Source organism: Pseudoalteromonas sp. C12FD-1, from assembly GCF_037414265.1.
Classification (GTDB): domain Bacteria; phylum Pseudomonadota; class Gammaproteobacteria; order Enterobacterales; family Alteromonadaceae; genus Pseudoalteromonas.
Map to the genome: position 1 here is coordinate 1 of NZ_JBBEVD010000070.1, position 108,896 is coordinate 108,896.

At 41.6% G+C, this 108,896-nt stretch carries 115 protein-coding genes; 73 read left to right on the forward strand and 42 right to left on the reverse strand.

Annotation, left to right across the window (positions count from 1 at the left end):
• Positions 1–303: 303 nt before the first annotated feature.
• The 5 genes from WDB87_RS11755 to WDB87_RS11775 form a co-directional block, all read right to left on the reverse strand.
• Positions 304–1,500 carry a dipeptidase gene (locus tag WDB87_RS11755; protein ID WP_286245575.1) on the reverse strand — a complete coding sequence of 399 codons (1,197 nt, stop codon included), beginning with the start codon at positions 1,498–1,500 and terminating at the stop codon, positions 304–306.
• Between the two features lie 64 nt (positions 1,501–1,564).
• Complete coding sequence (locus WDB87_RS11760; protein WP_055015505.1) at positions 1,565–1,819, reverse strand: YheU family protein; 255 nt, start codon at positions 1,817–1,819, stop codon at positions 1,565–1,567.
• Positions 1,816–2,808, reverse strand: coding sequence for a hydrolase (locus tag WDB87_RS11765; protein ID WP_337849969.1), 993 nt, complete (start codon positions 2,806–2,808; stop codon positions 1,816–1,818). Before WDB87_RS11765 ends, WDB87_RS11760 begins: the two co-directional genes overlap by 4 nt.
• Positions 2,809–3,468: 660 nt before the next feature.
• On the reverse strand, positions 3,469–3,891 hold the full coding sequence (locus tag WDB87_RS11770; protein ID WP_337849970.1) for a TIGR02444 family protein: 423 nt from the start codon (positions 3,889–3,891) through the stop codon (positions 3,469–3,471).
• Complete coding sequence (locus WDB87_RS11775; RefSeq protein WP_337849971.1) at positions 3,875–5,797, reverse strand: ATP-binding cassette domain-containing protein; 1,923 nt, start codon at positions 5,795–5,797, stop codon at positions 3,875–3,877. The genes WDB87_RS11770 and WDB87_RS11775 overlap by 17 nt, the downstream gene beginning before the upstream one ends.
• Positions 5,798–5,929: 132 nt before the next feature.
• Here WDB87_RS11775 and WDB87_RS11780 point away from each other — a divergent pair, with 132 nt between their 5' ends.
• On the forward strand, positions 5,930–6,133 hold the full coding sequence (locus WDB87_RS11780) for a YheV family putative zinc ribbon protein (RefSeq protein WP_004589620.1): 204 nt from the start codon (positions 5,930–5,932) through the stop codon (positions 6,131–6,133).
• Between the two features lie 13 nt (positions 6,134–6,146).
• On the opposite strand, the gene WDB87_RS11785 is transcribed toward WDB87_RS11780, so the two are convergent.
• Positions 6,147–6,359, reverse strand: a complete 213-nt coding sequence (locus WDB87_RS11785) for a SlyX family protein (protein ID WP_337849972.1) — start codon at positions 6,357–6,359, stop codon at positions 6,147–6,149.
• Positions 6,346–7,344: a WD40 repeat domain-containing protein gene (locus WDB87_RS11790; RefSeq protein WP_286245569.1), complete on the reverse strand. Its 999-nt coding sequence runs from the start codon at positions 7,342–7,344 to the stop codon at positions 6,346–6,348. The genes WDB87_RS11785 and WDB87_RS11790 overlap by 14 nt, the downstream gene beginning before the upstream one ends.
• Positions 7,345–7,548: 204 nt before the next feature.
• Here WDB87_RS11790 and fkpA point away from each other — a divergent pair, with 204 nt between their 5' ends.
• A complete protein-coding gene (fkpA, locus tag WDB87_RS11795) occupies positions 7,549–8,295 on the forward strand; it encodes an FKBP-type peptidyl-prolyl cis-trans isomerase (RefSeq protein ID WP_286245568.1) in 747 nt (248 codons plus the stop codon).
• A 99-nt stretch (positions 8,296–8,394) separates the two neighbouring features.
• On the opposite strand, the gene rsd is transcribed toward fkpA, so the two are convergent.
• The gene (gene rsd / locus WDB87_RS11800) at positions 8,395–8,865 is read right to left on the reverse strand and encodes a sigma D regulator (RefSeq protein WP_286245567.1); all 471 of its coding nucleotides are present in this window, start codon (positions 8,863–8,865) and stop codon (positions 8,395–8,397) included.
• A 523-nt stretch (positions 8,866–9,388) separates the two neighbouring features.
• On the opposite strand from rsd, the gene hemE reads away from it, so the two are divergent.
• Positions 9,389–10,453, forward strand: coding sequence for a uroporphyrinogen decarboxylase (gene hemE / locus WDB87_RS11805; protein WP_055015496.1), 1,065 nt, complete (start codon positions 9,389–9,391; stop codon positions 10,451–10,453).
• A gap of 68 nt (positions 10,454–10,521) precedes the next feature.
• Here the strand turns inward: hemE and sthA are convergent, their stop codons facing one another.
• Positions 10,522–11,952, reverse strand: coding sequence for a Si-specific NAD(P)(+) transhydrogenase (sthA, locus tag WDB87_RS11810; protein WP_055015495.1), 1,431 nt, complete (start codon positions 11,950–11,952; stop codon positions 10,522–10,524).
• A gap of 13 nt (positions 11,953–11,965) precedes the next feature.
• Complete coding sequence (locus WDB87_RS11815) at positions 11,966–13,099, reverse strand: acyl-CoA desaturase (RefSeq protein WP_286245564.1); 1,134 nt, start codon at positions 13,097–13,099, stop codon at positions 11,966–11,968.
• Positions 13,100–13,226: 127 nt separating this feature from the next.
• On the opposite strand from WDB87_RS11815, the gene fabR reads away from it, so the two are divergent.
• The 5 genes from fabR (at position 13,227) to leuD (ending at position 18,934) form a co-directional block, all read left to right on the forward strand.
• Positions 13,227–13,847 (forward strand): HTH-type transcriptional repressor FabR, encoded by a 621-nt coding sequence (gene fabR / locus WDB87_RS11820; RefSeq protein ID WP_337849973.1) that lies wholly within the window; start codon positions 13,227–13,229, stop codon positions 13,845–13,847.
• Positions 13,848–14,252: 405 nt separating this feature from the next.
• Positions 14,253–15,806, forward strand: a complete 1,554-nt coding sequence (gene leuA, locus WDB87_RS11825; protein ID WP_058547974.1) for a 2-isopropylmalate synthase — start codon at positions 14,253–14,255, stop codon at positions 15,804–15,806.
• Positions 15,803–16,879: a 3-isopropylmalate dehydrogenase gene (leuB, locus tag WDB87_RS11830; RefSeq protein ID WP_004589388.1), complete on the forward strand. Its 1,077-nt coding sequence runs from the start codon at positions 15,803–15,805 to the stop codon at positions 16,877–16,879. Before leuA ends, leuB begins: the two co-directional genes overlap by 4 nt.
• A 55-nt stretch (positions 16,880–16,934) precedes the next feature.
• The gene (gene leuC / locus WDB87_RS11835) at positions 16,935–18,335 is read left to right on the forward strand and encodes a 3-isopropylmalate dehydratase large subunit (protein ID WP_337849974.1); all 1,401 of its coding nucleotides are present in this window, start codon (positions 16,935–16,937) and stop codon (positions 18,333–18,335) included.
• A complete protein-coding gene (leuD, locus tag WDB87_RS11840; RefSeq protein WP_004589386.1) occupies positions 18,335–18,934 on the forward strand; it encodes a 3-isopropylmalate dehydratase small subunit in 600 nt (199 codons plus the stop codon). Before leuC ends, leuD begins: the two co-directional genes overlap by 1 nt.
• A gap of 73 nt (positions 18,935–19,007) precedes the next feature.
• On the opposite strand, the gene WDB87_RS11845 is transcribed toward leuD, so the two are convergent.
• The gene (locus WDB87_RS11845; protein ID WP_337849975.1) at positions 19,008–20,516 is read right to left on the reverse strand and encodes a DUF3360 family protein; all 1,509 of its coding nucleotides are present in this window, start codon (positions 20,514–20,516) and stop codon (positions 19,008–19,010) included.
• Positions 20,517–21,158: 642 nt separating this feature from the next.
• Positions 21,159–21,920 carry a hypothetical protein gene (locus tag WDB87_RS11850; protein WP_337849976.1) on the reverse strand — a complete coding sequence of 254 codons (762 nt, stop codon included), beginning with the start codon at positions 21,918–21,920 and terminating at the stop codon, positions 21,159–21,161.
• Positions 21,921–22,193: 273 nt separating this feature from the next.
• Between WDB87_RS11850 and WDB87_RS11855 the strand changes: the two genes are divergently transcribed.
• Positions 22,194–22,787 (forward strand): hypothetical protein, encoded by a 594-nt coding sequence (locus tag WDB87_RS11855; RefSeq protein WP_337849977.1) that lies wholly within the window; start codon positions 22,194–22,196, stop codon positions 22,785–22,787.
• Positions 22,788–22,794: 7 nt separating this feature from the next.
• On the opposite strand, the gene WDB87_RS11860 is transcribed toward WDB87_RS11855, so the two are convergent.
• The gene (locus tag WDB87_RS11860) at positions 22,795–23,163 is read right to left on the reverse strand and encodes a hypothetical protein (RefSeq protein ID WP_138540972.1); all 369 of its coding nucleotides are present in this window, start codon (positions 23,161–23,163) and stop codon (positions 22,795–22,797) included.
• Positions 23,164–23,261: 98 nt separating this feature from the next.
• Here WDB87_RS11860 and WDB87_RS11865 point away from each other — a divergent pair, with 98 nt between their 5' ends.
• On the forward strand, positions 23,262–23,705 hold the full coding sequence (locus WDB87_RS11865; protein WP_286245558.1) for a tellurite resistance TerB family protein: 444 nt from the start codon (positions 23,262–23,264) through the stop codon (positions 23,703–23,705).
• Between the two features lie 3 nt (positions 23,706–23,708).
• Here WDB87_RS11865 and WDB87_RS11870 read toward each other — a convergent pair whose 3' ends face one another.
• On the reverse strand, positions 23,709–24,275 hold the full coding sequence (locus WDB87_RS11870) for an NADPH-dependent FMN reductase (protein ID WP_337849978.1): 567 nt from the start codon (positions 24,273–24,275) through the stop codon (positions 23,709–23,711).
• Between the two features lie 119 nt (positions 24,276–24,394).
• On the opposite strand from WDB87_RS11870, the gene WDB87_RS11875 reads away from it, so the two are divergent.
• On the forward strand, positions 24,395–25,294 hold the full coding sequence (locus WDB87_RS11875; protein ID WP_286245556.1) for a LysR family transcriptional regulator: 900 nt from the start codon (positions 24,395–24,397) through the stop codon (positions 25,292–25,294).
• On the opposite strand, the gene norR is transcribed toward WDB87_RS11875, so the two are convergent.
• Positions 25,287–26,843: a nitric oxide reductase transcriptional regulator NorR gene (gene norR / locus WDB87_RS11880; protein WP_286245555.1), complete on the reverse strand. Its 1,557-nt coding sequence runs from the start codon at positions 26,841–26,843 to the stop codon at positions 25,287–25,289. The two genes, WDB87_RS11875 and norR, sit on opposite strands and share 8 nt — an antisense overlap.
• A gap of 160 nt (positions 26,844–27,003) precedes the next feature.
• Between norR and WDB87_RS11885 the strand changes: the two genes are divergently transcribed.
• Genes WDB87_RS11885 through hmpA form a run of 3 tightly spaced genes read left to right on the forward strand, consistent with a single transcriptional unit; the run spans position 27,004 to position 29,707 of the window.
• Complete coding sequence (locus WDB87_RS11885) at positions 27,004–27,273, forward strand: hypothetical protein (RefSeq protein WP_055015480.1); 270 nt, start codon at positions 27,004–27,006, stop codon at positions 27,271–27,273.
• A complete protein-coding gene (locus WDB87_RS11890) occupies positions 27,273–28,505 on the forward strand; it encodes an NnrS family protein (RefSeq protein WP_337849979.1) in 1,233 nt (410 codons plus the stop codon). Before WDB87_RS11885 ends, WDB87_RS11890 begins: the two co-directional genes overlap by 1 nt.
• A 20-nt stretch (positions 28,506–28,525) precedes the next feature.
• On the forward strand, positions 28,526–29,707 hold the full coding sequence (gene hmpA / locus WDB87_RS11895; RefSeq protein ID WP_055015478.1) for an NO-inducible flavohemoprotein: 1,182 nt from the start codon (positions 28,526–28,528) through the stop codon (positions 29,705–29,707).
• A gap of 60 nt (positions 29,708–29,767) precedes the next feature.
• Here hmpA and WDB87_RS11900 read toward each other — a convergent pair whose 3' ends face one another.
• The 3 genes from WDB87_RS11900 to WDB87_RS11910 all read right to left on the reverse strand — a co-directional run bounded on the left by WDB87_RS11900 (position 29,768) and on the right by WDB87_RS11910 (position 32,523).
• Positions 29,768–30,136 carry a hypothetical protein gene (locus WDB87_RS11900; RefSeq protein ID WP_337849980.1) on the reverse strand — a complete coding sequence of 123 codons (369 nt, stop codon included), beginning with the start codon at positions 30,134–30,136 and terminating at the stop codon, positions 29,768–29,770.
• Positions 30,136–31,755 (reverse strand): S41 family peptidase, encoded by a 1,620-nt coding sequence (locus tag WDB87_RS11905; RefSeq protein ID WP_337849981.1) that lies wholly within the window; start codon positions 31,753–31,755, stop codon positions 30,136–30,138. Before WDB87_RS11905 ends, WDB87_RS11900 begins: the two co-directional genes overlap by 1 nt.
• 108 nt (positions 31,756–31,863) lie before the next feature.
• Entirely contained in the window at positions 31,864–32,523 is a 660-nt protein-coding gene (locus WDB87_RS11910) for an endonuclease (protein WP_286247800.1), read from the reverse strand.
• A gap of 126 nt (positions 32,524–32,649) precedes the next feature.
• Here WDB87_RS11910 and WDB87_RS11915 point away from each other — a divergent pair, with 126 nt between their 5' ends.
• Positions 32,650–33,000, forward strand: coding sequence for a VOC family protein (locus WDB87_RS11915; RefSeq protein ID WP_337849982.1), 351 nt, complete (start codon positions 32,650–32,652; stop codon positions 32,998–33,000).
• Here the strand turns inward: WDB87_RS11915 and WDB87_RS11920 are convergent.
• Both WDB87_RS11920 and WDB87_RS11925 read right to left on the reverse strand, forming a co-directional pair.
• Positions 32,975–33,691: a hypothetical protein gene (locus WDB87_RS11920; RefSeq protein WP_337849983.1), complete on the reverse strand. Its 717-nt coding sequence runs from the start codon at positions 33,689–33,691 to the stop codon at positions 32,975–32,977. The genes WDB87_RS11915 and WDB87_RS11920 overlap by 26 nt on opposite strands.
• A 142-nt stretch (positions 33,692–33,833) precedes the next feature.
• Positions 33,834–34,085, reverse strand: coding sequence for a DUF7218 family protein (locus WDB87_RS11925; RefSeq protein WP_286245550.1), 252 nt, complete (start codon positions 34,083–34,085; stop codon positions 33,834–33,836).
• 230 nt (positions 34,086–34,315) lie between these two features.
• On the opposite strand from WDB87_RS11925, the gene WDB87_RS11930 reads away from it, so the two are divergent.
• On the forward strand, positions 34,316–34,696 hold the full coding sequence (locus WDB87_RS11930) for a hypothetical protein (protein ID WP_004589368.1): 381 nt from the start codon (positions 34,316–34,318) through the stop codon (positions 34,694–34,696).
• 4 nt (positions 34,697–34,700) lie between these two features.
• On the opposite strand, the gene WDB87_RS11935 is transcribed toward WDB87_RS11930, so the two are convergent.
• The gene (locus WDB87_RS11935; RefSeq protein ID WP_286245549.1) at positions 34,701–35,141 is read right to left on the reverse strand and encodes a PaaI family thioesterase; all 441 of its coding nucleotides are present in this window, start codon (positions 35,139–35,141) and stop codon (positions 34,701–34,703) included.
• 176 nt (positions 35,142–35,317) lie between these two features.
• Here WDB87_RS11935 and lexA point away from each other — a divergent pair, with 176 nt between their 5' ends.
• From lexA to WDB87_RS11960, 5 genes are all read left to right on the forward strand, one after another.
• A complete protein-coding gene (gene lexA, locus WDB87_RS11940; RefSeq protein ID WP_004588213.1) occupies positions 35,318–35,935 on the forward strand; it encodes a transcriptional repressor LexA in 618 nt (205 codons plus the stop codon).
• A gap of 471 nt (positions 35,936–36,406) precedes the next feature.
• Positions 36,407–37,543 carry a cytochrome c oxidase subunit II gene (gene coxB / locus WDB87_RS11945; RefSeq protein WP_337849984.1) on the forward strand — a complete coding sequence of 379 codons (1,137 nt, stop codon included), beginning with the start codon at positions 36,407–36,409 and terminating at the stop codon, positions 37,541–37,543.
• The gene (ctaD, locus tag WDB87_RS11950; RefSeq protein ID WP_004588215.1) at positions 37,543–39,135 is read left to right on the forward strand and encodes a cytochrome c oxidase subunit I; all 1,593 of its coding nucleotides are present in this window, start codon (positions 37,543–37,545) and stop codon (positions 39,133–39,135) included. Before coxB ends, ctaD begins: the two co-directional genes overlap by 1 nt.
• Positions 39,135–39,665 carry a cytochrome c oxidase assembly protein gene (locus tag WDB87_RS11955; RefSeq protein ID WP_055015465.1) on the forward strand — a complete coding sequence of 177 codons (531 nt, stop codon included), beginning with the start codon at positions 39,135–39,137 and terminating at the stop codon, positions 39,663–39,665. Before ctaD ends, WDB87_RS11955 begins: the two co-directional genes overlap by 1 nt.
• 35 nt (positions 39,666–39,700) lie before the next feature.
• Positions 39,701–40,576 carry a cytochrome c oxidase subunit 3 gene (locus WDB87_RS11960; RefSeq protein ID WP_337849985.1) on the forward strand — a complete coding sequence of 292 codons (876 nt, stop codon included), beginning with the start codon at positions 39,701–39,703 and terminating at the stop codon, positions 40,574–40,576.
• Here the strand turns inward: WDB87_RS11960 and WDB87_RS11965 are convergent.
• A complete protein-coding gene (locus WDB87_RS11965) occupies positions 40,476–40,787 on the reverse strand; it encodes a DUF2909 domain-containing protein (RefSeq protein WP_308447155.1) in 312 nt (103 codons plus the stop codon). The two genes, WDB87_RS11960 and WDB87_RS11965, sit on opposite strands and share 101 nt — an antisense overlap.
• Positions 40,788–40,801: 14 nt before the next feature.
• On the opposite strand from WDB87_RS11965, the gene WDB87_RS11970 reads away from it, so the two are divergent.
• The 13 genes from WDB87_RS11970 to WDB87_RS12030 all read left to right on the forward strand — a co-directional run bounded on the left by WDB87_RS11970 (position 40,802) and on the right by WDB87_RS12030 (position 53,285).
• Positions 40,802–41,542, forward strand: coding sequence for an SURF1 family protein (locus WDB87_RS11970; RefSeq protein ID WP_286245546.1), 741 nt, complete (start codon positions 40,802–40,804; stop codon positions 41,540–41,542).
• The gene (locus WDB87_RS11975) at positions 41,532–42,026 is read left to right on the forward strand and encodes a hypothetical protein (RefSeq protein ID WP_004588220.1); all 495 of its coding nucleotides are present in this window, start codon (positions 41,532–41,534) and stop codon (positions 42,024–42,026) included. Before WDB87_RS11970 ends, WDB87_RS11975 begins: the two co-directional genes overlap by 11 nt.
• Positions 42,027–42,056: 30 nt before the next feature.
• Positions 42,057–43,046, forward strand: a complete 990-nt coding sequence (locus tag WDB87_RS11980) for a COX15/CtaA family protein (RefSeq protein ID WP_337849986.1) — start codon at positions 42,057–42,059, stop codon at positions 43,044–43,046.
• A 12-nt stretch (positions 43,047–43,058) separates the two neighbouring features.
• Positions 43,059–43,988, forward strand: a complete 930-nt coding sequence (cyoE, locus tag WDB87_RS11985; protein WP_337849987.1) for a heme o synthase — start codon at positions 43,059–43,061, stop codon at positions 43,986–43,988.
• Positions 43,985–44,602 (forward strand): SCO family protein, encoded by a 618-nt coding sequence (locus WDB87_RS11990; RefSeq protein WP_337849988.1) that lies wholly within the window; start codon positions 43,985–43,987, stop codon positions 44,600–44,602. The genes cyoE and WDB87_RS11990 overlap by 4 nt, the downstream gene beginning before the upstream one ends.
• A gap of 163 nt (positions 44,603–44,765) precedes the next feature.
• Positions 44,766–45,038, forward strand: a complete 273-nt coding sequence (locus WDB87_RS11995) for an STAS domain-containing protein (RefSeq protein ID WP_004588224.1) — start codon at positions 44,766–44,768, stop codon at positions 45,036–45,038.
• 8 nt (positions 45,039–45,046) lie between these two features.
• Positions 45,047–45,409, forward strand: coding sequence for a response regulator (locus tag WDB87_RS12000; RefSeq protein WP_029773320.1), 363 nt, complete (start codon positions 45,047–45,049; stop codon positions 45,407–45,409).
• A gap of 14 nt (positions 45,410–45,423) precedes the next feature.
• The gene (locus tag WDB87_RS12005; protein ID WP_337849989.1) at positions 45,424–47,511 is read left to right on the forward strand and encodes a chemotaxis protein CheA; all 2,088 of its coding nucleotides are present in this window, start codon (positions 45,424–45,426) and stop codon (positions 47,509–47,511) included.
• Positions 47,508–47,993 carry a chemotaxis protein CheW gene (locus WDB87_RS12010; protein WP_004588228.1) on the forward strand — a complete coding sequence of 162 codons (486 nt, stop codon included), beginning with the start codon at positions 47,508–47,510 and terminating at the stop codon, positions 47,991–47,993. Before WDB87_RS12005 ends, WDB87_RS12010 begins: the two co-directional genes overlap by 4 nt.
• Before the next feature lie 48 nt (positions 47,994–48,041).
• Positions 48,042–50,747 carry a methyl-accepting chemotaxis protein gene (locus WDB87_RS12015; protein ID WP_337849990.1) on the forward strand — a complete coding sequence of 902 codons (2,706 nt, stop codon included), beginning with the start codon at positions 48,042–48,044 and terminating at the stop codon, positions 50,745–50,747.
• Positions 50,748–50,807: 60 nt separating this feature from the next.
• The gene (locus WDB87_RS12020) at positions 50,808–51,638 is read left to right on the forward strand and encodes a CheR family methyltransferase (protein ID WP_286245539.1); all 831 of its coding nucleotides are present in this window, start codon (positions 50,808–50,810) and stop codon (positions 51,636–51,638) included.
• Positions 51,622–52,245, forward strand: a complete 624-nt coding sequence (cheD, locus tag WDB87_RS12025) for a chemoreceptor glutamine deamidase CheD (RefSeq protein ID WP_029774194.1) — start codon at positions 51,622–51,624, stop codon at positions 52,243–52,245. The genes WDB87_RS12020 and cheD overlap by 17 nt, the downstream gene beginning before the upstream one ends.
• Positions 52,246–52,253: 8 nt before the next feature.
• Positions 52,254–53,285 carry a protein-glutamate methylesterase/protein-glutamine glutaminase gene (locus WDB87_RS12030; RefSeq protein WP_286245538.1) on the forward strand — a complete coding sequence of 344 codons (1,032 nt, stop codon included), beginning with the start codon at positions 52,254–52,256 and terminating at the stop codon, positions 53,283–53,285.
• A 3-nt stretch (positions 53,286–53,288) separates the two neighbouring features.
• Here WDB87_RS12030 and WDB87_RS12035 read toward each other — a convergent pair whose 3' ends face one another.
• Positions 53,289–54,314: a polysaccharide deacetylase family protein gene (locus tag WDB87_RS12035; RefSeq protein WP_337849991.1), complete on the reverse strand. Its 1,026-nt coding sequence runs from the start codon at positions 54,312–54,314 to the stop codon at positions 53,289–53,291.
• 42 nt (positions 54,315–54,356) lie between these two features.
• Here WDB87_RS12035 and WDB87_RS12040 point away from each other — a divergent pair, with 42 nt between their 5' ends.
• Positions 54,357–55,628 (forward strand): MATE family efflux transporter, encoded by a 1,272-nt coding sequence (locus tag WDB87_RS12040; protein WP_286245536.1) that lies wholly within the window; start codon positions 54,357–54,359, stop codon positions 55,626–55,628.
• A 9-nt stretch (positions 55,629–55,637) separates the two neighbouring features.
• On the opposite strand, the gene WDB87_RS12045 is transcribed toward WDB87_RS12040, so the two are convergent.
• Together WDB87_RS12045 and nfuA are read right to left on the reverse strand one after the other, a co-directional pair.
• Positions 55,638–55,907, reverse strand: a complete 270-nt coding sequence (locus WDB87_RS12045; RefSeq protein ID WP_029774191.1) for a hypothetical protein — start codon at positions 55,905–55,907, stop codon at positions 55,638–55,640.
• 6 nt (positions 55,908–55,913) lie between these two features.
• On the reverse strand, positions 55,914–56,489 hold the full coding sequence (nfuA, locus tag WDB87_RS12050; RefSeq protein ID WP_337849992.1) for a Fe-S biogenesis protein NfuA: 576 nt from the start codon (positions 56,487–56,489) through the stop codon (positions 55,914–55,916).
• Between the two features lie 146 nt (positions 56,490–56,635).
• On the opposite strand from nfuA, the gene WDB87_RS12055 reads away from it, so the two are divergent.
• On the forward strand, positions 56,636–59,191 hold the full coding sequence (locus WDB87_RS12055; protein ID WP_337849993.1) for a M14 metallopeptidase family protein: 2,556 nt from the start codon (positions 56,636–56,638) through the stop codon (positions 59,189–59,191).
• Between the two features lie 8 nt (positions 59,192–59,199).
• Here WDB87_RS12055 and WDB87_RS12060 read toward each other — a convergent pair whose 3' ends face one another.
• On the reverse strand, positions 59,200–59,877 hold the full coding sequence (locus WDB87_RS12060; protein WP_337849994.1) for a ComF family protein: 678 nt from the start codon (positions 59,875–59,877) through the stop codon (positions 59,200–59,202).
• A gap of 73 nt (positions 59,878–59,950) precedes the next feature.
• Here WDB87_RS12060 and bioH point away from each other — a divergent pair, with 73 nt between their 5' ends.
• The 3 genes from bioH (at position 59,951) to WDB87_RS12075 (ending at position 61,874) form a co-directional block, all read left to right on the forward strand.
• Positions 59,951–60,688, forward strand: coding sequence for a pimeloyl-ACP methyl ester esterase BioH (bioH, locus tag WDB87_RS12065; protein WP_286245534.1), 738 nt, complete (start codon positions 59,951–59,953; stop codon positions 60,686–60,688).
• Positions 60,689–60,777: 89 nt separating this feature from the next.
• Complete coding sequence (locus tag WDB87_RS12070) at positions 60,778–61,086, forward strand: hypothetical protein (protein WP_004588240.1); 309 nt, start codon at positions 60,778–60,780, stop codon at positions 61,084–61,086.
• Between the two features lie 5 nt (positions 61,087–61,091).
• Positions 61,092–61,874: a putative metalloprotease CJM1_0395 family protein gene (locus WDB87_RS12075; RefSeq protein ID WP_337849995.1), complete on the forward strand. Its 783-nt coding sequence runs from the start codon at positions 61,092–61,094 to the stop codon at positions 61,872–61,874.
• Between the two features lie 55 nt (positions 61,875–61,929).
• On the opposite strand, the gene WDB87_RS12080 is transcribed toward WDB87_RS12075, so the two are convergent.
• From WDB87_RS12080 to greB, 4 genes are all read right to left on the reverse strand, one after another.
• Complete coding sequence (locus WDB87_RS12080) at positions 61,930–64,251, reverse strand: Tex family protein (RefSeq protein WP_337849996.1); 2,322 nt, start codon at positions 64,249–64,251, stop codon at positions 61,930–61,932.
• 211 nt (positions 64,252–64,462) lie between these two features.
• Entirely contained in the window at positions 64,463–65,044 is a 582-nt protein-coding gene (locus tag WDB87_RS12085) for a CBS domain-containing protein (RefSeq protein ID WP_337849997.1), read from the reverse strand.
• 50 nt (positions 65,045–65,094) lie between these two features.
• Positions 65,095–65,406 (reverse strand): hypothetical protein, encoded by a 312-nt coding sequence (locus tag WDB87_RS12090; RefSeq protein WP_337849998.1) that lies wholly within the window; start codon positions 65,404–65,406, stop codon positions 65,095–65,097.
• A gap of 132 nt (positions 65,407–65,538) precedes the next feature.
• Positions 65,539–66,012 (reverse strand): transcription elongation factor GreB, encoded by a 474-nt coding sequence (gene greB, locus WDB87_RS12095; RefSeq protein ID WP_286245530.1) that lies wholly within the window; start codon positions 66,010–66,012, stop codon positions 65,539–65,541.
• Positions 66,013–66,197: 185 nt separating this feature from the next.
• On the opposite strand from greB, the gene ompR reads away from it, so the two are divergent.
• Positions 66,198–66,917, forward strand: a complete 720-nt coding sequence (gene ompR, locus WDB87_RS12100) for an osmolarity response regulator transcription factor OmpR (RefSeq protein WP_089348882.1) — start codon at positions 66,198–66,200, stop codon at positions 66,915–66,917.
• Between the two features lie 5 nt (positions 66,918–66,922).
• Positions 66,923–68,245, forward strand: a complete 1,323-nt coding sequence (gene envZ, locus WDB87_RS12105; protein WP_337849999.1) for a two-component system sensor histidine kinase EnvZ — start codon at positions 66,923–66,925, stop codon at positions 68,243–68,245.
• A 64-nt stretch (positions 68,246–68,309) separates the two neighbouring features.
• On the opposite strand, the gene WDB87_RS12110 is transcribed toward envZ, so the two are convergent.
• Both WDB87_RS12110 and WDB87_RS12115 read right to left on the reverse strand, forming a co-directional pair.
• Positions 68,310–69,143: a substrate-binding periplasmic protein gene (locus WDB87_RS12110; RefSeq protein ID WP_337850000.1), complete on the reverse strand. Its 834-nt coding sequence runs from the start codon at positions 69,141–69,143 to the stop codon at positions 68,310–68,312.
• A gap of 375 nt (positions 69,144–69,518) precedes the next feature.
• Positions 69,519–71,558, reverse strand: coding sequence for a glycoside hydrolase family 97 protein (locus WDB87_RS12115; protein WP_337850001.1), 2,040 nt, complete (start codon positions 71,556–71,558; stop codon positions 69,519–69,521).
• A gap of 159 nt (positions 71,559–71,717) precedes the next feature.
• On the opposite strand from WDB87_RS12115, the gene WDB87_RS12120 reads away from it, so the two are divergent.
• Positions 71,718–72,341: a methylamine utilization protein gene (locus tag WDB87_RS12120; RefSeq protein ID WP_286245526.1), complete on the forward strand. Its 624-nt coding sequence runs from the start codon at positions 71,718–71,720 to the stop codon at positions 72,339–72,341.
• The gene (locus WDB87_RS12125) at positions 72,331–73,557 is read left to right on the forward strand and encodes a hypothetical protein (protein WP_337850002.1); all 1,227 of its coding nucleotides are present in this window, start codon (positions 72,331–72,333) and stop codon (positions 73,555–73,557) included. Before WDB87_RS12120 ends, WDB87_RS12125 begins: the two co-directional genes overlap by 11 nt.
• Positions 73,558–73,608: 51 nt before the next feature.
• Here the strand turns inward: WDB87_RS12125 and speE are convergent, their stop codons facing one another.
• Positions 73,609–74,472, reverse strand: a complete 864-nt coding sequence (gene speE, locus WDB87_RS12130; RefSeq protein WP_286245524.1) for a polyamine aminopropyltransferase — start codon at positions 74,470–74,472, stop codon at positions 73,609–73,611.
• Positions 74,473–74,669: 197 nt separating this feature from the next.
• Here speE and speA point away from each other — a divergent pair, with 197 nt between their 5' ends.
• Genes speA through WDB87_RS12150 form a run of 4 tightly spaced genes read left to right on the forward strand, consistent with a single transcriptional unit; the run spans position 74,670 to position 79,690 of the window.
• Positions 74,670–76,550, forward strand: coding sequence for a biosynthetic arginine decarboxylase (speA, locus tag WDB87_RS12135; protein ID WP_337850003.1), 1,881 nt, complete (start codon positions 74,670–74,672; stop codon positions 76,548–76,550).
• 59 nt (positions 76,551–76,609) lie between these two features.
• Positions 76,610–77,488, forward strand: a complete 879-nt coding sequence (locus WDB87_RS12140) for an acyltransferase (protein ID WP_286245522.1) — start codon at positions 76,610–76,612, stop codon at positions 77,486–77,488.
• 28 nt (positions 77,489–77,516) lie between these two features.
• Positions 77,517–78,437 (forward strand): acetyltransferase, encoded by a 921-nt coding sequence (locus WDB87_RS12145; protein ID WP_337850004.1) that lies wholly within the window; start codon positions 77,517–77,519, stop codon positions 78,435–78,437.
• Positions 78,434–79,690 (forward strand): mechanosensitive ion channel family protein, encoded by a 1,257-nt coding sequence (locus tag WDB87_RS12150; RefSeq protein WP_286245520.1) that lies wholly within the window; start codon positions 78,434–78,436, stop codon positions 79,688–79,690. Before WDB87_RS12145 ends, WDB87_RS12150 begins: the two co-directional genes overlap by 4 nt.
• On the opposite strand, the gene chrA is transcribed toward WDB87_RS12150, so the two are convergent.
• Positions 79,650–80,801 carry a chromate efflux transporter gene (gene chrA / locus WDB87_RS12155; RefSeq protein ID WP_337850014.1) on the reverse strand — a complete coding sequence of 384 codons (1,152 nt, stop codon included), beginning with the start codon at positions 80,799–80,801 and terminating at the stop codon, positions 79,650–79,652. The genes WDB87_RS12150 and chrA overlap by 41 nt on opposite strands.
• 214 nt (positions 80,802–81,015) lie before the next feature.
• On the opposite strand from chrA, the gene WDB87_RS12160 reads away from it, so the two are divergent.
• Positions 81,016–81,648 (forward strand): OmpA family protein, encoded by a 633-nt coding sequence (locus tag WDB87_RS12160; RefSeq protein WP_286245519.1) that lies wholly within the window; start codon positions 81,016–81,018, stop codon positions 81,646–81,648.
• On the opposite strand, the gene WDB87_RS12165 is transcribed toward WDB87_RS12160, so the two are convergent.
• The gene (locus WDB87_RS12165; protein ID WP_337850005.1) at positions 81,645–83,423 is read right to left on the reverse strand and encodes an ABC transporter transmembrane domain-containing protein; all 1,779 of its coding nucleotides are present in this window, start codon (positions 83,421–83,423) and stop codon (positions 81,645–81,647) included. The genes WDB87_RS12160 and WDB87_RS12165 overlap by 4 nt on opposite strands.
• Positions 83,424–83,514: 91 nt before the next feature.
• Here WDB87_RS12165 and WDB87_RS12170 point away from each other — a divergent pair, with 91 nt between their 5' ends.
• From WDB87_RS12170 to WDB87_RS12180, 3 genes are all read left to right on the forward strand, one after another.
• Complete coding sequence (locus WDB87_RS12170; protein ID WP_286245517.1) at positions 83,515–83,913, forward strand: DUF3224 domain-containing protein; 399 nt, start codon at positions 83,515–83,517, stop codon at positions 83,911–83,913.
• A 180-nt stretch (positions 83,914–84,093) separates the two neighbouring features.
• A complete protein-coding gene (locus tag WDB87_RS12175) occupies positions 84,094–84,276 on the forward strand; it encodes a hypothetical protein (protein ID WP_126008475.1) in 183 nt (60 codons plus the stop codon).
• Positions 84,277–84,894, forward strand: a complete 618-nt coding sequence (locus WDB87_RS12180; RefSeq protein ID WP_337850006.1) for a LysE family translocator — start codon at positions 84,277–84,279, stop codon at positions 84,892–84,894.
• Positions 84,895–84,917: 23 nt separating this feature from the next.
• On the opposite strand, the gene WDB87_RS12185 is transcribed toward WDB87_RS12180, so the two are convergent.
• Positions 84,918–85,667, reverse strand: a complete 750-nt coding sequence (locus WDB87_RS12185; protein ID WP_337850007.1) for a MipA/OmpV family protein — start codon at positions 85,665–85,667, stop codon at positions 84,918–84,920.
• Positions 85,668–85,927: 260 nt separating this feature from the next.
• Here WDB87_RS12185 and WDB87_RS12190 point away from each other — a divergent pair, with 260 nt between their 5' ends.
• On the forward strand, positions 85,928–86,467 hold the full coding sequence (locus tag WDB87_RS12190) for a PH domain-containing protein (protein WP_337850008.1): 540 nt from the start codon (positions 85,928–85,930) through the stop codon (positions 86,465–86,467).
• Here WDB87_RS12190 and WDB87_RS12195 read toward each other — a convergent pair.
• The 3 genes from WDB87_RS12195 to WDB87_RS12205 form a co-directional block, all read right to left on the reverse strand.
• Positions 86,464–88,242 (reverse strand): alkaline phosphatase D family protein, encoded by a 1,779-nt coding sequence (locus WDB87_RS12195; protein WP_337850009.1) that lies wholly within the window; start codon positions 88,240–88,242, stop codon positions 86,464–86,466. The two genes, WDB87_RS12190 and WDB87_RS12195, sit on opposite strands and share 4 nt — an antisense overlap.
• Positions 88,243–88,308: 66 nt before the next feature.
• Positions 88,309–88,653: a rhodanese-like domain-containing protein gene (locus tag WDB87_RS12200; RefSeq protein WP_286245512.1), complete on the reverse strand. Its 345-nt coding sequence runs from the start codon at positions 88,651–88,653 to the stop codon at positions 88,309–88,311.
• Entirely contained in the window at positions 88,653–88,841 is a 189-nt protein-coding gene (locus WDB87_RS12205) for a YgaP family membrane protein (protein ID WP_286245511.1), read from the reverse strand. Before WDB87_RS12205 ends, WDB87_RS12200 begins: the two co-directional genes overlap by 1 nt.
• Positions 88,842–88,940: 99 nt before the next feature.
• Between WDB87_RS12205 and WDB87_RS12210 the strand changes: the two genes are divergently transcribed.
• Complete coding sequence (locus tag WDB87_RS12210; protein ID WP_286245510.1) at positions 88,941–89,249, forward strand: ArsR/SmtB family transcription factor; 309 nt, start codon at positions 88,941–88,943, stop codon at positions 89,247–89,249.
• A gap of 6 nt (positions 89,250–89,255) precedes the next feature.
• On the opposite strand, the gene WDB87_RS12215 is transcribed toward WDB87_RS12210, so the two are convergent.
• Entirely contained in the window at positions 89,256–89,933 is a 678-nt protein-coding gene (locus WDB87_RS12215) for a nitroreductase family protein (RefSeq protein WP_286245509.1), read from the reverse strand.
• A gap of 185 nt (positions 89,934–90,118) precedes the next feature.
• Here WDB87_RS12215 and WDB87_RS12220 point away from each other — a divergent pair, with 185 nt between their 5' ends.
• Entirely contained in the window at positions 90,119–91,000 is an 882-nt protein-coding gene (locus WDB87_RS12220) for an ABC transporter ATP-binding protein (protein WP_337850010.1), read from the forward strand.
• 9 nt (positions 91,001–91,009) lie between these two features.
• The gene (locus WDB87_RS12225; protein ID WP_337850011.1) at positions 91,010–94,588 is read left to right on the forward strand and encodes an ABC transporter permease/M1 family aminopeptidase; all 3,579 of its coding nucleotides are present in this window, start codon (positions 91,010–91,012) and stop codon (positions 94,586–94,588) included.
• 647 nt (positions 94,589–95,235) lie between these two features.
• Here the strand turns inward: WDB87_RS12225 and WDB87_RS12230 are convergent.
• A complete protein-coding gene (locus tag WDB87_RS12230) occupies positions 95,236–95,922 on the reverse strand; it encodes a TorF family putative porin (protein ID WP_286245507.1) in 687 nt (228 codons plus the stop codon).
• Positions 95,923–96,199: 277 nt separating this feature from the next.
• Positions 96,200–97,363 carry a hypothetical protein gene (locus WDB87_RS12235; RefSeq protein WP_337850012.1) on the reverse strand — a complete coding sequence of 388 codons (1,164 nt, stop codon included), beginning with the start codon at positions 97,361–97,363 and terminating at the stop codon, positions 96,200–96,202.
• A 311-nt stretch (positions 97,364–97,674) separates the two neighbouring features.
• On the opposite strand from WDB87_RS12235, the gene WDB87_RS12240 reads away from it, so the two are divergent.
• From WDB87_RS12240 to rplQ, 18 genes are all read left to right on the forward strand, one after another.
• A complete protein-coding gene (locus WDB87_RS12240) occupies positions 97,675–99,645 on the forward strand; it encodes an AsmA family protein (RefSeq protein ID WP_337850013.1) in 1,971 nt (656 codons plus the stop codon).
• Positions 99,646–99,921: 276 nt separating this feature from the next.
• Positions 99,922–100,290, forward strand: a complete 369-nt coding sequence (rplN, locus tag WDB87_RS12245; RefSeq protein WP_004589211.1) for a 50S ribosomal protein L14 — start codon at positions 99,922–99,924, stop codon at positions 100,288–100,290.
• A 10-nt stretch (positions 100,291–100,300) separates the two neighbouring features.
• Positions 100,301–100,615, forward strand: a complete 315-nt coding sequence (gene rplX / locus WDB87_RS12250) for a 50S ribosomal protein L24 (RefSeq protein WP_004589210.1) — start codon at positions 100,301–100,303, stop codon at positions 100,613–100,615.
• A gap of 16 nt (positions 100,616–100,631) precedes the next feature.
• Positions 100,632–101,171, forward strand: coding sequence for a 50S ribosomal protein L5 (gene rplE, locus WDB87_RS12255; RefSeq protein WP_010392500.1), 540 nt, complete (start codon positions 100,632–100,634; stop codon positions 101,169–101,171).
• Between the two features lie 10 nt (positions 101,172–101,181).
• Positions 101,182–101,487 carry a 30S ribosomal protein S14 gene (gene rpsN, locus WDB87_RS12260; RefSeq protein ID WP_004589208.1) on the forward strand — a complete coding sequence of 102 codons (306 nt, stop codon included), beginning with the start codon at positions 101,182–101,184 and terminating at the stop codon, positions 101,485–101,487.
• A gap of 21 nt (positions 101,488–101,508) precedes the next feature.
• Positions 101,509–101,901, forward strand: coding sequence for a 30S ribosomal protein S8 (rpsH, locus tag WDB87_RS12265; protein ID WP_004589207.1), 393 nt, complete (start codon positions 101,509–101,511; stop codon positions 101,899–101,901).
• 13 nt (positions 101,902–101,914) lie between these two features.
• The gene (rplF, locus tag WDB87_RS12270; protein ID WP_138541031.1) at positions 101,915–102,448 is read left to right on the forward strand and encodes a 50S ribosomal protein L6; all 534 of its coding nucleotides are present in this window, start codon (positions 101,915–101,917) and stop codon (positions 102,446–102,448) included.
• 9 nt (positions 102,449–102,457) lie between these two features.
• Positions 102,458–102,808: a 50S ribosomal protein L18 gene (gene rplR / locus WDB87_RS12275; RefSeq protein WP_004589205.1), complete on the forward strand. Its 351-nt coding sequence runs from the start codon at positions 102,458–102,460 to the stop codon at positions 102,806–102,808.
• 9 nt (positions 102,809–102,817) lie between these two features.
• Complete coding sequence (rpsE, locus tag WDB87_RS12280; protein ID WP_004589204.1) at positions 102,818–103,324, forward strand: 30S ribosomal protein S5; 507 nt, start codon at positions 102,818–102,820, stop codon at positions 103,322–103,324.
• A 2-nt stretch (positions 103,325–103,326) separates the two neighbouring features.
• Complete coding sequence (gene rpmD, locus WDB87_RS12285; RefSeq protein ID WP_004589203.1) at positions 103,327–103,509, forward strand: 50S ribosomal protein L30; 183 nt, start codon at positions 103,327–103,329, stop codon at positions 103,507–103,509.
• 4 nt (positions 103,510–103,513) lie between these two features.
• The gene (gene rplO, locus WDB87_RS12290; RefSeq protein ID WP_004589202.1) at positions 103,514–103,948 is read left to right on the forward strand and encodes a 50S ribosomal protein L15; all 435 of its coding nucleotides are present in this window, start codon (positions 103,514–103,516) and stop codon (positions 103,946–103,948) included.
• Between the two features lie 10 nt (positions 103,949–103,958).
• Complete coding sequence (secY, locus tag WDB87_RS12295) at positions 103,959–105,287, forward strand: preprotein translocase subunit SecY (RefSeq protein WP_055015418.1); 1,329 nt, start codon at positions 103,959–103,961, stop codon at positions 105,285–105,287.
• Positions 105,288–105,309: 22 nt separating this feature from the next.
• Positions 105,310–105,423 carry a 50S ribosomal protein L36 gene (gene rpmJ / locus WDB87_RS12300; protein WP_002959476.1) on the forward strand — a complete coding sequence of 38 codons (114 nt, stop codon included), beginning with the start codon at positions 105,310–105,312 and terminating at the stop codon, positions 105,421–105,423.
• A 125-nt stretch (positions 105,424–105,548) separates the two neighbouring features.
• The gene (rpsM, locus tag WDB87_RS12305) at positions 105,549–105,905 is read left to right on the forward strand and encodes a 30S ribosomal protein S13 (protein ID WP_004589200.1); all 357 of its coding nucleotides are present in this window, start codon (positions 105,549–105,551) and stop codon (positions 105,903–105,905) included.
• A gap of 12 nt (positions 105,906–105,917) precedes the next feature.
• Entirely contained in the window at positions 105,918–106,304 is a 387-nt protein-coding gene (gene rpsK / locus WDB87_RS12310; protein ID WP_002959471.1) for a 30S ribosomal protein S11, read from the forward strand.
• A 21-nt stretch (positions 106,305–106,325) separates the two neighbouring features.
• On the forward strand, positions 106,326–106,946 hold the full coding sequence (gene rpsD, locus WDB87_RS12315; RefSeq protein ID WP_002959461.1) for a 30S ribosomal protein S4: 621 nt from the start codon (positions 106,326–106,328) through the stop codon (positions 106,944–106,946).
• 24 nt (positions 106,947–106,970) lie between these two features.
• Positions 106,971–107,957 (forward strand): DNA-directed RNA polymerase subunit alpha, encoded by a 987-nt coding sequence (locus WDB87_RS12320; protein ID WP_004589198.1) that lies wholly within the window; start codon positions 106,971–106,973, stop codon positions 107,955–107,957.
• A 39-nt stretch (positions 107,958–107,996) separates the two neighbouring features.
• The gene (gene rplQ / locus WDB87_RS12325) at positions 107,997–108,398 is read left to right on the forward strand and encodes a 50S ribosomal protein L17 (protein WP_004589197.1); all 402 of its coding nucleotides are present in this window, start codon (positions 107,997–107,999) and stop codon (positions 108,396–108,398) included.
• The last annotated feature ends 498 nt before the right edge of the window (positions 108,399–108,896 follow it).

The following is a 108,896-nucleotide window of genomic DNA, read 5'->3' on the forward strand; positions in this document are numbered from 1 at the left end:
TATCCGTGAAGGTGGCCGTACTGTAGGTGCTGGTGTTGTAGCAACTATCGTAGAGTAATAATTAGCCTAGCTAATTAATACTAAAAAGAGGTCACTTCGGTGGCCTTTTTTAATGCCTGAAGAAAAGTGTTTAGTTTTCAGCTATCAGCTATCAGTAGCTTGGTGTTAAATTATACTTAACACATAAAAAAGCACGACTTTAAGCCGTGCTATTAATTAAACTTTTTGACAACTGACAACTGACAACTGACAACTGACAACTGACAACTGACAACTGACAACTGACAACTGACAGCTTACACGCTAGTGTTTTTTCGCATACGCCTCAGCTTGCTTCCACACTCTTAGCGTATTTTCGCTTAAAATCTTTTTAATGTCGGCATCGCTATAGCCTCTGTCCATTAACCCTTGCACTAGGTTAGGGTAGCTCGCTACATCTTTTAGGCCAATCGGTAATGAATCCCCTACACCGTCGTAGTCAGACCCAATACCTACGTAATCAATACCAATTAATTCAACTACATGGTCAATGTGATCAAGGACTTGCTCAAGGCTTGCGAACGGGAATGGGTTTTTAGCACGGTACGCTGCGTCAAAGTCTTTACTTGGCTTAGTGCCTTCTTTTTTAACGGCCTCTTTAGTACTTTTGAGATCTTTGTACCATGTACCTGCTTGAGAGGTTACAAAGCTTGAGCCAAAGTTAATTTGAATAACCCCGCCATTCTTTTTAAGCGCTAGTAACATGTCATCATTCATATTACGCTCAAAGCCCGGCGTATATTTGCGCAATGAAGAGTGTGAGGCAATAACCGGTGTTTTAGATAGCTCCATTACCTGATAAAACGCATCATCTGATATATGCGATACGTCAATGAGCATACCGACGTTGTTCATTTCAGTTATCAGCTTTTTACCAAATGGGCTTAAGCCTTTCCATTTACGGCGAATATCGTATGACGAGTCAGAAATATGGTTACTTTGTGAGTGCGCAAGCGTGATGTAGCGTACACCGCGGTCAAAAAAGTGCTGTAGGTTTTCCATTTTTCCTTCAATTGGCGAGCCATTTTCCATACCCATCGCAATTGACAGTTTACCTTGCTCAAACTGCGCTTCTATATCTGCAGTAGAGCTGGCAATGGCAAATTTTTCTGGGGCGCGCTGTGCAATGGCTTCCATGCTATCAATCATTTGATTGGCTAGCTGATAACTTTTACCTTTGCCTTCAAATTCTAAGTGAGCAGGAATATAAATAGACATAAATGGCGCGTTTAAACCGCCCTTTACTGCGCGAGGGTAGTCAAAGTCGCCGCCATCGGTAGCTTTAGTTACATCAACCCATTTTTCGTGGATACGATAAGGTACATCAATATGGGTGTCGATTAAAATAGTGTCTTTTGCTAGTTTTACTGCTTTGTCTGACGGGCTTTTTACTTGCTCTGCAAAGGCTTGTGGTGTTAAAGCTAGTGATATGGCTACCACTAGAGTGCTGAGTTTTATCATGTTTTGGCTCTTTGGGTAAAAAGCCATTGTGTACGTTCAGCTCAAAAGTTACAAGTGTTAGGCGCTAATCAAACGACTGTGATTCATGCTCCTCGCTTTGTAGAGCTTTAAATTCATTTTTTGAAATAATAGTGACTGATTCATGTAGCTCAGAAAAAAACACCATGGCTTCACCGTTTTTAAGCTGCTGATTAACCTGCGCTACTTTACTTTGAATACTCACTTCTTGTTCACCGTAATCGGTGCCTTCACGAAGCACGTAACTTTCAATTAGGTTATAGAGGGTGTCTTTATCAAGTTGTTCAAAAGGGATAATCATAACTGCTTACTGCTCGCTTTAGTGGGGACGTGCTGGCCAAAATAATTAGGAACGGCTTGTTCAAGCCAAAATACTGGCCTAAACGGATTATTACCGCTAATAAACCCTACGTGGCCGCCTTTTTCAGAGACGCTCAGGGTAACATGCTCACTCACATCTTGCCTACTTGGCACAGCTTTAATCGACAACATTGGGTCATCTTTGGCATGAATGATTAACGTAGGAATCGCAATATGCTTTAAGTAAGGCATTGCGCTGGCTTTACGATAGTAATCGTACGCGTTTTCAAAGCCATGCAGTGGTGCGGTTAGTTGATTATCAAACTCTAGCAAATCGTCAATTTTCATTAACTGCTCAGAGGTAATAGGTATTTGTTGCTTAATTTGTGGCAATTTACGCTGCATTGACTTTTTCATTCTATCGAGCAAATACTTTTGGTAAATTTTGCCTAAGCTTTTGCGAATAACATCGCTTGATGATGATAAGTCATAAGGTGCCGAGACCACAGCGGCGGCACTTAACGGGCAATTTTCGCGCTCTTCGCCAAGGTATTTAGCCAGTACATTACCCCCTAATGAAAAACCAACAGCCATAATAGGGCGGCTTGGAAATAGCTCCCTTAAGTGATTTATAAAAAAAGCTAAGTCGGCGGTATCGCCACTATGATAAGCACGCGGTAAGCGGTTAACTTCACTTGAGCAATTTCTAAAGTGCATAAGTACTACGGCATAACCTTGCTTTTTTAAGGCTTTCATCATGCCTTTGGCATAAAAGCTATTTATGTTGCCTTCAAGGCCATGTAAAACCACAGCAAGAGGGGCGTTTTCGTTATGAGGCAGCGACCATGCAAGTTCAATAAAATCGCCGTCGGGTGTATCAAGTTGCTCAAGTTCGTAGGACGTATTGTGAAATGGACGGAAAAAACGCGGCATAATGGTTTGAACGTGACGATTGGTCATCCACCATGCTGGTTTAAACTTATTGATCATGTTTGTACTACGCACTATGAAAAAAACGAAACGTTAGTGTACCAAATTTTTCGCTTTATAAAATAAAAAGCGCCTAATCAGTAACCTGAGTAGGCGCTTTGTGCGTCGTGCTTAATGATGCTCGGGAACTTCAGCCTCGCTAATCTTTTTAACAAAGTAAAAAGCGTAAAATAGGCAAAGAGAAATCACGACGCCTAAAATCCCAAAAGACATAAATAAAACTGGGTCGCTAAAAAAGTCTCTAAAGAATACGTTCATGATCAATCTCCTCGTTCAGTTGATGGGTTAATCATAGAGCGAGTTTGCAAGGCGTAACGTGATCGAGATCAAACTATTTCCCTGCGTGGAAAAAGTAACCAAGTAAAGTTGATGTAGATCATGTTTTAGGGGCTATTCAGTGCCTACTGCAGCGTCTATAGGCTTCGAATAATCAATTGGCTTAAAGATTTTTTGCACAAAGAGAAAAGCATGAGAAGTAAATGAGAAAAGATATCTACGAGCCAACAGCGCCTAGACTTATATTTCTAGCGATATTAACTTGGCTGTTATTTTTCTCTAAAAGCGCAGCGCCTCTAACCCTCTTTGTGATTAATTGGCTTAAAGGTTTTTTGCACAAAGAAAATAGAATGAGCATTAGAAGAGGGTATAAAAACGGTCTGCCTAAGTGGCTTTCACATACTGCTGAATATTATTTGGCTTTACAGCTTCTAAAAAGGTAAATTTATTCGCTGTATCAATCAGTATTTGCTGTTGTTGCTTTTCAAGCTTTAGCTCTGCGCTTAGTAGCTCTTCACGTATTTTTGCATAGTCATTAATAGTATGCTGGTTGGCTTTTAAATACTTGCGTGTAGCACGCAGAGGCTTAAGTGCCTGCGTATCTAACTCATTTACTGAGTCTATTAAAACACTGAGCTGCTCGTATTTAATGCTAAGTTTAAGTGAGTCTAAGTACAGCAAAAATAAGCACAGATTAACGTTTTTACCTTGCTGGTTTTGCAGTGCCAGCAAGGTGTGTTGTTGCCCAGGCTTTGCGTACAAGGTGCACGCAAATTGCCAAAAGTCATCGCTATTGAGCAAGTTCATCAGCAAAGGCCTGTTCTTTTTCTTCCATTTCTTCAAGCGCCATAAGTAGCTCTTCTTCAGTGTCGTTTACTTTAGGGGTAAGCGTGGCTTGCTTGGCAATTAACTCTTTTAATTGCGCTTTGTTATCATCGTTGTAGAGTTCGTTATCGCCAAGCGCGACCTCTACCTCACTAAGCTCTGCGGAGTATTTTTCGAGCTGTTTTTCAAGCTTTTCAATTTGCTTTTTAAGCGGTTGAATAGTTTTTCTAAACTCGGCCTCTAAACGTTTTTGCTCTTTACGGTTAATGCCAGAATTCGCTTTAGGCTGGTCTGACTGCTCGCTTTTAGCGGCTTCTTTATTTGCATTAAGTAGCCACTGGTAATACGCGTCTAAGTCGTAACCAAACTGAGTCACTTTGCCATCATCGACTAAATAAAATTCATCAGCGGTGTTTTTAAGCATATGGCGGTCATGCGATACGGTAACCATGGCGCCTTCAAAGCCTTGCAGTGCCATCACTAGCGCGTGGCGCATTTCTAAATCAAGGTGGTTAGTAGGCTCATCAAGTAGTAGTAAGTTAGGCTTTTGATATACCAGCATAGCTAGCACTAAGCGGGCTTTTTCACCGCCCGAAAACGGCGCTACTGGCTCAAGTGCTTTATCGCCAATAAAGGCAAAGCCACCTAAAAAGTCACGGAGTGATTGCTCGCTTGCTTGTGGGTTTAAGCGCTGAATATGAGTCACTGCGCTTGCTTTTAAGTCTAGCGACTCTAATTGATGCTGTGCAAAGTAACCAATGTTTAAACCATGGTGCTGCACCACTTTACCCGCTTGTGGCTCAAGCTCGCCGGCTAAAAGCTTTATAAGTGTTGATTTACCCGCGCCATTACGACCGAGTAACGCAATGCGGCTGCCAGGGACTAAGTTTAGCGCGATATTATTTAAAATAGTGACATCGCCATAACCTGCTTTTGCTTTATCTAGGGTCATTAGTGGATTAGGCAGTGCTGTTGGTTCGGCAAATTCAAAGTCAAACGGTGAGTCGGCATGCGCTGGTGCTAGTTTTTCCATACGTTCAAGCGCTTTAACACGGCTTTGTGCCTGCTTGGCCTTACTGGCTTTGGCTTTAAAGCGAGTTATAAACTGCTCAAGGTGGGCAATTTGCTCTTGTTGTTTTTCAAACATTGCTTGTTGTTGCAACAAACGCTCTGCTTTTTGGCGCTCAAACTGTGAGTAGTTACCTTTGTACACATTAATAAGCTGTTTATCTACATGCCAAATTTGATCAACCACCGCATCTAAAAACTCACGGTCATGCGATATAAGCACTAGTGTACCTGTATAGGCGCGTAAAAAACGCTCAAGCCAATACACTGCGTCTAAATCGAGGTGGTTTGTTGGTTCATCGAGTAGCAGTAAATCGGCATCGCGAATAAGTGCTTGAGCTAGGTTTAAGCGCATACGCCAACCACCCGAAAAGGCGCTTACTGGGTTTTCTATTTGGTGATTAGCAAAGCCTAAGCCGTGCAGCAACTCGCCAGCTTTTGACTCTATGCTGTAGCCTTTAATATTTTCAAGCTGGATATGTACTTTGGCCTGCGTGTCACCATCGTTGGTTTGCTCAGCTTCACGCAGTGCAATACGCAGTGCGTAGTACTCAGGGTGGCCTTGCAGTACGTAATCAATGGCGCTTATTTCAAGAGCGGGAGTTTCTTGTTTTACAGAGGCAATAGACCAATCTTTAGGAATGCTGCAATCACCGGCATCCAACTGTAGCTCAGACTTTAATAAACTAAATAACGTAGATTTACCACAGCCATTAGCGCCTACAAGACCTACTTTGTGTTGTGGAAATAAAGTAGCCGAGGCATTTTTTAATAAGGCTTTTCCGCCACGAAGTAGTTCTATTTCTGAGATTTGGATCATGAATACGTTACTTTGCTATGCCCTTGTTAAGTTGGCGCTATCATACCATAGAACGTATTGCTCTTATCAAGCGTATCAACCTAGGAAGTTATACGATAAAATACGTGCAGTTCAAACCACAGGAAAAATGTTGTGAGACAAAAGAAGCGATTTATTGCTGGTGCATCGTGCCCCGAATGTAAAGCCATGGATACCATGATGCTATACAGAGAACATGATGTTGAAAAAGTAGAGTGCGTAGAGTGCGGCCACAAAATGGCGCAGCCCGATAACGCAGTTCAGGCATCTACTCGCCAATTTGAACAAGTTATTGGTGTATTTAAACCGGGCGATTAACCCGGTTTTTATTTTAGTAATGTGGCGGAGGTGGCTCTTGTATTTGTGACATTAGCGACGGCTGCTGCGCTTCTTTAAGTTTTTCTGCTAGTAACTCAGTTTGGCGCTTCATTTTAGCAAGCTGCTGTTGGTGTGCTTTTAGCTCGTCATTTAATATTTCTATTGTTTCGTCTTGAAAAGCAACTTTTGCCTCAAGCTCCATTAAACGATGTTCAATTGTGTTCATTTGCTTCTCGTATTGTAAAGTGCTCTGCAATTCCGCTCGAGCTCTCGGTTAGTAACGACTTGCCGTTATTTATAAACGTTACATCTAGCACCACAGCCGATTTAGGCTTACTGCCTGTACGTGGTGTGACTTGCCAAGTTTGAATTTTCTCTCCGCTGGGTAGTTGCCATAAATCAACGCGCTTATTAGGCGAGCCAGTTGCTAGCAATGTACCTTGTTCGTTAAAACGTACCGCAGTAAAAATTTTCTGACGCGCAATATACGCCAGTTTACTCACAAGATCACCTGTAGTCAGCTTCCATACATGTGCTTGCTTCATACTATCTGCGGTAAATGCGTAGCGACCTTGTGGGTCTAAGGTTACTTGGGTAACACGCGTAGGGTGATTAAAGCGATGAATTACTTGCCCTGTGCGCGTATCCCAAAAATAAGCAACGTAATCGTTCGAGCCGCTTAGGGCATAGCGCCCGTTAGGTGATAAATCAACGGTGTTTACTTTGTCTTGGTGGCCTAAAAATTCAATGCGGCGTCCGGTTTCTAGGTTTAAAAATACCACTACGCCGTCGCTTCTGCCGTATAAAACACTGCGGCCTTGGTTACTTATCGCAATATCGCGAATAGTGGCTTGTTGAATTTTATAGTAGCCGCGGTTTTCGCCGCTGTTAATATCCCACACGGCAAAGGTGGTTTTTTCTGCGGTAACGGCCACGCTATTATCAAAGGCAATAGCCACAGCATACACTAGGCTGTCTTGTGATTGCTGTTGAAACCATTGATATTTTAGCACCTGCTGTTGATTATCCCACAGGGCGACCCCATGGTGAATGGAGGAGACTAGGCTGTACTTACCATCGTTAGATACTGCCGAGGAAAACGCACCCTGTGCTGCGTGTTCAAAGCGTTGTGCAGCTTGCTGTTTTTGATCGCTACAAGCTATGGCTAAAAAACAGCTAAAAGCGATTAAAAAAGTACGAAATATCGACATATTACAGGTATTTCCTCTTAACTCTTAGTGACTGAGAGGTTAGACTAGGTCACGTTGAAGGCCTAGGGTGTTTGTCTAATCACTATAATAGGTTAGGTTTTAATTTAGTTAGTTATTAAACAAGCAGCCTATCATGTAGGCCGTTAATCTTTAACTAGTAATAATACAATAAATGACAACTGCAAAGTGTGTCGGAGATTTAAAATGAAAAAGACGATTAGATTGTCATTGATTGCAGCGTCGGTTTTAGCGCTTACAGCTTGTAATCAAGAAGCAAAACAAGAAAAGGCTGAAGTTAAATTAGACACTGTAGAGCAGCAACAAGCATACGGTATTGGTGCATCAGTAGGTAACTTTTTAAATAAAGACCTAGCTGATAAATCAGAGATTGGTATTGAACTAGACCAAGCACTATTAATTCGTGGTTTTGAAGATGCGCTTGCTGGTAATGCAAAAATTGACGAAGAAAAAATTCGTGAAGTACTTACTGAGCTAGATACATCTGTACGCGCTAAGCAAGAAGCTAAAGCAAAAGTTGAGTCTGAAAAAAGCAAAGAAGCAGGTAAAAAATACCTAGAAGAAAATGCTAAAAAAGAAGGCGTAACAGTTACTGAGTCTGGCTTACAGTACGAAGTGCTTAGCGAAGGCGAAGGCGCAAAGCCAGCAGCAACAGACGTAGTTAAAGTACATTACAAAGGTACTCTATTAGACGGTACTGAGTTTGATAGCTCTTATGCGCGTAACGAGCCAACTACGTTCCCACTTAACCGTGTAATTGCGGGTTGGACAGAAGGTTTACAGCTTATGTCTGTAGGGTCTAAGTACAAGTTCACTATTCCTTCTGAACTTGCTTATGGCGATCGTGACCTAGGTAAAATTCCAGCTAACTCAACACTTGTTTTTGAAGTAGAACTACTTGAAATACAAGATGATGAAGCGCCAGCGCAATAAGCAGTAGCTTATAACGCAAAAAGGGACCATAAGGGTCCCTTTTTTGTAGCTTTGTTTCTTATACCAATCCGCATTAATACTTAATTATGCGGGTTGGTATTAATCTGTGTGGTTAGAAAATAAATTATCTATTAGCTCATCTTCTAGCTCAAAGCGCACTTCTAACGTTTCGCCAAGTACCGACAAATCGTTATCAAACTCTTTAAGTAAATCTTCTTTATCTACTTCTGCGTATTTATCGTTAAAATCTAAAGCTATATCTGTTGTGCTTGAAATACGCGGGTATATTGTATTCGCTAGCTGTTGGCTTTCTAGGCCCTTTTTTTCACAGGCTTTAGCAATGTCATCGTACACTTCAAAATGACCTGCGGATAAGTAATCCATTAAAATTTGGCAAAATGCTTGAATTTGCTCAGGCTCTGGTAAGGCATGATCTTTGTTATCGTATGGCGAAAAACCAGCCATTTTACAATAAAGCACAATTAACTCTTGGCGCTCGTTTAACCACTTATCAATGACAGTATGGCTACCACCCCATTTTTGTTGAGCTTTTTCTACGCGCGTCAGCATTACTGTTCTCCTAAGCTGGGTCACTTTTATGGTTAAATTTAAATTTTCTTATACATCAAGATATATTTTATTTAAGTGTATATCAACAAGTAAAAGGTATGAGCCGGTATATGCGTGTATTTATTGTAGGTAAATTATTATTTTATGGCAGACAAGAAAAAACCACCGGTTAAGGTGGCTTAATTTCTTGTTTTGGCTTGTTAATACAAGCTTTCTTATTGTTGTAGAAGATTTTTGTTATTTTTATTATAAATATTTTTATTATTGTTGTTTAAGATTTTTATTATTGTTCTTGTTAACGCGGGACAAACAATAACAAGGTTTTTGTTATGTTGCAAACATATTAACAAAAAGTTTTTATTGTTAGTTCTTTTTGCTTATTTTGTAGTCATTAAAGGCTAAAAAAGCAACAAAAAGCGTTTAGCTAGTCGTAACTTAGCTTTTGCGTGCTTATCGATAGAGAGGCAATGAATATGGTGGTACAATCTTGAACAATTTCTATAATTCTCAGGATTATTACGCTATGAGTGAATTAAAAAACGACCGTTATTTACGTGCACTTGCCAAACAACCCGTTGATGTAACACCGGTATGGATGATGCGCCAAGCAGGACGCTATTTACCAGAGTACCGTGCTACACGTGCACAAGCGGGCGATTTTATGAGCCTGTGCCGTAATGCTGAGCTAGCGTGTGAAGTAACACTACAACCCCTTCGTCGCTACCCATTAGATGCCGCTATTTTATTTAGTGACATTTTAACGATTCCCGATGCAATGGGTTTAGGTTTGTACTTTGAAACCGGTGAAGGCCCTAAGTTCGAAAACCCTATCTCGTCACTTGCTGATGTTAAAAAAATTCCAAAGCTAGACCCAACTGACGAGCTTGGCTATGTAATGAACGCAGTAAGCACAATTCGCCGTGAGTTAAAGGGCGAAGTACCGCTTATTGGTTTTTCGGGTTCACCGTGGACACTAGCAACTTACATGGTTGAAGGTGGCAGCAGTAAAGTATTTGGTAAAATTAAAAAAATGGCGTTTGCAGAGCCGCAAACACTGCATTTATTACTCGATAAACTCGCTGATTCAGTGATTGATTATTTAAACGCGCAAGTAAAAGCCGGTGCACAATCGTTAATGGTATTTGACTCATGGGGCGGCGTATTAAGCCCGCGCGATTACAACGAGTTCTCACTGCAATACATGCATAAAATTGTTGATGGTTTAATTCGCGAATACGACGGTCGTAAAGTGCCGGTAACGCTATTTACCAAAAATGGTGGCCAGTGGATTGAAGCAATTGCAGCCACAGGCTGTGATGCAGTAGGTCTTGATTGGACTATTAATATTGGCGACGCTAAGCGTCGTGTAGGCGATAAAGTTGCACTGCAAGGTAATATGGACCCGTCAATGCTTCACGGTACGCCTGATCGTATCCGCCAAGAAGTAGGTACTATTTTAGAAGACTTTGGCACAGGTAATGGCCACGTGTTTAACCTAGGCCACGGTATTACACCAGATGTAGACCCAGAAAACGCCGGTGTATTTATTAATGCAGTACATGAGCTAAGCGCGCAATACCACAAATAACAGCAGTGGTATTAATAGCTACTAAAAAGCCCGCTAATTAGCGGGCTTTTTGCTGTGTGGTAATCGGGTTAAGTAAATAACCTATTTAAACCATTTAACGCCGCAACTCGGTAGGCTTCTGCCATAGTTGGGTAGTTAAATGTGGTGTTTACAAAGTAGTCAACGGTGTTGCCAGCGCCTTTTTGCTCCATAATGGCTTGGCCAATGTGAACAATTTCCGAGGCACGTTCGCCAAAGCAATGCACGCCAAGTACTTCTTTGGTTTCACTGTGGAACAGTATTTTTAAACTACCAACTTCTGTGCCCGCAATTTGCGCACGAGCCAAGTGCTTAAACTGTGCACGGCCCACTTCATACGGTACCTTTGCAGCGGTTAGCTGTTGCTCTGTTTTACCTACTGAGCTCATTTCAGGAATGGTATAAATACCGGCCGGTATATCTATAATTAGCTTGTCTTCGCAATTACCGCAGGCAATCGCATCGGCAGCTATACGGCCCTGATCAAACGCTGCACTAGCTAAGCTCGGATAGCCAATAACATCACCTACTGCGTAAACGTTGTCTACCTCAGTTTGGTACATTTCGTTGACTTTAAGCTGGCCTCGACCATCGGCTTTTAAGCCAATAGCTTCAAGATTTAGCGTATCGGTATTACCTGTACGGCCGTTAGCAAATAAAATACAGTCGGCTTTTACACGCTTGCCCGATTTTAAATGCATAACAACACAATCGTCCCGTGTTTCTACACGGTCAAACTCTTCGTTGTGGCGAATAACAATACCGCTGTTCCAAAAGTGGTAGCTAAGCGCGTCAGAGATTTCTGCATCCATAAAGGCCAATAAGCGGTCGCGGGTATTTACTAAATCTACCTTAGCGCCTAAGCCTTTAAATATTGAAGCGTATTCACAGCCAATAACACCCGCACCGTATATAAGAACACGTTGTGGGTCGTGCTCTAGGCCTAAAATGGTGTCGCTGTCGTAAATACGTGAATGGCTAAAGTCGACCTCAGGTGGGCGATATGGGCGTGAGCCGGTAGCAATCACAATCGTTTTTGCTGTTATACGCTCTGCTGAGCCATCAAGGCGCTTAATTTCAACCGTGTGTTTATCTACAAAGCTCGCATCACCTTGGTACATATGAATGCGGTTACGGTCGTAAAAGCTGCTACGTAAGTTTGACTGTTTAGAAATAACAGAACTTGCATGGCTTAAAATATCAGGAAATGTTAAGCGACTAGGGCGCTCACCAACATTAAAAAGTGGGTTTGCTTTGTATTCAATATAGCGGCTAACAGAATGGCGTAATGCTTTTGAAGGAATTGTTCCCCAATGTACACAGCCACCACCAACAGCTTGTTGGCGCTCAATTACCGCTACTTTTTTATCGTTTTTAGATAGGTTCATGGCGGTGCCTTCACCGCCAGGGCCCGTACCAATAATTATTGCGTCATATTGGTAAACTACAGGTGCTTTTTTTTGTTCTGGTTGTTTGGCCACAGCCACTCCTAAATTAATTAAAAGAGGCTTTTAATAACCTCGCATTAAGTGCTAGCCATGCCTGTTTTTGATTTTCCCAGGCGGCTTCCAGCTCATGGTATTGTGTCATTAATGCTGATTGTTCACACTGCTTTGCCATGTTATTTTTTTTAGCTTCTAACACTTGTTTTTGTAGTGAACAGTAATTTTGCAGTTTTTTCAGCAGTAAATCGTACTCTTGTTGTAATAATGTAAGCTTATCTTGCGCTAAAGGCAATTTTGAAAGGCGTGTTTGCGTTTTGCTCATTAGTGTTTCGGCTTTGGCTTTTTCTATGCGCTCAACTGGGGTACGCTTAAGTTTACTGGCTAAACCTAGTGCAGCTAAAGAGCGAATCATCCATTTTGTTGGGTCGTAATGAAACCATTTAATACCGTTACGGTAATCGCTTGCAAAAATATGATGAAAGTTATGGTAACCCTCGCCATAAGTAAATAACGCTAAAAAGCCGTTATCGCGCGCGGTATTTTTTTCAGTATATGGGCGTGAACCCCAAATATGAGCCAATGAATTAATGAAAAAGGTAAAGTGCTGGCTCAATACTAAGCGTAACAAACCTGCCAGTAGTAGCATGCCCCACACATCACCTATTAATAAACCAAGCACTAACGGCAGGCCAACATTCATCGCAATAACTAACTTTAGGTAGTGCTTGTGTTGCCACATAACTATTTTATTGCGTTGTAAATCACGGCAGTTACTGTAATCGCCGTAGCTGTCACCTTGGTAGTCACGTAGCATCCAGCCAATATGGCTGTACCAAAAGCCATTAGTAGCGGCGTAAGGGTCTTTTACTGGGTCGTCTACTTGGCCGTGGTGTATACGGTGATCGCTACTCCAGTGTAGCGCACTGTTTTGCAAAGCAAATGCGCCACCAAGAGCAAAAATAAATTCTATTGCAGGGTGAACGTTATAGGCTTTATGCGCCCATAATCTGTGGTATCCGGCAGTGATAGATAGGCCTGCGTAAAACATACAGCCTACAAATGCAATCCAATGCGCGCTGGTAAATCCGTAACTAATGCCGTACCAAGGTACAAGTGTGGCAGCCGCCAGAAAGGTTAGGCTAAAAAATAGGACGTTTGTCCAAATAATCGGTGGTTTATTCATCGTTTTTACTCTCAGCGTACAACTGTAAGCTAAAATAGTGTTTCAATCTCTTGGCGTCAAGTATTAGACTAGACAATTAGGCTAATTATCATTAAAACTTCATATAAAATTACTCAGGGAGCTGTGGATGTCGGGTGTTAGAGCACAACAGAAACAAAAAACACGACAAGCCTTAATTGAGGCGGCATTTAATCAGCTAAGTGCTGATCATAGTTTTTCTAATTTAAGCTTACGCGAAGTTGCCCGTGAAGCAGGCATAGCCCCCACCTCTTTTTATCGCCACTTTAAAGACATGAACGAGCTAGGTTTAACCATGGTCGACGAAGCCGGTTTAACGCTTCGCCAGCTTATGCGCCAAGCCCGCAGACGTATAGCCAGTGGTGGTAGCGTAATAAATACCTCGGTTGTTACCTTTATGGAGTTTATTGATAACTCAAGCAACCAATTTAGATTACTGCTGCGAGAACGTTCTGGCACCTCAAAAGCCTTTAGAGCCGCCGTTGCACGCGAAGTAAAACATTTTATTTTAGAACTTGCGCATTATTTAGAAAGCGAAACCAAGTGCGATTCAACCCACGCTTATATTCAGGCCGAAGCCATGGTTACGCTGGTATTTAATGCCGGTGCTGAAGCACTGGACATTGAAGGCCAGCAACGAGATGAATTAATTGAGCGTGTTATTTGGCAGCTGCGTTATATTACCCGCGGCGCAGGGCATTACATTAGAGAAACCAATAATCAGGTTTAGCTTAAAAAATTAGCAATAAGTTAATCTAAGCACGCAACTTTACTCAATACATTAATTTAATCTAAAAAGTGTAGCTGTGTGATTTATAAAACCTGAATATGCTATTTTTAGGCATATAAATTTCTTTAATGTGGGGTTTTTATTCCTTTGTTTGGAATTTTTATGCTTGCACCAATTGCTTTGTAATGTTAAAAATAGGCCTCACTGAACACACACACAAGAAACAAGATGCAAAATATTCGTTTAATTACACTAAAACTTAACCTCTTACTGCTATGGTCAGTGAGCGGGGATTAGTGTGTTTGCATCGAGTTAAACACTAAAAACCCCGCAATTGCGGGGTTTTTTATTATCTCGCGGCTGGGATAAATTGAAATTTGGGTAACACAGGAATGAGGGGCAGTTATGCAAGACAAAGATAAAGTATGGATTTTTGATACCACCTTACGTGATGGCGAGCAGGCACTTAAAGCAAGCCTTACTGAAGATGATAAAATTCAATTAGCGCATACAATTAGCCGCTTGAATGTGGATGTGATGGAAGTGGGTTTTCCAGTTTCGAGCCCTGCTGATTTTCGCTCGGTGCAACGTATTGCAACCGAAGTAAAAGGCCCGATTATTTGTGGTTTAGCACGCTCTGTTGCCAAAGACATTGAAGCCTGTGGTGAGGCGCTTCGCACAGCACAGCAAAGCCGAATTCATACTTTTATTGCCACAAGCCCTTTGCACCTTGAACATAAATTACGCATGAGCCTAGATGACGCAACTGCAATGGCGGTTAAATCAATTAAATTAGCGCGTAACTATACTGATGATGTTGAGTTTTCGTGTGAAGATGCTGGTCGTACGCCGCATTGGGATTTATGTAAAATTGTTGAGCAGGCAATTAACGCCGGTGCCTCTACTATTAATTTACCCGATACCGTTGGCTTTGTAACACCAGACGAATACGCCGCAATGATCCGTCATTTAATGAATAACGTGCCAAATATTGATAAAGCACGCTTAAGCGTACATTGTCATAACGATTTAGGTTTAGCTGTGGCTAACTCGGTAGCCGCTGTACAAGCGGGTGCTCGCCAAATTGAATGTACAATAAATGGTATTGGTGAGCGTGCGGGTAACTGCTCGCTTGAAGAAGTGGCAATGATCATGAAAATGCGCAAAGACCACTTAAAAGTACACACCGATATTAAAAGCGAAGAAATTTATCGCGCATCTCGCCAAGTGGCTAAAATTTGTAATATGCCGGTACAGCCAAATAAAGCCATTGTGGGCGAAAACGCCTTTGCACATAGCTCGGGCATTCACCAAGATGGCGTATTAAAAGCGCAAAATACTTACGAAATTATGTCGCCAGAAAGCGTCGGTGTGCCAAATAACCAATTAAATATGACCTCGCGTTCGGGCCGTCATGTTATTGAGCACCGCTTAGAAGAGTTAGGTTATCAAAAAGCTGATTACGACATGGACAGCTTATACGAGAGCTTTTTAGCGTTAGCTGATCAAAAAGGCACCGTATACGATTACGACCTTGAAGCCATGATTTACTTTAACCAAATTAACGACAAAGACGAAAAATACCAATTAGAGTTTGTAAACTCAGCGTCTAACTCGCAATCGGTAGCCAGCTCTACTATTGGAATGTTAATTGATGGCGAAGCAAAACAAGAAGCAGCCACAGGTAATGGCCCTGTTGAAGCGTCGTTTGCGGCTATTGAGCGCTTAACAGGTATGAGCGTTGAAATGATTGAATACAACTTAGAAGCCACTGGCCAAGGCGCAAGCTCGCTTGGTCAAGTAAACATTATTGCTAAATACGATGGCCGCCCTTATCACGGTGCGGGTATTGCTGCGGATGTGGTAGAGGCGTCGGTACGCGCCATGATCCGTGTTTACAACTTAATTTATCGTGCACAAAAAGTGTCTGATTTAAAACAACAAAGGAAAGCAGGATGAGTAAAACAAACTACAGCGTTGCCGTATTAGCTGGCGACGGTATTGGCCCAGAAGTAATGGCAGCAGCAGAGCAAGTGCTTGATGCTGTAAGCAATAAGTTTGGTTTTACCCTGAACCGTCAGCATCATGCTATTGGTGGCGCAGCCATTGACGAATTTGGTGAAGCATTACCACCAAAAACGCTAAGCGCGTGTGAAAACGCCGATGCCATTTTATTTGGCTCAGTAGGTGGCCCTAAGTGGGAAAACCTACCACCAAACGAGCAACCTGAGCGTGCATCGCTTTTACCGCTTCGTAAACATTTTGGTTTGTTTTGTAACTTACGCCCAGCGCAACTTTTACCCGCACTTAGCGCAGCATCGCCATTGCGTGCAGATATTAGCGAAAAAGGTTTTGATATTTTATGTGTGCGCGAGCTTACAGGCGGCATTTACTTTGGTGAAAAAGGCCGAAGTGGCGAGGGCGCTGAAGAGGCTGCATTCGATACACAAACTTACTCGCGTAAAGAAATTGAACGCATTGCCCGCTTTGCCTTTGAAGCGGCAAAATTACGTAGTAACCATGTTACCTCGGTAGATAAAGCAAACGTACTTGCATCAAGCGTATTATGGCGCGAAGTTGTTACTGAAGTGAGCAAAGACTACCCAGAAGTCAGCCTAGATTACATTTACGTAGATAACGCCGCAATGCAGTTAGTTAAACAGCCTAGCCAGTTTGACGTACTACTTTGCGATAACTTATTTGGTGATATTTTGTCAGATGAGTGCGCCATGATCACAGGCTCTATGGGCTTATTACCTTCGGCCAGCTTAAATCAATCGGGCTTTGGTTTGTATGAACCTGCTGGTGGCTCCGCTCCTGATATTGCTGGTAAAGGCGTTGCAAACCCGATTGCACAAATTTTAAGTGCCGCACTTATGCTACGTTACTCATTAGGGCAAGACGAAGCAGCACGCACCATTGAAAAAGCCGTAGCCGAAGCCGTTGAAGCAGGTGTTGGTACGCCAGATATCTACCCTCAGGGTGGATACAGCACAAGCGATGTGGCAGCAGCCATCGTTTCACGTATTTAATTATTAAAGGCGCAGCACCGTTATGCTGCGACTTAACAGAGTAGGGAATTAGCAAGTGGCCCAAACGTTATACGACAAAATTTGGCAAGCACATACGGTTGCCAGCATAAACGAGCAAACTGATTTACTTTATATTGACCGCCATTTAGTGCATGAGGTTACATCACCGCAGGCCTTTGCAGGCTTACGTGAAAAAAACCGTAAAGTACGTTGCCCAGAAAAAACCTTTGCAACGATGGATCATAACGTATCGACTAAAAGCCGATCACTTGATGCCGCAAGTGAAGTCTCTAAAAACCAGTTAATGGCACTTGATGCTAACTGTAAAGAGTTTGGCATTGTACTTTACGATTTAAACTCAATTAACCAAGGTATTGTGCATGTAATGGGGCCTGAACAAGGTATTACCTTGCCTGGCACTACCATTGTATGTGGCGATAGCCATACCTCTACGCATGGCGCGTTTGGCGCATTAGCGCATGGTATTGGTACGTCTGAGGTGGAGCACGTATTAGCAACGCAAACGCTACAGCAAAAAAAGGCAAAGTCGTTAAAAATTCAAATTAACGGCGTGCTTCGCCCAACGGTAACCTCTAAAGATTTAATTATGGCGGTTATTGGTAAGCTAGGCACAGCTGGCGGCACAGGTTATGTTGCCGAATTTTGTGGTGAAGGCATTGAAGCACTTTCAATGGAAGCCCGTATGACGCTATGTAACATGAGTATTGAAATGGGTGCAAAAGCAGGTTTAATAGCACCAGATCAAATCACGTATGATTACTTAAAAGGTCGCCCATTTGCACCTAAAGGCGCTGATTTTGACGCCGCAGTTGAATACTGGGAAACGTTAAAAACAGATGAAGGTGCTGAGTTTGACTTAAGTGTTGAGCTTGAAGCTGACGACATTCAGCCGCAAATTACCTGGGGCACAAGCCCAGAGCAAGTAATTGGCGTTGATGAATGCATACCAGATCCAGACCAAGAACCAGATTTAATTAAAGCCGATGCTATACGCAGCGCACTTAGATACATGGACTTAAAAGCCGGCGATAAATTATCAAGCGCAAAAGTAGATACAGTCTTTATTGGTTCGTGTACTAATAGTCGTATCGAAGATTTACGTGCCGCGGCAAAAATTGTTGAAGGCAAGCAAGTAGTCGCAGGCATTGAAGCACTTATAGTACCGGGCTCTGGCCTTGTTAAAAAGCAAGCTGAAGACGAAGGCTTAGCCGATATTTTTAAAGCGGCAGGTTTTGAATGGCGCGAACCAGGTTGCTCTATGTGTTTAGCGATGAACGACGACCGCTTAGAAGCGGGCAAACGCTGTGCATCTACATCTAACCGTAACTTTGAAGGCCGCCAAGGCCGTGGCGGGCGTACGCACTTAGTGAGCCCTGCAATGGCAGCCGCTGCTGCTATACATGGTCACTTTGTTGATATAAGAGGAGAAGCCTAATGAGCGTATTTTTTAGTGGCTTAATGGCCCCACTTGATAAAAACAATGTAGATACTGACCAAATTATTCCTAAGCAGTTTTTAACATCTACTAGCCGTGATGGTTTTGATGCAGCACTGTTTTACGATTGGCGTTACCTAGAAAACGGCGAACCAAACCCTGATTTTATTTTAAACCGCCCATGCTACCAAGGTGCGCAAATATTATTAACGCGCGACAACTTTGGGTGTGGCTCATCGCGTGAGCATGCACCTTGGGCGCTTAAGCAATATGGTTTTGAAGTAATTTTAGCGGAAAGCTTTGCCGATATTTTCTTTAATAACTGTGGCAACAACCAAATGCTAGCCATTGCGCTACCGGCTGATACGCTTGAGCAATTGTTTGTACTTAGTGAGCAACACGACGATATAAACATTCAAATCGATCTTGAAAACCAAACACTAACAAGCGATAAGTTTGCGCCAATTAGTTTTGATATTCGTAAAGACGTAAAAGAGCGTTTATTAAGTGGCTTAGATTTTATTGGTGTGACCGAAACGCTAAATCCACAAATTGATGCGTTTGAAAAACAACTTGCTGCTGAGCGCCCTTGGCAGTAACGAAAAGCAATTAATTACATATGAAAACAAAGCGCGGCTGAGTATATCAGCCGCGCTTTTTTATATCCTAATATTAATGTCTAAAATCAGCCATTAGCGCAGGTATACCTGGCAGCATACCAACAATAGCCATAACGGTAGTTAAAATAACAAACATAATTAGCGGAATAACCCAGCGGCTCATTTTAGTTAAATTAGCACTGCGCTCTTTACAACCAATTAAGCCTAAGTTATCAAGCAACATAGTTAGTGACCAACCAAAAGCAGGGTTAACCAAGCTTGACGCAAATACGACAATTGCGGCCGATTGCGTTGTTTTACCTTCGCGTGTCATTTCCATACCCGCCTCAAGCAGCGGAATAAACACACCTACAATAAGCGCAACGCAAAGCACGGGTTGCCAAATGGCTAAATCCATTGGGTAACCCCATAAACCCGCAATAATACAAAATACGGCTGTTAAAATGGCGCCCGCTGGAATAGGACGTTTAGCAATAGCAGCAGGTACAATGTAGGTTCCCCACGATGAGGTAAAGTTAGCACCACCGGCAAGAGAACCAAAGGTTTGTCTAACCGATGCACTTAGCATGGTGTCGTCTATGTTCATTTGTACTTTTTCAGTACGTTGTGGGTAACTAATTTTTTGAAAAACTTGGTGTCCTAAAAAATCCGGTGACCACATAGCTACAGCCAGTACCGCAAACGGCAGCACAACCACAAAGCTTTCAAGTGTTGGTAGGCCAAGCATCCAACCCGTGTTTTCGCCCCACCAATAAGCTGGGTTCATATTAGGTAAGCCCGGCGCGGTATTAAATTCAAACGGCGCACCGAGTGCAAAGGCAACTCCACCGCCAATAAGGCAGCTAAGCGGCACAGCTAGCCAGCGCTTTTTAAAATGCTCAAGTAACGCATACAATAAAATGGTCGCCAAAATAACAATAAATGCGATGTGTGCCATATCAATGGCCTCAGCCCATGCAAACAGCTTTTTAACTTGCGAAATAGTACCAATAAAGCCTAAGTATATAAGTAAGCCCCCGCATACCCCTTTACTGGTTAAGCGTGCGAGCAAACTTCCTCCTTTGGTTATGGCTAAAATAAAGCCAAAGGCACCAATGAGTAAGCCAAATGCCATAGGATGGCCGCCAGCGGCAACAACGATGGGGATTAACGGAATAAGTGGGCCGTGAGTACCGGCTAAGTTAGCCGTGGGTAAAATAAAGCCCGAAAACAAAATAATAAAAATAGAAACAATGAGTAATTCATAGCGTACATTTTCTAAAACAAACGCATCGCTTAAACCGAGTGGCGCTGCAAAAGTAGCGGCAATAGCCCCCACCATAACCACTTTACCAATGGTGCCCGCCATGGCTGGAATGGTGTCTTCAAATTCAAAGCGGTAGTCTTTAAATGGTAAATTAGGCCGCCAGCGCTTAGGCTGCATAATCTGTAATTCATGTTCGAGATACTCGTCGCGAGTATTAAACTCTGAGCTGGGTTTATGGTTGTTTTGATAGCTGTTGGTATTGTCGTGCAATGTATCTTTTTGATCTGAATTGTGACCCTTTGGGGTTACTGACATAGTCCCTCCTGTTACTCGTTGCTTATTTATTAATACGGCTTTTGTTAAAGCAAATGAATAGTGAAGGAGCAGAGTAGATCAGCTTTTACTCAGGAATGTATAGGCAAAAGGTCGTGTATGGTTGTTTTTAATACACTTAATTTAAAAAGCAGCTTTACGATAAAAAGTTATTAAATTACAGAAGGTGATTAAAAGTTGTTATAAATCATGCTTTTGAATGCATCATTAAGTAGGTGGAGAATTATTTTTGAATAATATCGTGTCAACGACAGGTTATTATTCTTTAGTCTTAGTGGTTATTAAAGTTGTTCTATTTCAAGGTATTTGTTTACAGGAGCCGTTAATTTCGTTTTATTTGTAGTGAAATAATTTTTCATTTACTTTCAAATTGTTAATAACAACAATAAAGAATAGAGATGCAACTAAACTCCCCTAAATCAATTGGTATTTATACTGCGTTATCGCCTATTTTGGGGAATAACCACACTACATAGTCTCTGCCTTGCCTAAAAACAAAACACTAACAAGCGATAAGTCTAGCCAATTAGTTTTGGTATTCGTAAAGACGTAAAAGAGCGTTTATTAAGTTGCTTAGATTTTATTGGTGTCACCGAAACGCGGCTAAGGCCGCGTTTCATTACGCTAGTATGATGGAAAACAAACTATTTGCTTTACATCACCGTTACCGCTATTGGTAACAACAACTTTACATTGGTATCGCTTACTTCTGGCATATCTTTCGATTGCAGCTTCAATTTCTCTGACTCTTTCCCAGCGATCCATTTCAGAAACTTTACTAATTTCAAAACCAAACTGACTGCCTCCTAGGGACATTGCGGATACGTCGTTCATGGTGTCACATGATGATTGAGTTATTAGACATAGACCAACGGGCTTTCTGTCGCTACCGACAGTGATCACTTGAAATTGACTTGATTCACTTGTTTGATTCTGTGTGGCAGCATCAAAAACAGCATTAACACTTCTAGTGCCTAAATTATTTGCAATACTTTCCAAAAGGGTATTGGCCAAGTCTCGCTTGTTTTTTATTGTTCTACGTTCTACAACAGGCTCATTACGTGAAAGTAATTTGCTATTTTCTATATTAGCATTTTCTTCAGATGAGTAGTTTGCGTGACAATCAAAACATGGCCTAAGCTCAAAGTATTCGTAATTTTCCTGATTCATAGTTGAAAATACAAAATCGTAAAAAGCGTTATAAGGGTTAGTATTTTCAGGAACAGTGAAAGTATATTGCATAACCCCTGAGGCATCCCTTTTTGCAATTGCTTTAATTTCATCGCCATTAGCTGAGTTGAAATAAAATACCCTCGCATCATTCGCCATTAGCTTATGAGGGAGTATTGCCAACATGATAACTATAGTAAAAAAAAATTTAATCATTGTTTTTATCCATTAAATTAATAGCAATACCTTTTTTGTTCGAATTTTAATCATAAGATTTTTTTTTCCATGTGTCAATTTTGGGTGCAATCGCTTTAGCACTATTGAGAGATGTTTTGAAACGACTATAGCTATTTGTTAAATCATAAGTTCAGGTTTAACTCGTATGGAGGCATTCAACGTTAGCTGTGTTATACACCTATAATCTATTAAATTTCCTTTATCAATGAGAAACCGTTAATCTACTTCATTAAATATTTTTTGGAACTAGCTATGAAATTATTAACGGCAGCAACCTTATTACTTGCCTCATCAGCAGCTTTTGCGCGCCCAGCGCCTTTGGTGTCTATACCTACACATGATGCGTTTTTTAATAATATTGCAGCGCATTGTGGTAAAGCGTTTGAGGGCAAAGTAAGCGTAGATAACGCAAAAGGCCCTAGCTCATTTGAAAATAAAAAATTAATCATGCATGTACGTAAATGTACAGGTAGTGAGCTGCAAGTCCCATTTCATGTGGGAGATGATGCATCACGTACGTGGATCATTACTAAAACGGGCAGTGGTTTGAGCTTAAAGCACGATCATCGCCATAAAGATGGCAGCGACGATGCTTCAACTATGTATGGCGGTCACACCCTTGATGCGGGTTTTGCACAAATGCAGTCGTTTCCAGCCGATCAATACTCTAAAGAGTTATTTGTAGCACAAGGTATTGCACAGTCGGCAGGTAATACATGGCAAATGTATATTTATCCTGAGGTGTTTACTTATAGGCTAATTCGCCAAGGGCGCGAGTTTAAGGTGGATTTTGATTTAACTAAACCAATTACTCCACCCGCTGCGCCGTGGGGCTACGAAAAATAAACTATTTTTATTTTTTCTCGGGTGCGTCACATTGTAGTAAAACGTTTAATGGTGGTTGATAAGCGCGTGGTTTAGTAGGAAAACGTTCGTACTCTTGCACGCCTTCAAGCACTTTTAACATAAAGGTTCTGCCGCGGCATAATCTGTCTGCGTGGCGCAGTAAAAACATACTTTGATTAGCAAAGTGTTTGTAATCGTCTGATTGTATTTCTATTTTATAGTTGTCTTCACCAATTTTGGTTTGGTAGTAATGCACTTTGTTATCAAAGTCGTATGACTTTTCTTTTTCGCCCACTTCTGCAAAGGCGCTCCCTATACCAGAAAAGGCTAGCAATGCAGCGCCAACAACTAAATGCGGTGTGTATAAGCCTTTCATAAAAATGTATCCTTTAATTTGCGAACTTAATACCCATTAATAAAATATTAAGCACGATGTATTTAAGTTAAGTCTAACACCCAAAAAGAGAATATGTGATGTTCAAACAAATAAAACAACTGTTTGCCGCTTTTGACGAGCAACAGCCAAGCATAGAGCAGCATGACTTAAAAACAGCGGTTGCTGCACTGCTTATAGAAGTAATGCGTGCTGATACAAAGCTTGACCATAATGAACAACACACCCTGACTGTAACCTTAAAAAAATACTTTAATTTAACAGATTCAGAAGTTGAAGAGCTCACGACCAATGCTGCAAGCAGTTTAGATGGGGCTATTGATTACTTTCAGTTTTCTAAGCAGATTAACGATCACTGCAGTGCGGCACAGCGCATTGAAATAATTGAGCTATTATGGCGATTGGCGTATGCTGATGGAGAGATAGATCCCCAAGAAGAGTATGTAATACGTAAAGTGGCTGGACTTTTATATGTAGCGCACACCGATTTTATCGCTGCTAAATTAGCAGCGATAAAGTCGTAAAAATTAGCTTAATTTACTAGCAACAGAAATGAGCTGCTGCGTTAATACGCTAACTTTTTCTGCAGTGGCTGGATCAGTGATTTTTCCATCTTCGTCAAATACTGTGAATGCTGATGGGATAGCGAGCTGATCGGCAAGTACTAACGAGCCAATACCACTTAAAATATCGCGTACATGGTTTAAGCCGCGCAGGCCACCAAGCCCACCAGGTGATGTAGCAAATAACGCCACTACTTTATTGCGAAATGCAGGCACAGCGCCTTGCTCAGTACGTGATGCCCAATCAATTGCATTTTTAAGCGCCGCAGTAATTGAGCCGTTGTACTCAGGGCTTGCCAGTAAGATACCATCAGCAGCGCGTAACTTATCTTTTAAAAGCTGGGCGTCGGCTGGTGTGCCTTGCGCTTCAATATCCTCGCTAAATAACGGCAAATTTAACTCGGCGAGTGTAATTATTTCTACTTCGGCACCGGTTTGCATAGCAAAGCGCGCTGCTTCGTTAATTAGTTTTTGATTAAAGCTTTGTGTACGCAAGCTACCCGCGAGCGCAATAATTTTTGGTGCTGACATGATACTGGCCTTTTAAAGTTTTTGATGACGTAACTAATGTAGCAAATTTTTGCTTGTAGAAAACCCGAATAAACGCAACACTTATGTGCGTATATGCACATTAATAGAAGGCGGGTAGCATGGCAATAAAGTTTGATGATTGGCAAGATGTAAAAGTAGCGTTTGAAGTTGCAAAGCTTGGTACGCTAACGGCTGCCGCTGAGGTTTTAAATGTGCACCACAGCACAGTACTTCGACGTATTAATAGCCTTGAAAAAAACTTAGATACACGTTTATTTCATCGCCATGCCCGGGGTTATAAAGTAACTGAAATAGGCGCTAAATTATTTACTGCAGCACAAACTATAGATTCATCACTTGAGCAATTACATAACGATATTGCCGCTGCCGACAGTACGTTACGCGGAAGCTTATTACTTACCACAGTAAGTGGGTTTATGGATGTACTGGGCGATGTTTGCGAAAAGTTTCAGGCTTTACACCCTCAAGTACAGCTAGAAGTTATTTTAGAACAAAAGCGGTTAAGGCTAGATCATGGGCAAGCACATATTGCAGTGCGCGCAGGGCCAAGGCCAGATGAAGGGGATTATATAGCTCAGCATTTAGCTAAACTTACATCGAGCTTGTACGCCAATAAACGCTACATTAATAAGTATGGTATGCCTAAAACATTGAGTGACTTACAGCATCATAACTTTGTATCGGGTGTAGCGGGCTTTAATGCACGCGTTCCTTATTTTGAGTGGGCCGATAAACATATTCCGGCGCAGCAAATAAAGTTACGGGTTTCAGAAACCTCCGAAGCAACACGGGCCATAATTAAAGGCTTAGGTATAGGCGGTTTACAACATGGGGTAGCAGCCCAATATAATGATTTAGTGCCTATTTTACATAGTGAACTGAGTTGGCCCACCGATGTTTGGCTTGTAACACACCATTTAGTGCATCGCACCGCGAAAGTACAAGCATTTGCAGGCTTATTAAAAGCGCACTTTAATAAGCCTCAAACCCTTAAATAGTTTTTTTAACCTCAATACCTAAACGCTTAGCAAGGCGTACAAGGTTTGCTCTATCGAGTTCCAGCACTCGCGCAGTTGCTGCCCAGTTATAATTATGCTGTTTTAGTTGCTCGGTTATAACTGTAAATTGTAAAGATTCAACGGCCTGCTTTAATGGCTGGTTATAGCTAGTGTGAATGGTGTTTTGCGTGTTAACTTGCACTGTATTATTTAGCTGTGGGGTTAAATCGCAGTGCTCGCTTGTAATCGTAACTATAGGGTTTTGCCATTGGCTTTGCTTAGCCTTTAATGCGCTGCGGCTAATAACATGTTCAAGCTCGCGTACATTACCAGGCCAATTGTATTGGTTGAGCAATGCTTGCGCTTCAGTGCTTAGCTTTAATTGTTTAATACCTAATTTACGGGCTGTTTGCTCAATAAAATAACCAGCAAGTAGGGTTATGTCGTGCTCACGTTTATTAAGTGGCGGCACGGTAATAGGGTAAACACTTAGTCGGTGGTATAAGTCGGCTCTGAATCGACCTTGCGCTACCTCATGTTTTAAATCACGATTAGTAGCTGCTATTACCCTTACATCCACATACTTTGGCGTGTCTTCTCCTACTGTTTGTATTTCACCGCTTTGCAACACACGCAATAATTTGCTTTGCATAGCCAATGGTAGCTCGCCAATTTCGTCTAAAAATAACGTGCCGCCGTCAGCTAGCTGAAACTTACCTTGGCGAGCATTTTGTGCGCCAGTAAAAGAGCCTTTGGCATGGCCAAAAAACTCACTCTCTGCAAGGTTTTCGGGAAGCGATGCACAATTTAAATGAATGAGTGGCTGCTCTTTACGTGCAGAATTTAAGTGAATATTACGCGCTACTAGCTCTTTTCCTACGCCCGTCTCTCCTAAAACCAATACACTAAAGTTAGAGGCTGCAACAAGTTTTATTTCATTTTTAAGCGTTTGCATAAGTGGGCTTTGGCCAATTATTTCACCGCCATCTCGAGTAAGTGCATCTTGCGTTAGTGCTTGCACAAGTGCACTTGAGTGCTGCGCATGGTGTTTGTAATGGGCAAGCTCTAGGGCTGTTTTAAAATGTGCACTGCACAGGGTTTGCAAGGTGTTTAGTGTATCTGCGTTGATACTGTTAAACGCATGTGCGTTAAGACTATCGAACGTAAGTACGCCTAGTAAAGTGCTTTTATCATAAAGGGGTAAGCCTAAACAGGCATGTACGGGAATATCGCCTGTTCTAGCTAGTAGTAGGCCGTCGTATGGGTCGGGCAGGGGGCAGTCGTGTGCAAACTGTAATGCGTGGCTTGCACTACAAATGGCCGCTAATCGTGGGTGCTCTGCTATTTTAAAGCGCCTACCAAGGCTGTCGGGCATCAGACCTTTAATGGCTAAGGGTTTAAGTTTCTCGCCCTGCACGACAAGTAATGCACTGGCATCACTAGGTATTACACGCTCAACCGTTGCCAGTAATTGATCAAAGCTGTGCTCGTGCAGGGTGCTTTGGGCAAGCTCTAAAGCTACTTGGGTGAGGTTGAATTGTTGGTTCATGTCAAAATGACCTATATGTGTTTTTATGATTTAAAATAGAATAGGTCATAAGGACTCATTTTGTAAAGTGATTATATTTAACTTACTGAATAGTAATGTTTTATTTTGTTGGCACAGTATGTGTAATAGCTAAGTAACGTTAATGGTTACTGAGGTGGTTATGAATACACTTACGCTAAAAAATGTAAACAACAATGTTGAGTTGGGCTCATTTTTTGAATCGCTTTTATTTACTGCTAATGCCGTACTAGGGTTGAGCGCTGTTTGTATGGTTGTGAGCATTTTAATTAGCTACCCCTATGCAGAGTACTTTTCGATGCAGGTACAAATATCAGCGCATATTGGCACTATTGTAGTGGCAGCTATTTTGAAAGTTAGTTATGTACTGCGTTGTGTTGCTCAGCATGGTTTAGGGCAGGAAGTACGCTAATGCGCCCACTAAACTTAACAGAGCCAGTGCCGGCGCGCATAGCTATTTATCAAGTAACTAAATGGCCGTTATGGATGCTTGCATTTAGACCTTACTTTTTAGCAGGCGGTTTGCTGGCATTTTTATCTATAGGTTATTGGTTACTTATTTTAACAGGCCATGCTAATTGGCATTTAACAATACCAGCTACACTTTGGCACGCACACGAAATGCTGTTTGGCTTTACGGGGGTTGTTGTCGTGGGCTTTTTACTTACGGCAGCGCAAACATGGACGGGCATACCGAGTATAAGTGGCAAAGCACTTATGCTACTTACTTTAATATGGGTAAGTGCTCGTTTAGCTTTTTTTATTGTGCTGCCCGATGTTGGCAATATTAATTTATTGGCTGTTATTGTGTTGCAGCTAGCATGGTGGGTAGGTGCAATTACTGCGCTGGCTAATATGCTATTAAAAGCACGCAGTAAAAATAACTATCAATTTTTAGCTATTTTAAGTGTGTTGTGCGCCCTCAATACACTTTATTTACTACTTGTTTTAAATAACAACATGAAGCTTGCTTTGGCTGTGGTTGACACCGCGGTACTCGTGATTAGCTTACTGGTTGGTATTGTTGCAGCAAGGGTACTCCCCTTTTTTACTGCTAAAGGTTTATTGCTTAGCGAGCAAGTACGCACTCCTAAAATTGATAAAGCACTGCTGTATTTATCAATACTGGCAATTACTTTGTTTTTTATCAGCAAGTTATTTTTAAGCTCAATTAGTCCTGCATTAATTGTTGCAATAGTTGCTGCGCTTCACTTAATTCGAGCAAAGCTTTGGTGGAATGCAAAAGTGCTAAAAGTCTCTTTATTATGGTCTTTGCATTTTTCTTATTTTGCGTTAGGTGTTGGCTTAATGATGATTGCATTTAGCTTTTACACAAACGTAATACCCTTCAAAGATGCGCTCCACTTTATCACTATTGGCACAATAGGGATGATGATTTTAGCCATGATGACCCGTGTATCGCTTGGTCATACAGGGCGTACGCTTAGCACCCCTAAGTATATATCTGTTGCTTTTGCTCTTGTGCTGGTGGCAGCTATTACTCGCTCAATACTTCCCTTAATCATTGGGTCACACTTTGCTTGGCAGATAAGTGCTTTGCTGTGGTTAGTGGCTTTTTTATTATTTTTAATTTACTGCACACCTATCTTAACACGGCGTCGTGTTGATGGGCGTCGTGGTTAGTTTACCTATAGGAATACATTATGTTATCTGATAAAACCATTGAGATTGTTAAAAGCACCGTTCCGTTATTAGCGCAAGCCGGCACGGTTGTTACCGATCATTTTTATAAGCGTTTGTTTAGCCATAACCCAGAGCTTAAAAATATTTTTAATATGGCGAATCAAAGCTCTGGGCGTCAGCAATTTGCTTTGTTTAACGCCTTAGCGGCATATGCCCAAAATATTGATAACTTAGCGGTGTTAAAAGAGGCATTAGCGCGCATTAATCATAAGCACACCAGTTTAAATATTTTACCAGAGCACTATCCCATTGTTGGTGCTCATTTAATTGGCACCTTAAAAGAGTTAATACCAGAGCAGTTTACGCCGGATGTAGAATACGCTTGGCGTGAAGCTTACGCTTTGCTTGCCGATATTTGTATTACCGAAGAGGCAGCATTGTATGAGCATAGTAAAAACACTCTGGGTGGTTGGGCGGGTACTCGTCAATTTGAAATAACCAATAAGCAGATTGAATCTGAGCTAGTAACAAGCTTTACACTCACACCTGTAGATGGCAAAGCGGTTATTACTCATAAACCTGGTCAATATTTAGGCATAAAAGTTAAACCAGAGGGCGTTGAATATGAAGAAATTCGCCAGTATTCTATTTCGCAAAAAAGTAACGGTACAAACTACCGTATTAGCGTTAAAAAAGAGCTACAACCAAAGCCTGGCATGGTGTCTAATTATTTACACTCACTAGCTCAAGGTGACATAGTTGAGCTATACCCGCCTGCAGGAGATTTCTTTTTACGAAATAGTACTCAACCTACGGTACTTATTTCAGCAGGTGTTGGACAAACGCCCATGCTTGCGATGCTCGAAACGCTATTAAGTGATAACTCTAATCAAGACATTATGTATTTACATGCGTGCGAAAATACTCAGCAACACTCGTTTTCACAGTATTTAAATGAATTAAGTACGGGTTATAACTGTTTGCAAACTATGACGTGGTTTAATCAAAGTACTGAAGGGGCTGATTTTACAGGATTAATGGACTTAACAGCCATAAAAGCACAGTTACCTCTTACAAATGGCAATTTTTACTTATGTGGCCCGGCTGGGTTTATGGCGTTTGTGAAAAGCCAGTTACTGGCGCTAGGCGTTAAAAACGAGCATATTTATTACGAAGTGTTTGGCCCGCATCAAGACTTATAAACCAAGTGAAAAATGATAAAGACACACAGCATTAATGCTGTGTGTCTTTTTAATAGTATTTTATTGCGCTTTACAACTTACGTTTTTAAGTTCAATAGCCATATCTTTTTTAGGATAATAAAGCACGCACTGCTCGCCGATTATTTGTAAAACAAATTTTTCAGACTTTATATTATGCGCGCCCATTATGGGCATGCCATTTGGATCTTTATTTGTACCATGGCTTAGTAACAGTTCGCTGCGTTTAGTAAAAACGGTGTCGGCAAGTGTAACTAGTGTGCCGCCCTTCGCTTTTATAATCGCTTGCTGCAGTGTGGCTATAACGCCTGGGTTTACCTCGGTAAGTAGCGCAGGCTTAGCAGTGGCATTACTCATACTGTTACAGCCTCCAATAAACAATAAGGTTAATACTGCCACGAGCTTTGTCATTACTTGTCCTTATTTAACGTAGGCCAGGTTAAGTCCATATTGCCACGGTTAAAGTCATTAGGTGCGTTTAAAGGTAATAGTTGCTTGCTATCGCCAGCAGCGCTTTGTATTTGCGTTTTAATGCCCGCAGAAGCGGTGCTAACAGGGCATGTGCCGTTATTATCTATATGATAAAGCGCAGTAGAGAGTATTCCTTCGCTTGGGTCGCCTAACGGGCTGTCAAAGTCATCACTAACTACACAACCTTTTACATCAGCATCAAACTGCGGTGAAGCGGTAGGCGTAAAGCCTGCTGCATATTCACCAAACCCTTTACTGTTAATACCGCTAAATTGAATGGTGTAATAAGTGGTGCCGCAGTTATGCGTAGGGGTAAAACCGTATGGTTTACCGCAGGTTGTGTCGCCAATGAGTACAACTTCTGCGTCTATACCTTTTAAACCGTTAATAAAAGCTTCTGATGCCGAACAAGTACCCGATGTACTAAGTACATACACTTTAGATAGGTTTAAATCGGGGAGGCTTTCACCAGTGCTAAAAAAGGTTGAGTAATCAATTTCTTCATCTATAAACGGAAAAGGCGATTCTACCGGTTGTTTATCGTTTTGCTGGGTTTGGTAATAAATACGATTTTGAATGTTGGCACTGCCTGCCACCATGTAAGCCAGCTGCGAAGAAAGCGCTAATAAACCGCCTCCATTGTATCTAAAGTCGATAACAAGCTCTTCTACATTATCGGTTTTAAATTTATTAACCGCAGCTATTAAGCCTTCTTGGGCAATGCCTATATGGCTATTAAACTGCATGTACCCTACGCTAGTACCATTTGCTGTGGTAATGGTTTTTATGTTTTGTACCGGCGTTTGCTCTATGTTACCAGCGGTGACGTTAAAGGTTTTTTCAGCGCCATCGTTACTGCGCACAACGATGGTGTGCGAGTCACCATTAGTTGGGCTAAATAAACCTTCGTTTAGGGTATCTATACCTGCTTGAGTATTGGTGTTTATACTTACGCCATCAACTTCAAGTACGGTATCACCTCGTTGAAAGCCAATTTGGCTTGCTGGTGAGTCATCCTCCAGGTAAGCAACACGCAAAATTCTATCGGCTGAGTCGCCTATAAATGCCCAATTTATGCCATAACCTGAGGTAACACCCGATTGTGCTTCTTGAAAGAAGTCCTCAGAAGGCTCAGAAAAATGAAAGTTATCTTTTTTAGCACCTGAGTCGGTTAGTTCTTCGGTTTTTAGCTGCGCAAAGTACTCCGCTACAGTATTGAATGACTCAGGGTCGTTATCGGCAATTTCATCATACCAAAGGTAGGTTTCGTCACTCCACGAGCGAAGCCAAAGCTTTTCGTAAAGTGCTGAGCCTGCTTGGTCTGGGTAAGGCTCATTATTATTAAACGGGTCGTTGCCAGTGCGGGGTGTTTCGCAAAAGTTTTTTAACTCATCCGATGGCTCAAATACACCTGCCGTCCATGTTGGGGCTGTGCTTGTAGGAGGTGTAATGACTGGGTCTGGCGTTTCATTCATGCTGCTACCGCCGCCACAACCAGCAAGCGTTAGACCTGAAAGTGCAGCAATAATAGCGAGTGATGCTTTATTATTTTTAAACATACAAAACTACTTTTTGTAAATAAGTTGTTTAAAATACTACAACACCCGCTTATTTATTCAACGTATTTGGCCCTGATTTATGTAAATGAGTGTACAAACCTGGCTTTTTTAGAGCTTGCTTGTACTACTTTTATTCGCAAACGCTTGCCTTTGCCACGCATCAAATAGCTTTTGTTGTTTGTCTGATATTTTTAAACCGTATGTTTTTTGCATATAAGCGTAGGTGTCGGCAATGCGTTTACGGGCATAAAATGGTGGCTCTACTACGCGTTGTTTAAAGTTAACTTTTACTTCGCAGCGGCCATATTGTGTGGCGTTTTCGCTAAGCATACCAAAGCGATAATTAGAGCGGTCTGCGTTAATTTCGCCAATAGCGGGAGCTAAATTGTTTATGTCGGCTTCCATTTTTCTAAATTTGGCACTGACCTTACGGCAGTTTTTACGCCCACCGTTTTGCCAGCATTGTAGCTGATGGCCAAACTCCCACGCGGGCACTATATGCTCCCACTCTATACGCAGTGCACGTACATTAACTTTGCCAGAGGAAGTTAATGTATTACGCGGAATGTAGCCACAGTTGCTAGGATCGGGGATTAGCTTTTTACCCTGTTTTTTAATGTCGCAGCCGCAGTAAAGGCTTTTAGCGTTATCGGGTAGGGTTTTAATTAAGTGCCTTTTAGCCGTTGAAAAGCGGGTAAATTCTTCACTCGATGCAGAAAAACAAATACAACAAGCCACAAAGGCCAAAATAAATTTAAGCATATCCATCACATACGTGAACTACAGGAGGCGCTAGTCTAAAGTTTTGCTGCTAAAAGATAAACCCTGAGCAAATTTTAATCCGCAATGCTTAGTACACTCTATACTGATATAAAAAATAGCGAGGAGATGACCATGCTAGGTGCTTTTTCAATAAGTTTAACGGTTAAAGATATTAGGGCCTCTAAAGCGTTTTATGAAAAGCTGGGTTTTAGTGAGTTTGCAGGCGAGGTAGAACAAAACTGGCTAGTAATGAAAAACGGTGAGCATTTGATTGGCTTGTTCTCGGGTATGTTTGATAAAAACATGCTGACCTTCAACCCTGGTTGGGATCAGCATGCACAAACAGTTACAAACTTTAAAGATGTTGATACGCTCAGTGAATATTTTCAAAGCGCTAATATAAGCGTTGAGCCTGTGGGTGATAAAAGTTTTATTATTACCGACCCAGACGGCAACCCTATTTTGATTGACCAACACGTGTAAGCTTTTTTAGCCTAACGTTTTGTATTAATAAAATGATACCGCACAAACAAAATAGCACGCTGGTGGCTGCAAAGCTGATAAGTAACGGGTTGTTAAAATCTTCTCGCTCGTCGTAATCCATTATGTGCAGCATCCAAAAAAAGTCGAAAATGCGCCATAATGTGCTGCGAACGGTAATAACTTTGCCGTTAATTGCATTTAAATATAGCGTAGTATTAAAGGTGTCGTTAAATTGTACTTGCCACACATTTGTTTTGTATCCCACTTCTCGAGGGCCTTGTTTTAAAAGCGTTGTGCTAATTGGCTTAGCGTCGATGAGTAAATGAGCTTGCGCATTAGCGGTGATTTGTATTTTAGTGGGCGGCTGAAAGGGGCGGCCCGTTAAACCACTAAAGCTTTGCTGCTCGGTGCTGTTAATAACAGTAATAAGCGGAGTAGTTAAAAAGTGCTCAAATATTATTTGAGTGGGGTTAGCCACTTGTGACGTAATATTATCGAGTGATGTAAGGTAGTCTGCTTGTGTAAATGGGTTTGTAAGTGTGCGCTTGGCAAGGTGCTTACCATGCACGTATTCAAGTGGTATCGCGCTCATTACTAAGCCACCTAAAAGCCAAGCTAAAATTTGTAAGGCAAGTAAAAAGCCTAGCCACTTATGTAGTTTTCGAGCGCGCTTAAATAGTTGTTTTCTCATTTTGTGCTTCTTATTATTTTTAGCGTTAGTGTATTACAGCAGTCCATGCTTTTACTGCGGCATTTTGTCGCAGTTATTCATAAGCTTACTCTAACTTTATAAAAATAATAAAAAGGAGCGATAAAAATCAGAGAGGCTGCGTTTAATTCTCTCGCAGGGCGTTTATTAGCTCTTGTTTGCTCATTTTAGAGCGGCCACTAATGCCTACCTCTTTTGCTTTATCGTATAACTGTTTTTTTGTACGTTGCTCATAATTTGAGGCTTTACCGCCTTTTACAGCTGTTTTATGAGTATTACTATTAGCAATACGTGCGGCTTTTTGTTTGCTCATGCCTTCATCGCGAAGCGCATCGTACTGATCGTCGTTTTTAATTTGCGGGCCATGATCTACCATAACTTCTCTCCTGAGCGTTTAATTACACAGTGTGTGTATAACTTTCATACATAAACGGTAAAATTAAGCGTAACTAGCCTAACCCGTTTTATAAGGCAAATTAGGTGCCAATGGCGTTTAAACAGGCATTTTCTATTAATAAAGCCATGTTTACCGCTTAGTTGATTTGGTATAAAAGTAAAACTGCGTTAAAGTTTGCGATGAAACTATAAGAGGGTAAAAAGCAGACAATGTCGGAAATTCAATTTTTAAATGTAGATCTAGAGCTTGAGTCTAAACAAGATATTAGCGCCCTAGTGGCAGACTTAAAGAAAAACGCGATGGTTTTACATTATGACAAAGACGAATATCGTCAACTTGCGCGTATTGAAGCCTCAGGTGACATAACCACGCCAGATAAAGCTATTAACCACTTGTGCGAGCTTATTGAGTCGTGTTCTCGTAACGCGCTCAAGCAATGGCTAAGCTGCTCTCGCAGAACCTTTGATATTGGTTTTGAGTCTGGTACGTCACCAAAATGTTTTAATCAGGCGCTGCATGCAGACACGTTATTACGTATATCTGCAATTGGCGCGGGTATGGAAATAACAATTTACCCTATCGAAAAGTAAGCTATTACTTTCGCTCAACCACTGCTGCGGTCATTTTTGATACGCAGCAAAGCTCGTTGCGGCTATTGGTTATTTTTATTTCCCATACAGAACTGCGCTTACCAATATGAAATGCACGAGCCGTTGCTGTTAACGTCCCATTGCGTGACGCTTTTAAATGGCTTGCACTAATTTCCTGCCCTACACAGTAAAACTTTGTAAAATCAACAACAAAATTAGCAGCATAACTAGCAACTGTTTCGGCAAGTACTACATTAGCGCCGCCGTGTACCATTCCCATTGGGTTATGATGCTCAGGTATTGCGGGCATAGTCGCAACTAGGTAATCTTCCCCTATCTCGGTTATTTCTATCCCCATGGTTTTCATTAAAGTACCTTGGCCGTTTATACCTTCATCTAACTGTTTGCAAAGCGCTAATGTGATGGGTTGATACCAAATACTCATAACTACTCCTTTGAATTAAAACCTTGTTTATAGCATTTTATATATGCAATTTTAATAATTACCTAAAATGTACACATGTGTATTTGGTTTAGCTAATTAAAGCGCAATTTAAATTTGCGATTTTTATTTAACTGTATATACTCACAGTTAAATGTACTGTATGGAAAACCAGTTGTATGCGACCATTAACGAAACGCCAAGCTCAAATACTCGAACTAATAAAAGTTTTTATTAAAGACACTGGTATGCCTCCTACACGTGCCGAAATTGCACAAACATTAGGTTTTAAAAGTGCCAATGCCGCAGAAGAGCACTTAAAAGCGCTTGCCAAAAAAGGCGTTATTAAAATGAAGCCAGGCGCAAGCCGCGGTATTCAATTAGTTGAAGAAGAAGAGCCAGAGCAACTAGGTCTGCCATTAATAGGCCGAGTTGCAGCAGGTTCGCCTATTTTGGCGCAAGAACATGTTGAGAGTCACTGTAAAATAGACCCACTTATGTTTAAACCCGCCGCAGACTTTTTACTGCGTGTAAACGGTATGAGTATGAAAGATATAGGTATTATGGATGGCGACTTACTTGCCGTACACCGTACTCAAACAGCAGAAAACGGCCAAGTTGTGGTTGCACGAGTAGATGAAGATGTAACTGTAAAACGCTTAGAAAAAGCAGGCCGAAAAGTATTATTACACGCCGAAAACGAAGAGTTTACCCCTATAGAAGTAGACCTTGAAAACGAATCTTTTAATATTGAAGGTTTAGCTGTTGGCGTAATAAGAAATGCTGACTGGATGTAATTTTAACTATTTTTAAGTCACTTTTTATAAATGCGCACTGTTAAGTGTGCATTTTTGTTTTAAAAAAGACCTTCCACTACCTCAAAGCGGCCTAAAATTATTTAGCCTGTAAACTTTTTTTCACTCATACTTTTATCTTCCTAAGCGTGTTACATCCCTTAATTTTGCTCGTATCTTGGCTGTTAAATAACAATTTAATACTTCGTAATTTAATCAATTTTAAAATATCACTTGATTGTTTTTTATACTAAAACTTGCTTGTTGTACGTTTTTTAGCTAATCATTAATGTGCTGGACTAACAATAACTCACAGCTTTTTAGTTATGAGAACACACAATATACACAAACCTTTTGTTGTCCTAGCGATACCAATTAAAAATAAGATTGGTTAAAAAATAAAAATAACGAATTGGCGTTTAAGCCGTATGCCTCTTCGCTTTGCATTCGCAATAGCATCAAAGGAGCCGTCACATGGGTAAACTGACCTCTACCTTGTGGCTTGTGTTGATTATGTTCCCGCAGCAAGTGCTGGCTAATAGCCAATACAATATGCGCAAGGGCGTAACCGATATAAGTAATAATGTATATCAGCTACACATGACCATATTTTTAATATGTTGTGTGATTGGGGTGATAGTGTTCGCAATAATGTTTTGGGCACTGATTCATCACCGTAAATCTAAAGGGGCAGTCCCTGCCCAATTTCATGAAAGTACCAAAGTAGAAATTCTTTGGACTGCCATTCCGTTTGTTATTTTAATTGCCATGGCAATCCCTGCCACTAAAACCCTCATAGCAATGGAGGATGCCAGTAAGGCCGACTTAACCATTAAAATTACAGGGTCACAGTGGAAGTGGCATTATGAATATATGGGCGAAGACGTAGAGTTTTACTCTATTTTATCTACCCCTCAAGACGAAATAGCCAACCTTGCTAATAAAAACCCTAATTACTTACTTGAGGTTGATAAACCTTTAGTGCTGCCAATTAATCAAAAGGTGCGTTTTTTAATGACCTCAGATGACGTTATCCACTCTTGGTGGGTCCCTGATTTTGCCGTTAAAAAAGATGCCAATCCGGGGTTTATCAACGAAACGTGGACCAACATTAACGAAGAAGGTATTTACCGAGGACAGTGTGCAGAGCTGTGCGGTAAAGATCATGGTTTTATGCCCGTGGTGGTTGAAGCTAAGTCGCAAGAGGACTTTAACGCATGGCTTGCAGATGCTAAGCAAGCTAAGCAAAAAGCGGCATTAGCCGATGCTGCTTTGCTTGATCAAACGTTGCCTAAAGAAGAGTTAATGACTTTAGGCGAGCAAGTGTATATGGCAAGTTGCGCTGCGTGTCATCAACCAACAGGAATGGGATTACCGGGCGTGTTTCCTGCGTTAAAAGGCAATCCAATTGTTTTAGGTGATATAAAAGATCATATAGATGTTGTGATCCATGGTCGTCCAGGGACTGCAATGCAGGCATTTGCTAAACAGTTATCAATAAAGCAGCTTGCGGCAGTAATTACCTACAAGCGTAATGCGTGGGGTAATGATACGGGTGATGTCATCCAACCTAGTGAAATTCAGGCAGCACTTGATGCGGAGGCGAACTAATGAGTAGCATAGTAGAACAACCTAACGCCAATGACGCTCACCACGGTCATCACCCAGCCAAAGGTTTTAAACGTTGGTTATACACAACAAACCATAAAGATATTGGCAGCATGTACTTAATTTTTTCGCTGACTATGTTTTTAATTGGCGGTGCAATGGCCATGGTTATTCGGGCTGAGTTATTTCAGCCAGGATTACAATTGGTAGACCCACACTTTTTTAACCAGATGACCACAGTACACGGTTTAATTATGGTGTTTGGTGCTGTAATGCCGGCCTTTACGGGGCTTGCTAACTGGATGGTACCGCTCATGATTGGCGCGCCAGATATGGCACTGCCCAGAATGAACAACTGGAGCTTTTGGATTTTACCTTTCGCTTTTTTAATTTTATTGGCCTCGTTATTAATGCCTGGAGGTGGCCCCGCATTTGGCTGGACGTTCTATGCGCCGCTTTCAACAACGTACAGTAACGACAACACTGCAATGTTTGTGTTTGCAGTGCACATTATGGGGATTAGCTCAATTATGGGCGCAATAAACGTTATTGTGACCATCGTTAATTTACGTGCCCCAGGCATGACATGGATGAAGCTACCATTATTTGTTTGGACATGGCTAATAACCGCATTTTTATTAATTGCTGTTATGCCTGTATTGGCCGGAGCGGTCACTATGGTATTGACCGATAAATACTTTGGAACCAGCTTTTTTGATGCAGCAGGCGGCGGCGATCCGGTAATGTTTCAGCACATATTTTGGTTTTTTGGCCACCCCGAAGTGTACATCATGATTTTACCCGCCTTTGGTATTATTTCGACCATAGTGCCTACGTTCTCCCGTAAAAAACTATTTGGTTATGCCTCCATGGTATACGCCACTTCTTCTATCGCATTACTGAGCTTTATAGTGTGGGCGCATCATATGTTTACTACCGGTATGCCCGTTGCTGGCGAGCTATTTTTTATGTACGCGACCATGCTGATATCGGTGCCAACAGGAGTAAAAGTTTTTAACTGGGTGGCCACTATGTGGCGAGGTTCAATAAGTTTTGAAGTACCCATGTTATTTAGTATTGCATTTATTGTGCTATTTACCTTGGGGGGCTTTTCGGGGTTGATGTTGGCTATAACACCAGCTGATTTTCAATATCACGATACTTACTTTGTGGTGGCGCACTTTCATTACGTGTTAGTTACGGGGGCAATATTTTCTATTATGGCAGGCGCTTATTATTGGTTGCCTAAATGGACGGGCAATATGTACAACATTGCCTTGGCTAAGTGGCATTTTTGGTTATCGCTGGTAAGCGTTAATGTGCTGTTTTTCCCTATGCATTTTGTTGGGCTGGCAGGTATGCCTCGCCGCATTCCCGATTACGCTCTGCAGTTTGCTGACTTTAACGCGATTATAAGCATAGGTGGGTTTGCCTTTGGTTTATCGCAGTTACTCTTTGTGGCTGTGGTAATTAAATGTGCCCGAGGGGGCGATAAAGTGCCTGCAAAAGTATGGGATGGTGCTGAAGGTTTAGAGTGGGAAGTAGACTCTCCTGCGCCGTATCATACTTTTTCTACACCGCCGGAAATTAAATAATGACACATGCACCGCTATTAAAGCGCCTAATTCTTATTTGTATAGGTATGTTTGCTTTTGCATTTGCCTTAGTGCCCTTATATGACGTGTTTTGCGACATAACCGGGCTTAATGGCAAGCCGTCGCTTGAGCAAGCTAAGCAAAGTACACAAATCACTGAAAACCGAGAGATAGGTGTGAGCTTTACAACCCATGCGCAAAGTGGTGCGCCGTTTATTGTTAAGTCAAAAGAATACAGTGTTGATGTGAAACCGGGTGCTATGCGTGAGGTAATGTTTAGCGCAAAAAACACCAGTGATATCGATAAAGTAATGCAAGCGGTGCCTTCTGTGTCGCCTGGAAAGGCGGCTAAGTACTTACATAAAATAGCGTGCTTTTGTTTTGATCAACAACCGCTAAAAGCGGGTGAAGAACTTGAGTTTAAACTGCTGTTTTATGTAGATACTGCTCTGCCGAGCGACGTAGAAGAGCTAACTTTATCGTACACCGTATTTGATATTAGTGAGCAGCTGGTAGCAAGTAATAACTAGCCTGCATGTCTAGTGAAAAACTAGGAGCAAGTAACATGAATCAAGATTATGAAAACTACTACGTACCCGAGCAAAGCCCTTGGCCCATAGTGGGCGCGGTGGCGTTATTTTTTATTGCAGTGGGTGCGGCGTTAACAGTTATGAATTTAGAAAGTGAAGGGGGCAGCGGTGTGTACCTGCTATATGCAGGCATTGCAGTGCTGCTATATATGATTTTTAGTTGGTTTAAAAATGTAATTAGCGAGTCTGATCAGGGCTTGTATTCAGCGCAAATGGACCGCTCGTTCAGACAGGGCATGAGCTGGTTTATATTCTCTGAAGTCATGTTTTTTATGGCCTTTTTTGGGGCATTATTTTACGCCCGCATACTGTCGGTACCTTGGCTAGGTGGGGCTGGGAATAATGCGATGACCAACGAAGTGCTTTGGCCTACCTTTGAGGCAGTATGGCCGTTACTAACCACGCCAGCGGGTGAAACCACGCAAGCTATGGGATGGCAGGGCTTACCCCTTATTAATACGCTTATTTTATTAGCGTCTTCGGTTACTTTGCACTTTGCTCACGTAGCTATTGAAAACAATAAACGTAAACCGCTAAAAGTGATGTTGGGAGCAACCATTTTATTGGGCGTGTGCTTTTTAGCATTGCAGGTAGAAGAATATATTTATGCCTATAACGAGCTAAATCTAACACTAGATGCAGGCATTTACGGCAATACATTTTTTTTACTGACAGGTTTTCATGGCATGCATGTGACCCTTGGCGCCATTATTTTGTTTGTTGTATTTGTGCGTATTTTAAAAGGCCATTTTACGAAAGATAAACATTTTGCGTTTCAAGCAGCGGCTTGGTACTGGCATTTTGTTGATGTGGTGTGGCTGTGTTTATTTGTTTTTGTATATGTGTTGTAACGGTTAATGGTGAGTGATTAGCCTTTATAAAACCAAGTTTTACAGCGGCTATCACCATCACCAAAACTACCACAGAAAACAGCACACGACGGCCTAAAAAATGCGACATAGGCCGACCGCCAGATTTGTCGGTCACCATAATAAATAGCGCTCTAAACAAGTTGAAAAGTATAAATAGTAACAGCAGCACAATAATAATTTTAATAATCACTGGGTTGACCCTTTATGCAGTTAATTTTAAGGCGTAAACAAAAGCTTAGCTCATTTATCGCACTTTGCGTTGTGGTAGCTGTGGTGCTGGTATGTGTACGTTTAGGGTATTGGCAATTAGCAAGGGCTGAGCAAAAGCAGCAACAGCTAACAGCTATAGCTAAAATGCAAACCCAAGGTGTAATGAGCTGGGGGCAATTACAGGCCATGCCTACAAAGTGGAATAAAACAGGTGTAGTGGTTGAGCTTGTCGGAAAAATAATAAATCAGCAATACTGGCTTTTAGATAACCAAGTTTACCAAGGGCAAGTCGGTTACGATTTATTGGTTTTATTTAAGCCAAGCCAAGCAAGTGATGCTTTACTCGTTAATTTAGGGTGGGTAAAAGCGCCTATTTCACGCAGTGAATTACCGAACATCCAACTTCCTAAACGTAATATTACGTTTAAAGCGCAGATAAAAGAGCAAAATCTAACGAGCTTTAACTTACAAACCAATTCGACAAAACAAGACCTTCAAAAACGAATTCAATCAATAGATTTACAAAAGCTAAGTGAGCAGAGTAATCAATCGTTATTTAATTTTATGGCTTATCGTCAAGGTGCTGGAGATGCGCTAGCTATACCGCATTACAAAGCGGTGGTGATGAGTCCGCAAAAGCACCAAGCGTATGCAGTGCAATGGTTTTTAATAGCCTTAGCCTGTGTAGTGGTGGCCATTTTTGCCAGTAAAAAGAGGACTAACAATGAAAAATAATCCTTTAGTTTTGTTTGTTGTATGTTGCGCTGTACCGCTAGTACTCGCATACGGTGCGCTAAAACTAGACTGGTTGCCTAGCGCTATTACCAATAATGGCGAGTTTTTACAGCACGAAGTAAAGCTTGAAAACTGGCAGCAACATAACCCTAAGCAATGGACAATTGCGCTTAATTACTCCAATAAATGTAATGCTTCGTGCAATGAGCAGCTCAATGCGCTTGATAACTTATATATCGCCCTAGGAAAAAACCAAGGCAAGGTTGATATGGCTGTAATGGGGGCGCCAAAAGTTAAAAACATTCCTTGGAAAACCTTTAACGCGCAACAAAATTTGCAGCCCGCTAGCTTATATTTAATCGATCATATGGGTTTAGTGGTGCTTGAATATCCGTTTAAAGAGCAGCCTCAAGAAAACCGTTTAGTACAAAAAGGTTTATTAAAAGATTTAAAAAAACTACTTAATTATTCTCGTTCAAGCTAATTAATAGCGCATTGTTAATGGGAGATTCCTATGTATAAAAATTATAAAAACTGGGTACTTGCAACGGGGTTACTTGCGCTGTTGGTGGTAGGGCTAGGTGCTTATACACGTTTAAGTGACGCAGGTCTTGGTTGCCCTGATTGGCCAGGTTGCTATGGTTTTTTAACTGTACCAAAACATGAAGCCGATATCGCACTGGCTACCCAAAGTTACCCAGATATGATGTTTGAAACCGCCAAAGCGTGGAAAGAAATGATCCACCGTTACTTTGCAGGCGCGCTGGGGTTGCTTATTTTAGCGCTATTTGTATTGGCTTTTGTAAAGCGCCATTACTCAAACACGCCGGTTAAATTACCGCTAACCTTATTATTGTTAGTTGTATTTCAGGCTGCGCTGGGTATGTGGACCGTTACTATGAACTTGCAACCGCTCATTGTAATGGGCCATTTGTTGGGGGGATTTAGTATTTTATCGCTAATCACTCTTTTATATCTGCGTTTAACCAGTAAGCCTATAGAAGGCGGAGATAGTAGCGCTAAACGCTACTTTTCATTGAGCTTAGTTGCATTGACTGTATTGGTTATTCAAATTGCTTTAGGTGGGTGGCTTGCAGCAAATTATGCGGCGCCACACTGTAATGGTTTACCGCTGTGTAGTTATGCGCAGCCATTTTCACTCAGTAGTGTGTTTCAGCTGCCGCTTGAGCACAGTAATTATGAGTACGGAGTGTTATCGCAGCAGGCACGTATGTCTATTCATCTACTACACAGAATTTGGGCGCTAGTTACATGTATTGTGTTGGCGCTAATTATGTGGCGTATATATAGGCAAGCGCAATCTGCAAAAATAAAACACTGTACTGTCAGCGTGCTCGTTGCACTACTTTGCCAAATTAGTTTGGGACTTGCGGTGGTGCATTGGCATTTTCCGCTTGGAGTGGCACTGGCGCACAATTTAATGGCAGCTATTTTGTTATTGACTATGGTTAGGTTGTGTTACTACCTAAAAGCACGCACATAAAGGGGAATACTTATGGCACTCACACTCGACAAAAAAGAACTACAGGTTATTAGCGCATATCCTTTTATTCAACGTGCTTATAATTTACTGCAAGATTACTTAGCTATTAGCAAGTTTAAAGTAGTGGCTATGTTGGTACTTACTGCTTGGGTTGGCTTGGCACTGGCGCCTGATGTAGGGCGAGGCATTGTAGTACAATTTATTAGTTTACTAGGTATTGGCTTGCTCTCTGGCGCTGCGGCGGTAATAAACCATGTTGTTGATAGTGAAATAGATACAAAAATGGCGCGTACACGCCACCGCCCTGTAGCCAAAGGCCGGCTTAGTAAAACCCATGCGTTAAGCTTTGCAGGTGTGATAGGAGTTGCTGGTTTTATAATGCTAATGCTTTGGGCAAACACCCTAACAGCCGTGCTTACGTTGTTTGCATTAGTTGGGTATGCTTTTATTTATACCTCTTTTTTAAAGCGTGCTACACCGCAAAACATTGTAATTGGTGGCTTAGCTGGGGCAATGCCGCCCTTATTGGGTTGGGTTTCTGAAACCAATCAAATGGCAGCCGCGCCATGGTTACTTGTAATGATTATATTTACATGGACCCCACCGCATTTTTGGGCACTGGCAATAGCACGCAAAAGCGATTACGAACGCGCTAAAATTCCTATGTTGCCCGTGACTCACGGTATCGACTTTTGTAAAACCTGCGTTGTGGCTTACACCATATTACTGGCGCTTGTATGCGTATTACCTTATTTAATTGGTATGTCGGGCGGTATTTATTTAGTAGGCGCATGTGTGCTCAATGCACTCTTTTTGTATAAAGCGGTTAAGCTTAAATTAGCCCCAAATAATGATACCGCAATGGACTTATTTCGCTTTTCAATTGTGCATTTAATGGTACTCTTCGTGATCTTATTTATAGATAAATGGCTCCTTTTATGAAGCAGTTACGGATTAGCTTAGTTGTAATTTTTTCGTTTTTACTTGTCGCTTGCTCAGAGCAAAATAGTGCACCCGATGTGCAAGCCTTAGTATATGAGCAAGCAAAGCCTCTTTCTGATTTTACACTTAACGACCAAAACAGTAAGTTAGTTACCAAAGCGCAATTTTTGGGGCAGTGGAACTTAGTGTTTTTAGGCTATACTAGTTGTCCAGATATTTGCCCCTTAACGCTTGCTAAACTAAACAGCGTGTATAAAAAGTTACATAACGAATACCCATTGCAAATTTGGTTTATGTCGGTAGACCCTCAACGCGATACGCCGGTAAAGCGCAAAGCGTACATTGATTATTTTAACCCTGACTTTTTAGCTGTTTCGGGTGAGCACAAAAACCTATTCCCAGTGGTTAGAGAGCTTGGCCTAATTTATGCTATTAGTGACTCAAAAGAATCAGACTATGCGGTCGATCATAGTGCTTCGGTGGCTTTAGTTGATGCAAATGGAGCTGTAAGAGCCATATTTAAGCCTGAGTTCCAACAAGGAAATGTGCCCCTTATTAATACCACTCAACTCATTAGCGAATTTAAACAAATAGCAGATTACTATAAAAACTAGTTTTAAACTTTTCACGCATTTTAAAGGGATCTTAGGCTCCTTTTTTGCTTTTTAGCGCCACTTTTAAAAGTTTTATTAATTTTTTTGAGCCTTTTATGGCAATTTTAATAACTAAGGCTAAGCTTTTGTTATGAATTGAATTGACAGGGAAAGTCCTGAAAAAATGCTAAAACTTCCAAGCGAACTTGCGATTATGCAAGTAGAGACTCTTCACCAAGATTTATTACAAGAACTCAATAGCAATAACGATATTTGTTTAGATGTCAGTGAGGTTGTTTCAGCCGATACCGCGTCAATTCAACTTTTGTGTGCCTTACAAAAACACCTACTTACCATACACCATAAAATTGTATGGGTAGGCAGCAGTGATGCACTTCAAAACGCCATTAATCAACTTGGCTTAAGTCAATATTTAACACTTGAAAGTAAAGGTTAGAGGTTTATATGAAGAAAATTTTAGCGGTTGATGATTCTGCGTCAATGCGTCAAATGGTGAGCTTTACGCTTAAAACCGCAGGTTTTGATGTTACCGAAGCAAAAGATGGCAGCGAAGCCCTCGCGATTGCTAAGCAGCAAAGTTTTGATGCGGTAATTTCAGATGTAAATATGCCCATTATGGATGGCATTACGCTTATCAGAGAGCTCAGAGGCCTTCCTGATTACAAGTTTACGCCGCTACTTATGCTAACCACAGAGTCAGGATTAGATAAAAAAGTAGAAGGTAAAGCAGCTGGCGCAACAGGCTGGATTGTAAAACCTTTCAACCCGGATCAGTTACTAGCGGTACTTAAAAAAGTCATTCGTTAACTGAGGAGTGCGGCGTGAGTATAGATTTAAGTCAATTCTTTGAAGTGTTCTTTGAAGAAAGTTTTGAAGGCCTAGATACAATGGAGGCCGAGCTATTAAATTTAGAGCCCGGCGAAGAAGACTTAGAAACAATAAATACTATTTTTAGAGCTGCGCACTCAATTAAAGGGGGCAGTGGCACCTTTGGCTTTAACTCAGTTGCTGAGTTTACCCATGTGTTAGAAACCCTACTCGATCAAATACGCCAAGGCGAGCGCGAGCTAACCACCGAGCACGTTAATTTATTACTTAAAGCTGTTGATTGTTTGCGAGGTTTACTCGGTGAGCTGCAAGCAGAGCAAGAGCCTGATTTATCACAAGCTACGACTTTAAAAAAACAATTTGAAATTGTACTCGAAATGCAAGCCGATTCAGCCCCAAGCGAGGCAAACGAAGTAACGGCTGCTGCTGAGGTAAATACCTTTCAAATCGATTTCAAGCCGCATCATCACCTTTTTAAAACAGGTAACGAGCCTTTATTTATGATCAGCGAATTAGCTGAACTCGGCGAGCTTGAAACACAGGCATTTTTAGACGATATCCCAGATATCAAAGATTTAAGCAGTGACGAGTGCTACTTACACTGGCGCTTTTTTTTAAATACCAGCGAAAAAAAAGCCGCCATTAAAGAGGTGTTTGAATGGGTAGAAGATGATGCTGATATAAAAATAGAGATCTGTGGCGGGTTATTTGATGAAGACACTTCTCATACCGCAAACGCTGATGAAAAGAGCAGCGATAGCACAGCCCAAACACCGCCTATTAGCAATGCTAAAAAAGCACCCGATAAACCTAAAAGCAAACCCACAGCCGATAAAAAGCCAACATCAGCACCAGAGTCTACCTCAATAAGAGTAGGAATAGACAAAGTAGACTCGTTAATAAATATGGTCGGTGAGCTGGTGATAACACAAGCCATGTTAAATCAGTTGAGCGAGCAAGAAATTAGCGAATCAACCATTACGTCATTACAAGAAGGCCTGGCACAACTGGCGCATAATACTCGAGATCTGCAAGAAAATGTGATGCGTATTCGTATGTTACCGATTAACTTTGTATTTAGCCGGTTTCCGCGTTTAGTACGCGATATAGCGCAAAAACTAAATAAACAGGTGGAGTTGAAATTATTAGGCGAGCAAACCGAGCTAGATAAAACGGTAATGGAAAAAATATCTGACCCTATGGTTCACCTAGTCAGAAATTCCCTCGACCATGGCCTTGAAACAATTGAACAGCGGGTTGCCGCTGGTAAAGATCCTGTGGGCACGGTGACCTTAAATGCCTTCCATCAAGGCGGCAATATTGTGATAGAAATAATGGACGATGGACAAGGCTTAAATACGCAAAAAATTAAAGAAAAAGCCATTACGAATGAGCTGATCACCGCTGATTGTAATTTAACAGATGATGAAATTAACGAGCTTATTTTTATGCCTGGCTTTTCTACCGCCGATGCGGTTAGCGACTTGTCTGGGCGTGGTGTAGGAATGGATGTTGTTAAGCGCAATATTCAATCTTTAAATGGTTCAGTTGAGGTTTCATCAGCGCCTGGCGTTGGCTCTACCTTTACAATTAGGCTGCCCCTTACGCTTGCCATTTTAGATGGTCAATTAGTTAAAGTTGCCCAGCATACTTATATTATTCCACTTATTTCTATTGTTGAATCACTACAGATTGATATCACTAAAGTAAGCCGAGTGGGTAAAGATTTAGATGTACTAAGGCTGCGTGACGAATACATCCCTATTTTACGCCTATATCAAATTTTTAATCATCAAAACGCCATAGAGTCATTAGACAAAACTTTGCTGGTGGTTGTTGAAACCGACAACCAAAAAGTGGGTTTGCTGGTTGATGACTTACTTTCGCAGCAGCAGGTAGTAATAAAAAGTTTAGAGGCGAACTATCAAAAGGTAGACGGGGTGTCTGGAGCAACTATTTTAGGCGACGGGCGTGTATCGTTAATTGTTGATATTAGCGGCTTAATAAAATTATCAGGGCTTAAAAAACCAGGTAGCCAAGAGCTAATCATAGATTCTAAAACACCTCTGGAGGCTTCATGATTAGTGAACAAAGCGAGCTAAATAACAAAATTGATTTAGGTCAACAGCAAGGCGTTAAGCAGTTTTTAACTTTTATTATGGCAGGCGAAGAATACGGCGTAGATATATTAACCGTGCAAGAGATCAGAAGTTGGGAAGAAATTACCGTACTACCCAACGCGCCGGATTTTGTTAAAGGAGTAATTAACCTTCGCGGCACCATAGTACCAATAATAGATTTACGCTTACGTTTTGGCTTGCCAAGCACTGAATATGGGCCATTAACGGTTGTTATTGTTGTAAAAGTTATTTTTGAAAACGATTCAAAAATAATGGGTATCGCAGTAGATGCGGTGTCAGATGTTTACAGCATTGCAGAGCAAGACGCCAAGCCCGTCCCTAGCCTGTCTGATTCGAGTAATTGTGAATATGTCGCAGGGTTGGTAAACGTGGGCGAAAAAATGGTCTCGTTAATTGATTTACAAAGAACAATGGATATATAGCCACAGCGCTATGTAGCAACAAAAACAAACATAAAGGTGGTGATGGGCATGGGATGGTTTAGTAATCCGAAGCAGTCAGAATCAAGCAATGACTTAATTGTTAATGCATTAAATAAATCATTAGCGGTTATTGAGTTTGAACCCAGCGGCAGAATAATTACGGCTAATTCAAACTTTTTAAATGCAATGGGATACCGTTTAGAGGAAGTGCAAGGGCAGCACCACTCTATGTTTGTTGAACCAGATGAAGCACAAAGCAGCGAGTATAAAAATTTTTGGCAACGCTTGCGCGGTGGTGAGTTTATTTCTAATGAGTTTAAACGCCTTGCTAATGGAGGGCGAGAGGTATGGATCCAAGCTACCTACAACCCCATTATTGATAGCCAAGGGCAAGTGCTAAAAGTAATTAAATTTGCTACCGACATTACCGAACAGAAAAAGCAGGCCGCTGAAGCACAAGGCCAACTTGAGGCAATTAGTAAATCTCAGGCGGTGATTGAGTTTAATCTTGATGGCACAATTATTACTGCCAATGACAATTTTTTAAATGGTTTAGGCTATCAACTTAACGAAATAAAAGGCCAGCATCATAAATTATTTGTGAACCCAGAATACGCTAAAACAAACGAATACAAACAGTTTTGGGACAAGTTAGGACGAGGAGAGTACGACTCCGGCGAGTACATGCGAATAGGTAAACAAGGGCAAGAAATATGGATTCAAGCCTCTTACAACCCGATATTTGATTTAAACGGTAAGCCTTATAAAGTGATAAAATACGCCAGTGATATCACCGCGCAAAAGCAGCTCGAGCGCGAGTCTAAAAAGGCTGCGGACTTAGCAAGTGCGTTAACCGTTTGCCAAGCCAATGTAATGATTGCCGATAAAGACCTCAATATTATATTTGTGAATGAGCAGGTTAAGTTAATGCTCAAAGCACGTGAAACGGCCTTGCAAAGTGTGCTACCTAGTTTTTCTGTCGATAATTTAATTGGCACATGTGTAGACGATTTTCATAAGCACCCAGCCCATCAACGTGAACTATTAAAAAACTTAAAACAGCCTTATAAAACTGAGTTACGTTTAGCAGGGCTTATTTTTAGCTTAATTGCTACACCGTGGATAAACCATGAAGGTAAGCATTTAGGCACCATTGTTGAGTGGGAAGATATCACTGATAGCGTAGCAAAAGCAGAGCAAGAACGTGCAGAAGCACAAGAAAACTTACGAGTAAAACAAGCGCTTGATACCGTAGCAACAAACACCATGATAGCCGATGCTTCAAATGTAATTGTATACATGAACAACGCGGTTAAATCGATGATGAGTCTTGCTGAAGATGATTTGAAAAGGGAGCTACCAAACTTTGATAGCACCAACTTAATGCAGCAAAACATTGATATATTCCACAAAAACCCAGCTCATCAACAAAACTTATTAGCAAAGCTTACAACAACTTACCGAGCCGAAATAAAAGTAGGTGGGCGCACTTTTGGTTTAGTTGCAAACCCTATTTTTACACCAGAACAAGAACGTATAGGAACTGTTGTTGAGTGGGAAGATAGAACGGCTGAAGTAGCAATAGAAAAAGAAATTGCCCAATTAGTTAGCGATGCGGGCAATGGCGATTTAGAAACCCGAGTAGATGAAAAAGGAAAAGAAGGCTTTTTCTTACGTTTAGCACAAGGCTTAAATAGCTTAGTTGAAATTGTTGATGATGCCGTTAGTGATACCGCGCAAATGCTTGATGCAATGGCCAATGGCGACCTATCAAAGCGCATAGAAAAAGAGTATCAAGGCTCGTTTGATAAGCTTAAGCAAGATGCTAATACCACTGCAGATAAGCTAACCGATGTTATAAATCGCATAAACTCATCAGCCACACTTGTTGCCAGTGGTGCAGAGGAAATTTCGCAAGGTAATGCTGATTTAAGTCAACGTACCGAAGAGCAAGCTTCATCACTTGAAGAAACAGCTTCTAGCATGGAAGAAATGACCAGTACCGTAAGGCAAAATGCGGATAATGCAAAAGTTGCTAACGATTTAGCCGAAGAAACCTGCGACAAAGCAATTCAGGGTGGCGAAGTTGTAAATAGAGCAGTAACGAGTATGTCGGCCATTAACGAGTCGAGTAAAAAAATTGCAGACATTATTGGTGTTATTGATGAAATTGCCTTTCAAACTAATTTATTGGCACTCAACGCCGCCGTTGAAGCAGCCAGAGCAGGAGAGCAGGGCCGTGGCTTTGCCGTTGTTGCTGGTGAGGTGCGCAACCTAGCTCAGCGCTCAGCCGGTGCTGCTAAAGAAATTAAAGAGCTTATTAGAGACAGTGTGGCAAAAGTTACCGATGGTTCTGTGCTTGTAAATGAGTCGGGTGAAACGCTCAGAGAAATAGTTTCAAGTGTGCAACGTGTTACTCAAATGATTGCAGATATTACCGAGGCCTCTGAAGAGCAAAGCGCAGGCATTGAGCAAGTCAATAAAGCGGTTGCCCAAATGGATGAGATGACCCAGCAAAATGCGGCACTTGTAGAAGAAGCCTCTGCTGCGGGCGAGTCAATGGCTGAGCAAGCAAACGAGATGCGCCAGCTATTGCACTTTTTCTCATTTGGTCAGCAAGGCATGAATACATTGCCAAATACGCACTTTGAACGCTCAGCGCCCCCTGCGCGCCAACCTAGTGGCTATTTAAAAAATCCCCAACCCAAAGGCGAAAACTTTATAGACTCAGCAGATGAATGGGAAGAGTTTTAGTCATTACTGGCTTGCTAGTTAATACCCTAGCAAGCCTGCTTTACAAGGGATGGTATGACAATGAAAGAATTTTTATGTACCGATAAAGATTTTAAAGACATTGCCACTTTAGTTTATAACGCATGCGGAATTGTGCTTGGCGATCATAAGCGCGAAATGGTGTATTCCCGTTTAGCAAGAAGGGTAAGGGAGCATAAACTTAAAAACTTTTCACAATACTTAGAATACTTACACAATAATAAAGAGGCTGAGTTTGACGCATTTATTAATGCTATTACCACTAACTTAACGTCTTTTTTTAGAGAGCCCCACCACTTTGAGTTTTTAAAAAACACCATAGTGCCGCAGTTACTTAGCAGTAACAAAGTCACAAAACGAGTACGCGTATGGTCAGCGGGTTGCTCTACCGGTGAAGAGCCATACAGCTTAGCAATAACCCTTGCCGATTTATTCCCAAGTTCTTGGGATGTAAAAATTTTAGCAACCGATTTAGATTCTAATGTATTAGCCAAAGCACAAGCGGGTATTTATACCGCGGCTAATGTAAATGGATTAGAGAACAATGTACTTAAAAAGTGGTTTTTAAAAAGCAAAGATGGGCAAACATATAAGGTGAAACCACAGCTAAATAAGCATATTTTTTTTAAACGCCTTAACCTTTTACAAGAATGGCCTATGAAAGGGCAGTTTGACTTAATTTTATGTCGTAACGTGGTTATTTATTTTGATAAAGAAACAAAAGACACCTTGTTTGAACGTTATGCAAATGCACTTAATCGTGATGGGTATTTGTTTTTAGGGCACTCAGAGAGTATGGGAAAAGAGCATTCTGAGTTTAAAAATTTAGGGAAAACCATGTATCAAAAGCAACACAATGCACGCACAGTTTAGGCCGGTGCTGCCAGGGTTTGAACATATAAAACGTTACTGGGATGCCGGACGCACAAGCGTGGTGGCAAAAATATTACCTGGCGAATTTTATGTTTCAAAAAATGATGAGCTTATTTCTACGGTACTTGGGTCGTGCATCGCCGCGTGTGTTTATGATGAAAAAGCCGGTATAGGCGGTGTAAACCACTTTATGTTGCCGGTAAAAAAAGGCCTAGAATTAAACAGTGCCCATAGTTTGAGCTGCCGCTACGGAAATTGGGCAATGGAATACCTGATCAACGAAGTACTCAAAGGTGGTGCAGCGCGAAAAAATTTAAAAATAAAACTCTTTGGTGGCGGCAAAATAATTAGTGCAATGACCGACATAGGGATAGGTAATATTAGCTTTGCCAATGCCTATATTCAGGAAGAGTCGCTCAATCTTGTTGCACAAGATATGGGGGGGCCGTGGCCTCGAAAAATTTTTTTTCATCCGCATACGGGCAAAGTCCACGTAAAAAAACTGAAGAATTTGCACAACAACACAATTGAAAAACGCGAAGTGCGCTACCTGCAAAACCTTAAGCAACAAGATAAAGCCACCGAGACTAACATAGAGCTGTTTTAGGAGCCGTAATGGTTAAAGTTCTGATAATTGATGATTCACCACTGATAAGGCGTTTGCTGAGCGAAATATTATCTCAGGCTAGCGATATCGAGGTTGTTGGCTGTGCTGAAGACCCTTATCAAGCACGAGAAATGATTAAATTGCTCAATCCAGATGTGCTTACCCTCGATGTCGAAATGCCAAAAATGGACGGCATTAGCTTTTTAAGAAACCTAATGCGCTTAAGACCTATGCCCGTTGTGATGATTTCTACATTAACCCAGCAAGGTTCGCCTATCACCTTAGAAGCGCTTGAGCTAGGTGCGGTGGATTTTATTGCCAAGCCGACCGTGAATGTTAAGCAGCAAATGAGTCAGTATGCATATGTTGTACAGCAAAAAGTGCGCGTGGCGGCAGGTGCAAGGGTAAGAAGTTTTAAAAAGGTAAGCACCGAAAATGAACCTTTACCTACCAATGCGCAATTTTTATTAAACAAGGTAATAGCGATAGGGGCTTCAACAGGGGGCACCGAAGCAATAAAAGAAGTGCTTATAAAAATGCCGACCAATTGCCCTGCGATTGTGATTACCCAGCATATTCCTCCGGTATTTAGTACCTCGTTTGCGCAGCGTATGGACCGCACCTGTGCAATTAACGTAAAAGAAGCGCAGCACGGAGATAAGCTCACTGCAGGGTGGGCTTATATAGCCCCAGGTGGTCTGCACTTAAGCATAAAAAAAAGAGGGGCAAGTTTATATTGCGAGCTTGAAGATTCTGAGCCGGTTAACCGCCATAAACCGGCGGTAGATGTATTATTTAACTCGTTACTTGAGTGCGGCGCAAAAAACATTGTGGCAGCGCTACTAACCGGTATGGGGAGCGATGGCGCAAAGGGCTTGCTTAGCATTAAACAAGCTGGCGGTTACACCATTGCACAGGATGAGTTTTCTTCTGTGGTGTGGGGAATGCCCAAAGCGGCGGTTGATTTAGGCGCCGCTCATGAAATTGTTGCGCTTGATAAAGTAACCCAGCGCTTATTGCATCAGGCTATAAAGGTGTAATTGCTACTGGATCACCCACGGCTGCGAAAACCAATAGTAACTACCAGGGTGCTTAATTGAAGGGGCGGTACAATTAAAGCGTGAACGACCTTCATTTAGCGCCTTTGGGGAGTCAATTTTTACAGTTGTGTCGTTTATCCAGGTTAACTTAGCCTGCCCTACACTTGATACATAACATGCAAACTGACTTTTATGAAAATCACCCATTTCAAACTCAATGCTGAGCGTTGGCGGGTTTTGTGAAGTTACACTGTCTTGGTAATCTAGGTTTTTAATACTAAACGCCCGAGAGTTTAATTTTGTAATTAACGTATCTAATTTACTGTAAAAGCCAGAGGCTGGAAAACGCGGTAAGCGGGTAAAGTTAGAATCTTTATTAACCGCGCCTGAGTGTTGGCCTATACCAATAAAGCCAAGCTCTTTTACAAGCGTTTGCAGTTTGTTATTAAATTCACCATATGGGTAAGCTAGGTATTTATAGTCATGGCCTATTTCTTCTTTAATACGTTGCTGAGAATGCAAAATATCTTGTTTTATACGTGCTTGCCACTGTGTATCGCTTTCATTTTTTAGCTTAATATGCAGGTAGTCATGCTGAGCAGTATGATTGGCAATTAACGCACCTTTGCCAGCGAGCTCTTTCAACTTTTCCCACCCCATTACGTAGCCTTTACCTTCATCAATAAGCGTAGGGTTTACAAAAATAGTATAGGGGTAACCAAATTTTTCTAAAATAGGCGCTGCTTGTTCGTAGTTGTTGTTATAGCCATCATCAAAGGTGATAGCGACTGTTTTCTCAGGTAAGGTTTTATCTTGTTGTAAAGCACTTATTAGCTCATTTAGCGCAATAACATTAAAGTTATGCTCTTTTAAGTAACTTAAATGCTTAGTAAAGGTATTTGCGCTTACACTGGTTACAGCTGGAAGGGTTTCGCTTACATGGTGATACTGTAAAATAACTGCCGCATGAGCACGTACTGAAAAACCAATAAGAGTAATTAAAACTAAATGAAACAATTTCTTAAACATAATAAGGCACACCATAAAAGCTTGCTGTTGCTAGCGGGTCCAATGATATTATCAAATATTACTGTCCCACTGTTAGGAATTGTTGATACCGCTGTTATTGGCCACTTAGGTAGCGCACATTATTTAGCGGGCATCGCACTTGGCTCAGCTGTTATTTCTATTTTATTTTGGCTCGCCGGTTTTTTACGTATGAGCACCACTGGGTTGGTAGCCCAAGCATACGGGCAAAATAACTTAACACAGTTGGCAGCGCTTTTAAAACGCAGCTTACTGCTTGCCGTGTGTGTAGCGTTAGCGCTTATTGCTTTATCGCCTTTAATAAAACAAGCAATTGCTTTTTTGTCAGGCGCAAATAGCGAGGTTTTAGCGCAAGCATATCAGTATTTTAGTATTCGTATATTTAGTGCCCCTGCCGCACTGTGTAATTTAGTGCTGCTTGGGTGGATGCTTGGCGTACATTATGGGCGTGGGCCATTTTACTTGCTACTAGTGACCAATATTACCAACATAGTGCTCGATATATACTTTGTGGTGTATTTAGACTGGGCAGTAGCGGGAGCAGCGTGGGCGTCGTTAATTGCAGATTACAGCGCGTTGGCTTTTGCGTTGCTACTAGTGATTAAGCTTGCTAAAAAGCAAGGCGTGGCGCTAAGCGTGCCAAACTGGCTCAGTATTAGCAAAATGACAGAGCTACTTAGTTTAAATAGAGATATATTTATCCGCTCATTAATTTTGCAATTGTGCTTTAGCTTTATGACCTTTTATGGCGCTCGCATAGGCGAAACAACGCTTGCAGCGAATGCTGTGTTACTTAACTTTTTAATGTTAGTAAGCTTTGCTCTTGATGGGATAGCCTATGCAAGCGAAGCCAAAGTTGGTCAAGCTAAAGGCCAGCAAAGCGTTAATAACATTAGATTGTGGGTAAAAATAAGTGTGTTTTGGGGGATGCTTTTTGGCGTGCTATACAGCGTATTTTTTGCAGTGTTTGGCAGCGCTATAATTAAGCTTTTAACCAATGTACCCGAGGTGATAGAAGCTGCGACAAATTACTTACCGTGGGTAATAGCATTGCCTATGTTAGCAATGAGCTGCTTTTTGTTTGATGGCGTATTTGTAGGGCTTACACGGGCAAAAAATATGCGTAATAGTATGATTCTTTCAGCTGCTGTTGGCTTTTTTGGGGTGTTTTGGGTGTTTATAGAGTGGCAAAATAATGCATTATGGCTGGCTATGAGTTGCTTTATGCTTATGCGCGGCGTTACGTTAATTATTAAGTATTTTCAGTTAAAAGCAACTAATCAGCTGCTAGATTAAGCGAACGTGTCATTTCCAGAGGTCGGGGTCGTGATCTTTTGGCCCCATGTCTTTTAAAACTTGCGAGAAACGATTGGCAAAAATACCGCTATAACCCCATGCAGCAAAAAATAAAGCCGGGATTAAAATTACCACACCTATAATTTGCAAACTAAAGTGAGTGTAGTAGCCAAGGGCAATAAATATCACGGCTAGCACAAACAGTGCTAAGCCGCGAAAAAAGCGCGTTAAACTCAACTTAGGGTTGCTCCCTAAGCGATAAATAAGCGGCTTTAACATTATTGCTTAATAATAAGAGTGATCGCCCGCTTGGTGCTCGGTAATATCGGCAACACCGGTGATTTCATCAAACTTTGCAATCATTTCTTTCTCGATGCCTTCTTTAAGCGTTACATCGATCATAGAACACCCATTACAACCACCACCAAATTGAAGTACAGCAATACCATCAGCGGTTACTTCAACTAGGCTTACTTGACCACCGTGGTTAGCTAGCTGTGGGTTTACTTCGGTTTCTAGCATGTGTTGAACACGCTCATTTAGCGATGCGTTATCGCCTAGTTTACGTGCCTTTGCATTAGGCGCTTTTAACGTTAGCTGAGTGCCCATTTTGTCGGTAACAAAATCAATTTCAGCTTCTTCTAAAAAAGGAGCGCTTTCTGTATCTACTACGGCATCAAAACCATTAAAGTTAAGACGAATATCGCTGTCTTCTACGGCGTCTTCTGGGCAATAAGAAACACCACATTCCGCTTGTGATGTACCAGGGTTTACAACAAACACACGAATATTAGTTTGTTGTGCTTGATCTGCTAAAAGTTTAGCAAAATGCGCTTGTGCTGTTTCGGAAATAGAAATCATAAAACCGTCTATACTTGACTAAATTACTCGGATACTGCATATCATACTCCGCTCATCGTGTTGCGGCTAGTGTTGAGCGTAAAAAGTTGGCATCTATTTTAAGCAATGCTAGCGTGCAAATAACAAACATTTTTAGAGTGATTTATATGCGCTGGATAGTAACTATAATGGTGGCAATGCTTAGCTTTTCAAGTATGGCAAAACCACTTTCGTATTATTTTGAACAAGATGTAGAGTTTGATAAAACAATACCCACCCCACAAGACGTACTTGGTTACGAAGTAGGTGAGTGGCATGTAAGGCACGACCAACTTGTGCGTTACATGGAAATTCTAGCGCAAAAAAGTGATCGCATAAATTTTGAAGTAATAGGGCGCACACACGAGCAACGCCCGCTTGTCATGCTAAGTATTAGTAGCGCTGAAAAGCTCGCTAATTTAGAGCAAATTCGCCAAGCGCACTTAGCCCGTTTAGCAAACAGTGAGCAAGCTAAAAACACACAAACTGGGCCTGCTGTAGTTTGGATGGGATACAGTGTGCACGGTAATGAGTCGTCAGGCAGTAATGCCGCTTTATTGGTTGCGTATTACCTTGCTGCAGCGCAAGGCCCAGAAATAGAAAAATTATTAAATAATACCGTTATTTTGCTCGACCCTTCACTGAACCCCGATGGCTTGGCTCGCTTTGCTAATTGGGCTAATAGTAATCGGGGGATGAACTTATCAAGCGACCCTAAAACGCGTGAACACGTAGAAAGCTGGCCAAGTAGCCGTACAAATCACTATTGGTTTGATTTAAACCGCGATTGGTTATTGTTACAACACCCAGAGTCGCGTGCACGCATTGCTAAATTTCATCAATGGAAGCCAAATATACTTACCGACTTTCATGAAATGGGTCCAAACAGTAGCTATTTTTTTCAACCTGGTATTGCTAGTCGCAAGCACCCAATTACCCCAGATGAAAACGTAACGCTTACTAAAGCCATAGCCAATTACCATGCTAAAACCTTAGATAAAAATAATGCCCTTTATTTTACCGAAGAAAGCTTTGACGACTTTTATTACGGCAAGGGTTCAACCTACCCCGATGTAAACGGCGGTATAGGTATTTTATTTGAGCAAGCCAGCTCACGTGGGCATGTACAAGACACCATAAACGGTACGCTTACCTTTCCTTTTACTATTAAAAATCAGTTATTAACAAGCCTATCAACCTTTAAAGCCGCGGTAGATAACCGCGAGGCGCTATTAACCTATCAGGCAAAATTTTATAACCAAGCCGTTGATTTAGCACATGATGAAAGCTTTGAAGGTTACGTAGTGGAAGGCGCGAAAGACAGTACCCGAATCAAACTATTTTTAAACCTACTAAAGCAGCATCAAATAAATGCTTACCCACTTACCAAAACGCTAAAAGCCAATGGCAAAAACTTTAGTACCCAGAGTTATTTTGTGCCGTTAGCTCAGCCACAGTTTCGTTTAGTAAAAGCCATTTTTAGCGAGCAAAAAAGCTTTGCCGACAACACATTTTACGATGTGTCGGGCTGGACACTCGCCCATGCTTTTAATTTAGAGTTTGCACAGGTAAAAAGTAGTTGGGGCTTAGAAGTAGCCAGTACTGCGTGGCAAAAAGCCGTTAAACCATCATTTGCTGCGTTAAAGCAAAGCTATGCATTTGGCTTTGCTTGGGACGATTACTTAGCGCCTAAAATGCTAAATAACTTGCTAAAGCAAGGTATTAAAGCACGTGTAGCGTTAAGCGCCTTAACAGCTAAAAGCAGTACCACAGAAATAGACTTTGCACCTGGCAGTATTATTATCCCTGCAGGGCTGCAAACGAACCCTGATTGGGTGGCTATTTTAAACGATGCGCAAACCCAATTTGGTATTGCAATAAAGCCTATTACTACAGGCCTTACAAGTAAGGGTGCCGACTTAGGGTCGCGCACCATGGCGGTATTAAACGAGCCAAAAGTACTGCTTGTGGGCGGTAAAGGCGTAAGCCAATACGAAGCGGGTGAAGTATGGTATTACCTAGACCGTTTTGTCGATATTTCTCCGACCATAGTAGAAATGGAGCGTTTAGGTAGCCTAGACTTAAATAATTACAGTCACATTGTACTAGCGAATGGCAATTACTCGGGCTTACCTGATAGCGATAAAGTTGCCATTAAAAGCTGGGTAAGAAAAGGCGGCGTAATTTGGGGCCACAAAGGCGGTGCTAAATTTTTAGCTGATCAGCAATTACTTAAAGCTAATTATTTATCTAGACAAGATGTAGCCAGCGCTTTTAATACTCAAGGGCTAAATTACGCAGATAAAGACCATTTATCAGGGCGACAACGCATAGCCGGCGCTATTTTTAATACCGATGTGGACACCACGCATCCACTCACATTTTCGCTTAATCGCGAAACATTGCCGGTATTTAAAAATAGCACTTGGTTATTAGAAAAATCAGATGCACCGTTTGTAAACATACTCACTTACCCACAAAAACCACTACTAGCAGGGTTTACTGATGGCGTAAATGAGCAGCAAATTGCCGGTGCAGCAGCCATGATTGCCCACTCATACGGGCGTGGCAGTGTTATTGCTATGACTGATAACCCCGTATTTAGAGGATACTGGTACGGCACAAGCCGATTACTCAGTAATGCTTTATTTTTTGGTCACACATTTAGAGTAAGAGGTGATTAACGACACCTTTAAAGTGGCGTTAAACAGGTAGCAAAAGCCCACACTTGTTTAGCGCCCGCTTGCTTTAATACTTGTGTAGCAGCGTTAAGCGTTGCACCTGTGGTCATTACATCATCTACAATAATCACCGTTTTACCGCTCATATCTTGTGTGCATACAAAGGCATTTTTTACATTTTTAATCCGTTTAGCTCTTGATAGTTTTGACTGTGCTTGTGTGGCTTTATTTCGTATTAACGCATTACTTATACAAACATGTTTTGCCAAACATGATTGCCATACTTGGCTTACCTGATTAAACCCTCGTGTTAAAAAGCGTCCTCGGTGCAAAGGTAAAATAATCGCTATGTCGGGCTGAGTCGTAAAATTTTCAAAAAACACATCTAATTGCATATTAATTACTTGTTGCAGTGCTTTTTTATAGTGAATTTGATTATTAAATTTGAGCCGTTTAAGCCAGTGTTCAAAAGGGGGTTGATAAAAAGCGCAGGCAAAGAGCTTATCAAATTCGCAATGCGGAAACGTGTCCACTATATCAGGGCGGTGCAATAAATTGCTGTGCTTATTTAAATCAAACACGCTTAAATCTGCCAAGCAATATTCGCACAATCCCTCTTGAGCACTAACCACTCCTTGGCATTGCACGCAATAAGAGGGAAATAACCAATTAAAAAATGTATGTTGCATTGGTAACCCCTTGCGTTGCTTTCGTCTATGTAAGCGCTATGATGTGACAAAGTGTGGTTAAGGTTAGGCAAATATGCAAAGCGAGTTAGTGTTATTACATGGTTGGGGAATGAATCAGGGCGTATGGCAGTTAGTGCAGCCAGAGCTGGCGTTTTTACACAGTGGGCCTGTGCGCAGTATAGACCTGCCTGGGTTTGGCAATAGCAGTAGCTGCCCAAGTCCTTATAATTTACACGACGCAGCTGAAATCGTAAGTGAGCAGCTTAGCCCTGACTCTATTGTTATGGGCTGGTCGCTAGGGGGCTTATTTGCATTGTATATTGCAAAGCATTGGCCTGAAAAAGTTTCAAAAGTCATTTTAGTCGCTTCAACCCCGTTTTTTGCTGAGCAGCATAATTGGCCTGGAATAAAAGCCAGTGTGCTTGAGCAATTTAAAGAGCAGTTAATTAATCATCGAGAAAAAACCATCGAGCGGTTTTTGGCTATTCAGGCTATGGGTAGCGAGTCGGCACGCGATGATATAAAGCAGCTAAAGCAATTGTTAAATCAGTATAACGCGCCTAAAAGTGAGGCGTTGAGTACCGGCTTAAATATTTTGCAAAATGACGATTTACGTGATGTGTTTGCACATTGCCCAGTGCCCATAAAAGCGATATTTGGCCGTTTAGATGCGCTGGTGCCTTACAAAGTAATCAATAAAATGGCAGCACTAAATACTGAGTTTGAATACGAAGTATTAGACAAAGCCTCGCATGCGCCGTTTATTTCACATAAAAAAGAGTTTTTATCTGCCGTTAAATCAATGCTTTAAAATAGCCTAAAGAAAGCTAGTGTTTAAAGCTTTATTTTGCCCATAAAGTGAGCGATAATTAAGCAATATTTATTTTTTGGAGGTACAGCATGGCTATTGGTTCAGTGTTTAATAGTGGTGTAGAAGGGTTTAATCGTGCAAGCCAAGGTATAGAGCGAGCAAGTGCAGAGATAAACCGTGCCACCATTGAAGAGCAAGATGATACGCAATTAGCCCAACAGCGCCAGTTAACAGCTGCGCGACCTGAAGAAGCAGTTACAGCGCCTGTTGCACAGCCCGCTCGGGTTGACGAAGCGCTTGTTAATTTAAAAGTTGAAGAGTTTAATGCCAAGGCAAACACGCAATCAATTCAAACTGCTGATGAAGTGCTTGGTACACTAATCGATATTAAAGTATAAATGTAATGAATATTGTCACGCCATTTCCGTCTATCAATATAAACACCGCCAATGTTTATACGGAAACCGCTCGGCGTGACAACCAGCTGCGCGACGTTATTCCTGCTCCAGCCCCTAATAGCGCCAGCAATACCGAAACCAAAGCGCAAAGCGATGCTGATAAAGCAAAACTACCAAGCAGTACAGAAGCCGCCACCTATGATGCAACCGGTAAGCTTAGTGATGAGCAAACTGTTGAGCAGCGTCAGCAAGGCAGCGAAGATTCAAATAACGAACAGCAACAAAATCAACAAGCAAGCGAAGACACCCCCGAGGAAGAACAAGAGCAGCAACAGCTAGAGTTAGAACAACAACAAATTAAAGAGCTTAAAGCGCGCGATACTGAAGTGCGTGTACACGAACAAGCGCATGCATCGGTGGGTGGGCAGTATGCAGGCTCACCAAGTTATGAATACCAACGTGGGCCAGATGGCACTAATTACGCGGTGGGCGGTGAGGTACAAATTGATGTATCTGTAATCCCCGGCGATCCGCAAGCCACTATAGATAAAATGCAAACGGTACGTGCAGCCGCACTTGCCCCAGCAGAGCCATCAAGTGCCGACAGGGCAATCGCAGCTGATGCAACCCAAAAAATGGCCGCAGCACAAGCGGAATTGTCAGCCCCTGCTGACGAGGAAGCGCAAGCACGTGACCCAGAAGTAGACGCCCGAGCTGGCCGTATTGCTAATTTTTATCAAATGGCTAGCTCACCCCAAAACGAGAGTGTTTTTTCTGCCTTTGGTTAAAACTAGTTAAGCTAAACTAAAACGCCGCTCAATGAGCGGCGTTTTTAGTGGGTGTTTATTTTTTTGTCTTTGCATTAGCAAATGCATCGGCAAAGGCATTACCCATCATGGCGTTACCATTATCGCGTTTTGGTTTTGCTGCACGCGGTTGCTGGCCCTGATTACTGCGTTGCTTTTGCGGCGCGGCAGCGGGTTTATTGCTTGTGTCTATTTCATCATCTAAGCGCATAGTAAAGCTAATGCGTTTACGCGGTGCATCTACCTCAACCACTTTTACTTTTACAATGTCACCGGCTTTTACTACTTCGCGCGGATCAGAGATAAACTTATTAGTAATTGCCGAAATATGCACTAGGCCATCTTGGTGTACACCTACATCAACAAACGCACCAAAGTTAGCTACATTAGAAACCACACCTTCCAAAATCATTCCAGGTTTTAAGTCTGTGATTTTTTCTACACCGGCTTTAAATTCAGCCGTTTTAAACTCAGGACGAGGATCGCGCCCAGGCTTATCTAGCTCTTTAATGATGTCGGTAACGGTAGGTAAACCAAACTTCTCGTCGGTGTAGTCATTAGCAACTAGTTTATTTAAAAACTCGCTATTGCCTATTAAGCTATTTACATCAAGGTTGTTACGCTCACAAATAAGTTTAACAACAGGGTAAGCCTCAGGGTGAACTGATGAGTTATCAAGTGGATCTTTACCCTGATTAATACGCAAAAAGCCTGCAGCTTGCTCAAACGCTTTTGGTCCTAAACGCTCAACTTTTTTAAGTTCGCTACGCTTAGTAAACGTGCCGTTAGTGTCGCGGTAATTTACTATATTTTGCGCTAAGGTTTTATTTAACCCCGATACGCGAGTAAGGAGCGGCACCGACGCCATATTTAAATCTACACCCACAGAGTTTACACAGTCTTCTACCACTGCGGTCAGTGTTTGACCCAATTGGCTTTGCGATACATCGTGCTGGTATTGGCCTACACCAATTGATTTTGGCTCAATTTTAACAAGCTCGGCAAGTGGGTCTTGCAGGCGACGCGCAATAGATACCGCGCCACGTAAAGACACATCTAAATTAGGGAATTCATTCGCGGCAAATTCTGACGCAGAGTAAACAGATGCACCGGCTTCGCTTACCATAATTTTATTTAATTTAAGCTCAGCATTGGCCTTAATAAGTTCGCCTACTAGCTTGTCAGACTCGCGTGATGCGGTTCCGTTACCAATCGCAATAAGTTCTACTTTATGCTGGCGACATAGTTGCTCTAATGTACGCAACGATTTTTCCCAGTGATTTTGTGGCGCGTGGGGGAAAATAGTTTGCGTTGTAAGCAATTTACCTGTGCCATCAACTACGGCAATTTTACAGCCAGTACGTAACCCAGGATCGAGGCCAAGCGTTGTTCGTGGCCCAGCAGGCGCGGCCATAAGTAAGTCTTTTAAGTTTTTAGCAAATACATCTATAGCGCCGGTTTCGGCTTTTTCTCGCATGGCCGCTAAAAATTCATTTTCTAGGTGTAGGCCAAGCTTTATTTTCCAAGCCCACTGCACAACACTTAACAACCATGCGCTAGCTGCTTTATATTTCACGTCTAAGCGGTAGTGATCAGCAATCATTTGCGCGCATAGCTGGGCTGCATTTTCGCTGCTTGGCTCTGGGTTAATACTTAGCTGTAAAATACTCTCGTTTCGCGCGCGTAACATAGCAAGTGCACGGTGCGAAGGGACCTTTTTAAGAGGTTCTTGATGATCAAAATAGTCGCGGTATTTGCTACCAGCTTGCTCTTGGCCGTCAATAAGTGTGCTTTGTATGGCACCGTGTTGGCTAATGTGGCTTCTAAACTTTGCTAATAACTTAGCATCTTCTGCAAAGCGTTCCATTAAAATAAATTTAGCACCATCAAGGGCTGCTTTGGTATCTGTAATACCTTGGTCGGCATTAATAAACTGCTGAGCCTGTTGCTCAGGGTCTAAGTTTGCATCGTTAAATAGCGCATCGGCAAGTGGCTCAAGGCCTGCTTCAATAGCTATTTGACCTTTGGTACGGCGCTTCGCTTTATAAGGAAGGTATAAATCTTCAAGCTCAGTTTTGCTTTGCGCGCTGGTAATATCGGCACTTAGCGCTGGCGTTAGTTTATTTTGCGATTCGATGGTTGATAAAATAAAGCTGCGGCGTTCTTCAAGCTCGCGCAAATACGACAAACGTTGCTCTAAAAGGCGTAATTGCGTGTCGTCTAATCCACCGGTAATTTCTTTACGGTAACGCGCAATAAAAGGAACCGTTGCGCCTTCATCAAGTAATTTTGTAGCAGCAACAACTTGTTGCTGTTGTGCATTTAGCTCAGTGGCTAAACGTGCAGAGATATCGCTCATGCATAAACCTTTTAATACAAAAAATAAAACCAGAAAATCCCTCTGGTACTGTTATACCCAGCTTATTAAAGTTGCTATTTAATGAGTTTGGTAGGTATATATTAGTTGAATAATATCACAGCAGGTTGTAATAAAAAGCTCTTAAAGCAAGCAATTTTGCTTGCTTTAAGATGGTTGGCTTGGCTGAGCTTACAAAGTGAAAAAGCGCGCTTTAGTGAGGGTGCTCTACACTTTCTAAAACATCACTAAACGTGTGAGCAATAGGGGTAATATGCACTGGAATGTGTAGCGTTTTAGCTATTTGACGCGCCGAAATCAGCCCGCATATTTCGTTATTAGTGGTTGTTGCTAATAAAAACATACTGCCTTGATGTTCCATTGTTTGTAGTGCATCGCCAATACTTGCATAGCTTAGGCTTTGCATACTTACGCCACTAAGTTGGCTAATAGGTGTCATAATGTAGCGTAGGCTCACCTCATTGCGAGTGGTATTTAACCGTTGTGCAATGGCCGTAATTTTAGCGCTTTGTAAGTCGGCACTTGAAACAATACCAATTAATTTTTGCGCCTCATCAGTTACCAATACATAGTCAGAATGCTCTGCTAATACCTGTTTAAGCGCATCGCTAATTGTTGTGTCGTATTGAGCGCGAATAGGTGTTTTTTGGGTAAAGTTATTGATTACGGTTAATGCCGGAGACGTTAAATTAATAGTGGCTTGTTGCTCTTCAAACGTGCTTGCAATAACAGCATTAGAAATGTTTTGGGTACGTAATTCTTTAAAGTTAGACATGATAGTCACCTTATTAGTTATAAAATTTAATCAAAAAGTAAAATTGTGAATTAAATTAAATAGCTAGGTGGGCCACGTTGATACGCCGTACTAAAAGGGCGGCTTAGGTTTGTACTTTGGTAAAAAGATGAAACAGTATTAGGTAGCGGTTGAAACAACCTAATAGCAAATGCATTAACATGAGAGTCTAAGTCAATGTCGGGGGTTGCTTGGTCAGGAAATTCACAAGCGATAAAATGATTAGATACACTGGCGTTATCTATACTTACTTCGGTGGTATTGGCGTGCAAAGTCAAACTCACACTCATTAAAAGTGCAAACAATACGGCATTACTACATATGCGCTGTACTAAGTTTGACATAGCCATTACCTTAAATATCAGGTTAAAAATAAACCTGCGAGCTTAATATATATCCTAATGAGATATATTACACAATAAAAAATTTACCTGATCTGAATCAAAGTAGTTATTTATTAATAATGTTATGGGGGATTATTTTTGATATTCAATACTATTTACATACCATTCTTTTTTACCTTGCGGTGTAGGTACCTCAAAATCATCGTCTACTTGTTTTTTTATCAGGGCGCGCGCCATAGGTGAGTCAATTGATATGTAGTCTTTGCGGTCGTATATTTCATCAGGCCCCACAATTCTAAATTTTTTTATCTCGCCTTGCTCGTTTTCTATTTCTACCCACGCGCCAAAAAATACTTTACCGTCTTGCTGCGGTGAGTAATCAATAATTTTTAAATCGGGTAGGCGTTTGCGCAAATACCGAACGCGGCGATCAATTTGGCGCAGTAAACGCTTATTGTATTGATAATCTGCATTTTCTGAGCGATCGCCAAGGCTTGCCGCCCAACTTACTATTTTTGTGACTTCAGGGCGTTTAACGTTCCATAAATGGTCGTGCTCTTGTTGTAGTTGCAAGTAGCCTTCGCGGGTAATTAAATTTGTTTTCATCGGCGTTTATTTATTAACTCTAATGCTGTGCACGTTATTAAACTTGCCAAAATTTGTCGAGCGTAAATTTATTAAATTTAAGTTTTGAAATGTTCAGTAACAATCTAAGCGCGCAATTAGATTTTGATTATTAAGTTTTTCATTTATATTAACTATTAATTGGAAATAAAAATAAGAAACACGCAATGGGACACGAAACCACAAAAGTATTAGTTGTAGATGATGATATGCGCCTGCGCAGTTTACTAGAGCGTTATTTAGTAGAGCAGGGGTTTATTGTTAGAACCGCCGCAAACTCAGAGCAAATGGATAGACTCATTGAGCGAGAAAATTTTCACTTAATGGTGCTTGACTTAATGCTACCAGGCGAAGATGGCTTATCAATTTGCCGCCGGCTACGCCAAAAAGAAAACGAAATCCCTATTGTTATGCTTACAGCAAAAGGCGATGAGGTCGACCGTATTATAGGCCTTGAATTAGGCGCAGATGACTACATCCCTAAACCGTTTAACCCGCGCGAATTACTGGCTCGCATTAAAGCTATTTTACGCCGCCGTGCTAAAGAAGTGCCTGGCGCCCCAGCTGCAGAAGAAAACCTCATTGCGTTTGGCCAATTTACACTTAACTTAGCCACCCGTGAAATGAGCGAAGGCGATAAAACTATTTCGCTCACCAGCGGAGAATTTGCCGTACTCAAAGCTCTTGTATCGCATCCGCGCGAACCACTTAGTCGCGATAAATTAATGAACCTTGCTCGAGGGCGAGATTACAGCGCCCTTGAGCGCAGTATTGACGTGCAAGTTTCGCGACTTCGCCGCATGATTGAAGTAGATGCCGCCAACCCGCGCTATATTCAAACGGTTTGGGGTTTAGGTTATGTGTTTGTTCCTGACGGTGAAAAGTAGTTTATATGGGATTTTTTCCGCGAAGTGCGTTTGGGCAAACTGTATTTTTAGTGGCCGCTTTACTGCTAATTAACCAAATAGTGTCGTATGTTACGGTAAGCTTTTACGTTGTAAAACCGACCATAGAGCAAGTAAATCTCATGCTTGCAAAGCAAATTAAAACGGTGTTTATAGACTGGGAAGACGGCGTAGAAATAAACGACGAAGTATCTGAAAAATTTTTTGAAATTACCGGTATAGAAGTGATGACGCAGCGCGAGGCAATGCGCCAAGGGCTTGGTCAAACCAGAGAATACTCGATGCTGTCGCGTAGTATGTCTGAGCAATTAAATGGCTCGGCGCGGGTGCGCATTAGCCAAACCGACCCACTAATATATTGGGTAGAAGCCCCACAAGCGCCAGGGTATTGGGTAAAGGTGCCACTTACTGGGTATCAAGAAAACAATCTCGAATTTTTAACCTTTTACTTATCAAGTATTGGTTTTTTAAGTGTATTAGGCGGCTGGCTATTTGCGAGGCACTTAAACCGGCCATTAAAGGCGTTGCAGCAAGCTGCTGTGAAAGTGGGTAAGGGCGATTTTAGCTCTAAGCTTGAAGAAGAGGGCTCCAGTGAAGTAATAGAAGTGACTCGGGCATTTAATCAAATGTCGCGCGGCATTGCTGCACTTGAAAACGACCGTCGTTTACTCATGGCTGGTGTTTCTCACGATTTACGTACCCCGCTAACTCGTATTCGTCTGGCAACCGAAATGATGAGCGATGAGGATGAATACCTTCGTGAAGGCATTATTTACGATATTGAAGATATGAACGGTATTATCGATCAATTTATTGAGTATTTACGCCACCACAAAGCAGATGAGCTTGCTTGCGAAGATATAAACGCGCTAGTTGCTGAGGTGGTTAATTGTGAGCTTAAACATCAACGTGTTATTACCTTTAAAGGTAACCCCAGCGTGGGGCTTGTTCCGTTAAGTAGTGTGGCTATTAAGCGCGTAATTACGAATATGATTGAAAATGCGCTGCGTTATTCCGAGGGCGATATAGAAGTATTAAGCTACTTTAATTCAAACAAAAAATACGTTGTGATAGCGGTAAACGATAACGGGCCAGGCATTCCTGAAAGCGAACTTGAATCAGTGTTTGAACCCTTTAAGCAAGGAGATGCAGCGCGTGGCAGCGAAGGTAGTGGTTTAGGCCTTGCCATTATTAAGCGTATTATTGATATGCACGATGGTAAAGTTAAGCTTGAAAACCGTCCAGAGGGTGGTCTAAGTGCTCAAATTTATTTGCCGATAAAAGTAATAGCACCTGTAACGTCAATGTAAGTTAGTTAAAGAGTTGTTGAAAGGCACTGGCTTGTAGAGTGCTTTTAAATATAAACAACTAGTATTACTGTGGCTCCCAAACCGATAAGCCATAGCTTTGCATTATTTTTTTGAGCTCACCAGATTTTCTGAGCTCTTTCATGCCTGTATCAATAAGTTGAGCATACTCATGCGCCTTGGGGTTTTTAGGTGAGAAACACATTCTGCCCCACAAAGTTTTGTCAAACTGCCCCGCTTTTTCAAAGTTATCTTGCAGATCATATTTTTGCATTTTGTAATCAGCTACATAGGCGGCTTCACTAAATGTATCGATTCGCCCTAATTCGAGCTTTTTAAACAAGCGATAAATGAGATCTTCTGAGCCATGGTGAACTTGAATAAGCTGCTCGTTATCACGGTTTTCTTTAAAGTAGTTTTGAACTTCAGGGGAGATTAGTGAAAAATCGTAACCTGCAATAACGCCAAACCTTACTAGGCCGAGAGATGCCAACCCAGAGTATCGCCATTGCATATCTTTTTTAACATAAAAAGTGTATATCATTGGGCCGATTGTATTTTTTGAGCATATATTTACTTTTGAACTGCTGTCGTTACTTATAGCTACAGCATCATACTCACCACTCTCTGTACCTTTTAAGGAACGTAAGTAGGGGACTATATGAAAATTTACTCGGTGGCCTGCCCGTTCTAAAATTAGTTTTTCTAGTTCTAATACAAAACCCATCGACTCATTACCTGAGGTATCACTGCAAACGTATGGACAGAAATCGAGTGCAGCAATGTCAAGAGTGTCAGAGCATACGTTGCTACAACCAATTAGGGCTGAAAGCACAATGAGTTTTGCTTTAATATCCACCGTAATATTACGCCCTTTACTTTTATTAATTAGGATGGTCACTTATATTGCACTAATTATTGTTTAATATTTGTTAATTTCAACTTTTAAAAGAATAACTAGGGATTTTTATGGTCTTTAAATTAACTCAGTTAATAGCAAGCTGTAAAATACTTAACCATTTTGAGAAGTTAAACCCAACGCTAGTTACGTTAAAAACTGCTCTTTTAGAACAGCTAAATAGCGATTTTTATACGCTATCAGCACGATTTCACTGCATCAAAATAGACTACTTAGTTAAACAGATTGGTATATAAACGGTTAGAGAATATTTTTAGTTAGCTCGCTTTTTTGAAATGATAAATTATCTGTAATTGCATGGGTAAGTTGTAAAGCTTACGCCTGCTCTGTAAGTCGTGCAGGCGTAATAACAAAAACTTAAAGTGCCTTAAAGCGGATTGCTGTACCACCACTTGTTGCTAGTTTTAAAGTTAGCTTGTCGTTTGCACTAACTATGCGCTTTTCGATAACTAAATCGTACGGGTTGTTTTTCCACTCTGCATTTTTACCATCTTGGTATATCTGCGCTTCAAATTTTTTACCCTTTTCTAAAAAGTCGAGTTTTACCTCAATAGTACGGGCTTTTTCGTCGGTTACGGCGCCTAAATACCAGTCGTTTCCTGAGTATTTATCGCGTTTGCGCTCTTTACGGGCAAATACAATAAAATCGCCCACTTCGCCATCAAGCGCAATACTTTGCTGCCAATCGGTTGGTACATCTTGAATAAATTGAAATGCATCAGGCTTAGCTAAATAGTTTTTAGGTAGGTCGGCAGCCATTTGAATCGGGCTATACAGCACAACATACAGCGCAAGCTGCTTGGCAAGCGTTGTTTGCGGGCGGTTTGTATTATCGCCTAAGCCATTAAAGCTCATATCAAAAATGCCAGGGGTAAAGTCCATAGGCCCTGCTAGCATACGGGTAAATGCCAGCATAGGAATATGCTCTGGTGGGTTAGGTGGTGTGCCCCATGCATTAAACTCTTGGCCGCGTGCACCCTCGCGGGCAATCCAGTTTGGGTAAGTACGGCGCAGGCCGGTGTCTTTTATTGGCTCGTGGGTGTTAATACTGATTTTATGTTTAGCAGCCAGCTTTACGTTGTAAAGGTATTCGTTAACCATAAATTGGCCGTCGTGCCACTCATGACGGGCAATGCCATTTTCGTCTATGCGTTTTATGTTACCGCCATCCGCTACATAACCTGTTTTAACTTGGCTTACGTTTGATTTTTCGTAAAGAGCAAAGGCATCGTCCATTTGGTCACGGTAGTTACTTACATTACCCGATGTTTCGTGGTGGCCAATTAACTGCACACCTTTTTGTTTGCCGTATTGAGTAAGGGCGGCTATATCAAAGTCATCATAAGGTTGTGTAAAGCTAAATACATCGCCATTAAAAAACCAGTCGCCGTCCCAACCTATGTTCCAACCTTCTACTAATACGCCATCAAAGCCATACTTTGCGGCAAAGTCCATGTAGTATTTAGTGGTTTGAGTTGTGGCGCCGTGTTTTTCTCCGCTGCCCCAGGTTTGTGTGTTTATGTGCATGCCCCACCAAATGCCTACGTATTTACCTGGTTTTACCCACGACACATCACCGAGCTTATTTGGCTCGTTTAAATTTAATATTATGTCTGAATTGACTAAGCCAACGGCGCTGTCGGCAATTTGAATAGTACGCCAAGGGGTATTAAACGCGCCTTGTTTTTTAACGGCAATGCCGTCTGACCACGGTGTTAAATCGGCATTAAATGTACCTGGGCGACGCTGATTAAGCACCATACCTGCGTAATCAACAAGGGCAGCTTCGTGAATGCTGATGTGAGTACCATCATTGGTTTTTAAAGTAAATGGAGTGTGCGCAAGCGGTACGTCATTTAATGCGGTGGTGTTATAAACGTATTCGTATCGGTTCCAGCCGCGTGCGGGGATCCACCATGCCGTTGCATCGTTACTATTATTAATTGCAAACTCGGTAAGCTCTTTAGTGATGTGTGTTTGCTCAAAGCCAGCTTGGCTTGGTACTTCGTATCTAAACCCAACGCCACTATCAAAAGCTCTAAAACGCACTGTGTATGTTGCACCTTGGGGCTCATCTTTTGTAAACGTGACCGCTACTTCGTTGTGCTTATCAGTAACTGTTTGTCGCTCGCCCCAAGGTTGTTGCCACTGAGTGTTAACGCTTTGTTTTTCTATATGTGTGATTTTAAAACCATCGTTAAACGCGGCTTGGGTTTTAAACTCAAAACCTAAGCGCGATGTATTTATAGCCGGTTTGTCTTTAAAGCTAATTGCGTAACTAGGTGTGCTACTTTCATCAGAAATAGTTAATTTTATTTGTGAGTTTGGTGATTCAACTACAGCCGTTTGTGCAAAGCTATTACTGGCAAACGCTAATAGTAAAAGTGTGGTTCTCATTGTGTGTCCTTTGATGAGTCGGTGGTGACCCTTAAGGATAATGACACTGAGTTGTTAATACGACATGCTACATACGTATTCAATGTTTTAAAAAATAGAAAGAATTTTATGGTTAAATCGGTCTATAATGTAAACAAATTGATAATAGCGATTAGCTTCATGATAAAACCCTTACTAGGTTTGCTACTGCTAAGTATGAGTACTTGCGCAGCGGCGACAACAATAACGATAAAAAATGCAAACAACCAGCCTTTAGTAAACGCGGTGGTGTGGCTAAGCGGAACATCTACTCAGGCTAATAATCAGGTGAGTAAAACCTACGCAATGAGTCAAAAAAACCGCGAGTTTACACCACGTACGTTAGTTGTCCCGAAAAACGCAAGAGTAGAGTTTCCTAATGTAGACTCTATCATGCATCACGTTTATTCGTTTTCTGAGGCTAAAACCTTTGAACTGAAGCTTTATAAAGAGCAACCTAAAGCGCCTATAATTTTTGATCAAGCAGGTGTGGTGGAGCTTGGTTGTAATATTCATGACTGGATGCTGGGTTATATTGTGGTGGTGGATAGCACCGTTTTTGCCATTACTGACGACAACGGCACAGTAAATTTAACAGTTCCTAATGGGCAATACACTTTGAGTGTATGGCATTCTGGGTTTAGTGATATAAGTAACGTAGAAACCCAAAGCATTAATGTGAGTGAAGCACCTCTACATTATACCGTAAAGCAGGCCATAGCCGAGCAAATAGACTTTGCTACGGATGAATTTGATGACTATTAAGCGCAAAAATACACTATTACTTGGCTTACTTTTCATCAGCCTACCAACTTTTTCGCAAGTTAAAGGGCTTATTCAGGTGCGTGCGGTTGCAAGTGACGATACGCAGAGCTTTCAAGGTGGCGGCGTTGGTTTATATCGCCATGGGGATAGCAGTGATAGCATTTTGCTATCGCAAGGTATTATAGACTTTAAGGCCGATTTAAATAGTGCTTGGAGCGCCCATGCTGTGCTTAATGCAAACCAAGAGCCGAAAACTACATTAGGTTTAAGCCAAGCGTATTTACAGTATCAGCCGCTAGTAAACAGCCGTTATAAATGGCATGTAAAGGTAGGTAGTTTTTACCCTAGTATGTCGCTCGAAAACCCTGATATAGGCTGGACTTCACCCTATAACTATACAAACTCGGCAATTAATAGCTGGATAGGTGAAGAGCTTCGCACTGTCGGTGGTGAGGTTACAATTAAGCGCCCCGGAAAACGCTTTAATTCCAAGCACAGCTTTAGTATGAGCGCTGCTATTTACAAAGGAAACGACCCAACAGGGACGTTACTTTCGTGGCGGGGTTTTGCGCTGCATGACAGGCAAACAACTTTTAACGAAAGCGTACAGTTTGCGCCTATAGCAGCATTAAATAGTTACGAATTACGCTGGCAAGCTAACCAAGTACTGCCATTTGAAGAAGTCGATGGTCGTTTTGGCTATTACGCAGGCGTGCATTGGGATTATTTAAAGCGCTCGCAGTTTAGGTTTTATTATTATGATAATAACGCAGATCCAACCGTGTTTAATGCAGACACAGGTCAGTACGCTTGGCATACTCGCTTTAGCAGCTTAGCGTGGTTATATAAATTTACAGGTAAAACTCGCTTTATTGTTCAGTTGATGGATGGTAAAACCGAAATGGGCGCTAATAAGCTAATTTATAATTCTTTTTATAGTCATTACTTAATGCTCAGCCATAAAGAAGGTAAGCACAGGGTATCGCTAAGGTATGATTATTTTAAAGTAGATGACGATGACTCTACCACGTTTGATCCTAATGCTAGTCACGGTGAAGGGATAACGGCTACATGGCGTTATCAGCTTACAGAGAAATTACAAATAGGCGTTGAAGGGTCAGCACTACATAGCTTTGTACAAAATAGAACTGGTAGCGGCTTTGCTCAGCGAATTTCGCAGCAACAATTAATGGCTAACGCGCAGTGGCGCTTTTAAAGTACAAAAAAGGGAGCTTTAAAAGCTCCCTTTTGATTTAAAAAGTGCAAATTATTTTTTATTAAATGCGCGCTTCATAAAGTTTGGTGTAGCAAGTGCACCGTGATGAATGCCGCTATTGTAGTATTCGCTGTGCTGTGCAACTTGCTCGGCATCGGCTTCTCTAAAACCATTAAATGCTTGTGATTTACGTGCAAGCGTTACCGACCATAAACCGCTTGGGTAAATTGGCTGTGGAAATGGCAGTGTTTGTAAATCGTTAAACCCTACACTTAACATAGCTTCACGCATTTCTACTAACAGCGGCATGTGCATAAGTGGCGACTCGCTTTGCTGTACTAAAATACCGCCTGGGCGAAGTGCATTTAGGCAGCTTGTATAAAACGCATGGTTAAATAAACCTTCACCTGGGCCTACAGGGTCTGTGCCATCAACAATTACCACATCAATAGACTCGCCAGCGGCTTCGCGCATGTATTTAATGCCGTCATCAAACATAACGTTAGCACGAGGATCGTTGTTTGATTCGCAAAGTTCTGGAAAGTATTTTAACGACATTTGCGTTACTACTTCGTCTATATCTATTTGCGTTACGGTTTCTACACTTGGGTGTTTTAATACTTCACGCAATGTACCGCAGTCTCCGCCGCCAACAATAACGACGTTTTTAGGGTTTGGATGCGCTAAAAGTGCAGGGTGGCTGATCATCTCATGGTAAAAAAAGTTTTCGCGGGTTGTAACCATAGTACAGCCATCGATGATCATTAAATTACCAAAGTCTGTGGTTTCGAACATTTCTACTTTTTGAAAAGGAGACTGTTTTTCATCCAACTTTTTGTTAATACGTAATGAAAATGCGCTGCCATCGCGGTCGCTAATTTCTGTAAACCACTTACTTTGATCTAAATTTGCCATAGTTGTTTTTACACTTTTTAAGTTAAGTATGAAAAAGGGGCAATTCTGCCAGTGCTTGGCGTTTTGCTCAATGAAATTTTAACTGCTTTGGCAATAAAGTTAGCCAGTATCGAGTTAAAGTTCAATTTTTGTTAGCGTAGGGGATAGTGACGTATTAAAATGCGCCTTTATAGCTAATTGATTAAAGAAGAGTTGCCATGACTTGGGGTTTAGAAACAGCACGCGCTACATATAATGTTGCTCATTGGAGCGATGGCTATTTTGATATTAACGCACAAGGCGAACTAGTTGCTTACCCAGATGGTGACCAATCTAAAAATGCAATTTCTTTAACGCAGCTCACCGAGCAATTTAAGCAGCAAGGCTTAACATTGCCTGTATTAGTTCGCTTTACCGATATTTTAAAAAACCGCGTAGATACACTCACCAATGCGTTTACCCTTGCTCAAAGTAGCCGTGAATACAAAGGTAAATACACGTGTGTATACCCAATAAAGGTTAATCAGCAGCGTTCGGTGGTGAGTAAATTATTAGCGCACCCAAGTGGTTTAGTCGGCCTAGAGGCAGGCTCAAAGCCCGAGCTTATGGCTATTTTAGGGGTAGCCGATAAACCCATTACTATTGTGTGCAATGGCTATAAAGACAGTGAATTTTTGCGTTTAGCCTGTATTGGTCAAGCCATGGGGCACAGCGTTAAAATAGTGGTCGAAAAACTCTCAGAGCTAACTACCTTACTTGAAGAAATAGATAACCTAGGCATAGAGCCTGCTATTGGCATTCGTATTCGCTTAAACTCGGTAGGTAAAGGCAAGTGGCAAAATACCGGGGGCGAAAAAGGCAAATTTGGCTTAACCGCAGGCCAAGTACTCAGCGCTGTTGAGGTACTTAAAAAGCATAATAAATTGCATTTAATGCAAATGGTGCATTTTCATATTGGTTCTCAAATTGCCAACATACGTGACATACACCGTGCCCTGCGCGAATGTGCGCGCCACTTTGCTGAGCTTACTCAGCTAGGTGTGCCGCTTAATACAGTTGATGTAGGCGGTGGTTTAGGGGTTGACTACGAAGGCTCAGGCTCACGCAGCGCTTGCTCGATGAACTACACCGTTGAAGAATACGCCCGTAATGTGGTTAATGCCTTTGCTGAGGTGTGTGACCAGCATAGCTTAACGCATCCCGCTATTATTACTGAATCAGGGCGTGCTTTAACAGCTCACCACGCGGTGTTAATTACTGATGTAATAGATGTAGAAAAAGCGCCAAATCACCCAAACCCTGAGCCACCACTACAAAATAGCGCGTTAGTGCTTGATGAAATGTGGCAGTGTTTACAACGTTTAAACCCGCGTATGGCGCTAGAGATTTACCACGATGCGATGCACTTATTTAGCGAAGCGCACGACCAGTACGTACATGGTTTAGTAAGCATGCTCGAGTGGGCGAAAATAGAGCAGTTATATTTTACTATTTTGCATCGGGTGCGCGCATCACTTAGTAATAACGCGCGTGCGCACCGCGAGGTACTTGACGATTTACACGAAAAGCTAGCCGACAAGCTATTTGTTAACTTTTCACTGTTTCAGTCGTTACCTGATGTGTGGGGCATTGAGCAGCTGTTTCCGGTGATGCCAATCGAAAATTTAGATAAACCGCTAACCCAGCGCGCCATTATTCAAGATATTACCTGTGACTCAGATGGGCAAATTCGGGAGTACGTTGAAGGCGCGGGCATAGAAACCAGTTTACCTATACCTGAGTACCAACATGGCGAGCAATACCATATAGCAATGTTTATGGTAGGGGCTTACCAAGAAATTTTAGGTGATTTACATAACTTATTTGGCGACACCGACTCAGTGCATGTAGAGCTAACCGACGACGGTTATGTATTAACCAATGCTATTAAAGGTGATAGCGTTAAGGATGTATTAAAGTTTGTTGACTATGATAGCGCCATTTTGGCACAAAACTTTGAATTATTGGTCAACAAACTAGCAGTGTCTGAGCAGTGTAAAGCTGGGTATTTAGCCGAGCTTAATGCTGGGCTTGAAGGTTATACTTACTTTGAAGATTAACTTTCATAGAATTAAAAGCGTCGCTGTTTGGCGCGCATTGTTTAAAGGAAAATAAATAAATGTCAGTAATTCGCGGTGTATTCAGTATCTTACTTTATACAATAAACACACTAATTTGGTTTGTTCCTATTTTTGTTTGTGGGCTATTAAAGTTAATTCCTATTAAGCCTATGCAAAAGCTTTTAAGCTGGGTTGCTAAACAGTGCGCCACTATTTGGGTGTCGGTTAATAGCATTAACCAACGCTTATTCACGCCAACAAAAATTAATGTTACCGGTCTTGAAGAAACCAAATTAAAAGACTGGTACTTAGTGATTGCTAATCATCAAAGTTGGGTTGATATATTAGTACTACAACGCGTATTTAACCGTAAAATTCCATTTTTAAACTTTTTTTTGAAAAAAGAGCTCATTTACGTGCCAATATTAGGCGTGTGCTGGTGGGCGCTCGACTTTCCGTTTATGACCCGCACAAGCAAAGCACAGTTAAAAAAGAATCCAAAGCTACGTGGTAAAGACATAGAAACAACCCGCAAAGCCTGTGAAAAATTTAAAGAAATGCCGGTAAGTATTGTTAACTTTGTAGAAGGCACGCGCTTTACAACGCAAAAACATGCTCGCCAAAATAGCCCTTTTCCGCATTTATTAAAGCCAAAAGCGGGTGGGATCGCATTTGTAATGCAGGCTATGGGTGAGCAAATCTCTAAAGTAGTAAATGTGACCATTCATTACCCCGATGGCATCCCTACATTTATGGATTTTGCCGGGGGCAAAGTTAAGCAAATTAATGTGCATGTAGACATTCGCCCTGTAAGCGAAGAGTTGATTGGTGATTACACTGGCGACTCTGAATTTAGAGTGGGTTTTCAAAGTGAACTAAACCGTTTATGGGAAGAAAAAGAGCAAACACTACAACAGCTCGAACACAACCATAAATAATAAGGCAATAAAAAATGGGCTTACAATTATGCTAAAAAAGTGGTTACCAAATTGGCTCAATGGCTTAATTGTAGGCTGCGTGTTTTTTTCAAATGTAATAGTTTTTGGCACCTTAGTGCTACTGCTTGGCTTAATAAAGCTTGTACTGCCTTTTTCTATAATTAACACCATACTGCATAGCGTGTACCGAGGCTGGTGTAATGGTAACCGGTTTGGCTTGTGGCTAGGCTGCGCCAACATAAAAGTAAACATTAACGGCGATGTAAATTCAAAAAGTTGGTACTTACTAGTTTGTAATCATATGAGCTGGTTGGATATTGTAGTGCTTAGCTCAATTAATGTATTACCTGCCCCAAAGTTTTTTTTAAAAGACGAGTTAAAGTACGTGCCATTTATTGGCTCTGGCGCATGGGCTATGGGTATGCCTTTTATGAAGCGCGTAACTAAAGCGCAACTTGCTAAAAACCCCAAGTTAAAGGGTTTAGATGTTGAGCGCACCAAACAAAGCTGTCGTAATTTTAAGAATAACCCCACCACCATTATTAATTTTGTTGAAGGCACTCGTTACACCCACGCAAAGCATGCAAGCCAGCAAAGCCCGTTTAAACATTTACTAAAGCCCAAAGCGGGCGGGATTGCCTTTGCACTTGAAGTGCTTGGCGAGCAATTTGACGCCATGCTAAACACAAGTGTGGTGTACAGCGGTAGTACAAGTCATGTTTGCCGTAATATTTTAAAGGGTCAGCTTGACTCGATTTATGTTTCTATTGATGTGATTGCTATACACCAACAGATGTTAGGTAGTTATCAACACGACAAAGCATTTAGAAGCCGTTTTCAAAAATACGTTAATGAACTATGGGTTGCTAAAGACGCGCAACTTGCCAGCATATATGCGCAACACGATTTACCTGAGCCACACATTAGTAAGGAAATAGAAACACTATGACCAATACCCACTTGCAGGAGTTGATCGCTCCTTGGTTTGAAAAAGTACCTGACGCAGATTTTTTAAGTGCAATTACTGCAGCATCTATAGGTGTGTTTTCGTTATTGGTGGTGTACTTATTTACGCGCCGATTAATGCTGCCTGGTATCCAAAAAGTGGTGACTAAGTTATCTCCTGAACGCATAGGTTTACTTTCGCCGTTGCTTACAAAACTAAATAAACGCATAGCAGGCATGTTATGTAGCGTACTTTTTTTAGCAACCTTCGACAGTGTTTACCCAGTTAATGAACTAACCGCAGAAATACTAAAAACCATTGGCCAAGGCATACTTATTATTCATGTAGGCTTTATTTTTAGCAGTATTGTAAGCATTGCCGGCGCTATTTATAACCAATTAGATTTTGCTCGCGAAGTGCCAATTCAGGGCTTATTGCAGGTAGTTAAGCTTATTACTTTTATTGTGTGTGCAATATTAATTGTGAGCATAGTGCTTGAAAAGTCTCCTACTTATATTCTCTCTGGCTTTGGTGCGATTGCCGCAGTTACTTTGTTAGTATTTAAAGATACCATTTTAGGCTTTGTAGCCAGTATTCAAATTGCGGCAAACAGGCTGGTTACATACGGCGATTGGATCCAAGTAGAAAATTATGGTGCCGACGGTGAAGTAATCGATTTAGGCCTAAATACGGTAAAAGTACGCAACTGGGATAACACTATAACCACTATACCTACCTATATGTTGGTAGCGGGGTCGTTTAAGAACTGGCGCGGAATGCAAGAGTCTGGCGGTCGACGTATTAAGCGCTCGCTTAATATAGACATGCACAGCATTTGTTTAGTAAGTGACGAATTTAGAAAACAAATAGATGCGGCTATCCCGCTGCACGAGTATATACGTGTTGCTTCATTGCCAAACCCAGTTTCTAACTTGGGTTTGTTTCGTCGCTACGCCGAGGGCTATTTAAAGCAGCACAATAGAATAAATACCTCACTTACGCTTATGGTACGAGAGCTTCAACCAATGAACCATGGCCTGCCGATTGAGTTTTATTGCTTTAGTGAAGACAAACGCTGGATTTCTTACGAGCATTTACAAGCCGAGATTATGGATCACTTATTAGCTGTGTTGCCAGTATTTGGTCTAAGAGCGTATCAAAGTGTTAGCGGGCAACTAAGCCCGCCTAATGCACAGCAAACCGATAAGCCGACATTTAAAGTAATGGCAAATAGTGCTGAACAAGGCCCACACTAATAAATAAAGCTAATAGCCACCAAATAGGTGGCTTTTTCATTCTTAGCCATGCAAAAGCTGCAATAACCAGTGCAACCTGCCATAGGTTGTGAAAGGCTGATGTCCAAATAGGTGAGTACAACGCCGCTGCTAAAAAGCCAACTACGGCAGCGTTAAGCGCCGCAATAGAGCTTGCAAAACGCGGTTTGTTAGCCAAATTTAACCAGCTTTTTTGAAACGCCAGCATTAATAAAAAGCCCGGTGTAAAAATAAGTAGGGTTGCAACTATGGCCCCTATTAATGGCTGCTCTGTAGTGAGTTGCGCGCCTAGGTAAGTGGCTATTGTAAACATGGGGCCTGGAATTGCTTGAGCACTGGCATATGCACTTAAAAATTGATCGTCGCTTAGTGTGGGTAAGCCCGCTTGTAGTATTGGCAATACAACGTGTCCGCCACCAAACACCATTGCACCGGCCTGATAAAAAGCAGCAAACACATTGGCATTTTGACCTAAAGGTATAAAGCTAACAGCTAGTAAGAGTACAAATATGCTTAAAGCAATCCAATTTACCTTACTTTTATTGGTACTAGGGGTACTTGATTGAGCAAGTTTGAGCATAGGCCAAATAGCGCCAACGGTGGCTGCAATAACTAAAATAGCTATTTGTGTGCTCAGCATAGGCATAAGTATTAGCGCCAATGTGCTTAGTACTGCTAATAGCTTTAAAACATAATTAGTACAAAAGCTTTTAGCCATGCCCAACGTGGCATCGGCCACAATAACCACTGCAAATAACTTTAATCCCGCAATAACCGCAAAATAAACAGCGTCAAATTGATGTGCACTTACAGCTAGTAATAACATGATTAAAAAAGAAGGGAGGGTGAATGCAATAAATGCGGTAATACCCCCTAATAGGCCTGCTCGTTCTACGCCTATAGCAAACCCAACCTGGCTAGAGCCTGGCCCTGGCAATGCTTGGCTTAAACTAATTAATTGGGCATAGCGAGTATCGGTTAACCAATTTAATGTATCTACAAAGTGGCGTTTAAAATAGCCTAAATGTGCGGCAGGGCCACCAAAACTCATGCAGCCAAGTAAAAAAAACTGTCTAAAAATAGCGACTAACATTGAGCTCATATCCTCCTTAAGGTTCATTAAATTGTCACAAAGGAGTATGACACTTTTATTAAATGCATACATTAATTCGTAATCTACAAATTATACCAATCCACTTAATTAAGTGGATTGGTATAAAGCGAACTGCTTTTAACATGCTCTTCATAGTTTGTTCATACATGTATTTGCATACTCGCTTTATAATTCTTAATGAATAGGACATCACATGACTTTAACTAAATCACTTTTAAGCGTAACCGTAGTAGCTGTATTGCTAAGTGGTTGCGAAATGAACAATACAGGCAAAGGTGCCGCAATTGGTGCAGCCGCGGGTGGCGTATTAGGTAAAGCAACGGGTAATCATAAAGACAAGCGTATATTTATTGGTGCTGCTATTGGCGCACTAGCCGGTGCAGCTGTAGGTGATTACATGGATAAGCAAGAAGAAGCGTTTCGTGATGAACTAGCAGGTTCTGGGGTTGAAGTTGTACGTGAAGGCGATAACTTACGTTTAGTTATGCCATCTAACATTACCTTTGCGACAGACCAATCTTATATTTCATCAGGTTTTAACGATACCCTAAACGCTATTGCTAAAGTAATGAACAAGTACGAAAAAACCTACCTAAGCGTGGAAGGCCACACAGATAGCACAGGTAAAGACAGCTACAATATGAACCTATCGCGTGAGCGTGCGCAAAGCGTTAAAAATTACTTAGTGAACCAGCAAATTATGGCTGCACGTATTAGCACTACAGGCTTCGGCGAAACCCGCCCAATAGCCACTAACGATAGCGCCAACGGCCGTGCTCAAAACCGCCGTGTAGAAATTCAAATAGTGCCAAACACAGAAAGTTAATCCTTATTAAACTGTAATTCACACAGCTTTTGATACAGCGGGTTACTTGCCACTAATTCTTGGTGGGTGCCCGTTGCTTTTATTTCTCCATTTTCCATTACTACGATCACATCAGCATGTTTAACCGTGGCCAGTCTATGGGCAATAATTAACGTTGTTCTATTTTGCATTAAATGCTCAAGCGCGGCTTGTACGTGGTGCTCACTTTGCGCATCGAGTGCACTGGTTGCTTCATCTAAAAGCAGTATTTCTGGGTCTTTTAAAATAGCGCGTGCCAATACAATACGCTGCTTTTGCCCACCCGAAAGCCTTACGCCTTGCTCACCTAAAAAGCTGTTATAGCCTTGTGGTAATTGTTTAATAAATTCATCAGCATGGGCATGTTTTGCCGCGGCATAAACTTGCTCGTCAGTGGCGTTTGGGTTGCCGTAACGAATGTTATGCATTACATTTGAGCTAAATAAAATAGGGTTTTGTGCCACCGTGCCCATTTTGTTCCTCAGGGTGGTAAGCGATATGTCTTTAATATTTACGTCATGAAATTTAATCGCGCCATGAGCTGGGTCGTAAAAGCGCTGTAGTAATTCAAATAACGTAGTTTTACCTGCGCCAGAGGGGCCTACAATGGCAACGGTTTTGCCTTGCTCTATAGTTAAGCTTATTTTGTTAAGCGCGCTTACGTCGGGGCGAGATGGGTAGTTGAAGCTAATATTTTCAAGTGAAATGGCGGGGCTGTCAGTCTTTATTAATAGCTTTTCGTCTTGTGGAGTGACAGGGTTTTCTATTTCACTTTTAACTGCAAGTAGCTCTAGTAAGCGCGCTGCCGCCCCAGCAGCTCGTTGTAGCTCGCCGTAAACCTCTGCAGCGGTTGCCACCGACATGGCCACCATAATGGCGTAAAACACAAATGCTCCTAGCTCACCGCCAGTCATTGTACCTGCTAATACGTCACTACCGCCTACCCAGAGCATAACGCTAATCGCACTAAAGGTTAAAAATATTACCGCGGCAATTAAAAAAGAGCGCTGCTTAATACGGCTTTTGGCAACGTTAAAGGCTTTTTCTGTTTCTTGAGCAAAGGCGTGTTGCTCACGCTGTTCGTGGCTATAGCTTTGTACTACCTTAATATTTTGTATGATCTCGCCGGCATAGGTGCTTATATCGGCTATTGCATCTTGGCTAGAACTTGCAAGTTTTCGCACCTTTTTGCCAAATACCATCATCGGCACTAATACTAGTGGCACACACGCAACCACTACGAGCGTAAGCTTTAAGTTAGTCACTAACAGCATTACTAAGCCGCCGACCAACATTAATGCGCTACGCAGCGCCATAGAAAACGATGAGCCAATAATCGATTGCAATAAGGTGGTGTCGGTTGTTAAACGCGACATAAGCTCGCCACTGCGGTTTTCTTCAAAGTAGCTTGGGTGCAAGGTAACAATGCGATTAAACACGGCTTTACGAATATCGTTACTAACGCGTTCGCCAATCCACGACATTAAATAAAAGCGGCTAAACGTGCCCACGGCCAATAAACTAATTAAACCAATAAGCACCAATACAGCCTGTTGTAACTGGGCTTGAGAGCCTGCAATAAAACCATGATCTATGACAAATTTAACGCCTTGCCCTAATGATAAGTTAACACCTGCTGTGACTAAAAGGGCAGCAAGCGCCGCTACTACCATCCATTTATACGGTTTAATAAACGCAAAAATAGGTAATAAACTACTAAAGGCGGCTTTTTCGGGCTTAGGTGTTGTTTTTGACATAGTGGATTCTTTTTAAAGGTTAAGGTATAGATATGGCACTAAGATAATAAAAATCAATACTTTTAAACATTAGCATCAATAAGGAATCGTTATGACTACTGCAACCGTAAGTGGAGAGTTTAATGTAAATCTAGCCCCTATAGAAGGCTACGCAAGTGGCCAAAATGGCGTTAATTTAGGGCGTATGTCGATAGATAAAACTTTTAAAGGTAGCTTAAATGCCACCAGCCAAGGCGAAATGCTAAGCGCCATGACTCCTACACAAGGCAGTGCCGGTTATGTTGCTATAGAGCAAGTAACTGGCGAGCTTGAAGGTAAAAAAGGCAGCTTTGTATTACAGCATTTTGGTACTATGGATAAAGGCCAAGATAGCCTAATTTTAAATGTCATTCCCGATTCAGGCACTCATGAGCTAGAAGGGTTAACGGGCAGTATGAAAATACGTATTGAGCAAGGGATTCACTACTACGATTTTGAATACACCTTATAATACCAATCCGCAATATTACTTAATCATTTTGCGGGCTTAAACGTGTCGCTACCTGCGTTAAAAAATTCTCATTTAGAACAACTAAATAGCGAATTTTTTGCCTAGCTATCAACACGTTTTTCCGTCCTCAAAAAAGATCACTTAAATAAGCGAATTGGTATAAAATACACAAGGATTAAAATGCAAAAAGTAATCGAATTTAGAAAGACCCGTTTTTTGGGTGGCGTAGATATAGCTGCACTAAATGATCGCATACAGGAATTAAACCAAGATGGCTGGAAAGTAATAAACGCAGTGCCATTGACAGGCTTTTATGGGCAAGTGCACGGTTATACGTTACTTATTGAAACTGACGAGCTTTAAATGACATTTTCAGTATGGTTAAGCCTAGCGGCTATTTGCATGATGGGCGCAATGTCGCCAGGGCCAAGTTTGGCGGTGGTTTTAAAGCATTCACTTAACGGCAGTATGAAAAATGGTATGCTTGCCGCGCTCAGCCATGGTACCGGTGTTGGGTTGTATGCTGGTGCATCGTTATTAGGGTTAGGCGCTTTAATGACGCAGTTTCCAACTGTTTATCAAATACTCGTTTACTTAGGTGCGGCCTATTTGGCGTATTTAGGCATAAAAATATTGCTAGCAAAACCAAGTAACAACGAACTTGAAGTACAAAAAAGTGAGGTGAGTGCAGCTAAAGCATTACAAGATGGCTTTGCCATTGCATTTTTAAACCCAAAACTCGCTATTTTCTTTTTAGCCTTGTTCTCACAGTTTATTGACCCTCAAAACCTTACTTTAAGCATTGGTATTATTATGTGCTTAACGGTATTTGTAATTGATACCGGCTGGTATTTACTGGTGGCGTTACTGACAGAGGTTTCAAAAAACCGCTTTGGTTTTACCAAGCAAAACCCATGGCTTGATAAAATATTGGGAATTATATTTATTGCCCTTGCGATACGAGTAATTATTAGCGTGTGATAATTTGTCACACGCTAATAATATTAAAAACGATAGTTAACCGACATTATAACGGTAGTGGTGTTATCGGTATCAATAATGGGTGAGTCTTCAATGTCAGAATCGAGTTGCTTATAGTTAACCATAGCGTTTACGTTCCAGTTTTTATTAATGTAATACATTAAAAATAAACCCGCATTGTAGTTAACCGTAGAACCAAGTTCGTAAGGCGCATAGGTGGTAGATTCACCGGGTGCTACACCATAATAATAGTTAGATACATCACTGCTATTTAGCTCAACACCCACAGAAGGAATAAGCATTAATTGCTTAGATAACTTAATAGGGTAACTGTAATTAGTTTTAAATTTAGCGCCATCACCGTGGCCTATTACATCATGAGTAGCACTGGCGCTTATTTTACCAAAACCCGCAGAGTAGCTAACCTTAGTGCCAGCATAAAGAGACAGTTTTCTATCGTCTAAGGCTTTAATAGCTGCAAGGTTTGAATCTGAGGTATCAAAGTTATCGCCTGGCTCTAAAACTAATGACCAATTAAAACCTTGCTCCTCCACTAATTTATAATCAAGTGACAAACCTCTAAAACTAAGTCTTTCACCTTCGTAGGTAATGATAGGTAAAAAAAGTGTTTCACTGTCGGTACCCGCATAAGGGGAGCTGGTAGAAATAACGCCGCCCCCTAATGAAAACTGCGACTCAGCCTGAGCAGCAATACTGCATAGCGTAAGAGTGCTAATTAATATCCGTATTGAGTTTTTAATATAAGTGTTCATTAAAAGCCTTAGGTGTTAAATAAGTAAAAACGATAAATTACTGAGACAATTAAAGTGCATCTCAAAACTAATTGGCTTTAGTGTAGCTGTATTTACTCTAGGCGTTTGTAAGAGAGTGTGTGAAAGTTTATTTGAATGTAAGTGGCTAAATTGCATTGAAGCCGTTGATCACGTAAGTTAAATACAGCGAGCGTGTTTAACTATCTCAATAAATAAAGGCACACGCCCTAAATTTAATAAAATGGGTATGAGGATAACCAATGAGTAACCCTATTTTAAAAAGTGCCAGCTTTGATCCTAAAGTTAAGCAGTACTGGATGACCATGGCATGCTTTTTTAGCGCCATAGCCTTGGTGACTATTCCGCTAATCCCTGTGGTGTTATTTGTTGTGTGGCTGGTGGCAGGTAAAATTTTAGCGGCTATGTCGGCGCAGCTACTCACGCAAAAGCTGGTAGTTAAACGTGGCATATTATTTAAAGAAGAAAAATCGATACCACTTGAAAAAATAACCGATGTGGGGCTGAGCCAAGGACCGCTGATGCGCTTATTTGGCTTATACCGGTTAAGCTTTGAAACTGCAGGGCAATCTGGCCATGGTGCATTGGTGTCATTACTTGGTGTTGAAAATGCCAGTGAGTTTAGAGAAGCCATACTTGAGCAAAAAGATAACTTAGCTGCGCAAGCACCTAAAGTACAAGAGCTGGCTGAAGATCACCTCAACCAAGCATTACTTGCTCGCTTAGTTGAGGTAGTAGAGCGCATAGATACGCGTTTGGCTGCTTTAGAGGCGAAGCGTTAAGCGTTTTGTAATTGAGCCTGGCCCGCAAGCATACTTAGCTCTTTGCTACGGCTTTCAATAACCTGATATTCGCGGGCTTTAATTGTGCTTATATAGTTCCACTTAGCACTGGCTTTTTCTGGTGTAAATGTAACGGTTAAATAGCCGCGCTCCACTAAATTATTATAAGCAAGGTCATCAATTAACAAGGCAATTACTTGCTCTATTTGCGCAACGGTTTGCGCATCTTGCGTATTTAGCGCTAAGTACTCTTCAAGTCCTGGCGATGAAACCGATGCCGTTGCAAATTCTACCCCGGCATTTTGCGATGGTGCAATAGGGTTACTGGCGTCAGTTTTAAGTTGTCCCGCCCACCCGTTATGGGTATCTCCAGCTAAAACTACTAAGTTTTTTTGTGTTGCAATAGCGGTACCTAATAACACTTCTCGCTCGTAGGCGTAGCCATCCCACGCATCAAGGTTATACGGTATGGTGGTTTGAACACGGGCAAGCTCTGCCTCAGTTACACTTGGATCACCCGCTAATACACGGCCTTTTATTTGCGCCAGCTCTGCAAATAATACATTAGCCTGTGCGAGTAAAGCACTTGGATCTCCACCATTTGCCTGCGTAGCTTGTAAGCTGGCTAGTAGCAGCATTACTTCTACAGGTAAATGCATTTTTGTCATCAGTACTTGTTGCCCTAATACTTGCCACTGTGTGCTTGATGTAGTGATTGCATCGCTAAGCCAAGTAAGTTGCTCACTGCCTAATAATGCACGGTCGCTAGCGCTTACTGCTGCGGCAAATGAGCTTTGCCCCGCAGGGGTTGTGAGATCAAAATCACTATAGTTAAGCTGCTCATCGCGGGCCAATACGCGAGTATCTAGCATGTATAAAGAGACTAAATTACCAAACTCAAAACGTCGGTAAATACGCTCTTTATCGGCTACATTACGAATAGGCATCCACTCAAAGTAAGCTTGAAGCGCATTAAGCTTACGTTGACTAAACTCGCCTTCCCCTTCGTTATGGTTTTCTGCACCCTCGCGCCATGTGTCGTTGGTAATTTCGTGGTCGTCCCATACTGTTATAAATGCACACTGGCTATGGGCTGCTTGTAAGTCGGTATCGAGGCGATAATTTGCATAGCGTTTTCTGTAATCGGTAAGCGCTATAATTTCACTGCTGTTATCAAGGGGGAGGAGTCGGTCTAATTGTGCTGCGTCTCCGGTTGCATAGCCTGTATTACTGTATTCGTATATGTAATCACCTAAGTGCAGTACCGCATCCAAATCGCTTTGCTTTGCAATTTCGCCATACACATGAAAATATCCTGCAGGGTAATTTGCGCACGATACAACGGCTAATTTCACCTTATCAATTTCACCAACAGGAAGTGTTTTACCTTGTCCAATAGGGGAAGTTTTACCGTGTGCATTAAAGCGATAGTAATAAACGGTGTTGGCATCGAGCCCTTGTAAATCAACTTTAAGGGTAAAGTCGGTGGTATCACTTATGTTTGCTACACCATCGTGCACAATATTAGTGAAACTTTTATCGGTGGCGGCTTGCCACTGTACTTTTAACGATTTAGTTGTTACATCAAGTGGGGTTACACGGGTCCAAATAATTAAGCTATCGCTCAGCGGGTCGCCGCTTGCAACGCCGTGATCAAAGCTAACGGGTATGTCGTCATCGTCATCAAACCTACAACCTGTTAAACCAAGTGATAATAAGGCAGCGCCAAACCCTGCTGCCGATGCTTTTAAAAAACTTCTCCGTGTAAACGCCATTGCTTTGTACCTGTAAAGTGTAAAAAGCAAAGTGTAGGCAATTTAGGTTACTTTTTTGTGAAGCAATTAAAAAACTTCACTTACTTGCGTTGCATTACACGTAATAACAGTGACGTTTTCGTAGCCTACGCGGGTGAGCGCTTCTGCACCTAAGGTGGCGCGGGCACCGCTGGCACAATGTAAGTAAATAGGGCGCCCTGCATCTTTTTCAATTTCCATTAGCTTCATTTCGAGTAATCCGCGTGGAATATTTATAGCTCCAACCGCCGCTACATTGGCATGCTCAGCAGGTTCGCGCACATCAATAAGCAGCCCTTTATTTTGCTCAAGCTCTTGCTTTGCTTGCGCTGCATCAATGCGGCGCTGGTTAGGTGTGATAATTTTTAGTAAATCAGGAATTGAAGTAAGCATTAGTCTGTAAATCCTCTTTTGCGCAAAAAAGACATTAACGGGCACCATTTAGTGAAAGCTGATTGCACTAGGTTAACGCCAATAAATAACGTTAAAAATTGAAAGTTACTATCAACAAAGTAGCTTAAAAGCACTGAGATTGTAACGGCACTACCGCCAATTAAGAGTATGGCGTCACTTATTTTCATGAATTGACCTTAATATTAGTTTTTTCTAATGTTAATTATATTAGAACTTACTAATGTAAAAGTCTATAATTAAAACACGCAAAATAAATAAGTATCACAATGAATATTGAACAACTTGCAGTCAACGCTCAGCAGGCAGAGCAATTTTTAAAATTAATGGCAAATAAAAACCGTTTAATGATTTTATGCAGTTTAGTGCAAGGTGAGCAAAGTGTGGGTGAGTTAAATCAAAGTGTTCCGCTGGCGCAGTCTGCTTTGTCTCAGCATTTAGCGAGTTTACGTAAAGCGCAGCTAGTGGCTACTCGTCGTGATGGGCACACTATTTATTATTCGTTAATCGACCCAAAAGTTGAGTCGATTATTACGTTACTTTATGAATGGTTTTGTAAGCAAAGTACGGCTGAGTAGTTTGCTTTAAATAAAAGTGGCAATCTCATCAAGCGACTTTTTATCAAGTGCATGGGCAGGTACAGTTGCATCATCGCTTGGGTAGCCTGCAATAAGTAACATGTAAGGGCGTTCGTTGTCTTTGTCGCGCTTACATATATCGGTTAAAAAGCTCATTGGTTTTGGGGTATGGGTAAGCGTTGCTAAACCACTACGATGCAGAGCTTGAATTAAAAAGCCGGTAGCTAAGCCAACAGACTCATGCACATAATAATTGGTGTTTTTATCATCGGTGTTTACGCCGCCCTTTTTTTGGCTAAATACTGCAATAAGCCAAGGCGCGTGTTCTAAATAAGGTTTATTGGCGTCGGTACCTAATGGTTTTAGCGCATCAAGCCACTCTTCACCTGCTCTGCCTTCGTAAAAAGAACGCTCTAGTTTTTCGGCGGCCTCTCTTATTTGTTTTTTTACATCGCTACTATTTATAGCCACAAAATGCCACGGTTGATGATTAGCTCCACTAGGCGCAGTACCAGCGGCTTTAATACAGGCTTCAATTATATTTTTAGGCACGGGTCGGTCGCTAAAGTTGCGAATGCTATGGCGGCGCTGGCTGGTTTGTAAAAATTCGTTTGCACGTTCTAGCATTTCATCGTGAGGGTATTCTATAAAGTCGTTTAGTGGCTGGCTTTGATGTTTTTGCATGGCTTTACGCTTCTTATAAATAGTGTGTGTGGTTTTTATACCGATTGAATAAATGCGAGGCAAGTATTATTACCTATTGTGTTTATTTATTGTTACAAAATTAACCGCGGTGTAACTTATGTTCCTTTTTTTAATGTGGTATAAAAAGCGCAATAAAAAAACTATTAAAATTCAAGGAAGTAAAAATGCTATCAATAACAGGGTTATCTAAAACCTACGATAATGGCGTACATGCACTACAAGGTGTTGATTTATCAATAGGAAAAGGAATGTTTGGGCTACTTGGGCCAAATGGCGCGGGTAAATCATCACTAATGCGTACTATTTCTACGTTGCAATCTGCCGATTCGGGTTCAATTACTTTTGATGGTATTGATGTTTTTAAAGACCCACAGGCTCTGCGCCAACGTTTAGGTTATCTCCCGCAAGACTTTGGTGTGTATCCACGTGTTAGTGCTTACGACTTGCTGGACCATATGGCTGTTTTAAAGGGCATTCATAATAAAGCAGAGCGTAAAGAGTCGGTTGAAGGCTTGCTTGCACATACTAATTTGTATCAACATCGCTCCAAAGCCGTGAGCGGTTTTTCGGGCGGTATGCGCCAGCGTTTTGGTATCGCACAAGCCTTACTAGGTGACCCTGATTTACTAATTGTTGATGAACCAACAGCAGGGCTAGACCCTGAAGAGCGAAATCGCTTTCATAACTTGTTAGTAAGCTTAGGGGAGCAAAAAGTAGTTATATTATCGACCCACATTGTTGAAGATGTAGCAGAGCTGTGCCCGAACATGGCCGTACTGGCAGGCGGAAAAATACTATTAGAGGGTAACCCCATTGCCCTTACCGATAAACTCCAAGGCCAAATTTGGCGTAAAGCCATGAGCCAAGAAGAAGCGCTAGAGCTTGAACCGCAACTGCCTGTTATTTCAAAACGCTTATTTGCTGGGCAAACCATATTACATGTATTAGCCAATGAAGCCCCAGAAGGTTTTGAGCTCAGCAGTGCAAACCTAGAAGATGTGTATTTTTCTACGTTGCTTAATCATCGTAACAGCCAAGTAGCATAAGGGGGCGCTATGTTTTTTAATATGCTCGCGTTTGAGCTGCGCTATTTTGTGCGCCAGCCTTCGTTTTATGTGACCTCATTAATCTTCTTTTTTATGGCGTTTTTTATAAGCTCCAGCAGTAAGTTTCCGTTAGGTGGGGCTAATGTTCATATGAACTCGCCTTATACCATTATGCTTTTAACGGTTTCCTTTTGTACGCTTGCTATGTTTTTAGTGGTTAACTTTGTTGCAAGCTCAGCGATTCGCAATAGTGAGACCAAAATGGATGAGCTGGTGTTTAGTAAGGCCGTTAACCCGCTTGCTTATCAATCAGGACGCTTTTTTGGTGCTTACTTGGTTGTGCTCGTTGTTTTTTTAACTGTGCCATTAGGCGTGTTTTTGGGAACTCAATTTGGGTTGTTGGTTGGCTGGCTCGATAGTGAGCTAGTAGGCCCTAATAAGTTTATATATTACGCAGCGCCTTTTTTATATTTAGCAGTGCCAAGCTTATTGGTGCTTAGTGCTATTTTTAATAGTGTAGCGGTTTATTTTAAAACCATGATGGCCGTATATGTAACGGCCGTGGTGATCTATATAAGCTACCAATTGGCGAGTATCTATTTTGATGATTTAGCGTTTAGAAATATTGTTGTTTACGCAGACCCATTCGGCTTAGGTTCGTTAATCGATTTAACACGTTACTGGACTGTAAGTGATAAAAATACCGAAGTGTTAACGCTCTCGGGCGACTTTTTAATTAACCGTATTTTGTGGGTCGCAATAAGCTTAGCGATGTTTTTTGGCCTCGGAAAGTTAGGTAATCGCGTAGTAAGTAAAAAACAGAAAAAGCAATTTGCTGTTTCTACGTTTGTAAAAAATAAACAAGCAGCACTGATTAGCAGCGCAAAAAACTACAAGTCAAAAGGGGTCAATACGAAATCGCAATTACTAATGCGCAGCTTATTTGAACTTAAGCAAGTTATATTAAGTGCCCCTTTTATGATTTTAGCGGGTGTCAGTATTACTATGTTACTCGCACCACTTTTTGCGCCTATTGGCGCATATGGCACAACGGATTGGCCGCTCACACAAAACATGGTGGCCATTATTCAAAACTCCTCAGCTTTGTTTATGTTTATTATTATTGCTTATTACAGCGCAGAGCTGGTTTGGCGAGAACGCCACAGTGGTATGGGCGATATTGTTGACAGTTTCCCAGTGCATAATAGTGTGTTTTGGGTATCTAAAATTATTGCGCTAATCACTGCAGTTTGTGGTCTTTATTTAGTAGGCATGATGTTTACCATTGCAGTGCAACTATTTAAGGGGCAATTTAACCTAGAGCTTGGCCAGTACTTATTTAGGTTAGGCTACCTTACATTACTGCCTTTAATTATGATGGCTATTTTGGCGTTCTTTTTACAAATAATTAGCCCTAATAAATACATAGGTATGGGTTTGTTTATTCTGTATTACATTGCTCAAATGGTAATGGGTGCTTACGGGTTTGAGCATCATATGTATCATTTTTCACAAAGCAGTAGCGTACCGTATTCAGACATAAACGGTTACGGGCATTTTTTACAAGGCGCGCATTGGTATACCCTATATTGGGGAGCATTGAGTGTGTTTTTAGCTATTGTAGGCTTTGCTTTATGGCACCGTGGTCCATCGCAAACATTGCGTACGCGTTTATCTTTAGTGCGTTACAACATGTCTTTAATAGGCCAGATTGCAGCCGTTATAAGTTTATTGGTATTTGTGGGCGCGGGTTATAACATTTATTACAACACTCGTGTAATCAATGAGTTTGTAACAAGTGATGATAACAAAGCGCTACAAGTAAGGTATGAGCAAGAGTTCTCACAATACAAAGACTTACCGCTGCCTGTAATAACTGATGTTGATTTACACATTGATATTTATCCTAAAAAGCGTGCTTTAAACGCCGTGGCTAAAATTAAGTTTACCAATACCGCAAACGAGCCAATAACCCGTGTGTTAATCATCGAGCCTAGCCAATCTAAAAGCTGGGATGTAAAAATGGCGGGCGGGAAAATAGTCGAGCGTTTAACCGATTTTGGCATGGTATGGTTTGAGTTTGAACAACCGCTAATGCCTAATGAAGTACGCGAAGGTGAGCTTTCGGTTTCTCGTGAACACGACGGTTTTGTTGATAGAGGATCTGATACTCAACTCGTGCACAATGGTACATTTGTAAATAATAGAGAATTATTACCAAATTTTGGTTATCAAAAATATTTTCAAATTGCGGATAAATATGAGCGCCGTAAGCACGATTTACCCGATCTTGAACGTGCACATAAACTAGAAGACAGCCGCTATTATACGCAAAATGAGTTTGGGCCTGCTAATGGATTTATAAACTACAAGGCAACGGTAACCACCGATGAGTCGCAGTTTGCTATTACACCTGGTTACTTAAAAAGTGAGAGTGTAAAAGACGGGCGCCGTACTTTTGTTTATGAAATGGATGCCCCAATTATAAACTTTTATTCTGTACTTTCGGCAGAGCTTGAAAGTAAAAAGGTGGAGCACAACGGTGTAAATATTGAGGTGTACTACCACAAAGATCATATATGGAATGTTGACCGTATGATTGAGTCGGTACAAGACTCGATAGATTACTACACGCAAGCTTTTGGCCCATATCAGCATAAGCAGTTACGTATTATTGAGTTTCCTAAGTATCGCTCGTTTGCGCAAAGTTTTGCCAATACGGTACCTTACTCAGAAAGCATGGGCTTTATTACAGACTTAAGAGATGAGAGTAAAGTTGACTACCCTTACTATGTAACCGCACATGAAGTTGCACACCAATGGTGGGGGCATCAAGTATCGGGGGCTAATGTAGAAGGTAGTGCTGTTATTTCTGAAACACTTTCCCAGTACAGTGCGCTTATGGTGCTAAAAAAGCGCTTTGGCGCCGAGAAGCTTCGTAAATTCTTAAAGTACGAGTTAGACAAATACTTAATGGGCCGCACAGGTGAAGCCTTCGAAGAGATGCCGCTGTATAAAACGCAGTCTCAGCTGTATCTTCACTATAATAAAGGCTCAGTTGCAATGATGGCTTTGTATGACAGATTAGGTGAAGAGCGCTTAAATGCCGCACTTAAAGCGTTTTTGAATGAGTTTAAATACCAAGCAACGCCATACCCAACCACACTTGATTTACTTAGTTATTTAAAGCGAGATGCAACACAAGCTGAACAACGTTTTATTGATGATCAGTTTAAATATATAACGCTTTATGAGCTTGAAATGAAAGCAGTGTCGGTTACAGATGATGTTGATAGCGAAGGTTTTTATACAGTAACGCTGAACGTTGAAGCAACTAAGCAGCATGCCGATGGACAAGGTGAAGAAACCGAGCAACCACTCGATGAGCTAATTGATATTGCATTATTTAGCGATGATCCTGAAAACTTACTCGCTGAAGACTTTGTTATTTACTCGCAAAAGCATCAAATAGTCTCTGGTACTAATACTATTGAGCTAAAAGTAAAAGAAAAGCCAGTGTACGCAGGGGTAGACCCTTACATTAAGCTGGTCGATAAAGACAATAAAAATAATTTAGCTAAGTTTTAATGATTAGCTACTAGGGCCTGTTTATCTTTCGAGGTTGAATTTGCAGCAGTGTGTTTGGTATTTAGGCAAGGCAGAGCTTATGTTATTTCCCATAAATAGGCGATAACGCAGTATAAATACCAAACACGCGCTGCCCGTTGGGTTCGTCCTAGGGGCTATTTACTCTTTGTTGTTCGGTTTTTACTTAGCCCACTAGGTTACAAACCTCGCGCCGCGATTAAATAGCCCCTAGATAGAACAAATTTTAATCCTGAAAGGTCAACAGGCCTTATCTGAAAGGCTGCATTTAGTGCGGCCTTTTTTGTTTTAGCTAATGTGTATAACACTAGCTCTCAATAATACTTAATCACTTCAGAGCTAAACGTAGCAGCTGGCTGCGTTAAAGCCTCTGGTTTAGAACAACTAAATAGCGAATTTTCGGCTAGGTTTCGCCACGTTTCTCTTGCCTCAAAATAGATTAGTCAATTAAGCGAGTTGGCATTATAGGTAAATGATTTAACAGCAAGGAGATAGTGATTGATTAACTGAGGCGCATGGTAGAGCGTATTAGCTGCTAACCTCAGAGGACGTTATGAGTATTAGGCTGCCCTAAAAACGAGAAAAGGGCCAAAAGGCCCTTAGTGTTGCAGCAAGTAACACATTTTGTTTTAAAGCGTAAAGTCTACCGCGTAGCCTACGTAAACTTTAACATCTGACTCATCCATGTCGGTGTCAGATACGCCAAAAGTAAAACCATCTTTTGATACAGAAATACCGTAATCAATAATATTGTCATCGCCAATAAAGTCGCCAGAGTAGTGACCTAAGTGCAGCGCAACCTCAGTACCATTACTGCCAACAGCAAAGCTGTAATCGGCATTTAGGTAGAGTGAATCGCCAAAGTCGGTGCCATCACCATCTGCGGCTGAAGTGGCAAGGATTGCCGCACCAAAGGTGAAACCTCCTGTGCTGATGCTACCGTAAATCTCAGAGAAATCTGCATCTGCCTCAGAAGCTGCATCTGGGTAAGCGTAATAAATATAGCCTACATCGTAGCTAAAAGTGTCGTTAATATCGCCACCAAAACCCGCGTAAACATCAAGTTCGTAAGTCATTTCATCGGCCCATGAAGCATTTGATGCCCAAGTACCTACATAAAAGCCCGATTCATCAGCGTAATCAATACCGCCAGAAATAGCAGCATCGCCCCCAGTTTGCTCTTGACCACGCCATAAGTAGTTAGACGTAGCCGCTGCGTTTGCTGTTACCTCAGCATGTACGGCCGTTGATGTTAAAGATGTAGCACCCATTAATGCTATTGCGCTAATAGCGATGGTTTTTTTTAGTTTTAGCATGTCCATTTCCCGTTATATGATTTTTATCGCCTAGGTTTTTATTCTCTTATTGGCAACCCTTTGACTGGCGGTGTTTTATTGTTTAACTGGGAATGCAATTGCACTGTATGTGCCAGCTTAAAATAATTTCTATAAAACTGGTTTTTTATTTTTATAAAACAATATGTTGAGAAGTTTTAGAAGAGGGAATGATTGAGAGGGTTAATAAAAAAACGCACACTGCTGGTGCATAAATTAACCTAACTGCACCAGAAAAATACAGTTAGGTTAGGTAAATTTAGCCAAATATAGTGCGCATAAGACTAATTGTTTCGTTTACTCCGCGGCCTTTTTGTACTTCGCTAATAATAGAGTCGCGTTTGCTACGAATGTGCTCGGGAATGTCATCGGCTGCAAGTGCGCGGTCTACAAGTATTTCGGCTGACTCTTTGCCTCTACGTTGTGGTTTTCCCGCACTTGTTGTGCTGCGTTTAGGTTTGTTTAATAACTTAATATAATTTGAATTGTCGGCCGTGCTGGCATCTGCATAGTAAAAAAAGCACGGTAGTAATGCTTTTATACTGACCAGTTGCTCTTCTAGTTCATTGCTGCCATTAGCCATTTTAAACCACGACATAGCATGAATGCTTTGTACTATATCTTGCCAGTAGCGCTCAAAGTCGCGATTGTTTAGTTTTGTAATACCTAAAGCTGCGCATAATGCATCAAGACGGCTATTACTAATTGGTGTAAATACATCGGGGCGGCGCATTGCTAATAAACGGGTAGCAGGGGCAAGGGTTGGTTTTTCATCACTGCCGTTAAAGGCAAGTAAATAAGCAACAACAAACTGTTGGTAATCATCTTGGCTCACATCACCTTCAAGCGGGATGTTGGCAAGAGCATCGTCAAACGCACCAGGTAAGTCGGCTAGCATTTGATGAAAACCCTTTGCACTTTTTGTTGATGCAAACCACTCAACATCAAAGTTATAGGTGCTCGGGTCGAGCGTAGCAGTGTGTTTACCACTAAATGCCAGTAAATCCTCTGGGATCATATCTTTTAATGCTTGCTCACGAATAGTGTGCAAGTACGTGGTAAGGCGAAGCTGTTCTTCCAGTGCAATAACTTCTTTATGTTGCTCTACAAACATACTAATAACAGGCCAAGGTGCTACACGTAGTGTTTTAAGCTGTAAAAAGCTAATTGCTGAGGTTAGCTGGTCGTGCAGCTTTTTTAAAACGGGGAGTTGTTGTGGCTCTAGTAAATCGTAATTTATACGGTCTTTACTTGCACTTAGCAGCTCATAACACCAGCCTAAAAAATCCTCTGGGTGGTTTTCTACTTTCACGGCCATTAGGTTTAGGCTTAGTTCTGAAGCTTGCTTCAAGATGTTTTGGTAAATTTGACTTTCTTGTTCGCCTAGCGCCATTTTTGACGGTGAAATTAGCAGTTTTTTCATGCCTTGTAGAGTCTCCGAGTAGATACATTTTTTAGCTGCTTTATTTTAGCGCAAATACGCCAATAGCAACAGGGCCGTGCATCATACCTAACAATTCAAGGGATGCAATGTTGTAGGGTTTAATACTTGATTAGATTTAAACTTGATGAGCTTTACTTTTAGTTACCAATTTCGCAAAGTTTACTTTTAAGCATAAATTCATTTCAAATCAAATAAATTACAATAAACAGCTTTTTTGTCACAACGACAATGATTTTAAAGCTAACACTCGCTATGATAAGAACATTATTTGCACGTTTGAAAGGATGATCATGAAGACCTTACTCAAAATTGTTGGTGTAATACTCTTATTTTGTATTGCGTTAATTATTGCCGCTCCGTTTTTAATCCCAACCGATACTATTTTTAATAAAGTATCTGAGCAGGTTGAAAAAACAACAGGGCGCACACTTACTATTAAAGGTGATAAAACGCTTAGTGTATTTCCTGCATTAAAGTTAGAGCTTAACGATGTGCACTTTGCAAACATGCAGACAGGCTCGCGCGACGACATGGCAAGTATGGAGCAATTAGCTGTGCATATACCCTGGTTATCGTTATTTGGCGGCGAATTCAAACTAGATAAGTTTGTTATTAACGAGCCCAATATTTTATTAGAAACTGATAAAAACGGTAAAGCTAACTGGCAGTTGTTTGATGCTGTAGCAGAGCAGCCGCAAGAGCAAACTCAATCAGGTGAGGCTGTTAAACTACCAGAGAACTTTGATATAGAGTTAGGTGAAGTGGCTATTTACGGTGGTACGTTTACTTACCTAGATGGGCAAACAGGCGCTAAACAACAAATTAGTGACTTGGAATTGGCTATTTTACTTCCTTCACTACGTAAAAAACTAGAGATCAAAGGTGGCATTACATATATGCAAGAGCGCTTTGAGCTTGATGTAAAACTAGATACGCCAGCAAAAGCAATTGAAGGGGCGACGTTTGAGGTTACTCAAAGCGTAGACTCTCGCTTGGTCGATCTTACTTTTAACGGCAGTATTGCTCGCCAAGGTAAAGATATAAAAGGCGAGTTAGCGCTAAGTGGCGACTCTGTTAAAGATCTAGCAGCTTGGCAGGGCGTAGACTTAAATGCTAAACAAAACGCGTTTAATGCCTTTAGTGTTAACGGTAAAATGCACCTAGCGGGTGAAACATTTAATCTTGAAAAGTTAATTGCTACGTTAGATGAGCTAGAGATAAAAGGTAAAAGTGAGCTTAACCTAGGTAATCGCTTAGTTGTAAACGCTGATATTGACTTAGGTATGCTCGATTTAAACCCATATCTACCAGAGACAGTAGCGAAGCAAGAAGAGCCCCAGAGTGAAGAACCTAAAGCAGCACAGCCTATTGTTTGGGATGACACTAAAATCGATTTAAGTGCGTTAAATGCACTAGATGCAAATGTAGTTATTCGCTCAAGCGGTTTAAAAGCGAATGATATTGAGCTAGGTGCTAATCAATTTACAGTCGACTTAAACAACAGCGTTGCTAAATTAAGCTTAGATAGCTTTAAAGCCTATGAGGGCACTGGTAAAGGAGTCATTAATATAAATGCGCAGCAAACACCGTATAAAATAAGCACAAATTTTGATTTAGCCGAAATAGACGCGCAACCGTTACTCACTGATGCGGCTGGCTTTGATAAACTTATGGGTAAAGGGTCATTAAATTGGAACTTAACCACGACCGGTCAAAGTCAAAAAACCTTTATTGATGCTTTAAACGGCAAGATTGGCTTTGAATTTGCTGATGGGGCAGTCAAGGGCGCAAACATCGCTGAAATGGTTCGTAAAGGCAAAGAGCTTATTTCCGGTAATCTTGGCGCTGTAAGTGAGGGCTTAGATACGGGCTTTGAAGAATCTGAGCAAACTGACTTTTCTGCGCTCACTGGTAGCTTTAATTTTACGAATGGCGTGGGACATAATAATGATCTATCCCTGATGAGCCCACTTATTCGTATTACAGGTGAGGGCGATGTAGATTTACCCAAAACCAGTGTTGATTATCGGTTAGTAACAGGTATTGTTGATTCAATTGAAGGGCAAGGTACAACAGATGATAGCACGGGCTTTAAAATCCCACTGCGAATAAAAGGCCCATTCCATGACGTTGGCTTTAAGCTGGATGTAAGCAATGCACTTAAAGATGAAGCAAAACAAAAACTCGATGACGCCAAAGAAAAGGCAAAAGAGAAAGCCAAAGACAAAGTAAAAGATAAATTAAAAGGGCTATTTGGCTAAAGCCATTTACTCCAGAAAAAAGAAACAGGGCGCTAATTGCGCCTTGTTTGTTTTATAACCACTTGTAAAATAGCTACATAGCGGTTTTTACTCAGTTTTAATCTGCTCCTCTATTAAATTAATTAAAAAATAACCTACCACTCACTAGCCAATGCTGGTACAATTGCCCGCCCTTAAGAGACAACTCTGTTGTTTTTTGAGTGGGATTTAATCGAAGTGTCTTGATTTTAAACAAATTTAAGGCAAGTTGTAATTACTACACCGGAGGTCATTAACATGATCCAAATGCAAACTCAGCTGGAAGTTGCTGATAACAGCGGCGCTCGCAAAGTGCAGTGTATAAAAGTCCTTGGTGGTTCACACCGTCGCTATGCGGCAGTTGGCGATATCATTAAAGTTTCTGTAAAAGAAGCTATTCCTCGCGGTAAAGTGAAGAAAGGTGATGTTAAAAACGCGGTAGTTGTGCGTACCAAAAAAGGCGTTCGTCGTCCGGACGGTTCTCTGATCCGTTTCGATAGCAATGCGGCTGTTATCTTAAATGATAACTTGCAGCCAATTGGTACTCGTATCTTCGGCCCTGTGACTCGTGAACTTCGTAATGACAAGTTCATGAAAATTGTTTCACTAGCCCCAGAAGTACTGTAAGGAGTCTATCATGGCAGCAAAAATCCGTCGTGATGACGAAGTAATCGTACTAGCAGGTAAAGACAAAGGTAAGCGCGGCAAAGTGCTTTCAGTTGTTACTGAGTCTGGTCGAGTATTTGTCGAAGGCATTAACTTAATCAAGAAACACCAAAAGCCGGTTCCACAATTGAACCAAGCTGGCGGCATTGTTGAGAAAGAAGCGTCTATCGACGTATCAAACGTTGCGATCTACAACTCGGAAACGAGTAAAGCAGATCGTGTAGGTTTCAAGATTGAAGATGGTAAGAAATTACGTATCTTTAAATCTACTGGTAAAACTATCTAATAGTTGGAGTAGAATGATGGCGAAACTGCATGAAGTATATAAAGACAAAGTAGTTGCTGAGCTTCAAGAGAAGTTTGGTTTCAGCTCTGTCATGCAAGTCCCTCAGATCGAAAAGATCACATTAAATATGGGCGTGGGCGAAGCCCTAGCTGACAAGAAGATTTTAGATAACGCTGTTGCGGATCTAGAAGCTATCTCTGGTCAGAAACCTTTAATCACTAAAGCTCGCAAATCTGTTGCAGGCTTCAAAGTGCGTGAAGGCTACCCAATTGGCTGTAAAGTAACCTTACGCGGCGAGCGTATGTGGGACTTTTTTGAGCGTTTGGTATCAATCGCTATCCCACGTATCCGTGACTTCCGTGGTGTGAGTGCTAAGTCTTTTGATGGACGTGGTAACTACAGCATGGGCGTACGTGAACAAATCATCTTCCCAGAAATTGATTACGATAAAGTAGACCGTGTACGCGGTATGGATATCACAATCACAACTTCTGCGAAATCTGATGAGGAAGGCCGTGCGTTGTTAGAAGCGTTTAACTTCCCATTCAAGAAATAAGGGTAGGGTTATGGCAAAGAATTCTATGAAAGCGCGCGAAGCAAAGCGCACTAAACTAGTTGCTCAGTACGCTGAAAAGCGTGCAGCACTAAAAGCTATCATCAGCGATGTTAACGCATCAGAAGATGATCGTTGGGACGCGGTACTTAAGCTTCAAGCTTTACCACGTGATTCTAGCCCTGCACGTCAACGTAATCGTTGTAACATTACGGGCCGCCCACATGGTTTCCTTCGCAAATTCGGCATGAGCCGTATTAAAGTTCGCGAAGCAGCTATGCGCGGTGAAATTCCTGGCCTTAAAAAGGCTAGCTGGTAATAGTATCACGGGAGTAAGACTATGAGCTTGCAAGATCCTATCGCGGATTTGTTCACACGTATCCGTAACGGTCAATCAGCGAAGAAAGTATCTGTAACGATGCCAACTTCAAAGCTGAAAGTAGCAGTAGCTAAAGTATTAAAAGACGAAGGTTACATCGCAGATTTCGCAGTAAACAGCGAAGCGAAACCTGAGCTTTCTATCGAGTTGAAATACTTCGAAGGCAAAGCTGTAATTGAAAATATCCAGCGTGTTAGCCGCCCTGGTCTACGTATCTATAAGAAACGTGACGAATTACCGAAGGTAATGGGTGGTCTTGGTATCGCTATCGTATCAACTTCTAAAGGCCTAATGACAGACCGCGCAGCACGTAGTGCTGGTGTTGGTGGTGAAATCATTGGCTTTGTAGCTTAATCGGAGGGGAACTATGTCTCGCATAGCAAAGGCACCAATCAATGTTCCTGCCGGTGTAGAAGTTACATTAAAAGGCCAGGACATCACAGTTAAAGGCAAAAACGGTGAATTAACGCGTACTATCAACGATGCAGTTGAAGTACAACTTAATGACAACGTTATTACAACTTTACCTCGTGAAGGCGTAGCTAATGCATGGGCACAAGCAGGTACTGCTCGCGCTCTTATCAACAACATGGTTGTTGGTACGCATGAAGGTTACGAGAAGAAACTTCAGTTAGTAGGTGTTGGTTACCGTGCTGCAGCTAAGGGTAAAGTTTTAGACTTAACACTTGGTTTCTCGCACCCAGTTAATTTCGAAGTTCCTGAAGGAATTACGATTGAAACTCCAAGCCAAACAGAAGTTCTAGTTAAGGGCGTAGATAAGCAGTTAGTTGGTCAAACAGCTGCTAACATTCGTGCATACCGCAAACCAGAGCCATATAAAGGTAAAGGTGTTCGTTACGCAGATGAGAATGTACGCCGTAAAGAGGCTAAGAAGAAGTAAGGTAAGACGATGGATAAAAAAACAGCTCGTCTACGTCGTGCTAAACGCACTCGTAGAAATTATATTGAACAAGGCACAACGCGTCTTGTTATCCACCGCACGCCACGTCACATTTACGCTCAAGTAGTTAATGCTGAGGGTACTGTACTGGCTGCTGCTTCTACTGTTGAGAAAGCTATTAGCGAAACAGTTAAAGGCACAGGCAACGTTTCAGCTGCACAAGCAGTTGGTAAAGCGGTTGCAGAACGTGCGGCTGACAAAGGCATCGAAAAGATTGCTTTTGATCGCAGTGGCTTTAAATATCACGGCCGTGTGAAGGCGCTAGCTGATGCTGCGCGTGAAGCCGGTTTGCAATTCTAGGAGTAGACAATGGCTAACGTAGAAGCAAAGCAACAACAGCCTGATTTAGCTGAAAAGCTAATCGCGGTAAACCGTGTGTCTAAAGTAGTTAAAGGTGGTCGTATCTTTAGCTTCACTGCACTAACTGTAGTTGGTGATGGCGCAGGTAAAGTAGGTTTTGGTTATGGTAAAGCTCGTGAAGTTCCAGCTGCTATTCAAAAAGCAATGGAAAAAGCACGTCGCAACATGATCAATGTAGACCTAAATGGCAACACATTACAGCATCCTGTTAAAGGACGTCATGCTGGCTCACAAGTGTTCATGAAACCAGCATCTGAAGGTACTGGTATCATCGCAGGTGGTGCTATGCGTGCAGTACTAGAAGTTACTGGTGTGCAGAACGTACTTTCTAAATGTTACGGTTCTACCAACCCGATCAACGTAGTACGTGCAACGATTCAAGCTCTAGAGAACATGAACTCTCCTGAGTCAATCGCTGCTAAACGTGGTCTGCGCGTAGACGAAATTCTGGGGTAACCATGGCAAATAAAACTGTAAAAGTAACACAAGTAAAGAGCTCTATCGGTCGTTTACCGAAGCATAAAGCTACATTACGCGGTCTTGGTTTACGTCGTATCAACCACACTGTTGAGTTAGAAGACACAGCATGTGTACGTGGTATGATCAACCGAGTTTCTTACATGGTAAAGGTAGAGGGTTAATTTCATGCATTTGAATACACTTTCACCTGCTGCAGGTTCTAAAACTGCTCCAAAACGTGTTGGTCGTGGTATCGGTTCTGGTCTTGGTAAGACTGGTGGCCGTGGTCACAAAGGTCAAAAATCACGTTCTGGCGGTAAAGTACGCGTTGGTTTTGAAGGCGGTCAAATGCCTATGCAACGTCGTCTACCTAAATTTGGTTTCACTTCACGCAAATCGTTAGTATCTGCAGAAGTAAACCTTTTTGAAATCGCTAAAGTTGAAGGCGATGTGGTAGACCTAAACGCGTTACAAGCAGCTGGTCTAGTTAAAAAGAACGTTCTGTTCGTTAAAGTTGTTAAATCTGGCGAAGTTTCACGCGCTGTTACCGTTAAAGGCCTTAAGGCTTCTAAAGGTGCTCGCGAAGCTATTGAAGCTGCCGGAGGCAAGGTAGAAGACTAAGGAAGTACTAATGGCTAAACCAGGTCAAGATACACAAAGTGCACAAAGTGGACTTTCGGAATTGAAGCGTCGATTACTATTTGTTTTAGGTGCTATCATTATTTACCGTCTAGGTTCATTTGTGCCAATCCCTGGGATTGACGCCGCTGTACTTGCCGATTTCTTCGAGCAACAAAAGGGCACCATTGTTGAGATGTTCAACATGTTTAGCGGTGGTGCGCTTGAGCGAGCTTCAGTGTTAGCACTGGGTATTATGCCGTATATCTCGGCTTCGATTATTACGCAACTATTAACGCATATGTATCCTCCGTTTATAGAGCTTAAGAAAGAAGGTGAGCAAGGGCGTAAAAAAATTAGCCAGTATACACGCTACGGCACGCTTGTGCTTGCTACTATCCAATCAATCGGTATTGCAACTAGCTTACCGGGCATGATGGAAGGGTTAGTTGTTAACCCTGGTATCGGTTTCTACTTCACTGCAGTGGTGAGTTTAGTAACGGGTACTATGTTCCTAATGTGGTTGGGCGAGCAAATAACTGAGCGCGGTATCGGTAACGGTATCTCAGTTCTAATATTTGTTGGTATTGTAGCTAACCTGCCGTCTGCTATTGGTTCGACAGCCGAAATGGCGCGCCAAGGTGATTTGAATGTTTTTGTACTGTTGATGGTTGCGGTTATAGTATTCGCTGTTACTTATCTTGTAGTGTTTTTCGAACGTGGGCAACGTCGTATTGTTGTTAACTACGCTAAACGCCAACAAGGTCGTCAAGTATTTGCTGCTCAAAGCACGCATTTACCACTAAAAGTAAATATGGCGGGTGTTATTCCACCAATCTTTGCTAGCAGTATAATTCTGTTCCCTGGTACAATTGCAAGCTGGTTCGGCCAGGGTGAAGGTCCGGTCGCTGATGTACTACAAGCTATTGCAACAACGTTGACTCCAGGTCAACCTTTGTATGCGATGGTATTAGCAGCAGCTATCATCTTCTTCTGCTTTTTCTACACAGCGTTGGTTTTCAACCCTCGTGAGACAGCAGACAACCTGAAGAAATCTGGCGCATTTATCCCAGGTATTCGTCCAGGTGAGCAGACATCTAAATACATTGATAAAGTGATGACACGCCTGACATTGGCAGGTGCTTTGTATATAACCTTTATCTGTCTGGTGCCCGAATTCATGACTATGGCATGGCAAACGCCATTCTATTTCGGCGGTACATCAATTTTGATTATCGTTGTAGTAATCATGGACTTTATGGCACAAGTACAGACTCACCTGATGTCACATCAGTATGATTCTGTGCTGAAAAAAGCGAACCTTAAAGGCTACGGTCGATAAGGTCAGTTTACGGAGTTGAGCAATGAAAGTACGTGCTTCCGTTAAGAAAATATGCCGTAACTGTAAAGTTATTAAACGTGCTGGTGTAGTACGCGTAATTTGCAGTGAGCCTAAGCATAAGCAAAGGCAAGGCTAAGTAAACAGTCGTGCAGGCTGAGGTTTCTCGGCCTGTGTTTTTAGTTGTGATTTGGTCTTCGTTTGAGTATCCTTACGGGCTTTTCAAACTTTTGATTACCAAATTCAAATATAGGAGATGTGTTAGTGGCCCGTATCGCTGGCATTAACGTCCCTGATCATAAACATGCAGTTATTGGTTTAACAGCTATTTATGGCATAGGTAAGACTCGCTCTAAGGCTATCTTAGAAGCGACTGGTATCGCCGAGACCACAAAAATCGGTGAACTTTCAGACGAAACTCTTGACGTACTGCGTGACGCAGTTGGCAAGTACACTGTAGAAGGTGACCTTCGTCGTGAAGTTACTCTAAATATCAAGCGCCTTATGGACCTTGGTTGTTTCCGTGGCCTACGTCACCGTCGCTCTTTACCACTACGTGGTCAAAGAACAAAGACTAACGCGCGTACCCGTAAGGGTCCTCGTAAGCCTATTAAGCGATAAGGGGATAGTATTATGGCTAAGACACCAATTCGTCGTAAAAAGGTTAAAAAGCAAGTTGCTGATGGTATGGCTCATGTTCATGCGTCTTTCAACAACACTATTGTAACAATTACCGACCGTCAAGGTAATGCACTATCATGGGCTACTGCCGGTGGTTCAGGTTTCCGTGGTTCACGTAAATCTACACCATTTGCTGCTCAGGTTGCTGCAGAGCGTGCAGGTACTGCTGCTCAAGAATACGGTTTAAAAAATCTAGAAGTTTTCATTAAAGGTCCAGGTCCAGGTCGTGAATCTGCTGTACGTGCTTTGAATGCTGCTGGTTACCGTATTACCAACATTACTGACGTGACGCCAATACCACACAATGGTTGTCGTCCACCGAAGAAACGTCGCGTTTAACAATAGGTTAGGAGAAATAACATGGCAAGATATTTGGGCCCTAAGCTCAAGCTGAGTCGTCGTGAAGGTACTGACCTGTTCCTTAAGAGCGGCGTAAGAGCTATCGACTCTAAGTGTAAACTTGAGACTGCACCTGGTCAGCACGGCGCTCGTAAAGGTCGCTTATCTGATTACGGTTTACAATTACGTGAAAAGCAAAAAGTACGTCGTATCTACGGTGTATTAGAAAAGCAATTCCGTAATTACTACAAAGAAGCTGCTCGCCTTAAAGGTAATACAGGTGAAAACTTGTTACAGCTTTTAGAGCAACGTTTAGACAATGTTGTATATCGCATGGGTTTTGCTAGCACACGCGCTGAAGCACGTCAGTTAGTAAGCCACAAAGCGATTTTAGTTAATGGTCGTGTTGTGAACATTCCTTCATACGTAATTACTCCAGAAGATACTGTAGTAATCCGTGAGAAGTCTAAAACACAAGCACGTATCATCGCTGCTCTAGAGTTGGCTGAGCAACGTGAAAAGCCGACTTGGGTTGAAGTTGACGGTAAGAAATTGGAAGGTAGCTTTAAGCGCCTACCTGAGCGTTCAGATCTGTCTGCGGACATTAATGAACAACTAATCGTCGAACTTTACTCTAAGTAAAGTTAAGAGTTAAGAGAGGATAAAATGCAGGGTTCTGTTACAGAATTTCTAAAACCAAGGTTAGTCGATATCGACGCTATCAACCCAACGCGTTCTAAAGTAGTTTTAGAACCACTAGAGCGTGGCTTTGGTCATACTCTGGGTAATGCCTTACGCCGTATACTGCTATCATCTATGCCTGGATGCGCAGTAACTGAAGTTGAAATCGACGGTGTATTGCATGAGTACAGCGCGAAAGAAGGCGTACAAGAAGACATCATTGAAATACTACTAAACCTAAAAGGTCTAGCAGTAACGTTAGAAGGCAAAGATGAAGTTTTTCTGACCCTGACTAAATCTGGTGTAGGCCCTGTGACTGCGGCTGATATTCAGCACGATGGCGATGTAACAATTGCTAATCCAGATCACGTTATTTGTCATTTAACGACAGATAGCAGCGAGATCAGCATGCGTATTCGTGTTGAGCGTGGTCGTGGTTATGTGCCGGCATCTAGTCGTTTATCCTCTGATGACGATGAGCGTCCAATTGGTCGATTGCTGCTTGATGCATCATTCAGCCCAGTTGAACGTATTGCGTACTCGGTTGAATCAGCCCGTGTTGAGCAACGTACAGACTTAGACAAGTTAATCATTGATATGGAAACAAACGGCACTTTAGATCCTGAAGAAGCGATCCGCCGTGCGTCTACTATCTTAGCTGAGCAATTAGATGCATTCGTAGATTTACGTGATGTAACTGAGCCAGAAGAGAAAGAAGAGAAGCCAGAATTCGATCCTATTCTACTTCGTCCAGTTGATGATCTTGAACTAACAGTACGTTCAGCAAACTGTTTGAAAGCCGAGCAAATTCAATATATCGGTGATTTAGTGCAGCGCACTGAAGTTGAGCTTCTTAAAACGCCTAACCTAGGCAAGAAGTCTCTAACTGAAATAAAAGACGTGCTAGCTTCACGTGGTCTTTCTCTAGGTATGCGCCTAGAAAATTGGCCGCCTGCAAGCCTAGCTGAATAATCTAAATCACTATATTAGTTTAGTTAGAAGGATAGGGTCATGCGCCATCGTAAGAGTGGTCGTCAATTAAACCGTAACAGTAGCCATCGTAAAGCGATGTTCAGCAATATGGCAGGTTCTTTGGTGAAACATGAAATCATCAAAACTACTTTGCCTAAAGCGAAAGAGTTACGCCGTGTAATTGAACCTTTAATCACACTGGCTAAGACTGACAGTGTAGCAAATCGCCGTTTAGCGTTTGCTCGCACGCGTGATAATGAAGTAGTTGGTAAATTGTTCAGCGAAATCGGTCCTCGTAATACAGACCGTCCAGGTGGTTACACTCGTATTCTTAAGTGTGGCTTCCGTGCTGGTGATAATGCACCAATGGCTTATATTGAACTAGTAGGTCGCCCAGCGACTAACGAAGAAGTTCAAGAAGACGCGCAGTCTGCAGAGTAAGTCTTTAAAGAGACACCAAAAAGCCGAGCTTAATGCTCGGCTTTTTAATGCCTAAAATTTGACATCTCTCCAAATAGTTACTTAATTATTACCTATTACCTATTACCTATTACCTATTACCTATTACCTATTACCTATTACCTATTACCTTATTCTGTTAAACCGACTTAATTAAGCTAATGTAGTTATAAAGTCTGCATTTTTAAAAAGCCTAATAAAGCGCTATCGCTATAAGTTGAGCGTATAAGATGTGTAACACATGCCTCAGGCTTTATAGTGTCCAGTATAATTTAGATAGTAATAAAGCAAACTTGCCAATCACACAAAGATATTTAACTTTAACTCGCTTATTTAGCCGGTTTAAGTCTACTTTTAGTAGGGTTTTTGAGCGTTTAGCTCAAATACTCAGCGAACAGTCATTTATTTTAAGTTTTCTTCAAAAAAGGGTTGATCTGTTTTCGGATCTCCCTATAATGCGACCCCACTGAGACGGCAGAC

Excerpts from the sequence above, each read along its gene's own strand:
- WDB87_RS11755 (WP_286245575.1), bottom strand. The coding sequence starts at position 1,500 with ATGATAAAACTCAGCACTCTAGTGGTAGCCATATCACTAGCTTTAACA.
- WDB87_RS11760 (WP_055015505.1), bottom strand. The coding sequence starts at position 1,819 with ATGATTATCCCTTTTGAACAACTTGATAAAGACACCCTCTATAACCTA.
- WDB87_RS11765 (WP_337849969.1), bottom strand. The coding sequence starts at position 2,808 with ATGATCAATAAGTTTAAACCAGCATGGTGGATGACCAATCGTCACGTT.
- WDB87_RS11770 (WP_337849970.1), bottom strand. The coding sequence starts at position 3,891 with ATGAACTTGCTCAATAGCGATGACTTTTGGCAATTTGCGTGCACCTTG.
- WDB87_RS11775 (WP_337849971.1), bottom strand. The coding sequence starts at position 5,797 with ATGATCCAAATCTCAGAAATAGAACTACTTCGTGGCGGAAAAGCCTTA.
- WDB87_RS11785 (WP_337849972.1), bottom strand. The coding sequence starts at position 6,359 with ATGAACACAATTGAACATCGTTTAATGGAGCTTGAGGCAAAAGTTGCT.
- WDB87_RS11790 (WP_286245569.1), bottom strand. The coding sequence starts at position 7,344 with ATGTCGATATTTCGTACTTTTTTAATCGCTTTTAGCTGTTTTTTAGCC.
- fkpA (WP_286245568.1), top strand. The coding sequence starts at position 7,549 with ATGAAAAAGACGATTAGATTGTCATTGATTGCAGCGTCGGTTTTAGCG.
- rsd (WP_286245567.1), bottom strand. The coding sequence starts at position 8,865 with ATGCTGACGCGCGTAGAAAAAGCTCAACAAAAATGGGGTGGTAGCCAT.
- hemE (WP_055015496.1), top strand. The coding sequence starts at position 9,389 with ATGAGTGAATTAAAAAACGACCGTTATTTACGTGCACTTGCCAAACAA.
- WDB87_RS11815 (WP_286245564.1), bottom strand. The coding sequence starts at position 13,099 with ATGAATAAACCACCGATTATTTGGACAAACGTCCTATTTTTTAGCCTA.
- fabR (WP_337849973.1), top strand. The coding sequence starts at position 13,227 with ATGTCGGGTGTTAGAGCACAACAGAAACAAAAAACACGACAAGCCTTA.
- leuA (WP_058547974.1), top strand. The coding sequence starts at position 14,253 with ATGCAAGACAAAGATAAAGTATGGATTTTTGATACCACCTTACGTGAT.
- leuB (WP_004589388.1), top strand. The coding sequence starts at position 15,803 with ATGAGTAAAACAAACTACAGCGTTGCCGTATTAGCTGGCGACGGTATT.
- leuD (WP_004589386.1), top strand. The coding sequence starts at position 18,335 with ATGAGCGTATTTTTTAGTGGCTTAATGGCCCCACTTGATAAAAACAAT.
- WDB87_RS11845 (WP_337849975.1), bottom strand. The coding sequence starts at position 20,516 with ATGTCAGTAACCCCAAAGGGTCACAATTCAGATCAAAAAGATACATTG.
- WDB87_RS11850 (WP_337849976.1), bottom strand. The coding sequence starts at position 21,920 with ATGATTAAATTTTTTTTTACTATAGTTATCATGTTGGCAATACTCCCT.
- WDB87_RS11855 (WP_337849977.1), top strand. The coding sequence starts at position 22,194 with ATGAAATTATTAACGGCAGCAACCTTATTACTTGCCTCATCAGCAGCT.
- WDB87_RS11860 (WP_138540972.1), bottom strand. The coding sequence starts at position 23,163 with ATGAAAGGCTTATACACACCGCATTTAGTTGTTGGCGCTGCATTGCTA.
- WDB87_RS11865 (WP_286245558.1), top strand. The coding sequence starts at position 23,262 with ATGTTCAAACAAATAAAACAACTGTTTGCCGCTTTTGACGAGCAACAG.
- WDB87_RS11870 (WP_337849978.1), bottom strand. The coding sequence starts at position 24,275 with ATGTCAGCACCAAAAATTATTGCGCTCGCGGGTAGCTTGCGTACACAA.
- WDB87_RS11875 (WP_286245556.1), top strand. The coding sequence starts at position 24,395 with ATGGCAATAAAGTTTGATGATTGGCAAGATGTAAAAGTAGCGTTTGAA.
- norR (WP_286245555.1), bottom strand. The coding sequence starts at position 26,843 with ATGAACCAACAATTCAACCTCACCCAAGTAGCTTTAGAGCTTGCCCAA.
- WDB87_RS11885 (WP_055015480.1), top strand. The coding sequence starts at position 27,004 with ATGAATACACTTACGCTAAAAAATGTAAACAACAATGTTGAGTTGGGC.
- WDB87_RS11890 (WP_337849979.1), top strand. The coding sequence starts at position 27,273 with ATGCGCCCACTAAACTTAACAGAGCCAGTGCCGGCGCGCATAGCTATT.
- hmpA (WP_055015478.1), top strand. The coding sequence starts at position 28,526 with ATGTTATCTGATAAAACCATTGAGATTGTTAAAAGCACCGTTCCGTTA.
- WDB87_RS11900 (WP_337849980.1), bottom strand. The coding sequence starts at position 30,136 with ATGACAAAGCTCGTGGCAGTATTAACCTTATTGTTTATTGGAGGCTGT.
- WDB87_RS11905 (WP_337849981.1), bottom strand. The coding sequence starts at position 31,755 with ATGTTTAAAAATAATAAAGCATCACTCGCTATTATTGCTGCACTTTCA.
- WDB87_RS11910 (WP_286247800.1), bottom strand. The coding sequence starts at position 32,523 with ATGGATATGCTTAAATTTATTTTGGCCTTTGTGGCTTGTTGTATTTGT.
- WDB87_RS11915 (WP_337849982.1), top strand. The coding sequence starts at position 32,650 with ATGCTAGGTGCTTTTTCAATAAGTTTAACGGTTAAAGATATTAGGGCC.
- WDB87_RS11920 (WP_337849983.1), bottom strand. The coding sequence starts at position 33,691 with ATGAGAAAACAACTATTTAAGCGCGCTCGAAAACTACATAAGTGGCTA.
- WDB87_RS11925 (WP_286245550.1), bottom strand. The coding sequence starts at position 34,085 with ATGGTAGATCATGGCCCGCAAATTAAAAACGACGATCAGTACGATGCG.
- WDB87_RS11930 (WP_004589368.1), top strand. The coding sequence starts at position 34,316 with ATGTCGGAAATTCAATTTTTAAATGTAGATCTAGAGCTTGAGTCTAAA.
- WDB87_RS11935 (WP_286245549.1), bottom strand. The coding sequence starts at position 35,141 with ATGAGTATTTGGTATCAACCCATCACATTAGCGCTTTGCAAACAGTTA.
- lexA (WP_004588213.1), top strand. The coding sequence starts at position 35,318 with ATGCGACCATTAACGAAACGCCAAGCTCAAATACTCGAACTAATAAAA.
- coxB (WP_337849984.1), top strand. The coding sequence starts at position 36,407 with ATGGGTAAACTGACCTCTACCTTGTGGCTTGTGTTGATTATGTTCCCG.
- ctaD (WP_004588215.1), top strand. The coding sequence starts at position 37,543 with ATGAGTAGCATAGTAGAACAACCTAACGCCAATGACGCTCACCACGGT.
- WDB87_RS11955 (WP_055015465.1), top strand. The coding sequence starts at position 39,135 with ATGACACATGCACCGCTATTAAAGCGCCTAATTCTTATTTGTATAGGT.
- WDB87_RS11960 (WP_337849985.1), top strand. The coding sequence starts at position 39,701 with ATGAATCAAGATTATGAAAACTACTACGTACCCGAGCAAAGCCCTTGG.
- WDB87_RS11970 (WP_286245546.1), top strand. The coding sequence starts at position 40,802 with ATGCAGTTAATTTTAAGGCGTAAACAAAAGCTTAGCTCATTTATCGCA.
- WDB87_RS11975 (WP_004588220.1), top strand. The coding sequence starts at position 41,532 with ATGAAAAATAATCCTTTAGTTTTGTTTGTTGTATGTTGCGCTGTACCG.
- WDB87_RS11980 (WP_337849986.1), top strand. The coding sequence starts at position 42,057 with ATGTATAAAAATTATAAAAACTGGGTACTTGCAACGGGGTTACTTGCG.
- cyoE (WP_337849987.1), top strand. The coding sequence starts at position 43,059 with ATGGCACTCACACTCGACAAAAAAGAACTACAGGTTATTAGCGCATAT.
- WDB87_RS11990 (WP_337849988.1), top strand. The coding sequence starts at position 43,985 with ATGAAGCAGTTACGGATTAGCTTAGTTGTAATTTTTTCGTTTTTACTT.
- WDB87_RS11995 (WP_004588224.1), top strand. The coding sequence starts at position 44,766 with ATGCTAAAACTTCCAAGCGAACTTGCGATTATGCAAGTAGAGACTCTT.
- WDB87_RS12000 (WP_029773320.1), top strand. The coding sequence starts at position 45,047 with ATGAAGAAAATTTTAGCGGTTGATGATTCTGCGTCAATGCGTCAAATG.
- WDB87_RS12010 (WP_004588228.1), top strand. The coding sequence starts at position 47,508 with ATGATTAGTGAACAAAGCGAGCTAAATAACAAAATTGATTTAGGTCAA.
- WDB87_RS12015 (WP_337849990.1), top strand. The coding sequence starts at position 48,042 with ATGGGATGGTTTAGTAATCCGAAGCAGTCAGAATCAAGCAATGACTTA.
- WDB87_RS12020 (WP_286245539.1), top strand. The coding sequence starts at position 50,808 with ATGAAAGAATTTTTATGTACCGATAAAGATTTTAAAGACATTGCCACT.
- cheD (WP_029774194.1), top strand. The coding sequence starts at position 51,622 with ATGCACGCACAGTTTAGGCCGGTGCTGCCAGGGTTTGAACATATAAAA.
- WDB87_RS12030 (WP_286245538.1), top strand. The coding sequence starts at position 52,254 with ATGGTTAAAGTTCTGATAATTGATGATTCACCACTGATAAGGCGTTTG.
- WDB87_RS12035 (WP_337849991.1), bottom strand. The coding sequence starts at position 54,314 with ATGTTTAAGAAATTGTTTCATTTAGTTTTAATTACTCTTATTGGTTTT.
- WDB87_RS12040 (WP_286245536.1), top strand. The coding sequence starts at position 54,357 with ATGATATTATCAAATATTACTGTCCCACTGTTAGGAATTGTTGATACC.
- WDB87_RS12045 (WP_029774191.1), bottom strand. The coding sequence starts at position 55,907 with ATGTTAAAGCCGCTTATTTATCGCTTAGGGAGCAACCCTAAGTTGAGT.
- nfuA (WP_337849992.1), bottom strand. The coding sequence starts at position 56,489 with ATGATTTCTATTTCCGAAACAGCACAAGCGCATTTTGCTAAACTTTTA.
- WDB87_RS12055 (WP_337849993.1), top strand. The coding sequence starts at position 56,636 with ATGCGCTGGATAGTAACTATAATGGTGGCAATGCTTAGCTTTTCAAGT.
- WDB87_RS12060 (WP_337849994.1), bottom strand. The coding sequence starts at position 59,877 with ATGCAACATACATTTTTTAATTGGTTATTTCCCTCTTATTGCGTGCAA.
- bioH (WP_286245534.1), top strand. The coding sequence starts at position 59,951 with ATGCAAAGCGAGTTAGTGTTATTACATGGTTGGGGAATGAATCAGGGC.
- WDB87_RS12070 (WP_004588240.1), top strand. The coding sequence starts at position 60,778 with ATGGCTATTGGTTCAGTGTTTAATAGTGGTGTAGAAGGGTTTAATCGT.
- WDB87_RS12075 (WP_337849995.1), top strand. The coding sequence starts at position 61,092 with ATGAATATTGTCACGCCATTTCCGTCTATCAATATAAACACCGCCAAT.
- WDB87_RS12080 (WP_337849996.1), bottom strand. The coding sequence starts at position 64,251 with ATGAGCGATATCTCTGCACGTTTAGCCACTGAGCTAAATGCACAACAG.
- WDB87_RS12085 (WP_337849997.1), bottom strand. The coding sequence starts at position 65,044 with ATGTCTAACTTTAAAGAATTACGTACCCAAAACATTTCTAATGCTGTT.
- WDB87_RS12090 (WP_337849998.1), bottom strand. The coding sequence starts at position 65,406 with ATGTCAAACTTAGTACAGCGCATATGTAGTAATGCCGTATTGTTTGCA.
- greB (WP_286245530.1), bottom strand. The coding sequence starts at position 66,012 with ATGAAAACAAATTTAATTACCCGCGAAGGCTACTTGCAACTACAACAA.
- ompR (WP_089348882.1), top strand. The coding sequence starts at position 66,198 with ATGGGACACGAAACCACAAAAGTATTAGTTGTAGATGATGATATGCGC.
- envZ (WP_337849999.1), top strand. The coding sequence starts at position 66,923 with ATGGGATTTTTTCCGCGAAGTGCGTTTGGGCAAACTGTATTTTTAGTG.
- WDB87_RS12115 (WP_337850001.1), bottom strand. The coding sequence starts at position 71,558 with ATGAGAACCACACTTTTACTATTAGCGTTTGCCAGTAATAGCTTTGCA.
- WDB87_RS12120 (WP_286245526.1), top strand. The coding sequence starts at position 71,718 with ATGATAAAACCCTTACTAGGTTTGCTACTGCTAAGTATGAGTACTTGC.
- WDB87_RS12125 (WP_337850002.1), top strand. The coding sequence starts at position 72,331 with ATGACTATTAAGCGCAAAAATACACTATTACTTGGCTTACTTTTCATC.
- speE (WP_286245524.1), bottom strand. The coding sequence starts at position 74,472 with ATGGCAAATTTAGATCAAAGTAAGTGGTTTACAGAAATTAGCGACCGC.
- speA (WP_337850003.1), top strand. The coding sequence starts at position 74,670 with ATGACTTGGGGTTTAGAAACAGCACGCGCTACATATAATGTTGCTCAT.
- WDB87_RS12140 (WP_286245522.1), top strand. The coding sequence starts at position 76,610 with ATGTCAGTAATTCGCGGTGTATTCAGTATCTTACTTTATACAATAAAC.
- WDB87_RS12145 (WP_337850004.1), top strand. The coding sequence starts at position 77,517 with ATGCTAAAAAAGTGGTTACCAAATTGGCTCAATGGCTTAATTGTAGGC.
- WDB87_RS12150 (WP_286245520.1), top strand. The coding sequence starts at position 78,434 with ATGACCAATACCCACTTGCAGGAGTTGATCGCTCCTTGGTTTGAAAAA.
- chrA (WP_337850014.1), bottom strand. The coding sequence starts at position 80,801 with ATGTTAGTCGCTATTTTTAGACAGTTTTTTTTACTTGGCTGCATGAGT.
- WDB87_RS12160 (WP_286245519.1), top strand. The coding sequence starts at position 81,016 with ATGACTTTAACTAAATCACTTTTAAGCGTAACCGTAGTAGCTGTATTG.
- WDB87_RS12165 (WP_337850005.1), bottom strand. The coding sequence starts at position 83,423 with ATGTCAAAAACAACACCTAAGCCCGAAAAAGCCGCCTTTAGTAGTTTA.
- WDB87_RS12170 (WP_286245517.1), top strand. The coding sequence starts at position 83,515 with ATGACTACTGCAACCGTAAGTGGAGAGTTTAATGTAAATCTAGCCCCT.
- WDB87_RS12175 (WP_126008475.1), top strand. The coding sequence starts at position 84,094 with ATGCAAAAAGTAATCGAATTTAGAAAGACCCGTTTTTTGGGTGGCGTA.
- WDB87_RS12180 (WP_337850006.1), top strand. The coding sequence starts at position 84,277 with ATGACATTTTCAGTATGGTTAAGCCTAGCGGCTATTTGCATGATGGGC.
- WDB87_RS12185 (WP_337850007.1), bottom strand. The coding sequence starts at position 85,667 with ATGAACACTTATATTAAAAACTCAATACGGATATTAATTAGCACTCTT.
- WDB87_RS12190 (WP_337850008.1), top strand. The coding sequence starts at position 85,928 with ATGAGTAACCCTATTTTAAAAAGTGCCAGCTTTGATCCTAAAGTTAAG.
- WDB87_RS12195 (WP_337850009.1), bottom strand. The coding sequence starts at position 88,242 with ATGGCGTTTACACGGAGAAGTTTTTTAAAAGCATCGGCAGCAGGGTTT.
- WDB87_RS12200 (WP_286245512.1), bottom strand. The coding sequence starts at position 88,653 with ATGCTTACTTCAATTCCTGATTTACTAAAAATTATCACACCTAACCAG.
- WDB87_RS12205 (WP_286245511.1), bottom strand. The coding sequence starts at position 88,841 with ATGAAAATAAGTGACGCCATACTCTTAATTGGCGGTAGTGCCGTTACA.
- WDB87_RS12210 (WP_286245510.1), top strand. The coding sequence starts at position 88,941 with ATGAATATTGAACAACTTGCAGTCAACGCTCAGCAGGCAGAGCAATTT.
- WDB87_RS12215 (WP_286245509.1), bottom strand. The coding sequence starts at position 89,933 with ATGCAAAAACATCAAAGCCAGCCACTAAACGACTTTATAGAATACCCT.
- WDB87_RS12220 (WP_337850010.1), top strand. The coding sequence starts at position 90,119 with ATGCTATCAATAACAGGGTTATCTAAAACCTACGATAATGGCGTACAT.
- WDB87_RS12225 (WP_337850011.1), top strand. The coding sequence starts at position 91,010 with ATGTTTTTTAATATGCTCGCGTTTGAGCTGCGCTATTTTGTGCGCCAG.
- WDB87_RS12230 (WP_286245507.1), bottom strand. The coding sequence starts at position 95,922 with ATGCTAAAACTAAAAAAAACCATCGCTATTAGCGCAATAGCATTAATG.
- WDB87_RS12235 (WP_337850012.1), bottom strand. The coding sequence starts at position 97,363 with ATGAAAAAACTGCTAATTTCACCGTCAAAAATGGCGCTAGGCGAACAA.
- WDB87_RS12240 (WP_337850013.1), top strand. The coding sequence starts at position 97,675 with ATGAAGACCTTACTCAAAATTGTTGGTGTAATACTCTTATTTTGTATT.
- rplN (WP_004589211.1), top strand. The coding sequence starts at position 99,922 with ATGATCCAAATGCAAACTCAGCTGGAAGTTGCTGATAACAGCGGCGCT.
- rplX (WP_004589210.1), top strand. The coding sequence starts at position 100,301 with ATGGCAGCAAAAATCCGTCGTGATGACGAAGTAATCGTACTAGCAGGT.
- rplE (WP_010392500.1), top strand. The coding sequence starts at position 100,632 with ATGGCGAAACTGCATGAAGTATATAAAGACAAAGTAGTTGCTGAGCTT.
- rpsN (WP_004589208.1), top strand. The coding sequence starts at position 101,182 with ATGGCAAAGAATTCTATGAAAGCGCGCGAAGCAAAGCGCACTAAACTA.
- rpsH (WP_004589207.1), top strand. The coding sequence starts at position 101,509 with ATGAGCTTGCAAGATCCTATCGCGGATTTGTTCACACGTATCCGTAAC.
- rplF (WP_138541031.1), top strand. The coding sequence starts at position 101,915 with ATGTCTCGCATAGCAAAGGCACCAATCAATGTTCCTGCCGGTGTAGAA.
- rplR (WP_004589205.1), top strand. The coding sequence starts at position 102,458 with ATGGATAAAAAAACAGCTCGTCTACGTCGTGCTAAACGCACTCGTAGA.
- rpsE (WP_004589204.1), top strand. The coding sequence starts at position 102,818 with ATGGCTAACGTAGAAGCAAAGCAACAACAGCCTGATTTAGCTGAAAAG.
- rpmD (WP_004589203.1), top strand. The coding sequence starts at position 103,327 with ATGGCAAATAAAACTGTAAAAGTAACACAAGTAAAGAGCTCTATCGGT.
- rplO (WP_004589202.1), top strand. The coding sequence starts at position 103,514 with ATGCATTTGAATACACTTTCACCTGCTGCAGGTTCTAAAACTGCTCCA.
- secY (WP_055015418.1), top strand. The coding sequence starts at position 103,959 with ATGGCTAAACCAGGTCAAGATACACAAAGTGCACAAAGTGGACTTTCG.
- rpmJ (WP_002959476.1), top strand. The coding sequence starts at position 105,310 with ATGAAAGTACGTGCTTCCGTTAAGAAAATATGCCGTAACTGTAAAGTT.
- rpsK (WP_002959471.1), top strand. The coding sequence starts at position 105,918 with ATGGCTAAGACACCAATTCGTCGTAAAAAGGTTAAAAAGCAAGTTGCT.
- rpsD (WP_002959461.1), top strand. The coding sequence starts at position 106,326 with ATGGCAAGATATTTGGGCCCTAAGCTCAAGCTGAGTCGTCGTGAAGGT.
- WDB87_RS12320 (WP_004589198.1), top strand. The coding sequence starts at position 106,971 with ATGCAGGGTTCTGTTACAGAATTTCTAAAACCAAGGTTAGTCGATATC.
- rplQ (WP_004589197.1), top strand. The coding sequence starts at position 107,997 with ATGCGCCATCGTAAGAGTGGTCGTCAATTAAACCGTAACAGTAGCCAT.